Origin of the sequence: Anabaena sp. CCY 9910 (genome assembly GCF_963920875.1) — a bacterium.
In the GTDB taxonomy this organism is placed as follows: Bacteria; Cyanobacteriota; Cyanobacteriia; order Cyanobacteriales; family Nostocaceae; genus Trichormus; species Trichormus variabilis.
Window position 1 is genome coordinate 1 of the sequence record NZ_CAWUDJ010000004.1, and the last position, 115,343, is coordinate 115,343.

At 40.9% G+C, this 115,343-nt stretch carries 91 protein-coding genes, 1 tRNA gene and 1 pseudogene (1 of these 93 running past the window's edge); 38 read left to right on the forward strand and 55 right to left on the reverse strand.

Going from position 1 to position 115,343, the window contains the following annotated elements:
- Nucleotides 1-278 precede the first annotated feature (278 nt).
- Both ACM5QX_RS05030 and ACM5QX_RS05035 read left to right on the forward strand, forming a co-directional pair.
- Entirely contained in the window at nt 279-905 is a 627-nt protein-coding gene (locus ACM5QX_RS05030; RefSeq protein ID WP_011320090.1) for a Crp/Fnr family transcriptional regulator, read from the forward strand.
- Nucleotides 906-1,035: 130 nt separating this feature from the next.
- A complete protein-coding gene (locus ACM5QX_RS05035; RefSeq protein ID WP_414752648.1) occupies nt 1,036-2,655 on the forward strand; it encodes an iron uptake porin in 1,620 nt (539 codons plus the stop codon).
- A gap of 55 nt (nt 2,656-2,710) precedes the next feature.
- On the opposite strand, the gene ACM5QX_RS05040 is transcribed toward ACM5QX_RS05035, so the two are convergent.
- Nucleotides 2,711-2,971 carry a hypothetical protein gene (locus ACM5QX_RS05040; RefSeq protein ID WP_011320088.1) on the reverse strand — a complete coding sequence of 87 codons (261 nt, stop codon included), beginning with the start codon at nt 2,969-2,971 and terminating at the stop codon, nt 2,711-2,713.
- 239 nt (nt 2,972-3,210) lie between these two features.
- Here ACM5QX_RS05040 and ACM5QX_RS05045 point away from each other — a divergent pair, with 239 nt between their 5' ends.
- The 3 genes from ACM5QX_RS05045 (at nt 3,211) to pcrA (ending at nt 8,460) form a co-directional block, all read left to right on the forward strand.
- A complete protein-coding gene (locus tag ACM5QX_RS05045; protein ID WP_414752649.1) occupies nt 3,211-3,813 on the forward strand; it encodes a DUF3318 domain-containing protein in 603 nt (200 codons plus the stop codon).
- A 427-nt stretch (nt 3,814-4,240) separates the two neighbouring features.
- Complete coding sequence (locus ACM5QX_RS05050; RefSeq protein WP_414752650.1) at nt 4,241-5,968, forward strand: ATP-binding protein; 1,728 nt, start codon at nt 4,241-4,243, stop codon at nt 5,966-5,968.
- Nucleotides 5,969-6,138: 170 nt separating this feature from the next.
- The gene (gene pcrA, locus ACM5QX_RS05055; RefSeq protein ID WP_414752651.1) at nt 6,139-8,460 is read left to right on the forward strand and encodes a DNA helicase PcrA; all 2,322 of its coding nucleotides are present in this window, start codon (nt 6,139-6,141) and stop codon (nt 8,458-8,460) included.
- A 61-nt stretch (nt 8,461-8,521) separates the two neighbouring features.
- On the opposite strand, the gene ACM5QX_RS05060 is transcribed toward pcrA, so the two are convergent.
- From ACM5QX_RS05060 to ACM5QX_RS05115, 12 genes are all read right to left on the reverse strand, one after another.
- Complete coding sequence (locus ACM5QX_RS05060) at nt 8,522-9,589, reverse strand: glycosyltransferase family 4 protein (protein ID WP_414752652.1); 1,068 nt, start codon at nt 9,587-9,589, stop codon at nt 8,522-8,524.
- A 37-nt stretch (nt 9,590-9,626) separates the two neighbouring features.
- A complete protein-coding gene (locus ACM5QX_RS05065) occupies nt 9,627-10,514 on the reverse strand; it encodes a glycosyltransferase family 2 protein (RefSeq protein ID WP_414752653.1) in 888 nt (295 codons plus the stop codon).
- A 2-nt stretch (nt 10,515-10,516) separates the two neighbouring features.
- Nucleotides 10,517-11,545, reverse strand: coding sequence for a glycosyltransferase family 2 protein (locus ACM5QX_RS05070; RefSeq protein WP_414752654.1), 1,029 nt, complete (start codon nt 11,543-11,545; stop codon nt 10,517-10,519).
- A gap of 171 nt (nt 11,546-11,716) precedes the next feature.
- A complete protein-coding gene (locus ACM5QX_RS05075; protein WP_414752655.1) occupies nt 11,717-12,793 on the reverse strand; it encodes a glucose-1-phosphate thymidylyltransferase in 1,077 nt (358 codons plus the stop codon).
- Nucleotides 12,790-13,680, reverse strand: a complete 891-nt coding sequence (gene rfbD / locus ACM5QX_RS05080; protein WP_414752656.1) for a dTDP-4-dehydrorhamnose reductase — start codon at nt 13,678-13,680, stop codon at nt 12,790-12,792. Before rfbD ends, ACM5QX_RS05075 begins: the two co-directional genes overlap by 4 nt.
- The gene (gene rfbC / locus ACM5QX_RS05085) at nt 13,673-14,218 is read right to left on the reverse strand and encodes a dTDP-4-dehydrorhamnose 3,5-epimerase (protein ID WP_414752657.1); all 546 of its coding nucleotides are present in this window, start codon (nt 14,216-14,218) and stop codon (nt 13,673-13,675) included. Before rfbC ends, rfbD begins: the two co-directional genes overlap by 8 nt.
- Before the next feature lie 43 nt (nt 14,219-14,261).
- Nucleotides 14,262-16,403 (reverse strand): glycosyltransferase, encoded by a 2,142-nt coding sequence (locus ACM5QX_RS05090; protein ID WP_414752658.1) that lies wholly within the window; start codon nt 16,401-16,403, stop codon nt 14,262-14,264.
- Complete coding sequence (locus tag ACM5QX_RS05095) at nt 16,387-19,695, reverse strand: glycosyltransferase (RefSeq protein WP_414752659.1); 3,309 nt, start codon at nt 19,693-19,695, stop codon at nt 16,387-16,389. The genes ACM5QX_RS05090 and ACM5QX_RS05095 overlap by 17 nt, the downstream gene beginning before the upstream one ends.
- Nucleotides 19,696-19,869: 174 nt before the next feature.
- Nucleotides 19,870-20,610, reverse strand: coding sequence for an ABC transporter ATP-binding protein (locus ACM5QX_RS05100; protein WP_414752660.1), 741 nt, complete (start codon nt 20,608-20,610; stop codon nt 19,870-19,872).
- Complete coding sequence (locus ACM5QX_RS05105; RefSeq protein WP_414752661.1) at nt 20,611-21,417, reverse strand: ABC transporter permease; 807 nt, start codon at nt 21,415-21,417, stop codon at nt 20,611-20,613.
- A 482-nt stretch (nt 21,418-21,899) separates the two neighbouring features.
- Nucleotides 21,900-22,637 (reverse strand): Uma2 family endonuclease, encoded by a 738-nt coding sequence (locus tag ACM5QX_RS05110; RefSeq protein WP_414752662.1) that lies wholly within the window; start codon nt 22,635-22,637, stop codon nt 21,900-21,902.
- 23 nt (nt 22,638-22,660) lie between these two features.
- Complete coding sequence (locus tag ACM5QX_RS05115; RefSeq protein WP_414752663.1) at nt 22,661-23,410, reverse strand: Uma2 family endonuclease; 750 nt, start codon at nt 23,408-23,410, stop codon at nt 22,661-22,663.
- 178 nt (nt 23,411-23,588) lie between these two features.
- Here ACM5QX_RS05115 and ACM5QX_RS05120 point away from each other — a divergent pair, with 178 nt between their 5' ends.
- The 7 genes from ACM5QX_RS05120 to ACM5QX_RS05150 all read left to right on the forward strand — a co-directional run bounded on the left by ACM5QX_RS05120 (nt 23,589) and on the right by ACM5QX_RS05150 (nt 29,165).
- Complete coding sequence (locus ACM5QX_RS05120) at nt 23,589-23,783, forward strand: DUF2862 domain-containing protein (RefSeq protein WP_011320067.1); 195 nt, start codon at nt 23,589-23,591, stop codon at nt 23,781-23,783.
- Nucleotides 23,784-23,867: 84 nt separating this feature from the next.
- Nucleotides 23,868-24,968: an ArsA family ATPase gene (locus ACM5QX_RS05125; RefSeq protein ID WP_414752664.1), complete on the forward strand. Its 1,101-nt coding sequence runs from the start codon at nt 23,868-23,870 to the stop codon at nt 24,966-24,968.
- Between the two features lie 241 nt (nt 24,969-25,209).
- Nucleotides 25,210-26,223, forward strand: coding sequence for a chlorophyll synthase ChlG (gene chlG, locus ACM5QX_RS05130; protein WP_414752665.1), 1,014 nt, complete (start codon nt 25,210-25,212; stop codon nt 26,221-26,223).
- Nucleotides 26,224-26,393: 170 nt separating this feature from the next.
- Nucleotides 26,394-27,005: a Crp/Fnr family transcriptional regulator gene (locus ACM5QX_RS05135; protein ID WP_414752666.1), complete on the forward strand. Its 612-nt coding sequence runs from the start codon at nt 26,394-26,396 to the stop codon at nt 27,003-27,005.
- Nucleotides 27,006-27,124: 119 nt separating this feature from the next.
- A complete protein-coding gene (locus ACM5QX_RS05140) occupies nt 27,125-27,886 on the forward strand; it encodes an enoyl-CoA hydratase/isomerase family protein (protein WP_414752667.1) in 762 nt (253 codons plus the stop codon).
- A 73-nt stretch (nt 27,887-27,959) separates the two neighbouring features.
- Nucleotides 27,960-28,763 carry an SDR family oxidoreductase gene (locus ACM5QX_RS05145; RefSeq protein WP_414752668.1) on the forward strand — a complete coding sequence of 268 codons (804 nt, stop codon included), beginning with the start codon at nt 27,960-27,962 and terminating at the stop codon, nt 28,761-28,763.
- Nucleotides 28,764-28,877: 114 nt separating this feature from the next.
- Complete coding sequence (locus ACM5QX_RS05150) at nt 28,878-29,165, forward strand: hypothetical protein (RefSeq protein ID WP_011320061.1); 288 nt, start codon at nt 28,878-28,880, stop codon at nt 29,163-29,165.
- 18 nt (nt 29,166-29,183) lie between these two features.
- Here ACM5QX_RS05150 and ACM5QX_RS05155 read toward each other — a convergent pair whose 3' ends face one another.
- From ACM5QX_RS05155 to ACM5QX_RS05170, 4 genes are all read right to left on the reverse strand, one after another.
- Nucleotides 29,184-30,140, reverse strand: coding sequence for an MDR/zinc-dependent alcohol dehydrogenase-like family protein (locus ACM5QX_RS05155; protein ID WP_011320060.1), 957 nt, complete (start codon nt 30,138-30,140; stop codon nt 29,184-29,186).
- A gap of 2 nt (nt 30,141-30,142) precedes the next feature.
- Complete coding sequence (locus ACM5QX_RS05160) at nt 30,143-30,706, reverse strand: hypothetical protein (protein WP_011320059.1); 564 nt, start codon at nt 30,704-30,706, stop codon at nt 30,143-30,145.
- 341 nt (nt 30,707-31,047) lie between these two features.
- A complete protein-coding gene (locus ACM5QX_RS05165; protein WP_011320058.1) occupies nt 31,048-31,599 on the reverse strand; it encodes a hypothetical protein in 552 nt (183 codons plus the stop codon).
- Nucleotides 31,600-31,880: 281 nt separating this feature from the next.
- Nucleotides 31,881-32,687, reverse strand: coding sequence for an inositol monophosphatase family protein (locus ACM5QX_RS05170; RefSeq protein ID WP_414752669.1), 807 nt, complete (start codon nt 32,685-32,687; stop codon nt 31,881-31,883).
- A gap of 381 nt (nt 32,688-33,068) precedes the next feature.
- Between ACM5QX_RS05170 and ACM5QX_RS05175 the strand changes: the two genes are divergently transcribed.
- Entirely contained in the window at nt 33,069-35,186 is a 2,118-nt protein-coding gene (locus ACM5QX_RS05175) for a pentapeptide repeat-containing protein (RefSeq protein ID WP_414752670.1), read from the forward strand.
- 107 nt (nt 35,187-35,293) lie between these two features.
- Here ACM5QX_RS05175 and ACM5QX_RS05180 read toward each other — a convergent pair whose 3' ends face one another.
- Complete coding sequence (locus ACM5QX_RS05180) at nt 35,294-36,742, reverse strand: BCD family MFS transporter (protein WP_414752671.1); 1,449 nt, start codon at nt 36,740-36,742, stop codon at nt 35,294-35,296.
- Nucleotides 36,743-36,860: 118 nt separating this feature from the next.
- Entirely contained in the window at nt 36,861-38,099 is a 1,239-nt protein-coding gene (sbcD, locus tag ACM5QX_RS05185) for an exonuclease subunit SbcD (protein ID WP_414752672.1), read from the reverse strand.
- A 253-nt stretch (nt 38,100-38,352) separates the two neighbouring features.
- On the opposite strand from sbcD, the gene ACM5QX_RS05190 reads away from it, so the two are divergent.
- Genes ACM5QX_RS05190 through ACM5QX_RS05200 form a run of 3 tightly spaced genes read left to right on the forward strand, consistent with a single transcriptional unit; the run spans nt 38,353 to nt 45,386 of the window.
- Entirely contained in the window at nt 38,353-42,348 is a 3,996-nt protein-coding gene (locus tag ACM5QX_RS05190; protein ID WP_414752673.1) for an AAA domain-containing protein, read from the forward strand.
- Nucleotides 42,349-42,384: 36 nt separating this feature from the next.
- The gene (locus ACM5QX_RS05195) at nt 42,385-44,268 is read left to right on the forward strand and encodes a trypsin-like peptidase domain-containing protein (protein ID WP_414752674.1); all 1,884 of its coding nucleotides are present in this window, start codon (nt 42,385-42,387) and stop codon (nt 44,266-44,268) included.
- A 20-nt stretch (nt 44,269-44,288) separates the two neighbouring features.
- Complete coding sequence (locus ACM5QX_RS05200; protein WP_414752675.1) at nt 44,289-45,386, forward strand: hypothetical protein; 1,098 nt, start codon at nt 44,289-44,291, stop codon at nt 45,384-45,386.
- 131 nt (nt 45,387-45,517) lie between these two features.
- Here the strand turns inward: ACM5QX_RS05200 and cysH are convergent, their stop codons facing one another.
- Nucleotides 45,518-46,243 carry a phosphoadenosine phosphosulfate reductase gene (gene cysH, locus ACM5QX_RS05205; protein ID WP_011320054.1) on the reverse strand — a complete coding sequence of 242 codons (726 nt, stop codon included), beginning with the start codon at nt 46,241-46,243 and terminating at the stop codon, nt 45,518-45,520.
- A 613-nt stretch (nt 46,244-46,856) separates the two neighbouring features.
- Between cysH and ACM5QX_RS05210 the strand changes: the two genes are divergently transcribed.
- Nucleotides 46,857-47,801, forward strand: coding sequence for an ATP adenylyltransferase family protein (locus ACM5QX_RS05210; RefSeq protein WP_414752676.1), 945 nt, complete (start codon nt 46,857-46,859; stop codon nt 47,799-47,801).
- A 20-nt stretch (nt 47,802-47,821) separates the two neighbouring features.
- Here the strand turns inward: ACM5QX_RS05210 and ACM5QX_RS05215 are convergent, their stop codons facing one another.
- Nucleotides 47,822-48,745 carry a hypothetical protein gene (locus ACM5QX_RS05215; RefSeq protein WP_414752677.1) on the reverse strand — a complete coding sequence of 308 codons (924 nt, stop codon included), beginning with the start codon at nt 48,743-48,745 and terminating at the stop codon, nt 47,822-47,824.
- A 514-nt stretch (nt 48,746-49,259) separates the two neighbouring features.
- On the opposite strand from ACM5QX_RS05215, the gene ACM5QX_RS05220 reads away from it, so the two are divergent.
- Complete coding sequence (locus ACM5QX_RS05220) at nt 49,260-49,748, forward strand: N-acetyltransferase family protein (protein WP_414752678.1); 489 nt, start codon at nt 49,260-49,262, stop codon at nt 49,746-49,748.
- Between the two features lie 243 nt (nt 49,749-49,991).
- On the opposite strand, the gene ACM5QX_RS05225 is transcribed toward ACM5QX_RS05220, so the two are convergent.
- The 5 genes from ACM5QX_RS05225 to ACM5QX_RS05245 form a co-directional block, all read right to left on the reverse strand.
- A complete protein-coding gene (locus ACM5QX_RS05225) occupies nt 49,992-50,567 on the reverse strand; it encodes a Uma2 family endonuclease (RefSeq protein ID WP_414752679.1) in 576 nt (191 codons plus the stop codon).
- Nucleotides 50,542-50,817 carry a hypothetical protein gene (locus tag ACM5QX_RS05230; protein WP_414752680.1) on the reverse strand — a complete coding sequence of 92 codons (276 nt, stop codon included), beginning with the start codon at nt 50,815-50,817 and terminating at the stop codon, nt 50,542-50,544. Before ACM5QX_RS05230 ends, ACM5QX_RS05225 begins: the two co-directional genes overlap by 26 nt.
- Complete coding sequence (locus ACM5QX_RS05235; RefSeq protein WP_414752681.1) at nt 50,814-51,170, reverse strand: DUF5615 family PIN-like protein; 357 nt, start codon at nt 51,168-51,170, stop codon at nt 50,814-50,816. Before ACM5QX_RS05235 ends, ACM5QX_RS05230 begins: the two co-directional genes overlap by 4 nt.
- Nucleotides 51,167-51,412 carry a DUF433 domain-containing protein gene (locus ACM5QX_RS05240; RefSeq protein WP_414752682.1) on the reverse strand — a complete coding sequence of 82 codons (246 nt, stop codon included), beginning with the start codon at nt 51,410-51,412 and terminating at the stop codon, nt 51,167-51,169. Before ACM5QX_RS05240 ends, ACM5QX_RS05235 begins: the two co-directional genes overlap by 4 nt.
- 190 nt (nt 51,413-51,602) lie before the next feature.
- Nucleotides 51,603-51,761: a type II toxin-antitoxin system HicB family antitoxin gene (locus tag ACM5QX_RS05245; protein WP_414752788.1), complete on the reverse strand. Its 159-nt coding sequence runs from the start codon at nt 51,759-51,761 to the stop codon at nt 51,603-51,605.
- Between the two features lie 407 nt (nt 51,762-52,168).
- Between ACM5QX_RS05245 and ACM5QX_RS05250 the strand changes: the two genes are divergently transcribed.
- Nucleotides 52,169-52,996 (forward strand): HEPN domain-containing protein, encoded by an 828-nt coding sequence (locus ACM5QX_RS05250; protein ID WP_414752683.1) that lies wholly within the window; start codon nt 52,169-52,171, stop codon nt 52,994-52,996.
- A gap of 56 nt (nt 52,997-53,052) precedes the next feature.
- Here ACM5QX_RS05250 and ACM5QX_RS05255 read toward each other — a convergent pair whose 3' ends face one another.
- The 3 genes from ACM5QX_RS05255 to ACM5QX_RS05265 form a co-directional block, all read right to left on the reverse strand.
- Nucleotides 53,053-53,259 carry an element excision factor XisI family protein gene (locus tag ACM5QX_RS05255; protein ID WP_414752684.1) on the reverse strand — a complete coding sequence of 69 codons (207 nt, stop codon included), beginning with the start codon at nt 53,257-53,259 and terminating at the stop codon, nt 53,053-53,055.
- Between the two features lie 102 nt (nt 53,260-53,361).
- The gene (locus ACM5QX_RS05260; protein WP_414752685.1) at nt 53,362-53,955 is read right to left on the reverse strand and encodes a transposase; all 594 of its coding nucleotides are present in this window, start codon (nt 53,953-53,955) and stop codon (nt 53,362-53,364) included.
- Between the two features lie 181 nt (nt 53,956-54,136).
- On the reverse strand, nt 54,137-58,123 hold the full coding sequence (locus ACM5QX_RS05265) for a magnesium chelatase subunit H (RefSeq protein ID WP_414752686.1): 3,987 nt from the start codon (nt 58,121-58,123) through the stop codon (nt 54,137-54,139).
- A gap of 483 nt (nt 58,124-58,606) precedes the next feature.
- On the opposite strand from ACM5QX_RS05265, the gene ACM5QX_RS05270 reads away from it, so the two are divergent.
- Nucleotides 58,607-60,298 (forward strand): protein kinase domain-containing protein, encoded by a 1,692-nt coding sequence (locus ACM5QX_RS05270; protein WP_414752687.1) that lies wholly within the window; start codon nt 58,607-58,609, stop codon nt 60,296-60,298.
- A 142-nt stretch (nt 60,299-60,440) separates the two neighbouring features.
- Here ACM5QX_RS05270 and ACM5QX_RS05275 read toward each other — a convergent pair whose 3' ends face one another.
- Nucleotides 60,441-60,950 (reverse strand): DUF4097 domain-containing protein, encoded by a 510-nt coding sequence (locus tag ACM5QX_RS05275; protein WP_235622519.1) that lies wholly within the window; start codon nt 60,948-60,950, stop codon nt 60,441-60,443.
- A 529-nt stretch (nt 60,951-61,479) separates the two neighbouring features.
- Here ACM5QX_RS05275 and ACM5QX_RS05280 point away from each other — a divergent pair.
- Nucleotides 61,480-63,285 (forward strand): protein kinase domain-containing protein, encoded by a 1,806-nt coding sequence (locus ACM5QX_RS05280; RefSeq protein ID WP_414752688.1) that lies wholly within the window; start codon nt 61,480-61,482, stop codon nt 63,283-63,285.
- An 89-nt stretch (nt 63,286-63,374) separates the two neighbouring features.
- Here ACM5QX_RS05280 and ACM5QX_RS05285 read toward each other — a convergent pair whose 3' ends face one another.
- Complete coding sequence (locus ACM5QX_RS05285; RefSeq protein ID WP_414752689.1) at nt 63,375-63,659, reverse strand: DUF2470 domain-containing protein; 285 nt, start codon at nt 63,657-63,659, stop codon at nt 63,375-63,377.
- A 219-nt stretch (nt 63,660-63,878) separates the two neighbouring features.
- Between ACM5QX_RS05285 and ACM5QX_RS05290 the strand changes: the two genes are divergently transcribed.
- Nucleotides 63,879-64,634: a metallophosphoesterase family protein gene (locus tag ACM5QX_RS05290; protein WP_414752690.1), complete on the forward strand. Its 756-nt coding sequence runs from the start codon at nt 63,879-63,881 to the stop codon at nt 64,632-64,634.
- A gap of 111 nt (nt 64,635-64,745) precedes the next feature.
- Here ACM5QX_RS05290 and ACM5QX_RS05295 read toward each other — a convergent pair whose 3' ends face one another.
- Nucleotides 64,746-65,603: a M48 family metallopeptidase gene (locus ACM5QX_RS05295; RefSeq protein ID WP_414752691.1), complete on the reverse strand. Its 858-nt coding sequence runs from the start codon at nt 65,601-65,603 to the stop codon at nt 64,746-64,748.
- Between the two features lie 321 nt (nt 65,604-65,924).
- On the opposite strand from ACM5QX_RS05295, the gene ACM5QX_RS05300 reads away from it, so the two are divergent.
- Nucleotides 65,925-66,455, forward strand: a complete 531-nt coding sequence (locus ACM5QX_RS05300) for a DUF4330 domain-containing protein (protein ID WP_011320031.1) — start codon at nt 65,925-65,927, stop codon at nt 66,453-66,455.
- Nucleotides 66,456-66,581: 126 nt separating this feature from the next.
- On the opposite strand, the gene ACM5QX_RS05305 is transcribed toward ACM5QX_RS05300, so the two are convergent.
- The 6 genes from ACM5QX_RS05305 to prfC all read right to left on the reverse strand — a co-directional run bounded on the left by ACM5QX_RS05305 (nt 66,582) and on the right by prfC (nt 77,528).
- The gene (locus tag ACM5QX_RS05305; protein ID WP_414752692.1) at nt 66,582-68,321 is read right to left on the reverse strand and encodes an NFACT family protein; all 1,740 of its coding nucleotides are present in this window, start codon (nt 68,319-68,321) and stop codon (nt 66,582-66,584) included.
- 167 nt (nt 68,322-68,488) lie between these two features.
- The gene (locus tag ACM5QX_RS05310) at nt 68,489-69,280 is read right to left on the reverse strand and encodes a choice-of-anchor W domain-containing protein (RefSeq protein WP_414752693.1); all 792 of its coding nucleotides are present in this window, start codon (nt 69,278-69,280) and stop codon (nt 68,489-68,491) included.
- Nucleotides 69,281-69,534: 254 nt separating this feature from the next.
- A complete protein-coding gene (locus tag ACM5QX_RS05315) occupies nt 69,535-70,803 on the reverse strand; it encodes a glycosyltransferase family 4 protein (RefSeq protein WP_414752694.1) in 1,269 nt (422 codons plus the stop codon).
- Between the two features lie 1,516 nt (nt 70,804-72,319).
- Nucleotides 72,320-72,820: an RNA recognition motif domain-containing protein gene (locus ACM5QX_RS05320; protein WP_011320027.1), complete on the reverse strand. Its 501-nt coding sequence runs from the start codon at nt 72,818-72,820 to the stop codon at nt 72,320-72,322.
- Between the two features lie 652 nt (nt 72,821-73,472).
- On the reverse strand, nt 73,473-75,647 hold the full coding sequence (locus tag ACM5QX_RS05325) for a M48 family metalloprotease (protein ID WP_414752695.1): 2,175 nt from the start codon (nt 75,645-75,647) through the stop codon (nt 73,473-73,475).
- Nucleotides 75,648-75,905: 258 nt separating this feature from the next.
- Nucleotides 75,906-77,528, reverse strand: a complete 1,623-nt coding sequence (gene prfC, locus ACM5QX_RS05330; RefSeq protein ID WP_414752696.1) for a peptide chain release factor 3 — start codon at nt 77,526-77,528, stop codon at nt 75,906-75,908.
- A gap of 782 nt (nt 77,529-78,310) precedes the next feature.
- Here prfC and hemB point away from each other — a divergent pair.
- Nucleotides 78,311-79,288 (forward strand): porphobilinogen synthase, encoded by a 978-nt coding sequence (hemB, locus tag ACM5QX_RS05335; RefSeq protein WP_414752697.1) that lies wholly within the window; start codon nt 78,311-78,313, stop codon nt 79,286-79,288.
- Between the two features lie 87 nt (nt 79,289-79,375).
- On the opposite strand, the gene ACM5QX_RS05340 is transcribed toward hemB, so the two are convergent.
- Complete coding sequence (locus tag ACM5QX_RS05340; protein ID WP_011320023.1) at nt 79,376-79,936, reverse strand: phosphate-starvation-inducible PsiE family protein; 561 nt, start codon at nt 79,934-79,936, stop codon at nt 79,376-79,378.
- A 64-nt stretch (nt 79,937-80,000) separates the two neighbouring features.
- Nucleotides 80,001-80,936, reverse strand: a complete 936-nt coding sequence (locus ACM5QX_RS05345; protein WP_414752698.1) for a tetratricopeptide repeat protein — start codon at nt 80,934-80,936, stop codon at nt 80,001-80,003.
- Between the two features lie 266 nt (nt 80,937-81,202).
- Between ACM5QX_RS05345 and ACM5QX_RS05350 the strand changes: the two genes are divergently transcribed.
- The 3 genes from ACM5QX_RS05350 (at nt 81,203) to ACM5QX_RS05360 (ending at nt 84,659) form a co-directional block, all read left to right on the forward strand.
- Nucleotides 81,203-83,245: an elongation factor G gene (locus ACM5QX_RS05350; protein ID WP_414752699.1), complete on the forward strand. Its 2,043-nt coding sequence runs from the start codon at nt 81,203-81,205 to the stop codon at nt 83,243-83,245.
- A gap of 201 nt (nt 83,246-83,446) precedes the next feature.
- The gene (locus tag ACM5QX_RS05355; RefSeq protein ID WP_414752700.1) at nt 83,447-84,088 is read left to right on the forward strand and encodes a Uma2 family endonuclease; all 642 of its coding nucleotides are present in this window, start codon (nt 83,447-83,449) and stop codon (nt 84,086-84,088) included.
- A 187-nt stretch (nt 84,089-84,275) separates the two neighbouring features.
- A complete protein-coding gene (locus tag ACM5QX_RS05360; RefSeq protein ID WP_414752701.1) occupies nt 84,276-84,659 on the forward strand; it encodes a hypothetical protein in 384 nt (127 codons plus the stop codon).
- A 67-nt stretch (nt 84,660-84,726) separates the two neighbouring features.
- Here ACM5QX_RS05360 and ACM5QX_RS05365 read toward each other — a convergent pair whose 3' ends face one another.
- Nucleotides 84,727-86,205, reverse strand: a complete 1,479-nt coding sequence (locus ACM5QX_RS05365; protein ID WP_414752702.1) for a GTP-binding protein — start codon at nt 86,203-86,205, stop codon at nt 84,727-84,729.
- Between the two features lie 209 nt (nt 86,206-86,414).
- Between ACM5QX_RS05365 and tpiA the strand changes: the two genes are divergently transcribed.
- Together tpiA and folP are read left to right on the forward strand one after the other, a co-directional pair.
- On the forward strand, nt 86,415-87,140 hold the full coding sequence (gene tpiA, locus ACM5QX_RS05370) for a triose-phosphate isomerase (RefSeq protein ID WP_414752703.1): 726 nt from the start codon (nt 86,415-86,417) through the stop codon (nt 87,138-87,140).
- 90 nt (nt 87,141-87,230) lie between these two features.
- Nucleotides 87,231-88,094, forward strand: coding sequence for a dihydropteroate synthase (gene folP / locus ACM5QX_RS05375; RefSeq protein WP_414752705.1), 864 nt, complete (start codon nt 87,231-87,233; stop codon nt 88,092-88,094).
- 54 nt (nt 88,095-88,148) lie between these two features.
- On the opposite strand, the gene ACM5QX_RS05380 is transcribed toward folP, so the two are convergent.
- The 5 genes from ACM5QX_RS05380 to fabI form a co-directional block, all read right to left on the reverse strand.
- Nucleotides 88,149-88,985, reverse strand: a complete 837-nt coding sequence (locus ACM5QX_RS05380; RefSeq protein WP_010998524.1) for an SPFH domain-containing protein — start codon at nt 88,983-88,985, stop codon at nt 88,149-88,151.
- 388 nt (nt 88,986-89,373) lie between these two features.
- Entirely contained in the window at nt 89,374-90,852 is a 1,479-nt protein-coding gene (locus ACM5QX_RS05385) for an SLBB domain-containing protein (protein ID WP_414752706.1), read from the reverse strand.
- A gap of 450 nt (nt 90,853-91,302) precedes the next feature.
- Nucleotides 91,303-92,295, reverse strand: coding sequence for an ABC transporter ATP-binding protein (locus tag ACM5QX_RS05390; protein ID WP_414752707.1), 993 nt, complete (start codon nt 92,293-92,295; stop codon nt 91,303-91,305).
- Nucleotides 92,296-92,512: 217 nt separating this feature from the next.
- Entirely contained in the window at nt 92,513-93,142 is a 630-nt protein-coding gene (hisB, locus tag ACM5QX_RS05395) for an imidazoleglycerol-phosphate dehydratase HisB (RefSeq protein WP_414752708.1), read from the reverse strand.
- 142 nt (nt 93,143-93,284) lie between these two features.
- Nucleotides 93,285-94,061: an enoyl-ACP reductase FabI gene (fabI, locus tag ACM5QX_RS05400; protein WP_041456288.1), complete on the reverse strand. Its 777-nt coding sequence runs from the start codon at nt 94,059-94,061 to the stop codon at nt 93,285-93,287.
- 714 nt (nt 94,062-94,775) lie between these two features.
- Here fabI and ntcA point away from each other — a divergent pair.
- The 3 genes from ntcA to ACM5QX_RS05415 all read left to right on the forward strand — a co-directional run bounded on the left by ntcA (nt 94,776) and on the right by ACM5QX_RS05415 (nt 97,985).
- Complete coding sequence (gene ntcA / locus ACM5QX_RS05405; RefSeq protein ID WP_010998529.1) at nt 94,776-95,447, forward strand: global nitrogen regulator NtcA; 672 nt, start codon at nt 94,776-94,778, stop codon at nt 95,445-95,447.
- Between the two features lie 327 nt (nt 95,448-95,774).
- Nucleotides 95,775-97,265, forward strand: coding sequence for a DUF3084 domain-containing protein (locus ACM5QX_RS05410; RefSeq protein WP_414752709.1), 1,491 nt, complete (start codon nt 95,775-95,777; stop codon nt 97,263-97,265).
- 273 nt (nt 97,266-97,538) lie between these two features.
- Nucleotides 97,539-97,985: a pre-16S rRNA-processing nuclease YqgF gene (locus ACM5QX_RS05415; RefSeq protein WP_414752789.1), complete on the forward strand. Its 447-nt coding sequence runs from the start codon at nt 97,539-97,541 to the stop codon at nt 97,983-97,985.
- Between the two features lie 66 nt (nt 97,986-98,051).
- Here ACM5QX_RS05415 and ACM5QX_RS05420 read toward each other — a convergent pair whose 3' ends face one another.
- From ACM5QX_RS05420 to ACM5QX_RS05435, 4 genes are all read right to left on the reverse strand, one after another.
- The gene (locus ACM5QX_RS05420; RefSeq protein WP_010998532.1) at nt 98,052-98,315 is read right to left on the reverse strand and encodes a DUF3146 family protein; all 264 of its coding nucleotides are present in this window, start codon (nt 98,313-98,315) and stop codon (nt 98,052-98,054) included.
- A 300-nt stretch (nt 98,316-98,615) separates the two neighbouring features.
- Nucleotides 98,616-98,744: a hypothetical protein gene (locus ACM5QX_RS05425; RefSeq protein WP_414752710.1), complete on the reverse strand. Its 129-nt coding sequence runs from the start codon at nt 98,742-98,744 to the stop codon at nt 98,616-98,618.
- A 389-nt stretch (nt 98,745-99,133) separates the two neighbouring features.
- Entirely contained in the window at nt 99,134-101,290 is a 2,157-nt protein-coding gene (locus ACM5QX_RS05430) for a polyribonucleotide nucleotidyltransferase (protein WP_414752712.1), read from the reverse strand.
- Between the two features lie 225 nt (nt 101,291-101,515).
- A complete protein-coding gene (locus ACM5QX_RS05435; RefSeq protein WP_414752713.1) occupies nt 101,516-102,064 on the reverse strand; it encodes an N-acetyltransferase family protein in 549 nt (182 codons plus the stop codon).
- A 126-nt stretch (nt 102,065-102,190) separates the two neighbouring features.
- On the opposite strand from ACM5QX_RS05435, the gene ACM5QX_RS05440 reads away from it, so the two are divergent.
- Nucleotides 102,191-105,427, forward strand: a complete 3,237-nt coding sequence (locus tag ACM5QX_RS05440) for a DEAD/DEAH box helicase (RefSeq protein WP_414752714.1) — start codon at nt 102,191-102,193, stop codon at nt 105,425-105,427.
- A gap of 190 nt (nt 105,428-105,617) precedes the next feature.
- Here ACM5QX_RS05440 and ACM5QX_RS05445 read toward each other — a convergent pair whose 3' ends face one another.
- Both ACM5QX_RS05445 and ACM5QX_RS05450 read right to left on the reverse strand, forming a co-directional pair.
- Complete coding sequence (locus ACM5QX_RS05445; protein WP_414752715.1) at nt 105,618-105,809, reverse strand: hypothetical protein; 192 nt, start codon at nt 105,807-105,809, stop codon at nt 105,618-105,620.
- A 93-nt stretch (nt 105,810-105,902) separates the two neighbouring features.
- Nucleotides 105,903-105,973 (reverse strand) — tRNA-Gly (locus ACM5QX_RS05450).
- Between the two features lie 527 nt (nt 105,974-106,500).
- On the opposite strand from ACM5QX_RS05450, the gene ACM5QX_RS05455 reads away from it, so the two are divergent.
- The gene (locus ACM5QX_RS05455) at nt 106,501-107,427 is read left to right on the forward strand and encodes a GGDEF domain-containing protein (RefSeq protein WP_414752716.1); all 927 of its coding nucleotides are present in this window, start codon (nt 106,501-106,503) and stop codon (nt 107,425-107,427) included.
- Between the two features lie 567 nt (nt 107,428-107,994).
- Nucleotides 107,995-111,876 carry a DUF2157 domain-containing protein gene (locus tag ACM5QX_RS05460; protein ID WP_414752717.1) on the forward strand — a complete coding sequence of 1,294 codons (3,882 nt, stop codon included), beginning with the start codon at nt 107,995-107,997 and terminating at the stop codon, nt 111,874-111,876.
- A gap of 5 nt (nt 111,877-111,881) precedes the next feature.
- On the opposite strand, the gene ACM5QX_RS05465 is transcribed toward ACM5QX_RS05460, so the two are convergent.
- Both ACM5QX_RS05465 and ACM5QX_RS05470 read right to left on the reverse strand, forming a co-directional pair.
- Nucleotides 111,882-112,115 carry a hypothetical protein gene (locus ACM5QX_RS05465; protein WP_414752718.1) on the reverse strand — a complete coding sequence of 78 codons (234 nt, stop codon included), beginning with the start codon at nt 112,113-112,115 and terminating at the stop codon, nt 111,882-111,884.
- A gap of 270 nt (nt 112,116-112,385) precedes the next feature.
- Nucleotides 112,386-112,553: pseudogene (locus tag ACM5QX_RS05470) on the reverse strand (alkene reductase); the annotation flags it as partial.
- A gap of 257 nt (nt 112,554-112,810) precedes the next feature.
- Here ACM5QX_RS05470 and ACM5QX_RS05475 point away from each other — a divergent pair.
- The 3 genes from ACM5QX_RS05475 to ACM5QX_RS05485 all read left to right on the forward strand — a co-directional run bounded on the left by ACM5QX_RS05475 (nt 112,811) and on the right by ACM5QX_RS05485 (nt 114,832).
- The gene (locus ACM5QX_RS05475) at nt 112,811-113,791 is read left to right on the forward strand and encodes a decaprenyl-phosphate phosphoribosyltransferase (RefSeq protein ID WP_011319963.1); all 981 of its coding nucleotides are present in this window, start codon (nt 112,811-112,813) and stop codon (nt 113,789-113,791) included.
- Between the two features lie 43 nt (nt 113,792-113,834).
- Nucleotides 113,835-114,419: a YqeG family HAD IIIA-type phosphatase gene (locus ACM5QX_RS05480; RefSeq protein WP_011319962.1), complete on the forward strand. Its 585-nt coding sequence runs from the start codon at nt 113,835-113,837 to the stop codon at nt 114,417-114,419.
- Between the two features lie 74 nt (nt 114,420-114,493).
- The gene (locus ACM5QX_RS05485) at nt 114,494-114,832 is read left to right on the forward strand and encodes a DMT family transporter (protein WP_011319961.1); all 339 of its coding nucleotides are present in this window, start codon (nt 114,494-114,496) and stop codon (nt 114,830-114,832) included.
- A 29-nt stretch (nt 114,833-114,861) separates the two neighbouring features.
- On the opposite strand, the gene ACM5QX_RS05490 is transcribed toward ACM5QX_RS05485, so the two are convergent.
- On the reverse strand, nt 114,862-115,343 hold the 3' portion of the coding sequence (locus tag ACM5QX_RS05490) for an NAD-dependent epimerase/dehydratase family protein (RefSeq protein WP_414752720.1). It continues 469 nt past the right edge of the window; only the last 482 of its 951 coding nucleotides appear in the window; the start codon falls outside the window, past its right edge; its stop codon occupies nt 114,862-114,864.

A 115,343-nucleotide genomic window follows, 5' to 3' on the forward strand; every position in this document is an offset into this window, starting at 1 on the left:
AAGAATAATTTGAGTTAGAAATTATCTAGCTTCACTACATATTTACCACTACCGTTTATTTTTTAGGAAAAAAATACAAAATATACTCATATTTTATGATAGCCATCGCCAGATAATAAAAAATTTCAATCTTAACTTTAAAAATTTGCTTCTATATTTTAATAGACTAAACCTATTAAATTTTTATAAATCGCAACACTTATTAGATATCTATACAATTGCCAAGACCCCAAATTATTTGAAGATTCATTATTTCTCCTTTAGAAAATGCTCATATAATGTCTTCTACAATTTTTCCTCAAACTTCTGCTGTTATCTTGAATGACTCTACGATAAATGAGCATTTAACACAAAGACTATTTACGCGTAAAGAAGTCATCCCACCTGGTAAAGACATACTCTGGCGCATTGAGAGTGGGGCTGTTCGGACTCTCACCTGGAGTGAAGATGGCTCATTTATTACTTTGGGTTATTGGGGAGTAGGAGATGTGATTGGTTATCCTTTATCCAAGGTAAACCCATATCAAATTGAATGCTTGACAAGTGTAGAGGCTATTATTATACCCCAGCATCTTTGGCATCAATACACTAATAATCTGCTGACGCATATTCAACGGTCAGAGGAGCTTTTAAGCATCGTTCATCGCAAACCTCTTTCCCTACGTTTATGGCAATTTCTTATTTGGCTCAGTCAAAAGTTTGGGCGTAACTTAGAAAACGGCCAACTCATTGAGATATATATTACCCATCAGGAAATTGCCGAGGTCTTGAATACAACAAGAGTGACTGTAACAAGGTTACTACAGCAGTTTGAAAATGAAGGCGTGCTAGTACGTTATAAACGTCGCATTATTCTATGTTCACCAAATAAAACAATTATGAATATGAACTTAAAAAATAGGTAACTATCTTGTCTTTAGTACTGCTAAAGATGTATAGTCATTATATAAATCATGTGTATATACCCTTAAGTAAAAAAGGGTTAAATATATCACCGTGAGTATGAACTAATTGGTGTGAGTGAAGTTATAAACCATGACAAAACTGTTCTGGAACGCTTTAAAATTTAGTCCAGTTGTTTTTGCTGCGACATTTTTCGCTAGTAACAGCGCCTTAGCTGGTGAGCCAGTAACCAGTGTTTCCCAATTAACACAAGCTTCTAAGGCTCAAAATATTGGTCAGGTAACATCTGTATCACAATTCTCAGATGTGCAACCTACCGATTGGGCATTCCAAGCATTACAATCTCTGGTTGAGCGTTATGGTTGTATTGCAGGTTATCCCAACGGCACATACCGTGGTAATCGTGCTTTGACCCGTTATGAGTTTGCTGCTGGTTTGAATGCTTGTTTAGACAGAGTTAACGAACTGATTGCTACAGCAACAGCTGATTTAGTTAGCAAGCAAGATTTAGCTACTTTACAGCGTTTACAAGAGGAATTTTCTGCTGAATTAGCAACTTTACGCGGTCGTGTCGATGCTTTAGAAGCTCGTACTGCGGAGTTAGAAGCTAATCAATTCTCTACTACTACCAAGCTTTCTGGAGAAGCAATCTTCAGTGTGTCCCAAGCTTTTGGTGACACAAGAGCGCTACCTTCAGGTTCTCAAGCTGCTCGAAGCGATTTAGATTCTAACCTGGCTTTTGCTAACCGGGTACGTTTAACCTTAAACAGCAGTTTCACCGGCACAGACCAGTTGCAAACTCGGTTAAATGCTGGAAACATTATTGCTAATAATGCCAATAACATAGGTAATGCTTCCACCGGCACTAACATGACTCGCTTGGGTTATGACGGCGGTACTGATAACAGTGTTACCATCGATAAACTCAACTATGCGTTCAATCTGAGCGATTCTATCCGGGTCAAGATTGATGCAACTGGCGCTGAGTTGAACGAAAACGCCAATGTGTTTAATCCTGACTTTAGAAGCAGTGGTTCTGGCGCTCTCTCCCGCTACGGACGTTTTAGCCCTATTTATCGTCAAGCCAACGACGGTGCTGGTATCACAGTAAATGTTAATCCCAACGGGCCTTTAACTTTTACAGCAGCTTACGTGGCAACAGGCAGAAATAATGCTGCTAACCCTGCTGATGGAAATGGTTTATTTGATGGCAACAATGCCATTTTTGGTCAGGTTTCTTTCAAACCAAACCAAGCTCTTAACCTTGGTTTCGCCTACGCTCGTACTTATCAACAAACTCCAAACCTCTTCGGTAGCACAGGAAGTTCTTTTGCGAATAATCCCTTTGCTGGTGCTAGAACCGAAGCTAACCACTACGGTTTCCAAGCTACATTCCAACCCAGTTCTACTCTAACCGTTGGTGGTTGGGTGGGCTACACCACTGCTGAGGCTGTAACTGGTGCTAACAGAGATGCAGATGCGTTTTACTGGGCTGCTAGCCTTGGTATCAAAGACTTTGGTAGAGAAGGCAATACCTTGGGTTTGATATTTGGTCAGCCACCTAAAATTACTGGCGGTAACAATATTGCATCAGAAAGTGGTACTTCTTATCATTTAGAAGGTCTTTACAAGCTGAAACTAACTGACAATATTCTCGTGACCCCCGGTTTATTGGTGATTTTCAACCCAGAAAACAACAACAACAACGATACTATTTATGTAGGTACACTCCGTACTACATTCACTTTCTAAGTTAAGTATTTAACTACTTAATGTGAACCAAAGCCCTCTATCAAGAGGGCTTTTTTTATTGCAAATCAGAATCTTGTGGTTTAGACAAATTGGATGGAGGCCGATCGCTACTCCAAGCCCACCAAACACAACCACATTGACAATTGTAGAACTCCTGCCATTTACGTCGATGGTCTGTTGTCAGCACAGGCGATCGCCGATTAATCCAAACTTGTGAAGCTTCTAAACTACTGGCGCGGCAGGTTGGACAGCAAAACTCGTAAGCATGAACTGCCTTTTGTGTCCATTCGGGGGGGGTGGGAGCAAACGCATCCATGTGATAATTGGTAGTTCGTAATTCGTAATTTAGAACTTTTACGGTGTTTTTTCATACACTCTATTTCATCATAATAGAGTTAAGCTTTGTGTTGGCATTAGCAATAGATTTTTGCTTGGGGAAGTAAGCTATGGACTGATCTCCGTGGCTCTGTGGTGAACAAATAACTTTTGAAACAGCTACAGGGGTACAGAAAAGTTTGTATCTTAATTACAAATCATGGATTACGAATTATTTATATGGAGCCAAAAGTTGAAATACGTCGTTTATTTGAGGTAATGCCGGCTTCTGGTAGGATGACGATTAAAATTGTCAGCAAACCAGAACAAAATCAGGTAATTGACCCGATTTTTCCTTTGCCCTGGAATCAAGAGAGGCTAATATATATAAACTTTGGTTTATGGGAGCGCTTGACAAAACCACAACGAGATTTGCTCATATTACAAAAGGTCGCTTGGTTAACAGGGGTGAGGTGGTTTACACCAAATATTTATCAGGGTGTGGTGTTAGCAGGGCTTTTGGGTGGATTGGTGGAATCTGCACAATCTGATGTGGTGGGGGTGGCGATCGCTGGGGGATTGAGTGCGATCGCTTTGTTGCGGATCTGGCGTAGCAACAAATCTCAAGAGTCTGAGTTAAATGCTGACTCAGCAGCGATCAAAGTTGCTCAACGCCGTGGTTATTCCGAAGCCGAAGCAGCACAAAATTTACTATCAGCAATTGAGTCAGTAGCTAAGATAGAAGGGCGTTCTAGCTTAGATTTTATCGCTTTGATTCGTTGCCAAAATTTACGAGCGATCGCCGGTCTTTCACCAGTGGGTATACCAGAAAAATTTCTATAATTTACTACAAGATTTAGTTTCTTGTTGGTTATGAAGCTGGTTTGTCATCTAAAATAGAAACCGATTGCTAAAGATTATCTCTTCCAACATTCCCGATGAAAAAGGGATTATTAGGTTAGAAGCTATTAACTAGTGTTTTTATCCAGAACCGAAGAAGGAACCGGCTAGACTAACAAGATTCTGACAAATAATCAGGGAAACTACTAAAAAATCGACAAAATAACAAGTATTTTGTACTAACAAGTCACCATGTAAACATTCATATCAAAACTACTCAAACACCGTGAAGTCATGCGAATTATCTAAAAGGTGAATTACTTATATTTTTTATCAGCCAAGATAATACAGGTGGTTATCAACATTTGTAATAGTTATACAAATGAGGGTGGTTTAGTGGTTTTGGCGGGAGGGTAAGGAGATTTGAGGGATGCAAACTCAACAGCCGATCCCTGTTGACAGCAGTTCAGACAGCAAAGAAGTGTCATTAGAAGAGCCATCAACATCGACAGACGAACTCCCAACTATAGAATTTCCTTCACGAGGGAAACTCAAAGCAAGTTCCTGGCGTATCCATCAGAAAATTGGGTATGGATACTTTGTGGCAATTGGAATTGGCTTTTTCGGCTCACTCACTGGATTGGTAATTGCCAACTACTACCGAGGCAAAGAAATCAGGGAATTTAATCAAGCTCAAGAACAAAGACAATTATTAACCGATTATAAGAATGCTGTTATTGGAGCGCAACTACATAGCTCTAATATTGTGGCATTTTTGGAAGATCCCCAGCGCTTGCCCATGAAAAAAGCCGATTTCTTGAGGGATGTCAAAAAAGCCGAAGCTGGTGAACAAAAAATTGCCAAGTTTATAGAGGGTAGACCTAAAGACTTAGCTGCAACTAGTGTCAACTTAAAAGCTCTATTACAAGACTATGCGTTTTATTTAGATGCTTATGTGCAGCAAATAGATGCTGTCGTAGCAGAGATTCAGCAGCCTGTACCACCAAAACAGGCGGTTCAAGTCAGAGCGAAGTTATTGGAGATTATGCGTGGCGAAACAGCCATGCAGCTAGAGCAACTCTCACGGAAGTTATCCAATATCTTACAAACTGCTGAATCAAAAGAGCGTCAGAGACAAAGAGATGTCGAAGAAGCCAAAAGCGTTGAGAGATTAATTGTGATGGTGAGTATGCTGGTGTCAGTGGCGATCGCTGCCATCGTAGCATGGCGGACTAGTCGAGCGATCGCGGAACCAGTCATTACTGTTACCCAAGTAGCAGAACAAGTAGCCCGTAAACCGAATTTTGATTTACGCGCTCCTGTCACGACAGAAGATGAAATCGGCTTACTGGCTAAATCCCTCAATCGTCTAATTGAGCGTGTATCTGAGCGTACCAAAGAACTAGAACAGGCCAAAGAACTAGCTGAAGCAGCCAGCAAAGCAAAAAGTATATTTCTTGCCAATGTTAGTCATGAGTTGCGTACACCTTTAAACGCTGTAATTGGCTTAAGCCAACTCCTGAAAGACGATGCGGCTGACCTGAGTTTGTCGGGAGAATTCACCAGTGATCTAGAAACCATCAATTCTGCGGGTAGACATCTACTGGAACTAATTAACGATATTTTGGATTTGTCGAAAATTGAAGCGGGTAAAATGACCCTTTATCCAGAGATATTTGATGTTGTCACACTCATAAATAATGTTGTTTTAACCGTCAAACCGACTATAGAAAAAAATAACAACATTTTAGAAATATATTGTGATGAACACCTGGGTACAATGTATGCTGATCAAACCAGAATGCGGCAAGTATTATTAAATCTACTCAGTAATGCTGCTAAATTCACCACCAACGGCAGTATCAAACTTACAGTTAGGCGAGAAAAAGAAGATTTTTTAGCAGAAATGCCCTTTGGTGCGATATCCTTCACAGTGAGTGATACAGGTATTGGGATGTCCCCTAGTCAGCAGCTACAGTTATTTCAACCCTTTACTCAAGGTGACACCTCAACCACGAAAAAATATGGCGGTACTGGACTAGGTTTAGCAATTAGCCGCCACTTTTGCCAGATGATGGGAGGGGAAATTATCGTCAAAAGTCAACCAGGTCTGGGTTCGACTTTTACCGTCTACCTGCCACTCCAGGAGCAAAGTTGAAGGTAGAGTAATAGATGGGGAGGTCAGGAAACTGACTACTGATACCAATTCTCTATGAAGTTGCGCCAAATAAGTGATGTAGAAACGTTGCATGCAACGTCTCTACAGTACCGAATAAAGTGCATCTTCATCAATAAACGGTATGACTACTGACTACTGACTAATAACTAATGACTACCGACTTTCTCAGTCATCTCAATCCCAGCCAACGTCAAGCCGTGGAACACTATTGCGGCCCCTTGTTAGTTGTTGCTGGTGCTGGTTCCGGTAAAACACGAGCGCTAACTTATCGGATTGCTAATTTAATACTAAAGCACCGTGTTGCTCCCGAAAATATTTTGGCGGTGACTTTCACCAACAAAGCCGCCAGGGAGATGAAAGAACGGATTCAACGGCTGTTTGCAGAACAATTAGCCTTGACAGAACACGGAAAGCGTTTAGATTTATTACCAGAACACGAACAAACTAAATTGCGATCGCGCGTTTATAAAACTACTATTAAAGAACTGTGGTGTGGTACTTTCCACAGTTTATTTTCTCGTATTCTCCGCTTTGATATCGAAAAATATCAAGATGAAAAAGGGCGACAATGGAATCGTAATTTTTCCATTTTTGATGAATCTGATGTACAAGGTCTCATCAAAGAAATCGTCACTAAACAATTAAATCTAGATGATAAGAAGTTTGAGCCGCGTTCTGTTCGCTACGCCATTAGTAATGCAAAAAATCAAGGACTTTCACCACAAGAATTTGAAAAAGACCAGCCAAATTATCGTGGGAGAGTAATTGCTGATGTCTATAATCGTTATCAAGATAAACTAGCAGAAAATAATGCTCTTGATTTTGATGATTTAATCTTAATTCCCACGAGATTATTTCAACAAAATGAACAGGTGCTAGGTTACTGGCATCGCAAATTTTGCCACATTCTTGTAGACGAATATCAAGATACTAACCGTACACAATACGATTTAATTCGCCTGTTGACAACCAATGGCGAAGAGAAAAAAAGTTCATGGGAATGGCAAAATCGCTCGGTTTTTGTTGTTGGTGATGCAGACCAATCAATTTACAGCTTTAGAATGGCAGATTTCACCATTTTGCTGGAGTTTCAGAATCAGTTTGGTGATGGTTTGCCAGATGAAGATACCCGCACAATGGTGAAGTTAGAAGAAAACTATCGTTCTTGTGAAAACATTCTCCAAGTTGCTAACGAACTGATAGAAAATAATACTCAAAGAATCGATAAAGTCCTGAAGCCGACGCGGGGAGCAGGCGAGGAAATTTATTGTCACAAAGCAGATAATGAATTAGAAGAAGCTGATTTTGTAATTCGTCAAATCCGCACATTAGAGCATCAAAACCCAGAATTGAATTGGGGCAGTTTTGCCATTTTGTATCGGACAAACGCCCAATCTCGTCCCTTTGAAGAATTGTTAGTCAGGAATCAGATTCCTTACACAGTTGTGGGTGGAATGAAGTTCTATGACCGCAAAGAAATTAAAGATGTTATAGCTTATTTAAGAGCGATCGCTAACCCCTCAGATACAGTCAGTTTATTACGAGTGATTAACACCCCTCGGCGCGGTATCGGTAAGGCGACTATTGATAACTTAATCAATGCTTCCCAGCAATTAGGTACAACTCTCTGGGAAATCTTAAGTGATGAAACATCAGTCAATACGTTGGCTGGGCGATCGGCCAAAGGGGTAAATAACTTTGCCCAAATGATTAACCGTTGGCAAGAGCAAATAACCACAGCCCCAGTGACGGAAATAGTTATGGGGATTTTAGAAGATTCTGGTTACGTGCAAGATTTACAAAGCCAAGGAACAGACGAAGCTGAAGACCGCATCCAAAACGTACAGGAACTTTACAACGCCGTCTTACAATTCCAAGAAGAGAATGAAGATGTTTCTTTAACAGCTTTCCTGCAAAGTACAGCCCTTAGTTCCGATTTAGATAACCTCAAAGAAGGTCAAACAGCCGTTTCCCTGATGACTCTGCACGCTTCTAAAGGTTTAGAATTTCCTGTAGTCTTCTTGGTAGGTTTGGAACAGGGATTATTCCCCGGCTACCGTTCACTAAGTGACCCCGCAGCCTTAGAAGAAGAACGCCGCCTCTGTTATGTAGGGATTACTCGCGCCCAAGAACGATTGTATTTATCCTTCGCCCGTGAACGCCGCTTATATGGCTCACGGGAACCCGCCATGCGATCGCAATTTCTCGACGAACTACCAGCCGAATTAATCACCACCCAATACCAAGTCCGACAAACTTATACTAGACCCCCATCAACAACTACCAATGGTAAACAAACAGCTAATCAAGATTGGCAAGTAGGGGACAGAGTTTTACACAAAAGTTTTGGGATTGGGGAAATCACCCACGTTTTTGGTGCTGGTAGCAAGCTTTCTGTCGCAGTTAAATTTACAAGCTTGGGTCAGAAAATTATTGACCCCAGAGTCGCCCAATTACAAAAGGTGGATTAGTCATTAGTTAGTTGTCAGTTGTCAGTTGTGATTAGTTCTTCTCCCTGCTTCCTCTTCTAATTCAAAGATAACGAGATAAAACTTCACTCGTTGCTTTACCTGTTATTTCCCAACTAAATTGATCGGCTCTAGTGATTCCTTTGGTAGACAGATGGGATTGCAATTTAACATCATTAGCTATAGTCTGCATGGCATCTGTGATTTCTGCTGTGTTGTAGGGGTCGATGAGAATGGCTGCATCTCCAGCCACTTCCGGTAAGGAAGAGAGGTTAGAGGTAATGACAGGAGTACCGCAGGCCAAGGCTTCTAAGACTGGGAAACCAAAGCCTTCCCAAAGACTGGGGAAAACAAGTGCGATCGCTTGATTAATAATGATAGGTAATTCACCATAAGAAACATAATCAAGGAACTTCACACGATGAGTTATCCCTAGTTCCTCAACTTGTGCTTGCAACGTCGGGGTATAACGTGCATCATTTGGGCCTGCTAACCACAGTTCATAATCCTTGTTCGGTAACGCAGCAAAAGCGGCAATAATTCGATTTAAATTTTTATAAATATTATGTCGCCCATAATACAAGAAATAATTTTTTCTCGGCAAGTCCAAAAAACGAAAATTTTGCCGATCAATAGCTAAGGGAATTACAGTTACTTTCTTTTCTGAAACGCCTAGAAAATGCTGGATATCATGAGCCGTAATCAAGGAATTACAAATAATATGCTCTGACTGTTTAATCACCGCAGGTAGATAATTACGGCAATAAAAAAGTTGTGCCGCAGAAAATTCCTGGGGAAATCTTAAAGGGATTAAATCATGAATAGTAACAATACTGCGACAATTAGAAAATAAAGGAACTTCAGGGATAGGTGAAAATAATAATCGAGACTTTAATCGTTTGTAAAAACTAGGTAGTTGCAACTGCACCCACATCAACCGTTGAAAATGTCCTTTAATGCCACCCTCAGTTGTAATATTCGTGGGAGATGGATAAACTTTTATATTGTCAATTGCAATCGGACTGACAACATTAATACCTAAAGATTTAATATGAGGTAATAAATTGAGACTATAAGTTAACCATCCCGTTGGCTTTAAGGGGGCAAAAGATAAGTTTACCAATACAGTCATAACTAGCTGAATTAAGTATCAAAATAGCTTAGTATATTTAAGCTATTACGAATAACAATTTTATTATTTCTAAACTGTAAGGATTTCTTGTTGCCAAAAACTCAGGCAAGAATTTAGCCAATAGATATATTCTTAAAATAATTCTCTCCCATAAAGGACAATGTTTTTTATAGTAATAAATTTGGCTACGTCTATATTCCACCGCCGTAGCGTTGGCATTTTTTTTCATAGAGTAGCCTCTTATGTGTATTAAAGACACTTGAGGCGTATATAAAATTTTATATCCTTGATTTTGCACTCGTTTACATAAGTCTGCGTCTTCAAAATAGATAAAAAACTTTTCGTCAAAACCACCCAAACTATGAAATAAATCTGCACGAATAAATAAGGCTGCTCCGACAACAATATCCACCTCTTTAATCGTGTTAAATTCCTGCTCTAAACTATTTAACTTAGATTTATCCTCGGCGTATTTATGGAGTTTTCTAGATTTATATTCACCTTTAAGACTAATTGTGTATGCAAAAGAAACCTGAAATGTCTCATCTGGAAAAAGTAATTTAGTACCAATAATACCCACCTCTGGATTTTCTCTCATCAAATCAATCAGGTGTGGTAAAATATTGGTAGTTAGGATAGTATCAGTATTTAATAATAGTAAAAATTCACCTTCAGCGATTTTTGCACCAGCATTATTTCCTGCTCCAAAACCATAGTTTTTCGGCAATTTAACTATTTTGACATCAGGAAAATCTTTGGCAACCAACTCATAACTATTGTCTTGAGAAGCATTATCAACTAGAATAATCTCACAGTTATCTTTAGGAATAAATTTATCTAGGGAGTTCAAGCAATCTGGTAGAACATCAGCGCCATTATAGTTAACTAAAAGAATTGATACTAAAAGATTTGACGCTTCGGACATACTTATTGACTGTTTTTATAATAACTTCTAAAGGTTTTTAAACAATGATAAAGTATGATTCTATAACTTCTTTGGATATCGAAAATTAGTTTTAATATCCCAATTCTTAAGGCCGCACCTTCTGAATTATAGCCTACGAGCAAACTTTTATACAATAATTTAAGAATATTCCAACCAAAATCCAATTTTCTATCATCAAAAGGATTGGTGTAACCTATCTCATTAAGTTCCCGTTTAAATCGACGATAAAATGCTTTACTAAAGTCTCGGTGAACTAAATAACTATTGCCATTGATTTTAAATTTCTTGCGGCATAAAATCAAGAATTCACAATGTATTTTGCCTGAGTCTTTGAGAACACCGACATTATTAGCATTATGAATTCTATACCAAACTAAAGGTTGATGGATATGTACAATTTTGCCTCTATGTGATGCAACTAATGCTATCCACCAATCGTGATACCAGCTAATTTTATTTTGTGGTGGAAATGGCAGTACATCCGTGAGCAGAGAAGTACAAAATAATACAGAACATCCTGTCACCACGTTGCGAAGTAACAATAAATCGTGGGATAATTTGTGCGGCTTACGTCCTTCAAAATCCCAAGCGGATGGGTGAATAGTCTGGTCGTAACTATTAATTAACTCTAAATCAGAATGTATTAAGACTGCTTTTTGTGAACGTAGTTTTTTTAATAAAATTTTCAACTTGTCTTCATGCCAAATATCATCTTGATCAGCAAGAGATATAGCAGTAATAGATTTATCCTGGGCGCAATATTTTAGACCGCGTTCAAAGTTATAATAGTGGTTGAGATTATGACTGTGAAAATGGCAAATAAAACGTGGATCGTTATCAATAATCTTCTTGATACCCACCTGATATTCTGAGTGAGAACAGTCATCTACAATGTGACAAACCCAGTTTTGCCAACTTTGTTGCTTAATAGACTGTATTTGTTTCTCAAAATATTCTAGATTGGGATTATATGTGGCTAAAACAATACCGATTTTTTCTATAAACTGCATTATCTTAAGTAAGACAACCTAGATAATTGAGGGTTGGTATCATCTGCTACATCAACAAAATCGGGTTTACAGTCGCGTAGGAGAATATCGCAGGCTGAAACCTACTACAAGCCGATGTAAAAACCTTGTCTTGCTTAACATAGCTTTATCTTTGCCCTAAGTTTTTAGGGGTTATGTCAGTTCTATTTGACAATCATCACCAATCAAAAAGCGTAATGCTTTTGGGCGACGGGGAGCAATCGTTAGTTGCGCGCGTTGTCCAATTACACTATCAATGATTCGCTGATCGATTCCGGATATTTTAGCACCTTCTAAAATTACGCTGTGTTCTAAATCTGAGTCGATGAGTGTTGTATTGTTAGCGATGCTGCTATAAGGGCCAAGAAAGCAATTTTCTAAATAACAATTATCGCCAATAACCACGGGGCCACGGATTGTACAATTGATGATTTGGGAATTGACTCCAATTTGAACTCGTCCAATGATTTGACTTTTAGCATCCACTTCCCCTAAGTTAGACGTTGTTAAACAGGTATCTAGAATTAAGCGGTTAGCTTCTAATAAATCATCTTTTTTACCAGTGTCTAACCACCAACCATATAAATTACAAGCTAATACTTGTCTTTTATCATCTATTAAGCGTTGAATAGCATCAGTAATTTCCAGTTCTCCTCGGTTTGAAGGCTGGATACGAGCAATAGAATCATGAATAATCGGGGAAAAGAAATAAACCCCTACTAGAGCTAGATTGGATGGAGGAACTTTGGGTTTTTCGATTAATTGTAGTACTCGCCCGGTATCATCCACCTTAGCTACACCAAAGGCGCTAGGGTTGACAACCTCACGCAAGAGAATTAGAGCATCAGGCTGTTCTTGAATAAACTGTTGTAAAAAGTTGCTTAAGTCCCCTTGTTGAATTAGGTTATCCCCCAGATACATGACAAAAGGTGAATCTTTTAAGAAGGGACGAGCAACAGTAACGGCATGAGCTAGACCGGCTGGCTGTTCTTGTAAAATATAGGTGATGTTCGCCCCAAAAAGTTTTCCATCTCCAGTTTTACTTTGTACTTCTGCCCCTGTTTCTGGGCTGATAATTATACCAATATCAGTAATACCAGCCGCAACCATTTCTTCAATCCCATACCATAGAATAGGTTTGTTCGCAACTGGGACAAGTTGCTTTGCTCCAGTATAGGTGAGTGGACGTAGACGTGTACCTCTACCGCCAGAGAGAATTAGTGCTTTCATAATGAAGAATATTTGGAGAGCCAGTCTTGAAGCATCAACCGCAGTCTTTGTTGCCAATGGGGGGGAGCAGTTCCCAAAACTTGTGACATTTTCTCACAAGCTAGGACAGAATAGGCAGGGCGGGGGGCTAAAGTCGGATATTCGGCAGTGGTGATAGGAATAATTTGTTGGACTGTGAGCGGAAAGCCTAGTTTTTGGGATTCGGCAAAAATAGCCACGGCAAAGTCATACCAGCTAATTACACCAGTGTTTGTGTAGTGGTAAGTCCCAGAAATTTCCGGTATTTGGGGTATCACCTGGGCTATGGTGTCAGCGATATCTTGCGCCCAAGTAGGGGAGCCAATTTGATCTTTAACTACCCGAATTTCTTGGCGTTCTGCACCCAGTCGCAACATGGTTTTGACAAAGTTACTTTTACCAAAACTGCCATAAACCCAAGCTGTACGGAGAATGAGGTGCTGGGGGTGGGTTTGTTGAATGGCTATTTCTCCGGCTAGTTTGGTTTTACCGTAAACACTTAAGGGATTAGTGGGGTCTGTTTCTTGGTAAGGGTGACTTTGCTGTCCATCAAAAACGTAATCTGTGGAGATGTGAATTAAGAATGAGCCGAGTTTTTGGCTTTCTTCGGCGATAATTTGGGGTGCTGTAGCGTTGATAGCTGTGGCTATTTCGGGTTCAGTTTCGGCTTTGTCTACAGCAGTGTAAGCGGCAGCGTTAATGATTATCTGCGGTTGGACTTCTTTGATAATTTGACGCAGACTATCAGATTGAGTCAGGTCTATCCTGGGTCGTGCGGCTGAGATAACTTTGTATTTAGGTGCAAGGATTTGGTGGATTTCTTGACCTACTTGACCGTTACCACCCAATAGTAGGATTGATTCATTCATATACTTCCGCGCTTTTCAATGGCTGGCCCTGGCTATCTTTAGCTGATAAAATTGGTGGTTCTTTGAGAGGCCAATTTATCGCTAAATCAGGATCATTCCATAGAATAGTGCGATCGCCACCAGGTGCATAGTAATCTGTAGTTTTGTAAATAACTTCGGCAACTTCAGACAGTACGAGAAAGCCATGAGCGAAGCCTGGAGGTATCCACAATTGGCGTTTGTTCTCGGCGCTGAGTTCGTAACCTACCCATTGTCCGAAGGTGGGAGAGCTTTTTCTAATATCTACAGCAACATCAAAAATAGTCCCCACGACAGCGCGGACTAGTTTACCTTGGGGTTGAATAATTTGATAGTGCAGACCACGCAGGACGTTATGTTGAGAAAATGAGTGGTTATCTTGAACGAAGTTTACGGTAATTCCCAGTTTTTCTGTAAACTTCTGATGATTATAAGATTCAAAGAAAAAGCCGCGTGAGTCAGTGAAGACTTGCGGTTCGAGGAGAACAACATCAGGAATTTTTGTATGTATGAAGTCCATTATCTAGCTACAAGTGTTTTAATTACATTAATACAATGTCTTATTATTTAGTTAATACAAAATAGAATTCCATATCTTCTGTTGAATTAGATAACGTAGGTTGTGACCATACTGATGACCAAGGACAAATATTTTTACATACATAACTTATCAGTAAACTAAAACTTTCATAAGTAAATGTATGATAATGAATGTCAGCTTGTTCCTGAATACTTTTTTCTACTGTCGATGCAAGGTTTTCCTCAGGGACAGGAAATGCTAAAGTGAGGAACTCAACGTAATGTTCCCTGTCTCTTTCCTTGGAGGGGGATTGATAATCTAAAATTAAATGATCTAAGGTAGTTAAATTACGCTGCCTGTCGAAAGTTCTATTTTTATCCGGTATTACTAAAACAAGAAATCCTCCTATACGAAGTTTTTTGTATGCTGTCTTTAAAGCATTAATAGGATTTCTAGTATGTTCAATAACATGACAAGCAACTATAAAATCAAGACTATTGTCTTCAATCTCTTCTAACGTTTCCAAATCTCCTATCAAATCCGGTTGTACAGAATTAATAATTTCTTCACCGGGTCGTAGTTTTGTGTTGAGAGTATCCTTGGGTAAGATATCGACATACTTAACACGACAATCTAAAGGTATGGGAAAGGGAGACCAAGCAGCGCCAACTTCTATACCATTACCACTTAACCTAGATGCAGATATTTCTCTCATTTGAAGACTATTTTTTCTGGGTGGATTTACCCAATCTTCCAATGTCCATTTGTGCGGAGCAGGACGACCTGGCAGCAGACTAAGTAACACTTCATCACTAACAACTTGAACATCAGTTGGCCAAATGAATCCATGTTGGATTATCCAGTCTAAATCTGGCACGTAATGACGATACCCATTGTTTACAACAAAAACAGCAGAACCAAAAATATTTCCATTAGATTGCACTAAACAGTTACTGTATTTGATTGCATGATATTGAATAAAATCGTGGATTTTTTGAATCTCAACAGACCAGTCAGCATGGTTATCTTTAATACAATTAACTGCATTGTTTCTAATTACATCAAACTCATCATACTTATCAATAGCTTCTGATATTGTTTCAGCAATACAACTAGCACTAGGGTGAGATAGTAGACAATTTTCTCTGTCTTTCAATAACCATTGTGTACTTGAATTAATATTCGATACCACCAATACACCACAAGCCATCATTTCAAAAGGTAAATAAGATGGGTGTTTGGTCATCATCATTGAAAGTCCAACATGGCAAGAACGATATAGATTGCCTGTTTCTTCATAACTTAAGAGTCCCAGGTTTTCTATAACTCCTTCTAAACCATATTCTTTAGGCTTCCAATCAGCACCAGCAGATAAGATTTCTATCTGAGAACCATAACGGGTTTTCAGCTTACGCATTGCTTCAACTGCTAACTCAAATCCATTACGCGGATGTCCTGGTCTTCCATAAAAGAATACGCGCTTGGGGGTAAAATTTTTCTTAAGGCTACTGTCAGGATAAAAGACCTTTGTATCTACGCATGGTGTGAAATGAGTCGCTATGCCAGCATATTCAGTTTCATATATTTTCCTTAAACTGATAGTGTTAGCAATTCCATAGAACCCAAAACGGTAAGTTGCCTCAGCTTGAGCGTAAGTTGATCCAGCAGGATAAAATAGGGGTTCAAAGTCTTGTATAAAATAGAATTTTAAGCCAGTATTTTTTACTTTTAATAAGACATAAGCTGTTGTCCAAAGAGTAGCTATTGAGAAGTCTGAGGCTGGTATGTTCTGAATAGCTTCTATGGAGTTGAGAATGATTACTTCAGCACTATTCAAATTAGGAAAAGCGTTAGTAATCTTAGTAAGCATCACTTCAGCATTACTATCTCCACAAATCAGAAATCTTTGTTTGATTTTTCCATGCTGATGTAAATAGTCAGCAGTGCGGAGTATGGTCATAACACCACCATAAAAGGCATTTTCAAACGGTGGTACATACCAATTTATCGTTTGACTGCCTGATTGATTGACTCGCTCAGGATGCTGCTGAATTTCAGAAATATCTGCACAAGAGAAATCCATGATACCAGCAAGTGCGGTAGCATCTCTTATGTATCTATCTACGATAATGTTTTCCTTAATTATGTCTTTGAGAAATTTGGGTAATTTAATTTTTTTTACCATTTTTAACTCTTAATTTTAAAGGAACAACTGAACTAAAGGCAGGATGAAAATAAGGATCATTTCCTAGAGAATCGTCAAATTCCGGAATATCATTTTTTGGTAAATCCTGCAAAAATGCACGAGCATGAGGGTTAACTAAGCCTCGTTTATTATTTGCGCGAATAGCTTGACAAAGCTTAATCATGCCGTGTGATAAAGAAGGAGAGTGAGAAGGTAATCCTCCGACTTCTAAGTAATTTTTATAACTAAAAGCTATAGCCCAGGGAGAACTGGCACTACAATTTCTGTACCATAAAGCCCCTCCAAAAATATCCCAGGAATATAAGAAATTTCCTCGCATTAAGGGAGAGCAATTATCATATTTGTCAACAACTAATCCAGCTTCTACGACTAAATTGTTATCGGTTAAAATAAGTGAGGACACAAATCCAATATCTGGATGGTTAAGCACCCATCCACTTAGTTCTTGTATCCATCCTTCGGTAAACCTCTTAACAAGACCTGAGACAAACACAACTACATCAGTCTTATCTTGTTTTATATTGTTAGCTAAAGTAACTAATTTAGAATTTCCTTCTTTAATTGGTAGCCAATCAATAGGTAAACTGATTGCTTTTATCAGATTTTCTCTTTCAGTAGCTGTGGAAGTATATGTGTGTTCGGGTAAAGTAATTTTTGCTTTGTGTAATTTGGGGTCAGAAAATTGGGCAACAGCATTAATGCAAGCTAATAGAGAATCCCAAGGTACATCACCATCAATATAAATTGATACTGTTGCAGGCGAAGCTTGCCATTCTAAGCGAAAACCAGATTCAGGGTGTGGTGAAACTGTGGCGGGCAATTTTGTTCTAGTAAGATGATCTTGGATAGATCGCAGTTGTCCTTCAAGTGCATATGGCTTAGAATCTATTCCCAAGGAGGTTGAACCTTGTATAATCCGCCAATGGTAAAGCACAGAATTAATTCGAGCGATACGTGATGTATTTTCTGTGATACGTAAAAATAAATCCCAGTCTTGCGCGCCATCTGTTTCTGGACGAAAGCCACCAATCTTTTCCAAAAGTGTGCGACGAGCAATACACAAATGGGTTAAATAATTAGCAGAATATAGGATTTCTGGACTCCACTCTGGTTTGAGTAAGAGCCTTGACCTTACCATGCTGTTGGCACTAATACAGTCTTTATCAGAGTAAATAAAGTCTAAATCGGGTTGCTTGTTCAATTCACTGATGACTTCATAAAATGCAAAAGGTGCCAACAAGTCATCATGATCGAGCAAAGCTATAAATTCGCCCGAAGCCATATCTAGAGAAACATTAGAGTTACCAGAAATTCCCTTATTTTCCGCCATTACCTTAAGTTTTATGCGTTTTTCCTGTAAACTCAAGGTTTTTAAATAATCAATGGTTTGATAATTATCTATATCTGCAAAAGCAATACATAGCTCCCAATTGGAGTAAGTTTGTTGAATAACACTATTGATTGTCTCTTGTAAGACGGTTAGTGGTAGTTTATAAACGGGAAAAACTATACTTAATACAGGTTGATAATGGAATAATAAAGAATTCTTTTTTTGTTGCGTCAGTTCTTCATCTTTTGCTTCATAATCTTTAATCCATTGACTATATTCGGGAAAGCCAGAGAAATTTTGTAAAACTTTTGCTAATAGTGCATCAGCGAATTCATTTCTAGTACGAAAGTTCATGATCTGATGCTTGAGCCACTTACCTATACGTTTGATAAATATGGGATAGTTTTTTTTCTGAAAAACAGGCAACCTGTTAAAGGCAAGCTTAAGGATAGGTAAATTTATTATTCCTTTCTTTATACTCAAAGATAAGGCTCGTAACTTCCAAAACTTACTCCCTTCCATCCAAGAGACGAGGTTTTTCCAGTGTTCTAACTTTGTCTGAGTTTGATATAGCTGGGACTGAGACAAAGTCAACTCAGTCTGGGTTTGTTGCAATTGGGATTGCGATCGCTCCAATTCTGTCTGAGTTTGTTGCAATTGGGATTGCGATCGCTCCAGTTCTGTCTGGGTTTGTTGCAATTGAGATTGCAATCGCTCCAGTTCTGTCTGGGTTTGTTGTAGTTGGGACTGCGATCGCTCCAATTCTGTCTGAGTTTGTTGCAGTTGGGACTGCGATCGCTCCAATTCTGTCTGGGTTTGTTGCAGTTGTGACTGCGATCGCTCCAGTTCTGTCTGGGTTTGTTGCAATTGGGATTGCGATCGCTCCCGTTCAAGCTTTAAGAAACCATTTTCAGTAAATACACGTCGGTAAGCTTCTCCTACCTTTCCAATTACTTGCTCAGAATTAAAGTCAACGTAATCTTTATTAATGTTATTGATACAACTTAAAACATTCTCAACATTTCTTGTTAGTGAATAATTCTCCAAAGCGTAGTTTTTAAAAAAATGTATGTGTTGATTATTTGCAAAAAAACCATTAATTAAGTTTTCTACTATTTGTTCACCCGACATTTTTTGGCGACAGCATCTTCCTGAATAGTTAAACCACTCAGCAATTTTGAAGTTATCTGGAGTTAACCAACCAGGCCCGCCAAAATGATCGTAGCAGAACACGGGTTTTCCTAAAGCCATACAATGCTGGACAGTACGCCCAATAGTTATGATTGCATCGTATGAATTAAGAATATCAATATTTACTAGTTGAGGGCTTTCTAATATCCCTATTAAATCAACCTCTATATTTTTAGATTTTAATATATCTATAGCAGTTAAAACTTCTGTTGGTGGATGGTTAGAAATCACTCCTACTTTTCTTAACTCTGTCTCCTTGATATCTACTGGTAGATTAAACCAATTTGCAGGAACAGAATTATTAAATACGAACAATTTATTCTTATCAATTTCTTGTAAATGATTCTGTTCTATGATTTTTTTCTTAGTCTCTTCTGAATTACACAGTATTACATCAGACTTAGAATAGAAAAAAGGAATTGCTTCCAAAGGTTCATACGGAGATAAACTACTTAAAACTAAATATTTTGTTTTAACAGAGTCTTCTATTAAGCATTTAATTAAAACGGGGAAATGATGACCCCATACTAAATCAAATTCATTTTCTGTCAAAGGTTGCTCTAAAACATTAACTACATCTATCCCCCGTTCATGAAAATGCCTTGCTAGATCACCACCAAACAAGAAAGTTGCAACAGTTACTGACCAGCCTTTTTGTTGAAATTCAGTTGCTAAATCGAGAGTAACAAGTTCTGAACCTGCGTAGCTTTTTAGGTGATGATTTGTTAATAGAACTTTAGATATACCCATGAATTCATTAAATTAATTAAAATTCTTAACTATTTAAAAAATCACAATACAGGTTGTTCAGCAATCCCTCCTAAATTAAATAATTATAATTATTGTTTATAATTATTAGTCTGGACATATTCATTGTTCAATTACATTGAATAAAAGGAAACTTACTATTCCTAATATTTATATTTATGTGGATGTCAATGTACTTAAATAATGTTGAATTGCCTCTGCTGCATCGCCTATAAACTCTATCTTTCCATGAGATAACCAAACTAACTGATTACAATATTGTTTAACAAACTGTAAATCATGGGAAACCACTAAAACTGTTGCATCCCCATTCCAAAAGTTATCAATTCTTTGTTTGCATTTATTTTTAAAATTTTCATCTCCTACCGATAACACCTCATCTAAAATTAATATATTTGGTTGTACATCTGTGGCAATGGAAAACCCTAAACGAGCAACCATACCAGAAGAAAGACCTTTTACAGGAACTAAAGCATAGTCCTGTAATTCTGCAAACTCCAATATTGAGTTCGCCCTTTCTTTCATTTCAGCCCTCGAAAATCCCAGTAATACACCATAGAGCAGAATATTATCCATTACAGATATTTCTGCATCAAAACCAGCACCCAGTTCAATCAAAGGTGCAACTTGCCCTCGGACTCTCACTGTGCCAGTCGTTGGTTGAAGTATACCAGAAATGATCTTCAATAAAGTTGATTTACCAGATCCATTTGCGCCAATAATACCAATTTTGTCGCCTTTTTCAACAACTAAATCAATGTTGTCTAAAACCAATTTTTTCGCTGGCTTGCGATATTTACCTTCTATCAAAGATAGGAGAGTTTTCTTGAGGTCATAAGAAAACTCTTCTTGGGTTCGTCGCCATAGCGACACTTTATCCAGACGAATTACTTCCATCTACAGCAGATCCATAAATTGATGTCGCCACAATTGAAAACAAACCCATCCCAGTGACAGCATAATTATGCCACCAAGTAAACCACCCCAGATTAGACTTAAATCTGGGAAATTTCCTGATAGTGTAATTTGGCGCAAACTTTCAATAATGGGTGTTAGTGGATTTAGTACTAAAAATGGTTTTACCTGGGGTGGTACAATAGCGGCCGGGTAAAAGACTGGGCTACTAATCCAGAGTACAAAGACAACTAACTCGTAAAAGTAAGGTAAATCTCTAAAGAAGACATACAAGGCGCTGACTAAAAATCCCACCCCGGTAGAAACTAAAGCTAAAGCCAGACAGGGAAAGAATAGTGCTAGAACGTTTATTACACTTTTAGAATTAATGAATGTAATTATTGCCAGTAAAGGGAAGGCTCCGACTGTGAACTGAAATATATTTGCCGCAACCATTGATACAGGAAACACACTAACAGGCAAGCGGATTTTATTCAACAATGCTCCGTTGCCTACCACACTGGACAAGGCTTGGGATGTGGAGGAAGAGAAAAAATTTATGACCACCAGCCCAGTAAATGCTGCCAATATATAGTTCAGGATGGAATTGCCATAATAAGAAGCGAATGTTGTCCCAAAAATGGCGCTGTAAAGTCCCGTCATAATCAACGGGTTTAATAATGACCAATATACACCTAGTAAAGAACCTCGGTAGCGTACTTTGAGATTTCTCATCACTAAAACACGCAGCAGTTCCCAGTAGCGCTGCACTTGCAGCCAGTTTGAATTATTTTTAATTACAAGAGCCATCTTCAAACACCACCACAGACCACAAGCGAGTTATTCGCGCATTTTATACTATCAGAGTGCATTTTTCTGCATGGGGTGAGTATTGAGATTTTATATTGTTCATTATTTGTTGAACATCCGTAAAATTTATAAGCTTGCGTACAGCCTAAGCAATCAACACATATTGCATCCTGACGACTAGTTTATTTGTCAGTTAGTTCCTAAAGTTTTCTGTCATACCGTTTCTTTGTAAAGCTACGCCAAAATTTAGCTTTTTGAACGCAGAGTGACGCTGTAGACGCTTCGGCTACTCTACGAGTTCTCCGCAGGAGTACCCGCAGGGTGGTTAGCGCAGCGAAAAGTTATGGAGGATGGTTAGCCCGACCTAGTAACGCCACCTTGCACAACGGTGGGAACCCCCGCAAGTAAGTGGCTCAACTTTTCAAGACAGAGGTACGTAGGAATTTTCTCATGATAATTCACTGGTTCTAATATAATTAATTTTATATAGGTAAGTTGTCTGGATTTATTCCTTGCGATCGCAGATACTCTGCCAGTCTATCAGCCCTTTGACGCTCCTGTTCAGCTTGTTCTTTGAGTGTTGGCAGCCAACCTGCTGCATTGTACCAGCGCAACCATAATCCAGTGGTCTGCTGATAAGTACCCTGCCAAAGACCCAAACCCAATTCTAATTCTTCTAGCCAAAATCGCTTTTCTGGTAAAGGAATTGCCTGATAACGAGCGCCATTCAGTCGAAAAGCCCGTAAGTTATTCTCGTAGCGGTCATAGACGACGTAGTAAGGAACGCGCAAAATCTGTTCATACACTTCCCATTTTGTTGGGGGTTTGTTCACTTCTCGTAGAGTTTGCCCTAAATCTTCTGGTTCTGTCCCTGGTGAAAGTAGTTCAACTACTAAAAAAGGAGCAACTCCCTCTTGCCAAATAACGTAACTTAAACGCAAGTCTTGCTGTTGAGTAGCACCAGTTACCCCCAAAACCATGTACCAATCTGGGCGCTTGTACCATAGAGTATGGCGGGGGTCATAGTAAAGGTTTAAGTCGCTGGCCAGCAAAATTTCCTCCGGTGGATAATTGGGAAGCTGACAAGTTTCACTGAGTAAATCTGCCTGGATGCAATGAAATTCGTCTGGCAAGCCTGATTCCCCTACTAATTCACTCGGTAAATCATACATTGTCGGCATCGTTTCTTGTGGTGAGCGGGGTGGATCAGTTTGATACATGACTTTTACCTCAACGAACTTGCTTAACTCAAACTATCTGGGTCAACGCCTAGAGAACGTAAATATTCTGCCAACATTTGCGATCGCTCCTGTTCTTGTTGCAATCTTAATTCAGCCTCAGATAACTGTTGCTGTGACTCAGATAATTGTTGCTGGGCTGATATGGCCTCCTGTTGTATCGCCATAGCAGCTTCTTCTGGTGTTGGGACTAAGTTACCCTCAGCACTAAAGTAGCGAAGTTTGCCGTTTTCTACACCCAAATACAAACCCAATACCTCACTCCAACGCCAGCCACGGTTATCAGGTAGGATTTCTTGATACCTATTACCTATCAATTCAAAACCAGCAAATTCTAAAGTTTCTGGGGAAAACCAAAAATACTCAGGTGTATGAAATCGATTCTCATACAAGCTTTTCTTTAAATTTCGGTCAACATCAGCCGTACTGTCAGAAAGTAACTCAATAATCAAATCTGGATAACGACCGTCTTCTTCCCAAACTACCCAAGAATTGCGGGGGCGCTTTTCAGTATCTTTCACCAGAAAAAAGTCCGGGCCGCGGAAATCTCGATTTCGCAACTGCTGACGGCTAAAGTATATTGTCAGATTAGCACCAATAAAATAGTCATTTTTATCCCGCCACAGCCATTCTAGGCAAGTTACTAGCAGTAATAGCTGCATATAATGCAACGAAGTTTCCATTTCCGGCTCATCACTTAACAACCGAGTTGCATCGGGCATTTGTTGTTCTAGCTGTTGCGCTGTGACAAACATGGTTTTATACCTGATTGCGGATTATTTTAATTTTAAGCTTTTGGTCAATAGTCATTGGTCAATAGTCAATAGTCAATAGTCAATAGTCCTCTCCCTGGTTTCTTCTTCCCAAATCGGATCACAGATGAGTACCGGATTCAGCTAAACTGAAACTTGGTTTATTGCGTTTTATGTAGGCATGGAAATCGGACAAAAGGTTAAGGTGTTTCGTTTGCGCGATCGCGTTTCTGCCCCAATCGCCAAAAAGCTCGGAGAAGTCGGTATCATCGAGGGTTACAAGGTTACCGATGGTCGTGGTATCGGTGTAGTGGTGAAGTTTAACGACAATACTTCCACTTGGTTTTTTGAGGACGAAATCAAGCCAGTGTCATAGAAGAAACTCTAGGTAGAAGCTAAGAGTATTTGCCTAGTGTTAAGTTGGAATTGAACAGACCTGCGGTAATTGGAAATCAAGATAATGGCCCTGATATTGACATTTTTGGGCAAAAGTGGCGTAGCGCGAACAAAAATAGCGATCGCCGCAGCCAAGTCATTGGCAAGTCAAGGCAAGCGGGTACTTCTAGCAGGACTGGCAGAACCAGTATTGCCCCTCCTGTTAGAGCAAACCCTCACCCCTGACCCCCAGCAAATTGCCCCCAATCTAGAAGTTGTACAGTTTCAATCTTCTGTGTTGCTGGAACGCAATTGGGAAGAAGTGAAAAAACTTGAGGCGCAATATCTCCGCACGCCCATTATCAAAGAGGTGTACGGTCAAGAACTGGTAGTATTACCAGGGATGGACAGCGCCTTAGCCTTAAATGCGATTCGTGAATATGATGCCAGTGGTAAATATGATGCGATCGTCTACGATGGCACAGGTGACGCTTTCACTTTGCGGATGTTGGGGTTACCGGAATCTCTAAGCTGGTATGTGCGGCGCTTTCGGCAATTGTTTGTCAACTCCGATTTAGGTAAAACGATCGCCGAATCACCCTTGATTCAACCGTTAATCAGCAGCTTTTTCAACTTCAATTGGACAGCAGATAACTTTGCTCAACCCACCAATCAAGTCAATAATTTCCTAGATAAGGGAAAAGAGGCACTGGCTGACCCCAAGCGAGTTGCGGCTTTTTTGGTCACTACAGCAGATCCTCTAGAAGTTGTCAGTGTACGTTATTTATGGGGTAGCGCTCAACAAATCGGGTTAACGATTGGTGGTGTGATCCAGTTATCCTCACAAACAGAGGGCGACCTATCAGCAGAATTTACACCCTTACCTGTGACTGTTGTTCCTGACGTTGCCAAAGATGACTGGCAACCTTTGATAGATGCCCTCCCCAATTTTGTTGAGCAAGCAGTAAAAGCTCCCCATCCTATTACTATCGACACCCATAATCGTCAGGTACGCCTCTTCTTACCGGGATTTGATAAAAAACAAGTCAAACTCACCCAGTACGGGCCGGAAGTAACAGTAGAAGCTGGTGACCAACGAAGGAATATTTTCTTACCTCCCGCACTCAGTGGTAAACCTATCACTGGGGCAAAGTTCCAAAATAATTATTTGATCATTTCTTTTTAGGTAATGGGTAATGGGTAACGGGTCATAGGTAATGGGTACAGTAACGATTACCAATTACCAACAGGACTTATGCACAGACTGGGTGTAAGGGTGTAAGGGTGTAGGGGTGTAAGGGTGTAAATGTTTGTTTGCAACCCCTAAACCCCTAAACCCTTCTCCAAACCTTTGATATTTCGTTTTCATGCGTAAGTCCCAACCAATTATCAATTACCAATTACCGATACCTAATTAAATAAATATTATGTCTGAATCATCTCCTATTACCCCCGATCCTAATCAGTCTGAAGCAGTAGCGAATCCTGCTGACCGCACTGCCAAAACCCGGCAGTTGTTAGGTATGAAAGGTGCAGCGCCAGGGGAAACTTCCATTTGGAAAATTCGCCTGCAATTAATGAAGCCGATTACTTGGATTCCTCTGATTTGGGGTGTGGTTTGTGGTGCGGCTTCCTCTGGTAACTATACTTGGTCATTGGAAAATGTTTTGAAGGCGGCAACTTGTATGTTGTTGTCCGGGCCACTTTTGACGGGTTACACTCAAACCCTGAACGATTTTTACGATCGCGAAATTGATGCCATCAATGAACCTTATCGTCCCATCCCTTCCGGTGCAATTTCTGTACCCCAGGTTGTGACCCAAATTGTGGCGTTATTTCTCGCGGGGATTGCCGTTGCCTTTACCCTGGATTTATGGGCGGGTCATGAGTTCCCCAATGTCACAGTATTGGCCTTGTTTGGTTCCTTCATCGCTTTTATTTACTCTGCGCCTCCCTTAAAGTTAAAGCAGAACGGCTGGTTAGGTAACTACGCCTTGGGTGCCAGTTACATCGCCTTACCTTGGTGGGCTGGTCATGCTTTATTTGGCGAACTCAACTGGAAAATTGCCGTTCTCACCTTGATTTATAGTTTGGCAGGATTGGGAATTGCCATTGTCAACGACTTTAAGAGTGTAGAAGGCGATCGCCAATTGGGATTACAATCGCTACCTGTAATGTTTGGTATCAACACGGCTGCATGGATTTGTGTTGTCATGATTGACGTGTTCCAAGGATTAATTGCGGCTTATCTTGTGACCATTCATGAGAATTTGTACGCCGCCATCTTGGTACTATTAATCATTCCGCAAATCACCTTCCAAGATATGTATTTCTTGCGTGACCCCTTAAAAAACGATGTGAAATACCAAGCCAGCGCCCAACCATTCCTGGTATTAGGGATGCTTGTAGCTGGTTTAGCATTGGGTCATGCAGGAATTTAAACCAATTCGCAATAGCCTACGGCTAGGCTATTGCCAACGCAATGACGCTCTCTACGAGACGCTGCGCAAACGCAGACTCGCTACTGCTACGCTTCTTTTCTTCATTTTGAATTTTGAATTTTGAATTTTGAATTTTGAATTCAAAAAAAGTCAAGTACATGATCAATTTTTTGAACATTGACCAGCTGCCAGAAAATATCAAAATGGCGATGGCAATCACCTATGAGAGTTTAGCGGTTGGACAGCCCCTTTTCCATCAAGGTGATTTAACCAGAGCCATCTTTGTAGTCATATCTGGACAGATCAGACTCATGCACTATACGGACGCTGGTCAATCTATCAAGCACTATGAGGTCAAAGCTGGAGAGAGTTTTGCGGAAGCTGCATTGTTCAATGAATTCTATGATTGTACAGCGATCGCTGATATTCCTTCCCGTGTCGCTACTTTTCCTAAACAGCCGTTTCTGGCAACTTTACGCCAGCATCCAGATTTATCAGAAGCACTCATAGTACAACTGGCGCGAAGATTTCATCAAGTAAAAATTTTACTAGAACTGAGGAGTATCCGTTCTGCCCGCGATCGCGTGCTGCGTTATTTGGAAATTGCCGCCCATCCACATGGAAATATCGTCAATCTGGATAAACCTCTGAAGGAAATAGCCGAAGATATGGGGTTGAGTCAGGAAGCATTGTCTCGCGTTTTGAGTCAACTGCAAAAAGACGGGACAATTACCCGCAAAAAACGACAAATTATATTAGTTCAAGAAGCATATCGCACTTAATCGCAAAATTACAGAATATTAAAAATAGTCTCAAACTTGATTTCAATCAAAGAAGTCTCTGTGCCGAAAGCATAGATTTAGCTACGGAAATCTGAAGCTATGCCAACACAGAACAAATCATGACTTTGAATCAACCCGAATATTTCACTAAATACGAGAACCTGCATTTTCATCGAGATGAAAATGGCATTCTAGAAGTGAGAATGCACACAAACAATGGTTCACTCGTTTTCACCGGTAAAACTCATCGAGAGTTTCCCGACGCATTTTACGATATTAGCCGAGACAGAGATAACCGTGTTGTCATCCTCACAGGTACTGGTGATGCTTGGATGGCTGAAATCGATTTTGCTAGTTTAGGAGATGTCACCAATCCTCGTGAGTGGGATAAAACTTATTGGGAAGGTAAAAAGGTGCTGCAAAACCTCTTGGATATTGAAGTACCAGTCATCTCTGCTGTCAATGGTGCAGCATTACTTCATAGTGAATACATTCTGACGACCGACATTATTCTTGCATCTGAAAACGCCGTATTTCAAGATATGCCTCATTTAAATGCAGGTATCGTACCTGGTGACGGAGTGCATATACTATGGCCATTAGCACTTGGTCTTTATCGCGGGCGCTACTTCTTGCTTACTCAAGAAAAGCTGACGGCTCAACAAGCTTATGAATTGAATGTTGTCCATGAAGTATTACCGCAAAGCCAACTCATGGAACGGGCTTGGGAAATTGCCAGGACACTGGCCAAACAGCCCACATTAAACTTGCGATACACCCGTGTGGCCTTGACCCAAAGGCTGAAGCGGTTGGTTAATGAAGGAATTGGCTATGGTCTGGCATTAGAAGGTATTACCGCCACCGATCTCCGCAATACTTGACATTTTTGATACTTAACAGGTGAATTTAAAGGTAATAATTCACCTGTCTAAAAACATCCAGAGGTATATGACGATGGAAGATTTTGTTACCCCTCCAGCTTTTGGGGAAAAAGTCCGGGAACGCTGGACATTAGCCGGAAGAAAAGCTTTGATTACCGGAGCTACCAAAGGAATTGGTTTAGCGATCGCCCAAGAGTTTTTGGCTTTAGGTGCAGAAGTCGTCATTGTTGCTCGCAATGCTGAAGCGATTGAGCAACAGATGAAAGCTTGGCGTTCTGCGGGGAAAGTTCACGGAGTTGCCGCCGACGTTTCCACTTCTGAAGGTCGTCAGATAATACATGAGTACGTTAGCAAGACCTTGGGAAGACTTGACATTTTGGTGAATAACGTTGGCACAAATATTCGCAAGAAAGCGACTGATTACACAGAAGAAGAATTTGCTGGGATATTTCAAATTAATCTAACTTCTATATTTGAGCTTTCCCGACTGTTTTATCCCTTACTAAAAACAAGTAAAAACGGCAGTATCGTTAACATCGGTTCTGTTGCTGGGTTAATTTCCGTTCGGACTGGCGCACCTTATGGGATGACCAAAGCCGCACTCGTGCAGTTAACGCGATCGCTGGCGGTAGAATGGGCCGATGATGGTATTCGCGTTAATGCGATCGCACCCTGGTTTATCCAAACTCCTCTGACCGAGCCTCTACTCAACAATCCTGAAACTTTAAGCGCAGTTGTTTCACGTACACCAATGAAACGCGTGGGTCAACCCGAAGAAGTAGCGAGTCTTACAGCTTTTCTCTGTATGCCTACCGCATCATATATTACAGGACAATGTATTGCTGTTGATGGAGGATTTCTGGCATTTGGTTTTTAAAATGAGCTAGCTGCCAGAACTTAAAATAGATTGAATAATACTTAGGACTCAGAACTCTACACTCCGTATTGCGATAACATAACTTCTAACTCGTCACTTTTATCAGGACTGGCCGTGTTGGAAGCAATTATATTGATCATTCTGGGGATTCAAAAGTTTTTAGTACCAATTTGTTTTGTCGGTGCATGGGGTTTGATGATTCTCATCGCTTGGAGTCTTTGGTCAGCAACCAGAGATAGTATCCACGCAGCCAAACAAATGCACCAAATACCCTGTTCTGGCTGCCAATTTTTTACAGATGACTACCGTCTGAAATGCACTGTACACCCATCCCGTGCTAACACAGAAGAAGCCATCAACTGTATGGATTATCAAGCAAAGACTAATCCTTATTTATACTAGTGTAGGCAGGGGAAACAACTAATTACCAATCTCTAACAATACCTTTAACACGCCTCGGCGTTGGGCTTCCTCAAAAGCCAAAAGCCCTTGGCTGAGTGGATAGTGAGCATGAATCAGAGGTTCTACGTCAACTTTTCCTGTAGCTAATAGTTCCAGTGCAGGGGGAAAAGAGCCACAACGAGAACCGATGAGAGTAATTTCGTCTACAACTAAAGAAGAAGCATCAAGGCTGAGATTACCAGCATAGGTACTTTTCAGAACTAGAGTACCACGGGGACGCAAAGCCCGACGAGCGATCGCAAATCCTTCTGGATTACCAGTACACTCAACTACAATGTCAAAAGCTCTATCTTGGACAGCATCAACTAAACCCGTTTGAATACCCCTTACCTTTAAATTAGCGAGTTTTTCTTGGTGACGACCAACAACCAATAATTCACAACCAGTTAAAGCTAGTGTTTGGGCTACTAATTGTCCCAACTTGCCATCTCCGACTACTAGCACACGGTCATCTTTACTCAATATTACCTGTTGTTGAATTTCTAGCGCTGCTGCCAAGGGTTCGGTAAAAGTTGCCACCTCTGTTGCTACGTTTTCGGGTACAGGATGGAGATTTTTGACTGGTAAGCAGAGGTACTCAGCAAAAGCCCCATGACGATTTACAATACCCAAAACAGTCCGATTTTCACAGTGAGTTGGTTGTCCTCGCCGACAAAAACGACAATAGCCGCAGACAGCATTAATTTCCCCCACTACTCTTTGATTAAGTAGGTTTTCTGGCCCTTGTTCTACCACTCCTACAAACTCATGTCCTAGAATCCCTGTGTAGGGATAATAGCCTCTCAACAATTCTAAGTCAGTGTTACAAATTCCTGCACGTAAAACACGAACTAGCGCTTCTTCTGGCGCTGGTTCTGGAATGGGAATATCTGTAAGCAGTTGTAACTGGTTATTTTCTAGCCAGAGTCCTTTCATCTTTATATCTCAGTAGTACTGGGAAACTTCTGCTCAATTTTGCTTAACCAAATGACTAAGTCATCAGAGTGAACAGCAATCTCACTTCCTAAAGTTTTGATATATAGCAGTCCGTCACTGATAGTTAAATCCCTAACAGGATACCAAGAATTGCGGGTACGAATCAGCAAATCTAAGGGAATTCCTAATTGCATTGTATTTTTGCGATATTTCCACCAAGAACGCCACAAATGAACTGATTTCATACAGTGCATCTGGTATCCTTTGGGGATTTGGCAATATTGATATCTATAACAATTACGACTATCTATTTCTCCTGTAAGAATGTAGTTATGTTCAGCCAATACCTCGTTTATCAATTCCCAATACGATGAAGTTGCTTTAACCGAGAATTCTAGGGGTGTATGAGTGAGTGGGGCGGTAGCAATCACCCCCTCGGTTTTAGCTATAATTTGGTTGATTTTATAAGCCGTTTGAGCTTGTAAAGTGCTGTTAGCTAACAAAATTTCTTGTTTTTGAACAGATTGAGCAACAAACTGCTGTAATAGCTCTAAATTAGATAACATTGCTTATTTATATTGAATGCACCATGTTTTATGTAAGATGTAACCTAATTGTAAGTGAGCAATTATCAAAAAACCATGAGTTATTACAAAATTGGTAAAACTTTCACGATACTCCAATCACTTCTTAAACTATATTCATAGACTGCTGTACATATATTCGCGCAACGCTTTAATCTAAGCTATGAATCTATTTAAAATCCCAAACGAAGATACGCTGAATGATTTTAGAACTAGCGAATTCTTATGAGAAAATCTCTGCGTACCTCCGCGCTAACCACCCGGACAAAAGCCGAAGCGTCTACAGTGTTACTCTGCATCAAAAAAGCTAAAAATATATTGATTTAAGCTTGAGATTCTAGCTCATTTTTACTCAACCAAATTACTAGGTCATTAGAATGAACTGTCATTTCACTGACTAAGGTTTTAATATAAATCAAACCATCACTAATAAATAAATCTTTGATGCCGTACCAGGAATCTCTTGTCCGAATTAAAATATCTAAAGGGATTCCTGAAGTGAAGGCTGTTTTCCGATACTTCCACCAATTTTGCCACAAATTAACAGATGTTGTGCATCGCAGTTGGTAGCCTTGGGGTACAGAACATTGTTGATATTTATAAAAGCCTAGTTTATCAACTTCCCCTGTATATATATAGCTGTAATCAGCTAATGTCTCGTTCATAATATCCCAATAAGATGAAGGCGAGGCTATGAGAAAATCAGATGGGTTACTGTTCAGTTGTGTGGTGGCAATTATGCCTTCTTTCTTCGCAATTAATTGGTTACTTTTGTAAACCATTTGTGCCTGCAAAGCAGAATTAGCTAATAGAACTTCTTTCTTGGCGATGGATTGGGTAATAAATTCGCGGATTAAAGCTAAGTTAGATAACATAACTCTTCATTAAAATATTTAGAAAAAACTTGTATCAAGGACTTTAACAATGACCACTGTCGATGATTGATATTTCTTTGACTGTGCCTAATTTGTTTAAAGTTTAAGTATCTGCATCGTGTATTAACATCATGATTGAGTTGTGATACTAGTCAAATACAATCACCTTGATAAATACATATACGTTGAAAAAATCTCATATCCAGAAAAATTACCCAGGTCGCCTGTAAAATTTTTTGTGATTACAGGCAACCTGGGTTGATAAAAAAGTATGTAGTGAGTTAAATTTTTACATCTTTAATTAGAGGTGTAAAAAATGTAACTAAGTCTGAACGACTAACAACGAGAGTAGGGAAAGAGCGATCGCTATAATCTTCCCCATTTGATAAGGGAAATGGTTCTGATTCGAGGGAAACCCAGCTACCACCAGCAGCTTGAACAATTACCCAAGCGCCTGCTATGTCCCAAACTTTTGGTGTTGCTTCTATTCCTCCTAATGTTGCACCAGCCGCAACCGTAAGGAAATTGTAACTAGCTACACCCAGCATCCGAATTTTGCAGGGAAATCCGTTCTGAACAACAGCTAAACTGCGGGAACAAAGGTTAAAAAAGTGATTGCTGCTGGGAGAGTCACTACTGGTATGAATTGGGTGATGATTGAGAAATGCTCCAGAGGGTGTGCTTAAACCAGATGTACCAGGCCAGAAACCATGAAAAGCTTGATTGAGGGGTGGCGCATAAACATAACCAAAAATTGGTGTACCTCGGTAAAGCAAAGCCAGAGAAATCGACCAGATGGGAATACCCCGTGTAAAGTTCGTTGTTCCATCTAAAGGATCGATGACCCAGCACCACTCTGTCCCAGGAAATGTGCGATCGCTTTCTTCAGTTAAAATTCCATAACCGGAAAAAGTAGAGGCGATCGCATCCCGAATTTCTTGATCTGCCCATTTATCAGCTTGGGTTACCAAGCTACCGTCAGCTTTTTGTAAAGCCTGCACTTGCCCAAAATCCTGCATTAACCGCGCGCCCACTCTGGTGGTGATAGTTTCGGCAAAATCGAGAATTGTCGTCCAAAAATCATTCATTGATCAATTTTCACGCAAAGGCACTCTAATCTAACGTGAGTTCGACGACATTAAAAGACCCCTCTCCTGCAAAGAGAAAAGTCAGCACAAACCTGGGTTGATGTCAGCAAACTCAACAGCAATATTTATGTTGCGTGATTTTGCCATGTTAACGCGATGTGCAACTTATTTTTGAAACCCCTCTCCAAACCTCTCCCCGAAGCGGAGAGAGGCTTTGAATCTTGCTCCCCTTCCCTGCGAGGGAAGGGGTTGGGGGTTAGGTTTGAGAGAAAGTTGCACACGGCGTATGTTACATCCAAAATATTCCTACTTTGACAAAATCAGGAGAATTGTACAGTAAACTTGTGTAAAATCTCCGTAATAACCCTTAGTGACGCAATTATGCCGCCAGACTATTCCGGTGAAAATTTGCGAGGTCGTTCATTTAAAGGTCAAGACTTGACTGGGGCTAATTTTAGTAAAGCAGATATTCGAGGGGCTAATTTTAGCAAGGCTATTCTAAAAGGAGCTAATTTCACAGGTGCGAAAGCTGGACTACAAAAACGTTGGACTGTTGGTTTGCTTATAGCTTCATGGCTGCTGTCAGCAGTTTCAGGGTTTTTCTCAATCTTTCTCGGTCTATTGGTAGCACTCATATTTAGACCTACAAGTTTTGAAGATTTGAGTCATGATCAACAGATCATTTTTGGGATAGTCCTCCTAATTGTGCTACTGGTTTTTTGTATTATTACTCTTCGTAAGGGTTTAACAGCAGGTTTAGGAGCCGTAGCCTTCGCCGTAGCCGTAGCCTTCGCCGTAGCCGGAGCCTTCGCCGTAGCCGGAGCCGCAGCCGGCGGAGCCTTCACCGGAGCCGGAGCCTCAGCCTTAGCCTTAGCCTTCGCCGTAGCCGGAGCCGCAGCCTTAGCCGCAGCCGTAGCTTTAGCCGCAGCTGTAGCCGGAGCCGCAGCCTTAGCCGTAACCTTAGCCGTAGCCTTAGCCTTAGCCTTAGCCGCAGCCGCAGCCTTAGCCGCAGCCGGAGCCTTAGCCGCAACCGGAGCCTTAGCCGCAGCCTTAGCCTTAGCCTTAGCCTTGACATTATTTAGTGCTTATATAGGCTGGCGTAGTTTAGCTGGAAATGAAAAAGATGCTTGGGTTCGCTCATTTGCCATTACTTTTGCAGCAACAGGCGGTACAAGTTTCTTTGGTGCTAATTTAACTGATGCTGACTTTACTGGTGCAACTCTCAAAAACACAAATTTCAGAACAGCAAATCTCACCCGCACTCGTTTTTATGAAGCGAAAAAACTTGACCTTGCCAGAGTAGGCGATTCAATATTAGCTAAACGAGATATTCTCAATTTGCTAGTTACTTTAAATGGTAGAAATAAATCATATATTGGCGCGAATCTCAAAGGTGCAAACCTCATAAGCGCAGATTTAAAAGAAGCTAATCTTAAAGACACTGACATTACTGAAGCCACCTTTGCAGGTGCTTGTTTAGAGTGGGCAAATCTAACTCTAGCTCAAGCTGTGGGTACTGATTTTACTCGCGCTCAAATGACTGGTGCTTGTCTAGAAGCTTGGAATATTGAAAGCACAACTAAATTAAATGATGTTGATTGTCGCTTTATCTATCTGCTAGAAAATCCCCATTCTGGAACTGATGATAGAGAACGCCGTCCCAGTAGTGGTGACTTTCAACCAGGAGAATTTACCAAACTATTTGAAGAAGTATTAAACACTGTCGATTTAATTTTCCGCAACGGCATCGACTGGAAAGCTTTTGTTACTTCCTTCAAAAAAGTGCAAGCAGATAATGAAGACACAGATTTATCTATTCAGAGTATTGCTAACAAAGGTGATGGCGTAGTTGTCGTTAAAGTTAACGTGCCTGATGGAACTGATAAAGAGAAAATTCATAGTGATTTTATGCAAAATTATCAGTTAGCATTGCAAGCTGTGGAGGAAAAATATAAAGCACAACTGCAAGCTAAAGATAATGAAATAGTCATCTATCGCCAACAAAGTGCAGATATGAAAGAGATTATTGGCTTATTAGCTAATAAGCCAATTAATGTTCAAGTTGATAATAAAGTAGAAGCTAAAAGCATGACTAACAGTAATGATTACAGCCGTAAATTGGAAATTAGCGGTACTTTAAATAACAGTGGTCAAATTAATTTAGGTGAAATTAGCGGTACGGTGACAAATACTATTAATGAGTTACCATCTGCCGCTGAAACTGAACAGCCAGGAATTAAGGAATTATTGACGCAATTAAAAGCGGCGATTGAAGCGGAAAAAGATTTATCTGAAGATGATAAGGCAGAAGCATTAGAACAAGTGCAAGCCTTAGCGGAAGCGGGTAAAAATCCCCAATCTGAACCGCAGCAGAAGGGGGCAAAAACTGCGATGAAGATTTTGAAAGGGACAATTACTGGTTTACCTGCGACGGCTACATTAGTTGAGGCTGTTAGTAAATTGTTGCCGTTGATTTCTAAGTTTTTGGGCTTGGGTTGAGTGTAACTAAATAGATAATCTGGTGATTTTACATGAATTAGAAAAACCTAACCCCCAACCCCTTCCCTATAAGGGAAGGGGAGGCAAACTAAACTTTCAAAGGCACTCTAATCTAAATCACTTTCTAAAACAGAAGCGATCGCTTGCTTGGTAGTAGTTTGAAATTCTGTCACATTCACACGATTGAGGAACCAAATCGACAGCACCATCCCCACCGCTTCCAAAACAAATACTGATGCGTAGGCTAGTTCTAAAGTCGGTAACAGTCTTTTACTCACATCTAAGACTGCACCGCCGATGACTATGGCTAATCCCCTAGCTAAGGATTGCGCCAACCCCCAAGCCCCAATGAATGTGCCGGCGGTTTCTGCAACTGTTAAATCCAGCATCAAGCTAATTGCAGCTGTAGTTAAGAAACCAGTGGCTAAACCAAAAATGACCAAACCAAACTTCAAAAAGGCGGGGTTAGCTGAGAATCCTGATGCGCCCAACATTAAGGCGGCGAATGCGACCAGAACGCAACCCAAACGGGCAGTTCGCCGCTTACCTAAACGGGGTACAACAAAAAAGCCGGTTACACCGTAGGCGATTAAAATACCTATGCCATAAAATACATTCAGTCTGGTACTTTCTGCCAAAGGCATCTTAAACACTTGACCCGCATAAGGTTCGACAACTGGGTCTTGCATAAATAAACTGATGCTCATCACCACCAAAAAAGTGAAGAACAAAGCAGTTTGGGGACTAGCTGTCAAAATTTTCCAAGCTGCACCCAGAGTAATACTATCTTCTCGATTTACCAATGTAGAACGGCTTTTATAGAGAGAATACTTTTTCTCTACACCCACTGTTGCTACAATCGACAACCCAAACACAATTGCAGGGACTATCATAAATAGCCTGTTGACTGCGGCTTGCAAAGTTACTGCATTTGCTTCTGGGGTTAATTGTTTGAGCAAACTAGAACTGATAATTGCCCCAACAATAATTCCCACCATCAACATTGACCAGACAATACCCACCACTTGAGAACGGTTATCTTCTTCTGAGATATCCACCAACAAAGCAGCAAAAGACGTACCACTAGCACAAATCGCTAGACCATATATGGCAAAAACTAAAGCCAGAAGTGATGTCCAGCCGATAGTTTCAGTAGTCCACACCCAACCACTAGAGCTATTGGCGACACTATTTAACTGCCAAATTACTTGTACAGCGAAAAAAGAGGCGATCGCAAATATTGCCGCCCCCACCCAAACATAAGCCGTGCGATGATAACCCCACAAAGGTTTGGCATCGGAAATCTGACCAAACCAAATGCGAGAAGGAGAGACAAAGGCCGGTAACGCTAAAACCAACGCCACCAACGTCGCCGGAATGGCGATTTCTTGAATCATGACTCTGTTCAGTACACCCAGAGTCAAAATTGACATCATACTCAGACCCATTTGAAAGAGTCCGAGTCGAAACACAGTCACCAAGTTAACTCTCTGAACTGACTCAGGCTTAATTGATTGACCTGATTCGGGATCGGGTAGAAAATTGCTAGTCGCCATTATGACTTGAATGAGAAAAAATACAGGATTTAGCCTTTCTTTAAATAAAGATAAACCTGCTCATCCCCAGTCTGCTATTTTTCAACCCCTTTAATACAAAAAGAGAACTTTTGAGCAATTACCAATTACCCATTACCAAATCATCAGTTAGTAGCTTTTCAGCTGCTTCTAACATGGATGCTGATATGTCCTTGAGGTCTTCACGATTCTGCAAGTAAGTTTTTAATGCTTCCATTGGGTCGATGCTGCTACTCGCACTCAATTCAGGGATGCGGGGTCGAGCCAACTGGCTTAATAATTCTGCTTGAATGGTGTAAGTGTGAGCAGAACTCAAGGCGTTATGTAAGGAGGCGCTATCAATTACATCCATTTGTTCGGAACGGAGTTTGTAGATTAGCCGCACGACAGCATCTTGAATATCATGTTTAGCGATCGCCTTCACAATAGCAGCTTGTGGATCATCTGCTTTTGATACATCCACTTCGATGGTGCGAAAAGTCCGGACGGGTAAGGGACAAAACTCCCAATTGACATTCCCCCGTTCCAGTTCAATCATTACATAACCCTTATCCTCTTTCTCCTCGCTAAAATCTACCCGTTCAATACTCCCCGGATAAATCACTGGCGGGTTATTAGATTTATTCAAATTTTGATGACGGTGGACGTGTCCCAATGCCACATAATCAAAACAGGGACGAGTCAGCAAAGATAAAGGTAGAGTAAAACCTTTACCCACAGCCAAATAGCGTTCAGCCCCCAACGTCGCATTATCAGCCATCAAATGAGCTAAAAGCACAGTTGGTACATCAGGGTCAAGACGGCGAATTTCCCCTTCCATCACCACTTGCAGACGTTCTGTTAATAGTTGATTGACTTCAGCCAACCCCAAACCTTCTGTTTCTTGACGCGTCATCAGTGTCGAACGAGTTAGCCAAGGTAAAGTAATCACCTGCACTTTGCCGTTACGAGTTTGGATATGATGAGTCGTCAACCTATCACCAACCACAAACCCCGGCACTCCCAAAGTGCGGTAAATATTTAAACTAGCGCCTCCTTGTCCTTGGGAATGTTGGTCATGGTTCCCCACCAACAACACTGTCGGAATTTCAGCATCCACAAGACGACGAAATTGACTAGCAAAAGCTTCTTGCACATAGGGCGGCGGCGTAGCATCAGGAAACGCATCACCACCAAATATGACCAAATCTACAGCATCTCCCAACGCCCGATCAATGCACACAGATAAAGTATTGACAAAATCCTCCAAACGTGTATTTAATCCCGTAACGCTATTAATGCGTCCGTGAGAAAAACCGCTTCCCATGTGGATGTCGGAGAGATGGAGGATTTTAATCATACATTTATCTTAAGCTTACTTGACTATCTGATGTTTAATTGTCACGCCAATCATAATATCGCTTACAACAGTTTACGTTTTGAGAATATGTAACCTCGTTAGATTGAGATTGATACAGATTTAGTTAAAACGAATGACAACTCTTATATCAGCAAAGTTTAACAAATAATTATATTCATTATCAGAAATATTACTTACAATAAAAGTATTAAAACAAAGGCTATTTTTTGTAAAATACTGTAATCTCAAGCGAATGAGTAACCAGGAAACTCAGAAAATCGAAGACAAAACCAATTATTGGAAGAAAAAACTGATTGGCGAATCCAACAAAAATCCGTTAGTTGATTTACGCCAAAATCAAAAAAGATTAGTTCCTCTTTTAAGAGACTCTTCATTTTTATATAGTCATTTTACAGGAGATGAGCCTGAATCATTACCAATTAGTGAACTGGAACCTAAGCAGACTGATGAAGACCCGTTAAAGCTTCTAGATGAACTTCGTAAAGAGGCTAAATCAACCATTGAAGAGAAGGGTTTTAATAGTCTTTTTTTAGTCATTAATGCCTTAACATGGTTTAATCCCGAAAATACTCATGAAAAATATGTTTCTCCTATTCTGCTTGTTCCAGTGAGATTAGAAAAAATAGGTAGAAAGTCATTAGAATTTACTCTTCACCCTATAGATGATGATATTGCTGTTAACTTTACTTTAGTCAACAGGTTACAGGATTATGGTATAACGCTGCCTGACAGTGATAGGGTTAAAGAATTGAGCTATGAAGATTTTTTCAGTGAAGTTCGTAGTGTGATCTCTAAACAACCTAACTGGGAAGTACAAGACACAGCAAACATTAGTTTGTTTCCAGATGCAAAAGCAGCGATGATTCAAGACCTGGAACAAAATCAGGAAAAGATAGCTAATCATCCCATACTGCAAGAGCTAGCTTTAGGCAGAACATCTGGGAATGTCAACAATACCTCTATTCCTCAAGAAAAAGAGCTTGATCAAATAGACCCTTCATTAATTTATCAGATACGTGATGCGGACTCCAGCCAGCAAGTAGTTATTGAAGCTGTCAAGGCAGGCTCTAATTGTGTTGTACAGGGGCCTCCAGGCACAGGAAAAAGCCAAACTATTGTTAACATCATTACTGAGTTAATCGGTCAAGATAAAAAAATCCTTGTAGTTGCAGAAAAGCAAACTGCTTTAGAAGTTGTTTTTAAAAGACTAAAAGAAAGTAAATTAGAAAATCTCTGTCTAAATTTACATCATGAAGTTACAAAAAAAGCCAAAGATTTCTTCAATCAGCTAGCACAAACTTATGAGGATGTTTCAGGAAGTAACGAAGCACAACAGGAAGATTCGGAAACCTTATTTAAACCTTTACGCGACTATCGAAAAGTTCTCAACGATCATGTAAAAGATTTACATGACAAGAAAGATCCACTCAAGAAGTCGGCTTTTAACTTGTATGGCGAAATTCGTAGGTTGGAAAAAGAAGACATTCCTCGACTAGAGTTTAATATTTCTAATTTGCAAGATTGGTCAGAAACTAGATTGTTCGATGCGAAAAAATTATTAGAAGAACTTGGTCAATTTGAGGCTATATTCCGGGGTAGACAAAAAACTCTATGGTCAAGTAGTCCCGTAAACTATCCTTGGTCGTCTGCTATAGATCAAGCTTTGCGTGTAAATCTTGACAATCTTAGCTCCGGCATAAAACTGGCTCAGAATACTATATCTTCATTGATACAACTACTAAATATCAACGAAACAATTGAAAATTTGTATGATTTAGAAGAGTTACAACCAGCAGTTAATCATATCCTTAATGCTCCATCAAACATTGAAACTTGGTCATTTTCAACAGATTTGGATGATTTGGCACAGTTGTATTTAAACTTAGAAAAAGATATTAGGGATTATCAATCAATTAATTCCGATCTCAATTCTAAGTATGTGCGAGATTTTTTCACTTTCGATTTATTAAAAATCAGGGAAATTTTTGCGAAAAGATTTACTGGTATTTTTTGCTTTATTAAACCAGCTTATTGGAAATGGCTCTATGATAAGAGACGCGAACGTCAACGTCTAATTGCTCTTCGACAAGACCGCAAGCGCATTTCTGAGCAAGAGTTAATGAAAGATATTGAAAATGCGATTGAGCGCCAAAATATTTTAATTAAATTACAAGACCGCAACTACCAAGCACGTGAAGCTTTTGGTTCTTCCTTCGAGAAAGAAATGACAAATTTACAAAGTATTAAGCAAGGTCTTGAATGGTTGGAAAACCTCAATAAAAATCTTCCATTAGATAAAGAAAAAGTAGCCACAGTGCTTACTTCAAGAGAAAATCATGAACAATTATCAGAATTATTCAAGTCTTTGGAAGTATCTTTAAACCAAATTCAAGAAGGCTGCAAATTCTTAAACAAACACTTCCCCAAAGAAAGACTAACAGCACTAGATGTATTGAAGAGAAAACCTCTAAATGAGATTAAAGATTTCCGAAGACAAGCCTATGATGAGCTTGATTTATTCCAACAGTGGTTGGACTGTCAAGAAATTGTACATAAATTAGAAGCGATTGGCACAGAGGAATTTCTAGCTAAACTACGAGACACCGACATTTCACCAGATAAGTGGTATTCGGTTTTACGGAAAGGCTTTTATGTAAATTGGCGGCGACACATACATTCTGATAAATCCGAGTTGCGAAATTTTAGCCAGAATTTGCACGAACAGAGAATAAATGAATTTTCAAAAGAAGATAAACAACAGTATGATGTTGCAATAAAACGTTTGAGACAACTCCATGTACAACGTTGCCAAGATTGGTTAAAGCAGCCAGAAGCACAGGAACAAGTAAGCAATCTAAAACGGGAAATTACAAAGAAAAGTAGACAACAAAAAATTCGTCAATTTATCAAGAAGAATGCTCAAATTGTTACTACTCTTAAACCATGTTGGCTGATGAGTCCTTTAGGCGTTTGTCAATATGTAGATGCAGACGCAGTGGAGTTTGATGTTGTTATCTTTGACGAAGCTTCTCAAGTGCGTACTGAAAATGCAGTATCGTCTATTATGCGAGCAAAACAGCTAATTGTTGTAGGTGATAACAAGCAGTTACCACCAACTTCTTACTTTGAAAGTGCAGCAGATGATGATAGCGACGATGAAGAAGAAGAAATTTATGAAAATTTGCTAGATGAGTGTTCTAAATTATTAATTATGCTCACTCGTACTTTAAGTTGGCATTATCGCAGCCAAGATGAAAGTCTCATTGCCTTTTCAAATCAAGAATTTTACAACTCAAAACTTATTTCTTTCCCTAACCCTGCAAAAGATGCTAGCAGAGGGGTACATTTCCATTTTGTTGAAGGGGGAATATATGCTAATGGAGAAAATATCCGTGAAGCAGAGGAAGTTGCAAAGCTAACAGTGCAGCATTATCAGCAAAACTCCCAACAATCTTTGGGTATTATTACCTCAAGTAAACAACAAGCAAAAGCCATCAAGGAACAACTCAAACAAATCAGTATTAAACATCCTGAGATAGAAGAATTTTTTCAAGAGAACTCAGAGAAGTTCTTTGTTAAATCAATTGATGATGTTCAAGGTGATGAGAGAGATGTGATTTTCCTAAGCTTTGGCTTTGGTTTTGATAACAAAAATTCTGGTCAGTTAAAGCACAACTTTGGTTACTTCAGTAGAAAAGAACAAGATTTAGGTAAACGAAGATTAAATGTTGCAATAACTCGTGCTAGATGCAAGTTCGTATTAATCGCTTCGATTCATCGTGATGATATTATCGCCGAAAAAGGTGAACAAGCTGCATTACTTAAGGATTATTTTGCATACGTTGACAGTGGCGGTCAAAAACTAGCTAAAAAAGGTGATGACCTTTCGGACTTAGACTTACCTTTTGAAGAATATATATATCAAGTTTTAACATATAGGGGATATCAAGTTAAGAAACGGGTTGGTCGTTCAGCTTATCCAATCGACTTAGTGGTGATGGATAATTCCAAACCAGAAAAGGAAGAGTCTCTTCTGGGGATTGTGTGTGATGGCGAAACCTATAGTAAATATCCTACAGCACGCGATCGCGATCGCCTCCGCCAAGAAATCCTAGAAAAATTAGGCTGGCGCATTTACAGAATTTGGTCTCGTGAGTGGGATCGCAACAGGGAAGAACAAATTAATCGCCTCATAGCGCATATAGAAAATCTCCGCAACCAGAAATAAACATAATTAGTAATTTGAAGAAGGCTTGGATTGCCTATGATAATAGCCAAAATAGAAGAACTTTTAACTAAAATTCAACAGTTGCAATCAATTATGATTGCGGTATCAACTGATTCATATCGTAATCCCATTAGAGAGAAAGAAAAACCATACACAAAACTCTACAAAGATATTACAGACATATTGGAGTTTCTTGCAGAAGAAGGGGTATTAATCGAAAATCATAATCCTTGTAAGTCTCTTTTAGATTGGCGCGATCGCTGGTCAACTTTAGAAAGGGGACTTGCCTCAAAAGGAGCATATATTCACGACCTATATAATACTACTTTCCAGCAAATTGATAATATTTTGTTTCAGTACAATATTATCGGTAAATCTCAAAAACAGTTAGTTGATGAGTGGCAAATCTCACAATTTAAACACCTGATAGTAAAGATTAAGAAGTTGAAGGGAATTATGATTTCGGTTGCTATTCAGGGACGCACTGATGATTTAATTAAGGCTGAGGATGAGGATTATCGCCAACTCTACCGAGAGTTGACATTACAAATAAGTATCCTTCAGAAAATAGGTATACCTGTTACACATCCCAATAAATTTAGGTCACTTTGGCAATGGTATAATCACTGGTCATTCAATTTAGATAAATCATATGATGTAAGAGAAAGATATATTGATGACCTCTATGAAAAAATTATCAAACCAATTGAGAGAGCCTTAAATAAATATCAAGACAACTCAATTTCTACTGAAGAGTTTATTCAAGATTTACAGCGTCGTTTTCATCAACAGATATCTGTTAAACCTAGCAATCCCGCTATACCTAGTACAAAAGTTAATAGTACATTACAAGAACCTGAGTCTAAGTTAGAAGGCTACTATCAACCAAAGGCATTAGAGCAGATATCTAATTCTTTATCTATTGAATCAAATCAAACTGTTAACAATTCTTTTTATCACAATCTAAATTTGAAATGGACACATGATAACACCATGAATCCAGAAATATTCTTAGAGCAAGAAAACATTGTATATTTAGTAGAAAGTTTAGAAAAATTATTTGCTATAAAATTTGATAATAGTACCAACAGAAGAAGTCTTTTGAGTATATCTGGGATTGAAGATTCATTCACTAGAAATATTAGTTTTAATGGTAATCCTGTAGAATTTACTCATATATTAGTAGATAAATTTAAACATTATAAAATTTCCAATCATAGATTAAATTCTCACCCGATGACAAGTTTGTTAGAATATCTAATTAACCGTAAAGATAGTTGTGAGTTAGAAGATCAAGATGTAGAATTATTCACTCAATTAATTGAAAGAGGTAGGGAAAATTTAAAAGCTATAAAAACACGTAGTAGTGTTTGCAGAATTGAATCACCAAAAGGGATGGGTATCGGTACAGGAGTAATGATAGCTAAGAATTTAATCTTGACCTGTAATCATATTTTCAGTAAAACTCAAGTTAGACAAGCTTGGGTACGTTTTAACTATAATGCTGATAGTCGTCAGTTAGATAAAGATTTATATGAATTAGACATGAATTTTGTTAGCTTTAGTAGTCGCCATGACTATGCTTTAATCAAATTAAAAGAAAATCCTCAACAACAAATAGCTGTTAATAGTGAGCAAATATTAGATAGTGGTCAAGGAATCCGCATTATTCATCATCCACAGGGAAATCCTTTAATAATCTCTGACATAGGTGAGATTGTGCAGGTAGGAGAAGATTATATTGACCATAATCTAAAAACTGATAATGGTTCCTCTGGCGCACCTATTTTTAATCGCCAGTGGGAACTGATAGCAATTCATCAAGGAAATGTAGGTATTGGCCGTAATTTTGAACCAGGGTCAACAGGTGGTATTCCTATCCGTGCTATCTGGAATCAAATCTCATCATATTTAAATTGATTTAATAGAGTCATATTTTCATGAATATTTTCCAGAATTTATCTGAATCTTTTAGCCGCGAGGCTAAAAAATATACAACTCTTTTCCTACCACAACATCGAGTTGATCAAGACTACGATGATACACCTATTCGTGCAGGTGAAGCTTATTGTCGCATCTGGCTAGAGGATATGAATTTAGCTAAAGATGTAGACTGGTTCAAACAGCGTTATCCAGTTGTTCATGCTGCTATCCGTTTCCATTACGACTCTAAGCCAGTAACAATTCCTTATTTAGCTGCGCCTGGTCAACTAAAAGATTTGGGAAGCAACAATTTAGATAAAGTGATTCAAGACAGATATCCTCTTACTCCTCTGTTCCCATTTAATCAAGGTTTAGTAGAGTTTCAAGCTGGTCTGTTCAGCATTGCTTCTAGTGATTCTATCGGCAAATTTATCGAGACGATGGGAAGATTTGCCAAATTGCTCCCTGTACCAGAACTCTCAAGTGTTTTGAATTTAGCAGAACCTGTATATCGCGGAATTGAAGATTTACTGGACATTGGAGAACGTCGATTAGAGTTAGGCTATCAACAAACTTTTTCTGATGCTGACGGTGGTAGTAGTAATTTTCTCAGGGAGGGGTATTTTGCCGTAATTTTAGCGGAGGAACGAGAGATTAACATAGAAAATCTCTGCGTTGTTAATGATAATCTCCGGCTTGGCTCTCCTGGAACTACTAAAATATTTATCCGTGACAGTAAACCTTTTAAGGGTTTCAGCTATATGTTATTTCGCATAGAAAAGCGCAAACAGCAAGATTGGGAGTCATTAACAACCATAAAAGAGCTAGTTGCTAAAGCCCAAGATGCTGTCTTATTAGGGGAATATGAGAAGGTGAAACAATTTCACTTACCCGCTATTGAAATAGCTATTATCCAAAGCCCTGATGTAACTAGGTCTGACCGAAGGAATATGAGATTAAAGATTGGGGAGGAATTGAAGGAACTTGGTTTGCAATCTACAAAAGTACAAAAGCGATCGCTGTATTCAATTATGCAGCGACCCATGCCAGAGATTGACGCAGAAACAGAAGCAGAATTAGCTGCTTTAGAATTACTTTTTAAGCCCATTAGTTAATAAACTAACTTTTCTCTTTCCTGTGTGTGAGTGTTGATATAACCGCTTCAATCGCATAGTTAGAATATAACGAAAGTGAGTGGGAAATAGCATTATTTCCCACTCACTAAATTCTTGCTTTCTACTTCCTGTTAAATGTGAATCCCACATTCAGTTTTATTGCTTCCTCTCCAGCGTCCGGCGCGTTCATCTTCGCCTTCGCCTACTTTGGTGGTGATGGGTTCATCGCCAATACTGGGATAACCTTGGTCGTGGAGTGGGTTGTAAATCACACCATGTTCGGCTACGTAAGCCCAACTATCTTGACGTGTCCAAGTAGCTAGGGGATTTACTTTCAAACGACCTTTGCCATCTAATTCAAATACAGGCATATTAGCGCGGGTAACTGCTTGATCACGGCGACGGCCAGTAATCCACGCAACTGTGTTGAGTTCATCTAAACCCCGTTGTAGAGGTTCAATTTTGGTAACTTGGTGAAATTGTGTAATATCTTTATCCCAAAGCGCCTCACCATATTTAGCAGTAAAAGCTTCGCGGGTGTCTACATCTGGAGTTTTGTAGGTTTGTAAATCTAGATTATATATTTCTTTCGCTTTCGCAACGAGTTCTAAAGTTTGTTGAAAGTGGAACAGAGTATCGAGAAAGATTACAGGTACTGGTTGCTTGAGTTCACTATAAAGGATATGGGTAATTACTAAGTCATCCACATTAAAGGCGCTAGTTTGTACCAACCCTGTGGGGATATGCTCTATAGACCATGCCAGAATTTCTTTAGGAGTGGCAGTTTCAAACTGTTGATTTAATTCATCTAAATTAAATTCGTTTGTTTGGGTTTTAAATGCCGTAGAAGCTGTCATGAGAGTTTCCGTTAAATGTTGTTACCTTGATTAAACTTAATTTTAGACCAAAAAGGCACACAACTCGCTCGGATATGAGGGAATATAAGTAATTATATTGTACGGAAATTACTACCTTAAAGGTATATGTTCGCAGAACAGTGTACTGCTGCACTTTTATATACTCAAACTTTATTAATAAAAAATTAATAATATTATTTACTAATCATTTAGCTTCTCTAACTAAAATTATTGCATGATGAACTGTTAAGTAATTACTCTCACATTTACTAAGAAGGGTTACGCTATTTTAAGTTTTGACTTGCCTTTATAGATATTTATACGGAAACTGATATCTTTAAGTACAACAGCTATATTAAGGGATTCTACAAAAATGAAGAATACCAAATTACCAACTCCATTACGTGAGTATGTAATGATGGGTGGTTTAATCGCTCTCACCAGCGCTAGTATCATCACAATCATGAGCGTGTTTTGAAGGTTTTCAGATTAAAACATTAACAATTTAGGCAAATAAAATTTACAAAACTCCGCTCAGTTTATGAGGGGAGTTTTTAAGTTTTGTGTTTAATTCCTCGGTGAAAGCAATAAATTGAATGCGGAGTAAAGCAACGTGACTAGGACTGAAGGAAAAATCTTATTAAAACCAGACACATTGTGGGAACAGGTAAAAAAACAAACGGAATATGCTTTAAATTGTGGCGCGTTGCTATCGATACCTACAGAATTTGAATTTTTTGAGCAGGATGGGGTTGATTTTTTAGTACGAATTTTATCTAACCTTAACCGTAAAAATGCAGACAAGAAAAAACGAGAGAAGAAATCTGCTGGTAAAGAGTTTAACCCCTTTCTTCCTTACGAACAGGATTTATTTGTAGCGGATATTTCCGACACTCATGTATGTATATTTAATAAATTTAATGTTGTTGACTATCACTTATTGATTATCACCCGTGATTTTGAAGAGCAGGAAAAGTTGCTAACCTTCGCGGATTTTACTGCAATGTGGGCGTGTTTAGCGGGAATTGATGGTTTAGCATTCTACAACGGAGGGAAACTTGCAGGTGCTAGCCAGCGACATAAACACTTGCAACTAGTACCGTTACCATTTACAGCATCAGCACCGCAGATACCCATTGCGCCACTATTAGCATCGGCAAAATTTGAGGAATCGATTGCAACTATACCAGGGCTACCGTTCGTCCATGCTTTCGCTAGTTTACAGCCTGCTTGGGTAGATTCTCCGTTGATGGGGGCGGAAGTAACTTTAGAAATCTACCATAAATTACTGCGTGCTGTGGGTTTAGGGGCGGTTGATGATGATAGACAATCGGGTGCTTATAATTTACTAGCAACTAGAGAATGGATGTTAATCGTACCGCGATCGCAAGAACATTTCCAATCCATTTCTGTAAATTCCTTAGGGTTCGCCGGTGCTTTGCTAGTGAAAAACGAGTCGGAAATGCAAATCCTCAAGCAACATGGCCCAATGACTATCCTCAAGGAAGTAGCGATCGCCTACGGAGGGACACAGCCCATCGCCGTCAATAGTTATTAGTTAATTTGCTCCAAGTGTTCCTAATTTCCATTACTTCCCTCCAGCAGTTTAATTCTGTCTCCACTTGAGCCATATAATTCCACAAATCTCTTAAACAGCAGCATATTTGCTTGTTTAGAAAATCTGCTTAATTTAAATAAACGTTCTATATTGACTTCAGCCAAATTACGCAGATAAGGTAAGTCTTCAAAGAGAGTTAAACAAGACGCGAAATGTAATAATATTTGTAACAACGGTTTTGGCCAATCTAGGTCACTATAGATTTCTATGAATAACTGGTGTTCTCGCTCAGTCAGAGGGAAAGCATAAAATATCACCGTTATTCTTTTGCCATCGTAAACTGGAATACTCAGTTCAATTGTATAAGGAGTATGTAAAATTAAATCTACTTCTACTATCGGTTGTCTCCAAATTCTCAAAGCATTGATAGGCGAATCTAAGAGTGTATTGAATTTGATGATTCCTCCAAAATTTGTTTGTTGAAAGTCGCTAACACTCAATATTCTTAAATTATTTAAACTGAATTTGTGAATAGTCTCTAAATGTTTAAGATTTAATAAATGATAAATTTGGCAAAGATAAGGAAAGGGGAGAATATACTCCTGGCTAATCATGTGTCGTTTTTTCAATGCAAATCGACTTGCTGGATTTTGACATAATAAGCTCACCTCTTCATCGGAACCATTTTCTGGCCTTAAATACAACCAACTTATGAAGAAAAATGAAGTTGTCAAAAGCTGAAAAACTTCTCTTGTGGAAATATAGCCATCGGCAAAGGCAGACATACTTCTATCTGTTAGTCCAAATAGCCAAGATGGAATCCCTAGTAGCCAAACTCCTGTTTTCAGTTTATTTATAAATTGATAAAGTTCTAATTCAATAGAATTACTAGTCTCTTGTTTATCTTCTATATGATGGGTTTCTTTAGATAAATTATCAACCATACTGATTAAAATTAAACATTAGCTACTATCTTCATGTTAATGAGACTTAATAAAGTGGAACTCTATCTCTAGCCGGAATATAGATGTCTCAATACTCTGATTTTTAGACAAAATAGTCTTAATAGAATAGAACTAGAGAGAGAGGAGCTATTAAAGATAATTTTTCAGATAGTTGCAAGAAGATTAACCAAGTTCATGAGGTCGTTTTACAATCAACAGTTGAAAGCATTGGCTCTCAAAAAATATCATCCCTGATTTCTAAGAGTTAAATAGAAATGAATATATTGTAAGCAATCTCTGACAATTGCTGAGAAATCTTTACGGAAATCCGATTTGATTATTGACAAAATCTCAGCATCAGTAAGCTAGAAATCGCTTACAGGATGATTATTTTTGTAGACAATACCCGACCTACTGACGTTATAAAAATAAAGTAATAATCCCATAGAATTATTACTATTAAAGATGTATTATTTGTAAGTATTTTCTAAAAATTATCTTCCATTTGGTAGTGATGACCATCCGTCATGCGACTACAACTGATTTGCCTACAATTATAGGCATTTATAATGCTGCTGTTCCTAGCCGCATGGCAACTGCTGATTTAGAACCAGTTTCAGTAGAAAGTCGTCTTGCTTGGTTCCAAGGGCGATCGCCTAACTTTCGTCCTCTATGGGTAATCGAACAAGAGGGAGTAATTGCTGGGTGGCTGAGTTTCCAATCATTTTACGGACGGCCAGCCTACGCTGCAACAGCTGAACTTAGTATTTATATCGCCCCAGCTTTTCATCGGTGCGGTTTAGGTAAGCAATTGTTAGCCAAAGCAATTGCGGAAAGTCCCAATTTAGGTTTAAAAACCCTATTAGGGTTTATTTTCGCTCACAATCAACCAAGTTTACACCTGTTTCAAACCTTCGGCTTTCAAAAATGGGGATATTTACCACAAGTTGCAGACTTGGATGGTGTGGAATGCGATTTAGTAATTATGGGGTTGCGAATTTAGAATTTTTTAACTTCTTATACCAATCTTATATGAGGTTGCACATAATATAAAATCCATTGATTTATCCGCGTACCCTGTGGGAAGACTTCTCTACGAGACGCTAGCGCGAACGTCAATATCTGCGTGCATCTGCGTTCAACTATTCTATGCAGCTTTATATAGTAAGCTGCGCTAACGCTCCTCTCATGATTGCACGGCAGGCGATACCTTTGGTAAAACTGCACTAACACCTGACCAAATAAATTACCAAATCCTTTCTAATTCCAATACAAAACCCTTTAAAATATCTTCGCCTGATACAGTCGCAGGAGATTCCAAAGCCTCAACCTCTTTTCCTTGTCGATAAATTTCAACTTGACGATATTTACGATTAATTAACAAACCTAAACTTACACCATTATCTAAATATTCCCTCATCTTTTCTTGTACAGTCTTCAAACTATCACTGGGTGAAAGTAACTCAATGACAAAATCAGGACAAATAGGAGGGAACTTTTCCTTTTGTTCGTCTGTTAAAGTATTCCATCTTTCTGACTTTATCCAAGCAGCATCAGGAGAACGGTCTGCACCATTAGGCAACTTAAAGCAAGTTGAAGAATCAAAAGCGATGCCAGTACCATCAGCATCAGTCCAATTCATTAATTGTTGAGTAATTCTTGCATTTTTATTCCCTGTTTCTCCCCCCGTAGGTGGCATAATAATTAATTCTCCAGTTGCGCTGCGTTCAAATTTCAAGTCCCTATTTGCTTGACATAGATTAAAAAATTGCTCATCTGTGAGTTCCAATACTGGTTTAAGATTGACTGTGAAAGCATTCATAGTGATATTCCAGATTGAATATTAAAGCAGCAACTTTAACTACCTTACATACTATTTTATATTCCTTTAGCTCCTGGGTAATGAGCGATCGCCGACGGCGGGGCATAGTCCACGCACCTCCCCACATTCCCAAACTGCGATACCTTCGGTAAGCTTCTCTACGAGACGCTGCGCGTAGCTTGCTTCCCCGTAGGGGTAGGCTAAAGCTTGTTTTAAAAACAGAAAAATATACTTTATTTTCAGTATTCAATTATCAAGTTTGCGAATACGAATTGTTGTTGGTGTAATAACAGTGAAAGCACCCATTAACTCAGAATTATGTTGATTAATTGTATTGCCAACAATCTCTGCTTTCCGGGTTGTCAATAAACCTGCTAATCGCAATAATATAACACCTGAAGCAATACGTTGTAGGCGAAACACTAACTCACCAAAATCTTTGTCAGATGTTAATAATATTGCTTCTTCTTGGTTAGCTAAATCTAGCACTACGTCATCTGAAATTCCTCGCTCCATTTCAGCAACGTACCACACTAAATGGTTATCTTGGCGCAAACGCTCAACAATCTGCCAATCTAAATTTTCGTCTGCTAGAAATTTCAAGAAGCGTTCTCAACAATGGGATAAATAACATCATATCGTAAAGCCTCAGCCGCAAATGCCAAAGCTGCTTGAATTGCTTCGCGTGTGAGTCGCGGGTGTGATTCTAAAATTTGTTCTGGGGTTTCACCAGCAGCTAATTTTTCTAAAATTAACTCAACGGTGATGCGTGTACCTGCAATTACAGGTTTTCCCATCATCACTTTTGGATCGGATACAACTATTTGTTTAAGCTGGTTTTGCATTGTCTTGGCTCATTGCTTACTTCCTATATCATGCCATTAGCATCGAGCGATCGCACCTGTCTATAGTCCCAAACGCGATCGCCTGTTTTTCAAGATGAGCGATACCTACGGTAAGCTGCGCTAACGCACTCAACCTTCCTAAATGTGATCGCCTGTATAAAAACTATGATGGCAGTTTATTTTTCATTAATTAAGCAGACATCAAACGCTGTATTGGTTCAGAAATTGAACGACATAATTCTTGAGCAGTTTCAATCCATTCCTGCATAATAACTTCTACATTTTGTAGTGATTCTTGACAAGTTTCACCATCAGATCCACATCCAGGTAATTCTGGTACTTCAGCTATAAATGCTTAATCTTCTTCACTCCAGTAGATATTAATTTCAGGCTCTCCCAGACTTGGGTTGATAAATTAACACTAAAAAATGGCTCAAACGATTGATACAACAAGGTTTGTCTACAACAAAATTAAAAATTTAATAAAAATTAACTTTATTATTCTTGAATTCTAGACTATGTAAGGATTTAACCTCATATCAAGTATTAATTTGTTATAGCTAGTTTAGAGAGCCTAATTTCATAGCGAAGTATAATTTGTGATATTTTTTATAATTTTTCGGGAACGATATACTAATGCACACTTAGATTATATTGGACTTTACAGTGATAGCATTCAGGAACTTGCACTCAAATATCTTTTGGAATGAAACTGATGAAAGACAATCACAGAAGCTATACGTAGCATTGTGCCTTTTGATTTCAGCAGCATCAGATTTTGCAGTAGGGATTGATTTAAAAAATAGTGGGAAATTAAACTGGTCTACTACAGCTAGTTATTACTCAATATTTCACAGTGCTAGATTAATTATATTTCTGGCTCTAGGTAATTACCCACAAGATCATAATATTAGCCAATTGTTTGCACGAAATTCTGCCAATACAAGAGATCCATTGAAATTGAATGCTCTGAAATTTAATAGTCATCAAGTTGCATTAACAACAACAATTTCTGATTACTATAAAGATTTATTAAACTTACCCAATTCAGAATTTTTATTTAACTCCATGAATGAAATTTTATCAAATGCAAAAAAATTGAGAAATAATAGTAACTATGATGCTTTATTAATGGCTCATGAATGGCATCATATTAATGTAACCAATGATTTTGTTAAGTTATCCGATTCAATGTCAAATGGAGCTAAACTATGTTTGAAAATAGCTAGTAATTGCTTTGAAAATTATATTATATATGATGCAGAAATTCGGCAGAACCGAGAAAAAATTAAGTATTTAGTAAAAAATTATATTGTTCGACGACTTTATCCATCAATTTCTGAAAGAATTCAAGATAAAAATGTACTAAATACAGTTATATTATGTACACAAAGGCTCGAAAATATATCAAATGAATTTGAAATTAATACAGATATAGAAAACCAACTAAATGAATTTGAAAAGTCATTTTTGATATCTAATTTTAGTCAAAAGAAAAATTTAATGGATAATTTTAACACTGATGTTCAGACATTAGCAGTTAAAGTTAAATTGGCATTGGCTGATTTAGAAAAATATATATAGTATACAATCTTTAGAGAAGCACAAGAATCGGTTTATTTCTAGGTATTGAATAATAGCTAAATTTTTCCACCTTTAATGTCAATGTGGATGATACAACTATTTACCCAATTTTGACATTCCCAGCCTACATTAACTATTTGATAATGGTCGCGTTCTTTATCGAAGATTGTCTCAACTTCTATACTTCCGTGATATGGTTTTTGCTCACTATAATGATTTAATATATTTTGTACAAGCTGCCGATAATGAGTTAATTTATCCATTGGAAAATCATCTCTTGCTCCACATCAAAATCTGGAGAGACTTTGTATGCAACGTCTTTACATAAATTATCTACATTAAACACCTGCCTACACAATCTGTTATCACATCCATAACCCTGCTGAATTGTTCTGGTCATACTCCCATTTTCGAGGGTTACTAATAATATATTCTCTAATTTTATCCAAAGAGCCATCAGCGCGAATGATATGGTCAAAAAATCGCTGTTGCCAAGCAAAATTAGGATAACCATTCATATTACACCAACGGGTAACAGCAGATTTATATGACCTGATAACTGCACTCAATGAACCTGCTTTTGGGGAAATTTTCGACAAATTTCTATAAACATCTGTGTCATCAAAATCATCACCCGATGTAGAGACGTTGCATGCAAAGTCTCTACGTACAACGTCTCTGCATTCAGGGTTATCAATTACAATAATTCCGTGTACATGATTGGGCATAATCACATACGCATCTATATATGTATTCTGAGAATGTTGAGGAATTTCATCCCAAAATTTGGCTGCTATTTTCCCAATCTCGGATAAATTAACCTGACTATTTACTACATCGCCAAATAACCATTGACGTTCATAAGTGCATATTGTTACGAAATACCAACCGTTCTGTGAATAGTCATGATTAGGTAATCTGGTTGATTCAACCCTATATTTATTTTTAAATAAGGTCATTATTCTATTTATATATTTAAAAAAATTGCCATTAATCACAACGTGGATGATGTGATATCTAACAAATGACCCAAAAATGTAGAGACGTTGCATGCAACGTCTCTACATTAAATATTATACAAAGCTGTATTGTTTATGTAGAGATATTCTATAGAACGTCTCTACATTTATTTAGAGAGGATTACTCAATCCCTTCGATTCGGTCTTCAACTTCTTGGTACAACTCGCGGAGGCGGTCTAAATTCTCCTCGCTGGTTTCCCAATAACCGCGACCATTCACTTCCAGCAAAGTTGAGACAATCTTGCGGAAGGAATGGGGGTTGAGGTTCATCAACCGTTTCTGCATTTCTTCATCTTTAATGAAGGTTTCGTTGGTGTCCTCGTAAATCCAGTTGTCCACTGCACCGGCTGTTGCACTCCAACCTGTGGTATTCACCAACCGCTTGGAAAGTTCCCGTACACCTTCGTAACCGTGAGATAGCATACCTTCGTACCACTTGGGATTTAACAATTTGGTACGGGCATCTAGGCGGACGGTTTCGGATAATGTGCGGACTTGGGCGTTAGCTGTGGTGGTGTCTGCAATGTAGGATGACGGTTTTTTACCATCACCACGCAGACTTGCTACCAACTTGGTGGGGTCTGAGTCGAAGTAGTGGGAAACGTCGGTCAAGCTAATCTCGGAGGAATCCAGGTTTTGGAAAGTTGCATCAGCAGTTTTTAAGGTGCTTTCAAAAAGCTGCCGGGATTCGTCCATCATTCCGGGGTTATCGGAATTGAAGGAGAAGGATTTGCGCTTGAGGTACATTTCCTGTAATTCGGCTTCGCTGTCCCATGTGCTGTTTTCTACTGCCAAGTTGATGTTTGAGGAGTAGGAACCGGAAGCATTGGAGAACACGCGGGTGGCTGCTTGTCTGAGGTTAATACCCATTTCCTCGGCTTGTTGCAGTGCGTGTTTGCGGACGAAGTTCATTTCTAATGGTTCATCTGCTTCCGCCGCCATCTTCACCCCTTGGTCTAACAGGTTCATCTGGTTAATGAACAAGTCGCGGAATACACCAGAACAGTTGATGACTACGTCGATTCTGGGTCGTCCCAACTCTTCTAAGGGTATTAACTCCAACTTGTTCACCCGTCCCAAAGCATCGGGAACCGGACGTACACCAACCATCCACATAATTTGGGCTAGGGATTCGCCGTAGGTTTTGATGTTATCGGTTCCCCAGAGGACGCAGGCGATGGTTTCTGGCCAATTACCATTGTTGTCAGCTTTGTTCCGTGCCAATAGCCTATCTACAACGATTTTGGCTGATTGGACGGCGGCGGCTGTGGGGATTGATTGGGGGTCTAGGGCGTGGATATTTTTACCTGTGGGTAATACATCGGGGTTGCGGATGGGGTCGCCACCGGGGCCGGGTAAGATGTATTCGCCTTCTAAGCCTTTGAGTAATGCGCCGAGTTCGTTGTCTGCACAAACTTGTTGTAAGCAGAATTCTAAATACTCGAACAGGGGTTTTAAGGCTGAGGTGTCAACTTTGGGATAACCTGATTGATGTAGGGATTCTACCCAAGGTTCTTTTTTACCCATGTTGAAGAAATTCAACTTGGAAACGAGGGAAACCCTTCCTTCGGCGTTGGTTTGTTCTTCTACTAAGGCGCGGACGGCGGCGCGGGTGGCTAGGGTGATGTCTTGTAGGAGTTGGACATCTTCTAGGATACCTCGATCGCTATTTTGGTAAATTTCGTCAATGTTGCGCCCAATGCTGTTAGCGATGATGCGGGGTAAGCTGAGAACTTCTTCTTCTTGACGGTCTAAGCTGGCGATATTTACGAGGGTGGCGATCGCCTCTTCAGCCGTTGGGGGTTTACCAATGACGTGCAAACCACAAGGTAACAACCGGGATTCGATTTCCATCAGCTTGCGGTAAACGCTACCAACTATATTATCCCGTTCTTCCGGGGTCATATCTTTGGCATCGGTTTCGGGCAAGTCAATATCTTTATCTAGGTTGACGATGCGGCATTTATCCATGATCGTGTTGACGATGGGGATACCGCGACCGCTATCTTTTAAGGTTTGGTAAGAAGCAATTAACTCACTGAGTTCTTTCAAACCTTTGTACAAACCAGCGTTTTCCGCAGGTGGTGTCAGGTAAGAAATTGTTTCGGCATAACTGCGGCGTTTCGCAATTGTCGCTTCGCTGGGGTTGTTAGCTGCGTAATAGTACAGGTTGGGTATTGTGCCAATTAAGTTATCTGGGTAACATTCACCAGACATCCCCATTTGCTTACCTGGCATGAATTCCAAGGAACCGTGTGTACCGAAGTGTAGTACAGCATCAGCACCCCAAATTCTTTCTAGGTAAGTGTAGTAAGCAGCAAAGCCGTGGTGAGGACTAGCAGAACGGGAGAACAACAACCGCATCGGGTCGCCTTCATAACCAAAGGTGGGCTGTACACCAATGAAGACGTTACCGAATTGCTTACCGTAAATCAACAGGTTTTGTCCGTCGCTGTTGAGGTTTCCTGGTGGTGGCCCCCAGTTTTCTTCTAGGCGTTGGGAATAAGGTGTTAGTTCCTCATATTCTGGGACTGACATCTTATAAGCAATGTTGAGTTCTGGGCTGGCGTACTGTGCTTGTGCGTCGTGGATGACTTGTTCCATCAACTCTTTGGCGTTTTCTGGCAAGTCTTGCACGTCGTAGCCGTTGTTTCTCAACGCCTGCATTACTTCGTAGATGGAACCAAATACATCCAAGTAAGCAGCAGTCCCCACGTTCCCTTTATCCGGTGGGAAACTGAAAACGGTGATAGCGACTTTTTTGTTGAGTTTGGGTTTGCGGCGCAGGTTAGCCCATTTTAAAGCGCGTTGGGCAACTGCGGCGATACGGTCTTGGAGGGCGATCGCTTTTCCTGTTGCCCCATCTCTACCCGATAATATAATCGGTTCAATTGCCCCATCTAATTCGGGAATGGCAATCTGCAACGCCACCTGAATCGGATGTAACCCTAAATCGCTATCTAACCACTCTTCAGTCGTTTGGAAGACTAAAGGCAACGCCACCATGTAAGGACGATTCAGGCGTTTAAGTGCGTCAATTGCCTTGGGATGGTCTTGTCTGGCCGGGCCACCCACCAACGCAAAACCTGTCAGAGAGATCACTGCATCTACTAACGGGGTTTTAGTCGTTGGTTCGTAGAAGTAAGCATCCACAGGCTTGGAGAAATCCAGACCCCCTGCAAATACTGGCAATACCTTTGCCCCTAAAGCTTCCAACTCCTGCACCATTGCCACATAATGGGCATCATCACCGGTAACTAGGTGAGTGCGTTGTAATACCAAACCTACACAGGGTGCTAGGGGGTCTTTTAAATCGCTGGATATATCCTTACGGGCTGTGTACCAGTTGAGGTATTCTCTCACATCCTCAAACATACTCGGCGCTAAAGGATGCCAAATCCCCAAATCAGGATAGACAACTGGCGCTTCATATTCTACGGTTGCAGAATTCTGTTTTTCTACTGCTTTTAATACGTATTTATCAGTTAGCATCAGCAAGAAGTTTTCCAGATTTTCTGGGGAACCTCCTAGCCAATATTGAAAGCTCAACATAAAATTGCGAGCATCCTGTGCTTTTTCTACTGGTAAATACTTCAGTACTTGCGGCAAGGTTCGCAATAACTTCAGCATCCCATCTTGGAATCCCGCACCGGATTTTTCCTTGCGTTTCCGCATAAATTGGGCGATCGCACTTTTCGACTGTCCCAACTGTGCCAGAGAAAAGCTGCCCATTTTGTTCAGGCGCATAACTTCTGGCATCGAGGGAAAGACAACGGCAACGTCTAAGCGATCGCGGTGTGGTTCTACTGCTGCAACTACTTTCTGTGCTAAGTCTTCGATGAAAATCAATGAAGCGATGAAAATATTGGCACCCTCGATCTCCCGCTTGAACTCTTCGTAGTTCTCTGGATCTCTCAGTTCCTCAATCAAATACCCACTGATTTCAATCGCCAGGTTGGGATTATTCGCGTTAATCGTGCGAACCGCTTGCGACAGTGCGCTCTGGTACTGGGACTCAAGCACGACATAGACCACCTTAATTAAATTACGTCCGCGCAGGTTATCAGGCGCAATGTGTCTAATGGTGGACTTGACGTGGGTGAACATGCTTCCTCGGCTCCTTTGATGCGTGTTCTCTACTAAATTTTCTTGGGGACTCATGCCGCCCAAGAGAGATTTTTTTGTTCGGCAATATCAGTTTTTTATCAGAAAAAGCTTGCCCAATGGGCATTTTGTCGTTCATCTGACACAAATCGATATAAAAATCGCAAACTTTATCAACAAACATTAATAAATAATAAGAGTAAACACTCAGTATTTGTAAAGAAAAATTAATATTTTGGTAACAGTATGGGTAAAAAATGGAAAAAATAACAGACTCATACCCTTGTGGGTTAAGTTTTTGTCAGTGGTCAGTAGTCAGTAGTCAGTGGTCAGATCCAAAACAAATGACAAATGTAGAGACGCGATTAATCGCTTATATAAAAATTGTACAGACGCGATGAATCGCGTCTCTAAAAAATTACACCCGCAACAAAATAAAAATGTAAATTATATAACAATTATCACCGTAATATTAGGTATTAACTTATGGAACAGCTGCTTGACAATCGTTATCGGGTGATTAAAACCTTAGGTAGTGGTGGCTTTGGGGAAACATTCTTAGCCGAAGATAGCCAAATGCCCTCCAATCGCCGTTGTGTAGTAAAACAGCTTAGACCAATTCACAATAATCCCCAGATTTATCAACTAGTACAAGAACGGTTTCAACGAGAAGCAGCGATTTTAGAAGATTTGGGCAGCTACTCAGGACAAATACCCACCTTGTATGCTTATTTCCAGTCAAATACCCAATTTTACGTAGTTCAAGAATGGGTAGAAGGGGATACTCTCACAGCCAAACTTCAACAGCAAGGCGTATTGAGTGAAAGTGCTGTTCGAGATATTTTAATCAACTTATTACCCGTTCTGGAGTATGTCCACTCTAAGCGCATCATTCACCGGGACATCAAACCAGACAACATAATTTTGCGCCATCGTGACGGTAAACCCGTATTGATTGATTTTGGTGCAGTGCGAGAATCAATGGGAACAGTCGTCAATTCCCAAGGTAATCCTACCAGTTCCATTGTCATTGGTACACCCGGATATATGCCCAGCGAGCAAGCAGCCGGAAGACCAGTTTATTCCAGTGATTTATATAGTTTAGGACTGACAGCAATTTATTTGCTCACCGGCAAACAGCCACAGGAGTTGGATACAGACCCCCACAGTGGGGAAATTATTTGGCATAGATACGCCTTGAATATAAGTCCTACATTAGCAGCTGTGATTGATCGAGCGATCGCCTACCATCCACGAGAACGTTTCATCACCGCTAGAGAAATGCTCGACGCTTTGCAATTAGGTGTAGTTTCCCCAGCAACAGTTCCCTATCAACAACCACAATCATCACCCACCGTCCCTTATCAGCAACCACCAGTAGCAACTACACCACCTTTTGCAACTCAAACCAACACCGTCGCCGTGAGTCCAGGTACTGCAACCACACCACAACCGATAAATCACAACAACAGTAATAAAGGTATCCTCATGGGTAGTTTAATTGCTGGCGGTTTGATTGGTGCTTCCGTAGTCATTGGTTTTGCCCTCACTAGACCAAATCAACCAGTAACACAAACAACATCTTTACCAAGTGAAAATACTATCAGCAACAATGCCACCCCAACTGTGGAACCATCACCTACAGCCACCCCAGAAACCTCTATAAATCAGAATGTCACTCAAAATCCCACACCACAGGCATCTGTCCGATTTCCCACAAACGCAAGACCGTTTACCACACCTATAGATTCCCAACCCAGCAATAATATAGAACCAACTACATCAGTTCCACAACCAACCACACCACCAGAACCCCAAATTACAACCCCACCAGAACAAACAGATAGACCTTCACCAGAAGAGGCTGTACAAAATTACTATGAAACCATCAATGAGGGTGAATATAGTACCGCTTGGAATCTGCTAGCTCCCAGCTTCCAAAATAATAGACGATTGCACCCCAGAGGTTATGATTCCTATCTTGATTGGTGGGGTGGACAAGTGGAAAGTGTAGATGTGGAACAAGTAAATTTGCTAGAAGCGAATGCAGACACAGCCACAGTTAATGCTCAATTGCGATATTTTATGAAAAGTGGCAAGCAATCATCCAGTTCTGTACGCTTCTCTTTAGTGTGGGATGGGGACAATAATAGATGGGTTGTCAGTGGTGCTAGATAGGCTAATTGTTTCCTTAGATATATTTGACCAAGAAAGGGAACGGATACGTGGTATGGAGTATTACATACAAATCTATTCCCTTTTTTGAATGAGAGTAGAGTGGAGCAAAGTTTGCTAATCAGGAATTACAGTAACTAACTTCTTATAATCTTGCACACTGATCTTCTTTACTACCTTGGACAATATTGTCACCACCAATCGGCTGAGGAGTATTTTCTTTACACTGCAAATTGCCGTTAATGCGATTTCGCTGAATCATTACCCCTCCAGTATTTTGAAAGACTTGTAAATTGCCGCCAATTTGGTTTTGATTAGCAACTATTTGTCTTGAGTTCGACTCTAACTGCACATCTCCATTGATGCGTGTACTCACCACACGAGCCGCACGACCCTGCTTCACTTGGATGCTTCCACCAACAGTGGTATTAGAATTGACATCGACTAGACTTGCACCCTCTGCCTGAATACTACCATTGACTTTCGCACCTATGGCCTTGAGAGTTGCGCTGCCTTCGACTACGATATTTCCTTTGACAGTAGTTCCAGTGAGAGTGCAGGTTTTACCTTGAGGTACTTTCACATTATCAACGGTGATTGCACCTAAACTTCTTTGGCAGGAAATCTCTTCAGCAACTGCAATGTGAGGGAACATTAGACTAGTGCTGAATCCGATCAATGTCATTGCCACACTAGAAATTGATTTAAGCATAACTGGTTAAGGTTGCGGTAAAAGTTGATAGTTATTAATGTCATACAGAAGCATGAAAAATATTTAAATAATTGATGAGAAAAAACTCATGAATCAGCTAAGCTGTTACGCAGCTAAATCGTATATTTCGCACTCAGGTTGTCAAAAGTCCACAGTCCAAGCTAACCTCTAAATCTGGACTCTTGACTATGGACAGCCCTGACGCAAGAATATTTGATCTAGGTGCGTATCACCTTATTTGAATTCTCAAAGTAATACCAATCTGAAAAAAGAATGCGACAAATAAACCATCTGTAGATACGCGATTAATCGCGTCTTCATTTCACCCGATGATGTGTTGCAATCATTAATTGAATTGGTATAGCTACAACAAAATTGCCATAGCAATGGGATATCCTGCATATTTGCGGGAACACAACTCATCTCCACATCGTGATGTACATTGAGAAAGGGCGGACACTTTGAACTTTCCATGACATCTATTCTGCTGAACAATCGCTATCAAGTAATTCAAGTACTCGGTGCTGGGGGGTTTGGAGAAACCCTGTTGGCGGAAGATACTCATATGCCTTCTCGCCGTCGCTGCGTGATTAAGCAACTCAAACCAGTAAGCAACGACCCACAAGCCTACCAATCTATTCAACAACGGTTTGAGCGGGAAGCAGCAACTCTAGAGTTTTTGGGTGAACACAACAACCAAATTCCCAGACTTTATGCCTATTTTTCTGAAAATGGGCAGTTTTACCTTGTGCAAGAGTGGATTCATGGTCAGACCCTCAGACAGCTTTTGGTATCCCAAGGCGTTCAAAGCGAAGGTATTGTTAAAACAATTCTGCTGAGTCTGCTATCAGTTTTAGATTACGTCCACAGTAAAGGGATTATTCACCGGGATATTAAACCTGATAACATTATTCTCCGTGACGTTGATCAAAAACCAGTTTTAATTGATTTTGGTGCAGTTAAAGAAACCATTCGTTCAGTCGTTAGTTCCCCTGGATATGCTACCCGATCGCTCGTCATTGGTACACCCGGATATATGCCTAGTGAACAAGCCGTAGGTAGACCAGTTTACGCCACTGATATCTATAGCTTAGGTTTGACGGCGATTTATTTGTTAACTGGTAAAAGTCCTGAAGAATTACCGACTCATCCCCAAACCGGGGAGGTTCTTTGGCAAAACTTTGCGCCTCATGTCTCACAACAACTGGTATCTGTACTGAATCAAGCCATTAAACCCCACGCAGGCGATCGCTACAGTACTGCCAGTAAAATGTTATATGCCTTATCATCCGGTTGGACGGCTCAACCTAGCATCCCTCCCAGCACTACACCAACCCAACAAACCCAAGCTTTATCTATTCCAGCGATTAAACCTCAAGGTGAACCTATACGGTGGACTGAACCCAATCGCCAAAAGTCTCTTTTCATCTTCGGTGGTCTCATAGTCGGTGGTTTAATGGCAGGGGTAGCCATGTCTACTCTGACGCGTCAGCCACAACCGCAAACACCCGTTGTCAGTAATCCTATCCCCTCACCAGTCTCTGAAATTCCCACCACTGCACCCAATACTCAGCCTGTTTCGCCAGATTCTTCTCCATCTTCTATCCTCCCTGATTCCACAGAACAGCCAGTAAATATTGACACACCGCCACAAACTGAAACCCGCCAAGAAAACCCTAATCCGCCAGCAATATTCACACCTGCACCAGACAACACACCTATCACAGCCGATACTCCAGCACCACAACCTACATCCATAGCAGAACCACAAAATCAACCTGTTTCCGCACCCCCAACCCCCGCAGATTCATTACCTCAAAGAAAAGCAAATACAACCAGACCAAGTGTTCCCGCGTTTCCCACAGGTACAGCCAGAAGCTCAGTAGAAGCCAAACTCGGTAAGCCGAATAGAGACTTAAGAGGCGTATGGGGTAATACTCGTGCAGTAGTATATCGGTTAGTTCCCAATCAAGTTGACTTAGGCTACTTATTTGATCGTAACTCTGGTGTATTGCGCCAAACTGAAGTCTCTTTTGCTCAGTCGGTAGACCCAGAGGTCATGCAAGCCACTTTAAATGGGATGTTGGGTGGTCAATCTACAGCCAAAATTCAGCAAGGCTTACAAAAAATCCAACAACGTCAGTCTGACAATTTTAGCTTTACCGCAGGTGGAGTTAAGGGTCAAATTGTCCGTCAGAACTGCGATTTAATTTACATTAGTGTTTGGGAATCAGATTTACACGATTTTGTCAACCCAGCCTCAGCGAAAGGGTGTTGAAGCTGGGCGGGGGGCAGAGGAAGCAGAGGAAGCAGAGGAAGCAGAGGGAGCAGAGGGGGAGGAGAAAACTGTTGACTAATGACTAATGACTATTGACTATTGACTCTAGCTTGTTTAACCATTGCAATCAAGGTGTGATGAGCATCTTCTGCATCGGCTAAAACATGATCGAAGTGGATACGCACGGGGACGGATTCGCCATTTACTTGTGCGGTTAAATCCATACCTTGAGCGTCAATTGCCAGCATTTGGGCGGATGTAGCCTGGGAAACTCCGCCAAAAACCTGAGCATATAGCACTACCGCATTTGCATGGTCTTCATTCATGTGATTGCAGATGCGTGAGCTAATTTCCGCCGAAAACTGTTCAGACATTGTTAAGATGGGGAATCAGTAAAATGACTTTATAAATTTTAGGCTAACCTAGCGCAGATTTGCAGCAGTGAGGTTTGACCTTTATAGCAAGGGCGTATTTTGCCAGAAACATCTACAATAACTTTAAATTCTTCAAGTAGTTTTTACCTATTGTTGCGGAATCCTAACCGCTTAAACTGTAGCAAGATTATTCAGCTGAGTTATTCCAGTTAAGAACCGATGAGCCAAACTAGTCAACGTAGAATAGTTATTGGGGATGTACATGGACACTACGAGGGATTGATCACTTTGTTAGAAGCGATCGCTCCAGGTGGTGATGATCAAGTTTATTTTTTGGGAGACTTAATTGATCGTGGCCCCCACAGCTCATATGTAATAGATTTAGTCAGAGACAATAATTATCTGTGTCTGTTGGGAAACCATGAGCAGATGTTATTAAACATCCTTAGTGGTGATATTTCTGTCGCCACAACGCAAGCATGGCTACATAGTGGAGGTCATGCAACGATCGCCAGTTATCCAGATCAAAGCATTCCTAAAGAACATTTAGAATGGCTCAGGAGTTTACCCACATATATTGACTTGGGTGACGTTTGGTTAACTCATGCTGGTCTTGACCCTAACCTACCATTGTCAGAACAAACCGCAGAACAGTTTTGCTGGATTAGGGAAGATTTTCATAGTATTCCCCAACCATACTTTCCAGATAAACTAGTAATTATAGGTCACACTATTACATTTACTTTCCCTGGTGTAAATCCTGGTGAATTGGCTCAAGGACAGGGTTGGCTTGATATAGATACTGGTGCATACCATCCCCGTAGTGGTTGGTTAACAGGATTAGACATCACCAATAATGTAATTTACCAAATTAATATTTTTACTAACTGCTTACGCACCTTACCCTTAGAGGAAGGAGTAATTACTGTTGATCATAAGAAAATAGCAGTTCGCAGCAGCAAACAGCGCGCCTAAAAAATTCAAAGTATAAACAAGACGCAATCAATCATGTGTTTTGTTAGAGACGCGATTAATCGCGTCTGTAAAGTACAGTTGTTAGCGATTAATCGCGTCTGTTGTCTGTTTTTAAAGGATTGACCGGATTCTAGCGCGATAGGCAGCATTATCTAAGCCATCACGCCCACTGCCACCTTGAGAATTAATAGCACGTCTGAGAGAAGTGATACGATCGCCTGTGGCTGGGTGAGTACTCAAAAATGCCGGCACAGAACCACCGCCTTTCGTGAGTTTCTGCATAAAGGAAACCATCGCCGATGGTGCATAACCCGCTCTTGTTAAAGTTCTTAACCCTCTGGTGTCAGCATCAAACTCATCTTGACGACTGCGGGGACGGTTTAGTGCTAGTTCCACACCCAGTCCTACAGCTGTATTGCGGTCTAAACCTGTAGCAGAAGCTAAACCACTAGCCAGCGCTCGTTGTCGCATTTGTTTTACTAGATGTCTACCGCCAATGTGACCAATTTCATGAGCCATAACACTGGCTAATTCCGCTTCATTGTCTGCGGTTTTCAGTAAACCCGTGTGGATATAAACAAAGCCCCCTAAAGTGGCAAAGGCGTTAACAGCATCATTTTCCACCACTTGGAAGGTAAAAGGAAGATTGGGGCGATCGCTAGTTGCAACCAAGCGCTGTCCAATTTGGTCTACGTAGCGAGTAATTTCCGCATTCCGAGAAATGCTCACTTCACCACTACGTAATTGCTGATTCATCTGGTTACCCAGATCAACTTCCTGGCGATCGGATATATTAGACAGCTGAAGTACTTGCACACCTTGTAATAAAAGGGGTCGTAAGTCTATAGCCCTTCCAACCAAAGGTGTACCCAAACATAGACTCACAGCGACTACCACCGAAATTAATGGATAAAACCAGCGCCGCCGCCACACACGGTAATTTGCCATTAAGCCTTTCCTGTTTATCATAAATTTGGCTAGAAGATAATTTTGGAACCACACTAAATAAGAGGACGTATCTATCCTTTTCTAAGTTGCATTTTTAACTTGGTCAGTTGTCAGTTGTCGTTAGTCAATAGTCCACAGTTCTTTTCTTTCCCGAAGTTCGCCCGGAGGGAAACCCTCCTTACGACTTCTCTTCCTGCTTTCCCTGCCTTTTGCCAATCCCCATTTCTCAACTCATGATAGACTGTCGCGTAAATGCAACTGCCAGCAATGGAAAAGTTGCGGTGTAAATGATAAAACTTGTTGTTAAAATCAATTACCTCACATTGATTTGGAAAAATTTTTATGGCTATTTTAGATTCCAAAGGTCGCTTGTTTGGCAAAGTCAACATTCTTGATTTAGGCGCTTTGCTCGTTATTGTGATGGTTATATTTGGTATCTTTGTATTTCCAGGCACTTCTGGTAGTGTTGCCCAAGTTGGTGCAAAAACAGTACCCATAGAAGTAGATTTGGTTGTTCGCGGTTTAAATGTGCGCGATCCACAACAGTTAGCTGGCAATGGGTTGAAAAAAGGCGGTAAAACTAAAGTTATTATTCGCAATCAGCCTTATGGTGAGATTGAAATTAAGTCTGTGGAACAGTTACCAAGAACCGTAGTCGCTACTCAACCAGATGGTTCTGTGAAAGAATTACCAGACCCCAAGGCTAATAATTTTAGTACAGATATGCTGTTAACCTTAAACGGTAAAGCACAAGTTACTAAGGACGGCCCTGTTTTAGGTAACAGTAAGGTAAAAATTGGTATGCCCTTCGAGTTGGAAGGCTTCAACTACAATTTTAATGCAACTGTCATCGATGTCAGATTACAAAGTTAGGGCTTGGGGATTGGGGACTGGGGATTGGGGACTGAGCGAACATCTTGGAATAAGTTCTCCCTCTACCTCCCCTGCCCCCTCTGCCTCCCCTGCCCCCTCTGCCTCCCCTGCTTCTCCCCCTATTCCTCAGCTTCCTACCTTCTCTATATCTACTAATTGCGGTTTTCCCCAAAGGATGCGTTCCTGTTTGTAAATAGCAATTCCTGGTTTAGCGCCTTTGGGTTTATAAACGTGTTTGGGTTGGGTGTAAACGACTGGTACTTGGTCACTCTGACGACCGCGACTGTAGTAAGCTGTTAAATCGGCTACATATTGTAAGTCTGATACTTCTGGTACTGCACCCGGTTCTAAACGCAATAATACATGGCTGCCAGGGATTTCTTGGGCATGGAACCACAGGTCATAATCTCCGGCTACTCGAAATGTTAATTGGTCATTTTGGCGATTGTTGCGACCAATTAGGACTGTGAAGCCGTTAGGGGTACGATAGTTGTGAAAGTTAGTGCTAGCAGTTTCGTTGTTATTGCGGCTGCGATACTCTAACTCTTCTAAATATTTCTGTCCAATTAACTCATCGCGGATTTCTTCTAAAGCTTGCAAATCTTCTGCTGTTTGGTAGTTATCTATTTGGGAAATTGCGGCTTCTACTTGCTCTAAATAATCGATTTCTGCTTGTACTTCTTGCAGTAGCGGTTCGACAGCTATGCGGGCGCGTTTGAGTTTTTGGTGTTGTTTGTAGAGATTTTGGGCATTCTGTACAGCATTTTTATCGGGCAAAAGAGCGATCGCCACAGGCTCACCTGTCTCAAAATCAGGTATGCTAATTTCTTTCATCCCCGGTTCCCAATTTTGCAGGTGCGCCATCAATAAATCAGCTTTTTGGCGATATTCATCAGCACGATCTGATTGCTGTAGGCGATCGCTAAAGGTTTGGGCTTTATTACGTAATTTGCCTAAAATATTACTTAATTTCTGATTCAGTTGATGGCGTAATTGAGCAAATAATTGTTGATTTAGCTGCTTGGTATAGTATTGGTTGATTAATGTTTGGATATCTTTGACTGGTGCAACAGCACCCCAACCCATAACTGTATATCCATCTGCCATCCAAGCTGGTTGAAATTTACCACTATCTAAGGTGTGTAACCATTCTTGCCAGCGTGCAAATAATCGTTGCCAGTCTTCAGGAGTTAGGGAATCAGTAGAAGTTTCTGGTGCAATGTTGGCTACCAATAACATGGATTCTACCAACACAGCACTCAAGCCACTATAACTTTTAAGCAACTGACGTTTAATTGCTCCTGGCACTAAACTGACTCTTTCTTGCCAGCGCGCTTGAGTTTCCTGCAAACTGGGGATAGTCCCGGTGAGTTTGGGCGGTGTCTCGTAAGGTTGTCCGGTGAGGATGGGACGCACACTTGATTGTTGCTGACTCACTTGATGGGCAGCAGTAATAATTAGATTGTTGGCATCGGTGAGAATCACATTACTGTATTTACCCATGATTTCCCCGTAGATGTGATACAGTGCAGCATCTCCAGGGCGACGGGCAAATTGTAAATCAATTACACGCTCCCAAGGGGCGATCGCTTCAATTGCAACTAAGGCTAATCCCCCCAACTGGTGGACTAATTGTTGGCTGAAGGTAAAAGTATCTGGTGTACGTGGAGGTGGATCACCAATACAAATATGAGTTGCTTGAGGATGCCAAGAAATTTGTAACCAACCTCTTTTATCGAGGGTACGTAACGCTATAGCAATAGTGTAGCGATCGCGCTGATAAACTTGCTCTAGGCGGGATGGTAGCCAGTGAGCGCGGAGTTCGCTACAAGTAGCTGTGAGGGTTGTAAAGTCTACTGGCTGCATAACAAATTAGTCACTGGCACTTACAGGACAATGGTTTAGTATACTTCTCTCTTCCCTAATTCTCATTTATATAAATTAAAAAAGCCGTTAGCTATTCTGAACTTTGGTAAGTTCAGGCTGTCGGCTGGAGAATATTCTTGAGTTTTAATTAAAGTTGGCTATTCGTCTTAAGCTTGCTGACTAGCTACTTTCTTTTTGTAACCGAGAAATGATCCAGCGATCGTTGTTGTCAAGATAGCTCCCAAAATACTTGGTTCTGGTACTCTTCTGCGACTACCCACTTTAATTTGAAAAGCGAGGTTAGAATTGTTTGGCCGTGTACCACCCCAATCAAATCTTGTTTTCCCGGTGAGCGTGAATGGTGCATTGATGTCCCCAACAGCTAAATAGTCCACATCTCTATTACCTGGCGTGCCAAGAGAAGATATGTCGGGTATGGAATTTCCGTTGAGAGACAAGTTAAATAGTCCTACAAAATTGTTATTACCACCTTGGGCAGCAGTACGGAAATATATTTGATTGACAGGCTTATTGAACTCAGTGGACGAGAGTAGAACTGATGGACCACCCGCACGGCTAACGGAAAAGTCTACCTTAGAGCCTGTATAAGCTAAGGTAAAGTCCCATAATGTATCTTTTCCCCAACTTAGTTGGCCTTGAGCAACTGGTTGTCCACCGACTATAGGCGTTCTCACATCTCTGTTAATACTTAATTCCTGAGTGCCGTTGGTCGCATTATTGCCAATTCGTCCCTCCGCCACAAACAGTTCTTTAAAGTCCCCCTTATCCAACAACAAATTAAAATCTATATCATCAAAACCAGGGGTAGCATCTTGAGAAGTTAAAGGAATGAGTGATACAGCTTGTGCTGATTGAGGCGCTAGAGATAGTCCCAAAGTTATTAATCCTAAAGATGCTAGAGTTTTACTCTTGCTCAGAAAATTGTCAGGTGGTATCATTTTGTTCCCTTGACTACAAAATATAATGTTGCTTTGCTACTGATACGGTATCTACGTAAGTAAACCCTTGTAAGAAAATACCATTATCGTTATGGCTCAACAATAATTTTTTGATGTAGGGATATTTTAATTATGATGAATAAAGACAAAAAATTTAGGGAAGAGGTATAATTTTGAATCCTATCCCTAATTTATCAGTATTTGATTATTACTAATTACCTATTAATTCAGTGAAATAACAGGCTAAAAAGCTTCTACTTAGTTACCAATGCTGGTTCTTTAACCTGTTGTGTCAATAATTGAGTGTATATTCCATCCAGTTGGGTGGCTACTCCGTCCCATCCAAATTTGTGGGTAACGTGTCTTCTTGCAGCAACGCCTAACTCATCCCGCCATTGTGGATTCATCAAAATTCTATCGATTGCAATGTTGAAGGCAGCAATATCTTTTGGTGGTACCAATAAACCGGTTTTCTCGGAAACTACGGTGAATTGAAGTCCACCAACATCACTGGCTACTACAGGCGTACCACTTGCCATTGCTTCAATTGCCACCAATCCAAAAGGTTCATAGTGGCTGGGAACAACGCAAACATCAGATGCAGCATAGTAAGCAGGGAGAACATCTTGGCTGAGGCGGCCTGGGAAACTAGTCATTTCCGTCATGCCCAATTCTCGCACAATGCCTTCAATGCGATCGCGCTCTCTACCATCGCTATTACCTGGAGTACTACCACCACCGATAATTAGTTTGAGTTTATTCGAGTCACGCAACTGAGATTCATTCACAGCACGTACTAAGGTTTCTATGCCTTTACGTTGATCAAAACGTCCTACGTACAAGACCACCTTTGCCTGTTGATCAATTCCTAATTCAGCTCTTGCGGCTTGTCTAGCAATTGATCCAAAGCGGTGAATATCTGTACCACAAGGAACGATATCAATATAACCTTTAGTAGAAACTAGCGATCGCATATGTTGTTGTTCTTGAGGACTGGTAGCAACGATTCTTTCTGCTGTTTCTAATACTTGTTTTTCTACTGATAAACGTTTGGTCGCAACCAAAGGAATTGTATCTATAGATTTGTACTTGACTGCTCCTAAAGAGTGATAAGTATGAACTTGTTTGCTTCCTTGAATTGCTTTTAACTGCATTCCCACCCAACTAGAAAGCCAGTAGTTTGTATGCACTAATGGATAATTGACGTTATTTTCTTTTTGGAATCGAAGCAGTTGTTGTACAAATTCTGGTAAATATTTGAAGCCATTATCTCTTGGTACAAATTCTTCTGGCCCTGCTGTTAAACGAATTGTCCGACAAAGTGGGCTGTGGTGAACAATTAACTCTTGTTCACGACTCACTCTGCGGCTAAACATATCCACTTGCCATCCCAATTCGGCTAGTGCTTTACCCACTTCGCGCACGTAAACATTTTGCCCTCCAGCTTCTTCTTTGCCAATTTCGATTGCTGGGTCTCCGTGAACTGAAATTAAAGCTATGCGTTTTTCAGTGTTAGAGTTCATAGTTTGTGTGTGTTGCTGATTTTAAGTAAAGTCGCGGTCAGTTGTTGGTGTACTGACACCACTATATGCGTGAATTATGTAGGAACATTGAGTAATCTTTATTTTAATTTAATATGTCAAATATTGTTATAGATATACTACGAGAATTATTCTTTTTTGGTCAGTATCTACATTTAATATCCTTATATACAGGTGCTTATACGTATATCTAATGCCTGTGATAGATGAACTTCTATTTAGATATTGATGAATGTGCAGATATGTTTTTTTTGGCGCTACAAATTCATAGGTTTATTTCACCAATATGTGATCATATTGGTTCAGCAAATATACGCGAATTTCCAATTAGTTAATTTTAAATTAACCGTATTTTTACTGAAAAGTTTCCCTTCGTTTCCGTAAATTTACGTGTTAACTTTGCTTGTATTCTTAAATATTCCTAGTAATTACTTAATTTTACCCATTAAATAAAATGACTATCGTCATTAAGAGTTGAGTCACCAATGTTACTAATAAGTAAATAAGAATTTTGTAATTTTCAATACAGTTTTGATAGAAAAACTCTGAGCAAGTTTAAGTTGTCATCGGAGAATTTAAAAAATATCGAATATGAAAAAAATTGCTTCTCTCTCTGCTTTTGCGAATAATTTAAATTCTTTCTAGGAAAAAATTACGGCTCTCAAAAAGCACAAGGAATAACCAAGAGGAAAGCAGGGGGTTTCTGCTATGTTCTGCTAATGTGGAGCATCTCATACCAATTCAAAATTAGTCTTGAAAAGTTGAGCCACTGCGCCCTTATGGGTCAATACGGTTCAGTTAAGAGAATAGTAGGTTGGGTGTAGCGATAGGTTCTGTTCCTCCACCCAATGATGTGTTGCAATCATTAATTGAATTGGTATAAGTTGTTAGTCTTAACTGAACCGTATTGAAATATAAAGACCTCTTAGGGACTTCCAGATAAAAACCCCTTGAGTCTAGTCTGATGTTCATTGAGACTCAAGGGGTATAAATTTTATTCAATTTTTACTGTAATCTATGTTAGATATACGTAAGACATCAAAACTATAGCAGTTGCCAGATAGATTAGGAAATAGAGTCATTCTAAAACCCCGGTAACAGGTGGCTTTTAAGCCTTTTTCCGTGTGACTGAAGCTCAGTTAATTTGGCGGAAACCTGCCTCTTTCCCCTGCCATAATTCCAGTGGAAGAATCGTACCTTGCCCTCACCTTGGCACTTCTGACTCTGGAAGATAGAAGAAGATTTAGTTATTTTCGACAAGTGCAGTGAGCTAAACTGTTGTTTAGGCGATCGCTACCTCTATCAGTATTTACTGGTCAAAAGTAGCAATCACCTGCGGCGGGCGGAACCCTAACACCTAACTTGGAGCATAGCCCAATGCACTTACAAAAATAGTGACACTTAACCATTGAGATAGTTAATTGTTATCTACTAACGATTAAAAATTAAAAATCAAAAAAATTCTGACTTTTAATTTTTAATTTCTCAGTATGCTCACTTAATTTGTGGCTTGAGCTGCTAGTATCTGCTTCAGCTTTTCTAATTCAGAAGCCCAACGGGGATCTGGACGAATAGCATCGGAATCAGTGGTGGTTGTGGTGGTATTTTCCCGATTACCGCCGCCACGTCGAGACTTCTTAGCGCCTTTGTCACGACGGCTACCTTCTTTGTTTGTGTTAGGAGCCGCATGACCACCAGAGGTAGTTGCTGGTTTAGGAGTTGCTTGCTCCTCACCTTCATCACCTTTGGTTCGTGGTAAAGCTTTTTCTAACTTGATAGGCGTTTCTTTGAACATCTGACCATTATACTTTTCGATAATTTGGTCAGCTTGTTCATCGTTGTTTACTGTCAAAAACCCAAAACCACGGCATTTGCCTGTTTTGCGGTCTTTGATGAGTTTAGTCGTCACAGCATCGCCTTCTGCGGCAAAAACCGCTTGCAATTCTTGACGGTCTATTTCTTCTTTTGGCAAATTGCCTATGTATAGGCGCACGGACATGAACTATACCTCCAGAGTTAAATGAACATGGTGAACATGGCAAGGCAACAAATCAATTGCTTGGCTTTGACTTTTATGGGTTATTGACCAAGACTGCCGTAAACCAATTTTTTACTCCAAACTGTCAACTTATACAATACAGTTTTTTGTTGGGATCAAGCTTGTTTAATCATAGAGCGTACCAACGCTCAACTACTACCACCTTAATTCTAAAAGTTTTAAATTTGTTATTTTACTGCCTACTACAGTAATAATTTTTTGTCTGCCCTGGCTCGCAGAGTTAAATACCACTCTTTACATTACCACGGTATTTTCTACGTAGCTAGTTCATCATACACTTTTCTAGCATTTGTATTGAGGCATCCTAGCATAAAGTACTTTTTTTTCTCAAGCATAAATAAAAGAAACAAAAACCAGCCTGTGGCTGGTCGATTTGCTGCTGTGTTGGGAGGATAAAACAGATAGATTGGCGCAAGGAGCCTAATAGATACAACCAAGCTCGCTAGTTGTTTAATTTGGGCTGCTTATTTTCTTAAGAAAATGTAACATTTTTTAAAATAAATAGCAATATTTATTTACATTTTCATTTTCCATTGGCTAATAGAGACGCGGTTAATCGCGTCTGTACAGGTTACTATCTAATCCCCCTTGGCTAACCTACAAGAAAAATATAGGCTCCCCAAGCTTGGGCTGCGACTGCCAAGATAATCGACCAGATAGGGTGGGGACTATTAATAGTTTTGCCACTTTGGGTTTGGATGGATTGGATGTCTATCCAGGGTGTAGCACCTCGACGAAACCAACCTGTAACAATAATTTGCCGACCAACTAAATCCTGGGGATTAATTGGTTGTCCTAGCCAAGAAACATGATGTAATTTCACTAAGCCTGTGCTGGATTGAAGAATTAAGTCTTGGGATAGAAAGTTACTCATGCCTTGGCGACCTAATAACTTGCCGACAAACTGCACGGGAACGCTATCTATGGGTAGGCTGGAGGGGTTTGCTAACAGGTGGGGTAGTTGTTGATCTGTGTGGATGTTGCTTTGCTTAATGTTGGGAAAAAAGGAGTTCATCCTGATGACCGTACCAATGCTGAAGCCGATAAGTAGGCAACCTGTCACGAAAGATAAATCTTCATAAATCCACTTTAAATTTAAAAACTTGAGTGCAAAGGCAGTTTGCCAAACTAGCCAAATCAATCCGGCAAAGACTAAACCTAGAGGAACTCCTAAAAAAGGAGCAGTTTGCCGTAAGAATGATTGATGGGTGACTTGTAATGTCTGTTCACTGAGTGATTGTTGGCTAGTTATATGAACTTCTGGATCTATATGCCAATGCTGGGCTATTTGACAGAGGTTACGGATGCGATCGCCTATTAAAGGATGGGTATTATTAACTGTTAACCAACGACGATAGGGGTTGATACTATCCCACATCAACAAAGATTCAAAGTTCAAATGACCAGCAATACTTCCTAAAGAAATACTTTGTTGATAGCTGACTGGTAGCAGGAGGTTTAAGCTTTCTAATAAACCACTGGTTTGTTCTTCCCTTTTCACATCATTGGCAATGCCAATGCTAATTTTCAGCAAGGCGCGAGTCAAGCCATTGGGATTACCTGTAACTTCTGCCGCTAGGCGATCGCTATGGTAAGGTCTAAGTCGTGAGTAAAGCAACCCCGTACCAGTCAACACACACCACAACCCATAAAGCAAACTTGAAGTAATGGTCAACGGCCAATGAAATGCGCCTTTGGATAATTTGTCTGCCCATACAGCAACTTGCTGATACAATTGATAAATTGGTAGGGTGATCAGCAGTAGCAATGACATAAGGACAAAATCTTGGTGAGTGATCTGTCCTAGTTGTGAGGCATAAATAGCAGCAATTTCATCATCTGCCAGTTGTTCTAGTAACCCCTGACTGACCACGATTCTGGCGTTTCGGGGTAGGTTCCCATAAGTTAATGCTATGGGTGCAGCTATGGGTAAAATTCGTAGTTGGGGTGACGGCCAATGTCGCTGTTGGCAGTAGCGATGTAGAACACGGGAGGTTTCCCGACTGTAATTAGGCAATAGGTCTTTAGATAACTCTTTTTGTCCATAGAAATAAGCGAGTAGCCAATCTAGCAACCAAGGGGATGCAGCGATCGCTATGAACAAAATAGCTAATATCAATCTGCTAGGATCTCGATATAACAGCTGTAATGGTTCTAAGTAAGGCAGTTTCACCAAGGTGATGTTAATGGCTGCCATAACGGACTTGAGGATTTCTTTCAGCACCCAAAACAGGGCGATGAATGTTCCTACTGACAGCAGCCGCAAAGGTATTAAACTGGGCTTTTTTAAAGGTTGCCAGACTTTGGCGCGTTTTGCTTGTCGCCAATAAATCCCAAATTCTTTGGGTTGGGTATAACCTGGAGAGTTTAATAAGCCGTTGTTACCTACATATCTATTTTGCAAGCCTACAGATGGCACAGATGATGAGTAGCGAGGCTTGGTAGTAGCTGCTGGAGATGTATCTGCGGCTGGATGATGAGAATTTTGCGGCTTTTTACGTTTTTTTGTGAGGTGTGTCAGGGCAACATTAGCCCATTCTTTCACCTGAGTGTTTTGGCTTTCGGTCAGGGTTTGACACAGGGCGATCGCTTTCTTGAGTTCGCCACTGCGTGCATAGGCCATGACTAAACCCACTCTAGCTTGTAGGCTAGCCGTTCCATTCCCCTGGGTGGCGATGGGTTCTAGTTGAGCGATCGCTGTTTGATAATTTCCCTGCTTGAGGGCCGCTAAACCAGCCTCCAAAGCCGATTCAGTATGTGAAGGCATAGAAATTCTGGCACTCCCATCTCTGCTAATTGATCTACGGTGATGCAACAGCGCGGTATCAATTCAAAATTCAAAATTCAAAATAAAAAAACCTAAACCTGACAGGGTTTTCTGAGTTTATCTTTGAATAATAAATTTGGTTGAACTGATTTTAAATGCCAGTAATTTCCAGCCTAGCAATTTCTAATTCTTGATTCGCAATTCGTAATTAATACGTCTAGTATTATTAATTTTGAATTTTGAATTTTGAATTTTGAATTATTCTAATGTTTGGCTAGAAAAAACTGGAGCGATCGCGCTGAGTTTTAACTCTGGATGATCTCCCTGTAACTGTTGACAGTTCCACTCGTTGCGGAACAGTAAAACTGGGCGGTTCATACTGTCTTTGACTGTGGTGGTGTTGAAAATACGTCCCACCTTGTTCAAAGCTTCCCAACCGCCTTCGACCCAACGGGCGACGCTGTAGGGTAGTAGTTCCAGAATGGTTTCTACACCATACTCGTTTTGTAAGCGAAACTGCACCACCTCGAATTGCAACTGACCCACAGCTGCCATAATTGGGTCGCGCTTGGCTTCATCAACTGAGTACATAATTTGCACTGCGCCCTCTTCGCGCAATTCGGAGATGCCTTTCTGAAATTGCTTAAATTTCGAGGGGTTTGGGTTGCGAAGAGTCGCAAATAGTTCTGGCGAAAAATACGGAATCCCTTCATATTCCAGCTTTTGCCCCGTGTAAATTGTATCGCCGATCGCAAAAACACCTGGATTATTCAAACCGATCACATCACCTGGATAAGCTACATCAATCGATTCCCGTTCTTGGGCAAAGAGTTTTTGTGGACGCGATAGGCGCACAATTTTGCCAGTCCGGGCATGATTAACTGTCATATCTTTTTCAAACTTACCAGTGCAGACCCGGATAAAAGCAACCCGATCTCGGTGCTTGGGGTCCATATTGGCTTGTAATTTAAAGACAAAACCCGAAAACTCTGGGTATGTGGGAGGTACTTCACCAACGCTGCTGATGTGGACACCTGGTTTTAGGGCATAGTCTAGGAAGTACTTGAGGAATAACTCTACCCCAAAGTTTGTCATGGCACTACCAAAGAAAACTGGTGTCATCTTGCCTTGATGCACCAAATCTAAATCTAATTCCGGGCCGACACCTTCTAAAAGTTCTAGATCGTTTTTCAGTTGGTAGTACAAATCTTGTTCGAGCAGTTCTTCAATTCTGGGGTCGCCTAGCTCTACAGTTGTATCACGGGCTTCCTTACTACCGTGAGCGCTGCGTTCAAACAGGTGGATTTGTTGTTTGTTTCTATCAAAAACACCCTTGAAGCGATCGCCCATACCAATCGGCCAGTTAACAGCGTAGGTTTGTAATCCCAATTCTTGCTCAATCTCGTCTAATAGTTCCAGTGGTTCCCTACCTGGGCGGTCAAGTTTGTTAATAAATGTGAAAATTGGTAAGCCCCGTAATTTACACACTTCAAATAACTTGCGCGTTTGGGGTTCCAAACCTTTAGCCACGTCAATTAACATCACCGCATTATCAGCCGCCGCCAAGGTGCGATAAGTGTCTTCACTAAAATCTTGGTGTCCGGGCGTGTCGAGCAAATTAATCTGGCAATTTTGGTACTCAAACTGTAATACTGTAGATGTAATAGAAATACCCCGTTGTTGTTCCATTGCCATCCAGTCTGAAGTCGCCTTACGTTGGGCGCGGCGGGCTTTGACTGCGCCAGCTTCGTGAATTGCACCCCCGTACAGGAGTAGTTTTTCAGTCAGCGTAGTTTTACCAGCGTCAGGGTGAGAGATAATAGCAAAATTGCGGCGAAGCTCAACAGCTTGGTGGAGTTCCGTCTGTATTTCAGTAGACATAAAATGTATTAACTTCCTCGTTACGTAACTTAACTTAATTTTTTTCTACTTTAGCGAGTCTTTTCATCTTAAAACAACGATGCTCGTCACGTCGCTTTGCTCGGAATTTAAAATTTAAAATTAAAAGCAGAATAGCTGATGGGGCTTACCCCAGCAGATTGTGTTTTGAGACTGGGCGTAGGGGTGTAAGGGTGTAGGGATTTTAAATATTTATTTAGTGCTTCCTAGAGAATTGGTATAAGTCCTCAGAGAACTCAAAAAGCTTTAATGGTGTTTAAAAAAAAGCTAAATCAGCAAATCAGTTGCTCATTAATCCGTAGTTTTATGGAATGATAATTACAGTTTAGCTGTGCTGGATTTTTAGGTGATGTTTGCCCTCAAAGGTAGCTGTCTGCTTCCTTGGTTTCGAGTTGGCATACAATTTTTTTAATAAAAATTATCATAAATGTATCCTAAAAATTGAGAATTTAAAAATAGGCGATCGCCTATTTCATCAAATCTCAATTGTCTGATTATTAACAAATAAAATTTTCAAACTTCTCGATTTTCGAGATGTAATACAGATGCCTACCAAATGGAAAATTTCCCATCCACAACACTGACAACTGACAACTAACACGCAACAGCAAGGTAAAATACAAAATTGCCCCACAACTTGAAGCAGAGTAGGGCAAAGGACAGTTAAGCACTTTTTGTAGTCTGTCCGACAACAACGGAGTTTCGTCAGACTTTTGTGACGCTTTGTTTTGTGTCCATACCATTGTTATTCTTTACAAAAGTTTATGTTTCCAACACATCGCCCTCGTCGTTTACGTACCCATCCCCAATTACGCCGCATGGTACGTGAGACTGTATTGACTACCAATGATTTGATTTACCCGTTGTTTGCTGTCCCAGGTGAAGGAATTGCCAAGGAAGTAAAATCTATGCCTGGTGTCTACCAACTATCGGTAGATAAAATTGTAGAAGAGGCTAAAGAAGTTTACGATTTAGGCATTCCGGCAATTATTTTGTTTGGTATTCCCGCAGATAAAGATACAGATGCAACAGGTGCTTGGCATGATTGCGGTATTGTTCAGAAGGCGGCGACTGCGGTAAAATCCGCCGTACCTGATTTAATTGTGATTGCGGATACTTGTTTATGTGAGTATACCAGTCACGGTCATTGCGGTTATTTGCAAGTGGGTGATTTGACAGGAAGAGTATTGAACGACCCCACTTTAGAACTATTGAAGAAAACCGCAGTTTCCCAAGCCAAAGCTGGTGCGGATATTATCGCGCCTTCCGGAATGATGGATGGCTTTGTGCAGGCAATTCGCGCTGGTTTAGATGAGGCTGGATTTCAAGACACGCCAATTTTGTCCTATGCTGCTAAGTATGCTTCGGCTTATTATGGCCCATTTAGGGATGCAGCAGATTCTACACCCCAATTTGGCGATCGCAGAACCTACCAAATGGACCCCGGTAACTCCCGCGAAGCCATCAAAGAAATTGAACTAGATATTGCAGAAGGCGCTGATATGTTGATGGTGAAGCCGGCTTTGGCTTACATGGACATTATCTGGCGGGTGAAGGAAGCCAGTAATTTACCTGTGGCTGCTTACAATGTGTCTGGTGAGTATTCGATGGTGAAAGCTGCGGCGCTGAATGGTTGGATTGATGAACAGCGTGTGGTGATGGAAACTCTCACTGGGTTTAAGCGTGCTGGTGCTGACTTGATTTTAACCTATCACGCTAAAGATGCGGCGCGTTGGTTGTAGTAGGGTAGGCTGTCTCACGCAGAGGCGCGGAGGCGCAGAGTTTTTATTCGGGTTTTTGTGTCTATGCGTGAGATTTTTGATTTCCAATTACCCCAAAGGTTGATTTTTGTCACAACGGCGCGAATATTGAAATTCAAAATCTGTTTCTTTTTCTTTACGCCCTTGATAAAAAATCGGACACATTTTTGTATTTGCACTAATGCAATCCATGTGTGGTGTTTTGGCACAAACTATCAGTAATGCACCCAGGATAAATAATAAACCACAAATTGCACCTGTCTGAATTGCAGAAATTTCTAGTGCGCCGTGAACAACTACTTCTCGTAGTACTGATACAATTGCCACTTCTACAGCTACACCTACAGCAATGCTATGCTCTTGCAAGTAGACCATTAATAGTCTAAATAATTCGACCAAAATCAAGATAAATAGCATTTTTGCCGTTATGTGTTTATAGTCTAGTGACTGTGTGATGGCAACAAATATGCCCCACAACTGGATTAACATCACGGCAAATAAAGCTAAACACAAGATTATGACTAATAAATCTTGAAAAGCTTCCATATTACGAACAATAGCATGGCGATCTAACCAGCGATCGCAAAATAGAAATCTACTCTTGGTACGCTTTTGTATTTTATTGTTCATGTCAAGAGGGGTTAATTTGCGACGACATTAGTTATTTCACCCCATATTTTATTTTTAGCGTAGGTTAATTATTATTACCTCCGCGTGGTAAGGAATTTAAATTTTGTACTTGTTGTAACAATTGTTCAGAATTTTTTGCCCATTGAGGATTACCTTGGGTATTATATAAATTTCTGGCGTGATTAAATACTTTCGCCGCTTCACTATATTGATTTAATTGGGTGAAAACTAATCCTGCACCGTAATAAGCATTGGGATAATTAGGATTAGCTTCGGCGGAATTTCTAAAGGCTATTAATGCTTCTTGGGAGTTGCCTTGATTGAATAAGATAACGCCCAAATTATAATAAGCTTCAGAATATCGCGGGTTGATTTTTATAGCTTGATTAAAAGCATTCTTAGCCTCATTCAATTTACCTATTTGTAAATAACAAAGCCCTAGATAATAATGAGGCTCAGGTGCATTTTTACTCAATTCTACTGCCTTTTGAAATGAGGCGATCGCTCCTTCCCAATTTTGTTGCTGCTGCCTCACTAACCCCAAGTTGTAATGTGCAAAACCCAGCCTGGGTTCTAATTCCAACGCACGTTGCAAATAGTCGTTTGCTTGTTGTAAATTATTACCTTCTAATAATGAGCCGCCTAAATTAGCGAAGGCTAAAGCAAAATTGGGGTCACTTTGGGTAGCGCGATAAAATGCGTCGGCGGCTGGTTGTAATTGTCCGGTTTGTCGCAGGGCTAAACCCAGATTGTAGTGGGCTGCGGCTAGGTTAGGATCTAACTGAATGGCTGACTGGAAAGCAGCGATCGCATCTTGGATTCTCCCAGCTTGGATTGCCTGTAATCCCTGATTTAATAAGGTTGGGGCTGTAGGAAGACTATATTGTGCTAATAGTTTGGGGATGGCGGGGATAGTTGCGTTGGCTGGTGTCAAGCATTCACCTAGTAATATCAAACTCAGCAACGCTACTATGCGATATTTATAGAATGGTAATCTCATTGATGGGTTAACTCACAACAATTTCCGTTATCTTTACTTCAAATAAACTGACATTCAAAATTACGTTTTAACAAAAATTTTAGATTCTGCATTAAAGTTTGTATCGCTTAACGTTTCTTAAGGTAAATCTTACGACAGGCTACAATTTTTTTCATCATTGATTAAAGGAAGGATAATAACAAATTAAAGAGAGGGTAATTCTCGGATTATTCATCTTTGAAAAAACAGGGCAATGCGGTATTGAGACTTACCGCAAGGGAGGTTTTATGAGCGAAAAAGTCAGATTAGGTTCGCGGAATGTTGCCATTGTCGGCCCTTATTTAAGTGGAAAAACAACTTTACTAGAAAGCTTATTATTTGTCACAGGAGCGATTTCTCGCAAAGGCAGCGTTAAGGATAGTAACACAGTTGGGGATAGTGCGAATGAATCACGCGATCGCCACATGAGCGTAGAAATCAGCACCGCCTGCGCTGAGTATAACGACATTCGTTTTACCTTTATAGACTGTCCGGGTAGCGTTGAATTTACCCAAGAAACATATAACGCTTTAATGGGCGTTGATGCAGCAATTGTTGTCTGCGAACCAATACGTGAAAGAGTCCTCACCCTTGCTCCTCTATTTAAATTCCTAGACGATTGGGAAATTCCCCATCTTGTCTTTGTGAATAAAATGGATCGAGCAAACATTCATGTCCTCGAAACATTACACGCCCTCAAAGCAGTTTCCAGTCGTCCATTAGTAGCGCACCAATACCCCATCATGGCAGGGGAACAACTCACCGGCTTTATCGACATGGTGAGTGAACAAGCCTATCAATACCATCCCGGCGCACCAGCTGACCCCATTCCCTTCCCTGAACATCTCAAACAAGAAGAACATACTGCACGGGCAGAAATGCTCGAAGCCCTAGCAAATTTTGATGACCATTTATTGGAAGAACTTTTAGAAGATATTGAACCGCCCCAAGAAGAAATTCTCAAAGATTTAAAAATGGAATTAGGGGCAGATTTAGTAGTCCCCGTCTTCTTTGGTGTCGCTGAACAAGATTATGGTGTCAGACCTTTATTAGAAGCTTTACTCAGGGAAGCCCCCGAACCAGAAACCACCGCCGCCCATCGCCTCAAAGGAAAAGCTAGTAATACACCCATAGCCCAAGTCTTAAAAACCTATTACACTCCCCAAGGTGGCAAACTCTCCCTCGTGCGGGTATGGCAAGGCAAACTCACCGATGGTATCGTCCTCAACGGCGTGCGCGCTGGCGGAATTTATCGCCTCATGGGACAACAACAGCAGTCGGTGAACGAAGTCGGCGCAGGTGAAATTGTCGCCCTCAGTCGTTTAGAAGGAATTAAAACCGGGGATACCATCTCCACAGAACAGCCGACGCAATTACCCAAAGCCCAACAATTAGAGCCAGTTTACGCCCTCGCCATCACCCCAGAAAAGCGCAACGATGAAGTAAAACTCAGCAGTGCTATCACCAAACTATTAGAAGAAGACCCCTCTTTAGCTTGGGAACAACACGGCGACACCCACGAAGTGATTTTGTGGGGACAAGGCGAGATTCATTTGCAAGTCGCCCTGGATAGACTACGCCGCAAATATAACTTGCCCATGTCTACCCACCTGCCACAAGTACCTTATAAAGAAACCATCCGTAAACCAGTCACCTCAGTACATGGACGCTACAAACATCAAAGCGGTGGTCATGGACAGTTCGGTGATGTGTTCTTGGATATCAAACCCCTACCACGGGGTGAAGGCTTCAACTTCAGGGAAAGCATTGTTGGCGGTGTAGTGCCTAGACAGTATATTCCTGGGGTAGAAATGGGTGTGCGGGAATTCCTGGTACATGGGCCTTTAGGCTTCCCTGTGGTGGATGTAGCAGTGACATTAACCAATGGTTCCTATCACACCGTCGATAGTTCCGAACAAGCCTTCAAGCAAGCTGCCCGTTTAGCTATGCAAACAGGCATACCCCAAGCCCAACCCACCTTATTAGAGCCGATTCTGCGGGTAGAAGTGACCACACCCAGCGAGTTTACCTCTAAGGTGCTGCAATTGTTGAGTGGTAGACGGGGGCAGATTTTAGGCTACGAAGGCAGACAAGATTGGCAAGGTTGGGATAATATTTCTGCTTACCTACCACAAGCCGAGATGCAGAACTTTATTGTAGAGCTGCGATCGCTCACCCTCGGCGTTGGTTATTTCCATTGGGCTTATGACCACCTACAAGAAGTCCCAGAAAAGCTTGCTGAACGCGTACTTGCTAGTAATGGTAATGGCAGTAACGGCAATGGCAAGTAGTATCAGTTAACAAATGTCTCCTCTATTCAGAATCTTGGAGTGGTAATATTTATCACTCCAATTTTTTCACAACTCACCCTTAACAATTCAACATAGCCTACGGCAAGGCTGCGCTAACAAAATTTGCTTATTTTGAATTGATTTATACTTGTTGTTACAAGCTCAAACTCATAACTCACCATTAAATTTAATTAATTAGTAATGGTAACACTTCAATTCAGACAATTAAGTGTGCCACCGGGTCATAGAGTCAGAGTCCACAATGTTAGCTGGCAAGAATTTGAAGCAATTCTTGCGGAACTAGGCGACCATCGGGCAACTCGGTTGGCTTACAGTCAGGAAACTTTGGAGATAAGAATGCCATTACCTAAGCATGAGGTAGCCAAAGTCATCATTGGGGATTTGGTAAAAATTATCTTGGAAGAGTTAGAAATTGATTGTGAATCCTTTGGCTCAACTACCTTTAAACGTGAAGATATGCGTTTTGGTATAGAGCCAGATGATTCCTTTTATATTCAAAATCAAGCTCAGATGATAGGTAAAGAGCGAATCGATTTAACGGTTGATCCTCCACCTGATTTAGTTATCGAAGTTGATGTTACTTCTAAAACCCAACTTGATGCCTATGAAGCATTAAAGGTTCCTGAATTGTGGAGATATGAGACAGGAAAGCTACAAATTAATGTTTTTCAGGATGGTAAATATATCGAGTCTGAAATTAGTCCCAATTTTCCTAACTTGCCAATTTTAGAAGCAATTCCCAAGTTTGTTGAACAAAGTCGCACTTTAGGCAGAAGCCCAGCGCTGAGGGCATTTAGAAAGTGGGTAAGGGAGAATATTTAAATTTATCAGTAGTTAAATTCTTATAGTAAAAAACGACTCAGTGTATTAATTGGATCTGTCATGATGTTTTAGCTAAAAGCGTCATAGTTTTTATCCAAAAGACTGCATAAAAATTTTTCATCAAACCTAAGAGTCATTGGAAGAGCAATTTGGTCTTACTCTCCCATCAATTTCTAGGAGTCGAAAGATGAAAGTATTTTCTAATTTACTTAAAATTACTGCTGTAGTTACTATTTTAACCCCGACTCTACCGATAAATACTGCCTCCGCTCAACAAAGCTACCCATTAACCTGTCGTGGTGGTGGTACATTATCTATACGCAATAATGGCAGCAACGGTGTGCGAATTGGTTTCCAAGCCGGGCCAGGCGCAGCACCCCAAGGCATATCTCCCGGCCAGTGTACTTGGTCAGATCGTGCATTCCGCTCTGGTGAGCCAACAACTATTTGTGATAGTGCTATTAGTGCATCTCAGTATGTCGGTTTGTTAGTCCGCTCAGATCAGTATCCCATTTTCCAAGTTTATAACGATGGTCGCGGCTGTATGCGAGTAACAAGGGTGGGGCCTTGAGTCGATGTCATAATTCAAGTTTGTAGTAAGGACTTTAGTCCTAAAGAAAAGGCTAAAGCCTTACAACTTATTCTCTACGGAGTTTTACCTGCAATTCATCCTTGATGCGATTGAGAATGGAATTTTCATCCAGGGTAGACAAAATCCTGTTAATTACTGCTTTCGGCCCATCCGGCCCCCATGTCGCCCCATTAGCTAAATAGACTTTGGTAACTTGCCCAATACCGTAAGAAGACACACCAGCCACCCCAGCTTGGGTAAGGGCAATAGAGATATAAGGCCCCAAGGCAACACCGGCTGTAGCAGTTGCAGAGATACCAAGTAAAGTTTTTAACCCACTTAAACCCAAGTTTGCCAGTAACTCACTAACACCTATACCCCCCATACTCAAGGCGATTTTTTGCAGCAATTGAACAGCACCCGCTTCCGTCATGGGAATGCCGTAGAGTTTAGATAAGCCTAAAATCAGAGAAACATCAATTACGATACTACTCAGTATATCTACCACAGTCACAGGATTAAGAGCGATCGCCACCGCTTTAGTCATGACGGCTTTCCAAATCAACTGATTAGCGTTCTGCTCCCGAATTATCAATTTACGCTGTACCAATTGCTCATTTACATTATCGGCAAACAGCATCGTATTTAATGCAACTAAAGCCTTACCCTCCCGTTGCAAAATCTCCAAAATCTTCACCTGGAGTTCTGTCACTTGAGCATTACCAGCACGCACCTGCACCCCCCTACTACCATCAGGACGACGCACAGCAGTTTTTACCAGTGGTGATGCAGCCGCCATGACAATTTCTAAGGGTGTCAATAATTCCCGCACCCGTTCATCCCGAATCTTCTGGTAAATTGCCGTCCTATCGGCTTCAGGATACTGGTCTACCTTGTTGAAAACCAAAATTATGGGTTTACCTGCTTCTCGCAATTGAGAAAGGGCTTCATGCTCAATTTTGGTCATGTCGCCAGAAATCACAAATAAAATTAAATCTGCTTGCTTGGCTATTTGTTCCGCCAAAGCAGTGCGGGTTTCTCCATCAATTTCATCTAACCCAGGGGTATCGATTAATTCTACCTGCGATCGCCCAACCGATGGTAAAGTGACACGCAAAGCCCGTTCTGTTTCCCCAATCGCCTCTTCACTAATCCGCCAATTGACCCGTTGAGCCGCACGGGTAACACCATGCAAAGGCCCCGTTTCAAATACAGATTCCCCCACCAAAGCATTTAGCAAGGAAGACTTACCTCGTCCCACCATGCCAAAAGCAGCGATTTGTACCACCATGCTGTCTAACTTCCCCAGCATGGTTTCTAAATCAGCTATTTCTGACTCCAAGCCAGCCTTTTCCTGAGAACTGAGGTCGATATTGTCTACTAAGTTCCGCAGCGCCGATTGTGCTTGTTTATAGTTGAGTTCTGCTTGAATATCTTCAAAGCTAAAAATGGCACTATCAAGTTCTTCCTCCCAGTTGAGAGAACTTGTATCTGTATTGGTTGCGTCGCTTGGTTGAGGATCAGGCAAGGGTAATATCGAGGTCATGTTAGTTCTATATTTTAAATTTTAATTTTTAAACTAGCTTTATTTTCCATCCTAGTAATTTTTCGCAGGATATTCGGCAAATAAGCAAGCTGGAGAACACATGGGAGTACCAACTGACAAATGACTCATGACTAATGACTAAATGACTAACAAAAAGTCATAAACTGAAAAGTGCATCTAGTAGCGTTAGGAACTTGACTAAATCACCTGTGCGGAAAATAGTTATTGCCGGTAACTGGAAAATGTTCAAAACCCAGGCAGAGTCTCAAGAGTTCTTAAAAGAATTTCTGCCTGCATTAGAGGAAACACCTCAAGAACGGGAAGTGCTGCTTTGCGTTCCTTTCACTGATCTGGGCATTTTGTCTCAGAGTCTACATGGTAGCCTTGTACAACTCGGAGCGCAAAACGTCCACTGGGCAGAAAATGGAGCCTACACTGGTGAAATCTCTGGCCCAATGTTGACAGAAATTGGTGTCCGTTACGTCATTGTCGGTCATAGCGAACGACGACAATTTTTTGGGGAAACAGACGAGACAGTTAATTTACGTCTCCAAGCTGCCCAAAAGTATGGGTTAACGCCGATTCTTTGTGTAGGCGAAACCAAACAACAGCGAGATTCTGGAGAAACTGAATCACTAATTGTCAGCCAACTAGACAAAGACCTCATAAATGTCGATCAGACGAATTTGGTGATTGCTTATGAACCAATTTGGGCAATTGGTACTGGTGACACTTGTGAAACAACAGAGGCTAATCGAGTTATTGGCTTAATTCGTAGCCAATTGAAGAATCCTGATGTGCCAATTCAATATGGTGGCTCAGTCAAACCAAATAATATTGACGAGATTATGGCTCAACCAGAAATTGATGGCGTTCTCGTGGGCGGAGCAAGTCTAGAAGCTGCAAGTTTCGCCCGAATTGTGAACTATCAGTAAATAGTCTACAGTCAATAGTCCATAGTCCATAGTCCAAAACTTTTGACTAATGACTATTGACTAATGATTAATGACCAATGACTAATCACTATGTACAGTAAATTGATCATAGGCGATCGCTGTTTCCACTGGGGACAGCGTACTTATTTAATGGGCGTTTTAAATGTAACGCCAGATAGTTTTAGTGATGGTGGTAAATTTAATACTACATCTGCCGCTTTAGCCCAGGCAAAAGCTCTGGTGGCTGCTGGTGCTGATATTATCGATGTCGGCGGTCAATCTACTAGACCAGGAGCAGAGCAAATCACCCTGACAGAAGAACTGGAGCGTGTATTGCCAATAGTCCAGATATTGCGATCGCAAATTTCTGTACCCATATCAGTAGATACAACTAGAGCAGAAATAGCTAAAGCATCTATAGAAGCTGGAGCAAATATTATTAATGATATCTCTGGTGGCACATTTGACCCCCAAATGCTGCCCACAGTGGCAACTTTTGGCGTACCAATTATATTGATGCACCTCCGTGGTACACCACAGACTATGCAGCAATTTACCGAATATCAAGATTTAATGGGAGAAATTTCTAGTTTTTTAGCTAACCAAATTACCACAGCCACAACCTTGGGTATTCAACCCGAAAAAATTATCATTGATCCTGGTATTGGCTTTGCTAAAAACTACGAACAAAATTTAGAAATACTACGCCGCTTAGGTTCATTACGGGCGCTAAATTGTCCTATTTTAGTAGGCGCATCCCGTAAAAGTTTTATCGGTCGAATTTTAAATCAACCAGATCCCGAAGCACGAGTTTGGGGAACAGCTGCGGCTTGTTGCGCTGCAATTTTCAATGGGGCTGATATCCTGCGAGTACATGATGTGCAAGAGATGCGTGATGTATCTCTAGTTGCTGATGTACTCTTTCGGGGTGAGTTATTGAGTGCTGAGGATTGAGTTATTTCCCCCCTGCTCCTCTGCCCCTCTGCTCTTCTCTCTGCCCCCTGCCTCCTACCCATGCTCCCCACTCTTCCCATTACCATCAGTATTTACAGTCTCAGCCATGACTTCTTTCATCAATTCACCGGATTTGCCTGGGTCTACAAACACAACCTTGGCATTGGTACTTTCTCCTAGTTTGTAACTAGCGTTAATATAATCTTGAGCGACCAAATAACGGAGAATTTCTTTACTTTCGGGATTACTACGCAAGGCTTCGGCAATTATCTGCATAGACGTCATTGTTCCTTCTGCCTTCTTGATAGCAGCTTGACGTTCTCCTTCAGCTTCGGAAATTAGCGCCCGTTTTTTGAATTCAGCCGCCCGTTCCTCTTCCATAGTTTTCCGCACACTTTCCGGTGGTGTAATTCTTTGAATATCTAACCGGATAATTTCAACGCCCCAATCTGCTGTTGTGCTGTTCAACTCACTTAAGATGGTTCGGTTCATTTCATCTCTGGTGACATTGGTATCTTCTACCGTATTTTGAGCAATCACTTCCCGGAGTGTGGTTGTCGCCAGTTGTGTCAACGCTCCCTGCAAGTCTTCAATTGCATAGAAGCTTTTCTCCATATCCCGGATACGCCAGAAAAGAATAGCATCAACTTCTAGGTAAATATTATCCCTAGTGATCACATTTTGGGGTTTGATATCGATGAACTGCTCCCTCGTGGTATCTTCCATCACAACCTGATCAACCAAAGGCACAATGAAGTTTAAGCCTGGATTCAGTGTGCGATGTCTCCGTCCTAAGCGTTCCACAAGGGCTGCATTCCCTTCATTAATAATTTTTGCCGATCCTAAGGCATAACCGATAAGCGCTAAGACTATAGCAATAATTGGCTCCATATATGCTCCTATTACCTTTTAGGGCAATTTTAGTTTAAAGGACATGGTACTACCATGCCCTACATTTAAGTCTATTATCATGTCTATTTGAATACTTGTAATATCTGCGGGGTTGGTAATGGGTCATGGGCTTCACCGTGAGCGTCAGCCGAACGGTAATTGGTAATGGTAAAACACAATTACTTTTTTGCTGACGCTAGCGGCAGAAGGCTATTAGCTATGACTCGTTACCAACCAAAGCAACCGTATAGTTGGTGATGAGACGAAGGTAAATAATTAATATTTATTTAATGTTAAAAAATAAATGGCGATCGCATCGCCTAATTGCTCTGGTAAATTCAAAGGAAATCAGGGGACGAAACTAATTACTTACGTCCCCAGAGAAAGATTAAAGTCCGAAAAATCTTAAGAAGTTAAAGATTATACCAAGAGGGCCGGCTACTATATTCAGCGTATCACCTGTTCTAGCTATATTAGACCGACCAACTACCACAACATCATTATTCCGGAGTATGGGATTAGTCTCTTCGTTAATTCCTTGGTTGAAGTCAACTTTTACTTCACGCTTTGTCACTGAACCATTGGGGTTAAGACGAATCAACTCCACACTGGCGCTACGCGCTCTAGCGTCATTAAATCCACCCGCCGCGAGTAGTGCTTGGTTTAAGGAGCTATTTGGTCTAATGTCTACGGCTCCTGGGCGTTTAACTTCACCTACCACACCCACCTGAATTGTATTAGGGGACAAGGTAGTAGTTGCTAATTCCGTGGCTAGTGCAGGGTTAACCTCAGTAGCAGTAGGAATGACAATTGTGTCTCCATCTTGGACAATTACGTCTTGATTAACATCACCACTACGTAATAATTCCAAAAGATTGAGGTCTATACTTTGCTCGCCATTAGTCCTTGTGGGTCGGCGTAACTTGATATTGGTAATATCTGCTTGGGAGGTAATACCGCCAGCTAATTGAATTGCTCGTGTCACCGTGGGTAAACCACTGCCACTAGCCCCAGTCCCACCAGCCTGAGCTTCTGTCGCCCCCGCACTCACAAGATATGAGCCAGGACGATTGACTTGACCAATAATGGCTACTGTACGCGGTGCTGTTTGGCTAGCAGCAAAGTTAGCAGCAAATAAATTACGTGCTTCTGCTACGTTGAAGCTAGTAGCAGTTGGCACAACTATAACATCTCCATCTCTTAAAGTAATATCTTGTGAAGAGCTACCAGTTTGGATGAGTTCCTTCAAATTTAGACTCACGATTTGCTCAGTAGAACTACTGGTTTTACGTCTCAGCTTCACTTGAGTGACATCTGCTGCCAAGGTAACACCCTGGGCTGTTGTGAGTGCAGCCAATACAGTGGGATATTGTACCCCTGGATTATTACCTGCACCGCCTTGCAAGCTCAAAGTGTAAGAGCCTGGGCGTGTGACTTCTCCAGCAACTAAGATATTGATGGGGCGAGGGGATAAAAGATTGACAGAAATCTGGGGACGTTTGAGATACCTGCGATATCTGTCAGTGATCACATCGGCTGCTTGTTCTGTCGTGAACCCTTGAACTGAAACACTGCCGATTAAAGGTAGGTTGATAGCTCCACCTGGAGGAATTTGGTATTCACCACCATATTCGGGAACTTCAAATACATTTACACGAATTAGATCGCCGCCTCCCAACAAGTATTTTGTATCTACTTGTACTGGTGGTGATACTCGTTGGTTATTAGGAGGTACTGTTTGCGAATTAGGAAATACTTGTTGTCCCTGAGCTACGCTGGCAAACGGCACAATGAGATGAGCAGCAGTTAGCAAAGCTGCACCCACAGCTGGCTGTGATAGAAATTTCAGCGAACCTGTGTTAAGCATATTTTTTAAACTCTGAGACTACCATCGGTAAAGTATTGTCTAAACATTTTAATCTTGACTATACTTAAGTATTGAAGTTTCCCGACAATTCTCATTTTCCTAGAAAAACTATCGTAATCCGGTCAAATATTTTTTCCAAAGTTTGAATTTTTAGTGAAGTTACAGTAAAGGTTGACCGATTTTACTAAACAACATCTGTGCAATATAGTTTCCAGATTAGTATTTTTGCTGAGTTATAGCTGTTGACTGTTGACAGACTTTAAAGCATTGTGTTGTCATAATCTATTTGGCTACGGCTATACTTCTGATTGATCAATTGAGTAGAACAGGGTAAATAATTAAATGTTTGTAGTGAGAACTAAAGTTCTCAAAAAAGGACTAAAGTCCTTATACAAACTGAATCCTAGTATTTTTACATGACTTAACATAGGTTGGTTTTTTCAAGTCGTTCTACTTATCGTCATGCAAAGATGTATCTTGTTTTTGAATTTGTTTGATAAAAAACTCTTCTAACGATTGACGAGATAAATTCATAGAAATAATTCGTCCACCCATCAAACGCACACTAGCGAGAAAATCATAATAATCTTCTTGCAGTGTACCTTGCCAATAACCATCAGGTTCGTATACTAAATTTGCCAACCATTTTTTGAGAATTTCCCAATCACCATTTTGACCTTTAACATGGTATGTGTTTTGACTACCCAGTAGTTCATCCAGAGAACCAGAGCAAATTAATTCACCTTGTGAAAGAATGGCGATGCGATCGCATATTTGCTCCACTTCACTGAGAATATGGCTATTGAAGAAAATCGTCTTACCTGCGGCTTTCAGCGACAAAATAATTTCCCGCATCCGGTAGCGTCCCAGAGGATCTAAACCAGACATCGGTTCGTCCAAAAATATCAACTCTGGGTCGTTAATTAGTGCCTGAGCCATGCCAACACGTTGTAGCATCCCTTTAGAATAGCGGCGCATCTGTTTTTTTTGGGCATCAGCTACAGATAAACCCACCAAATCCAATAATTCAGGAATGCGTTGACGTTGCACACTGGTAGGAATTGCAAATAAACCAGCTGCTAACTCTAAAAACTCCCAACCAGTAAGATACTCATACAAATAGGGATTTTCACTCAAATAACCAACACGTTGCTTGATATGGCGATCGCCTAATGGCTGACCCAACAATAACCCTTGTCCACCGCTTGGGCGGATAATTCCCAACAACAGCTTTAACAGAGTAGTTTTACCCGCACCATTCGGCCCTAGTAAACCAAAAGTTTCCCCCTGGTAAACCGTCAAAGAACAGCCCTTGAGGGAAACAACTTTTTGATTCATCCAAAAGCCAGTACGATAAACTTTTCGTAAATCAGAAGTCATCACTACCGGTGGGGTATTTTTGGTAGTTAATTGAGAATCCGGGGTGTCTGTAAAAGACTGCATTGGCTGTTAATTAACAAATACTAGTGATTACGCAGCATTGGTTATAAAGTACCCAGGAAGATAGGCGCGATCGCTATAGGTTTGTTAATTGTTGCAAAATTTGGGGATTGGGGATTGGGGACTGGGGATTGGTGACTGGGCGAACATCTTGGAGTAATTTCTCCCTCTGCCCCCTCTGCTTCCCCTGCTCCCTTGCCCCCTCTGCCTCCCCTGCTGCTTACAAAACCCCCTTAGAACTAGGAATCGTCCCAGCGCGGCGAGGATCGACTTCTATAGCCATTCTGGCTGCTCTAGCAAAGGCTTTGAATGTCGCCTCAATAATGTGATGGGAATTAATGCCATCTAATTGGCGAATGTGCAGAGTCATTTGGCTATGGTTGACTAATGCCACAAAAAATTCTCTAACTAATTGGGTGTCATAAGTTCCCACACGTTCGGTAGGAATTTGTAAGCCGTAGCTGAGGTGAGGACGACCAGAAAAATCCAGTGCTACCTGCACTAAAGCTTCGTCTAAAGGTGCGAGGAAATTACCAAAGCGGACTATACCTTTTCTATCGCCTAATGCCTTAGCCAAAGCTTGACCTAAAGTAATACCCACATCTTCATTTGTGTGGTGGTCATCAATTTCCCAGTCTCCTTGGGCTTGGACATCCAAATCAATCAAGCCGTGGGAGGAAATCTGATGCAACATATGATCTAAAAAGGGAATGCCAGTAGCTGCTGTACAAATTCCCGTACCATCCAAATTGACAGTAACCTGCACATTAGTTTCCCCAGTTGTGCGATGCACTGAAGCAATCCGAGGGACTGAGGATAAGTTAAGTTGGGGATAATCGCTGATTTGCATAGGGGCTAGGTATTAGGGATCGGGGATCGGGGATTGGGGACTGGGTGTATAAGGAAAAAGTGGTGAAAAAATATATCTTTTTCCATCTTGTTTGTTCCTCATACCTAATCCCCAATCCCTAATACCCAGTACCCAGATTTTATTACATCCCCATGATTTCGTATCCTGCATCTACGTACAGGACTTGACCAGTAATACCACTAGCTAAATCACTAGCCAAGAAAGCGGCTGTATTACCCACTTCTAGCTGAGTCACAGTCCGACGTAATGGCGCTACTTGTTCCACATGATGAATCATATCTAAAATGCCACCAACGGCACTAGAAGCCAAGGTGCGGATAGGGCCAGCAGAGATGGCGTTAACGCGAATATTTTGAGAGCCGAGTTCAGATGCTAGATAACGTACACTAGCTTCCAATCCCGCTTTAGCAACTCCCATAACGTTGTAGTTAGGAACAGCTCTGACACCACCCAAATATGACAAAGTAATAATGCTACCGCCTTCGGTCATCAGAGGTTTAGCCGCACCACTTAACTGCACCAGTGAAAAAGTGCTGATATCTAAAGCCGTGGCAAAACCAGCACGGGATGTTTGGCTAAAATCTCCAGTCAAATCATCTCTGTTAGCAAAGGCTAGACAATGAATCAGAATATCTAACCTGCCCCATTTATCGCGGATGGTATCAAAAGTAGACTGAATTTGTTCATCATTTTGAACATTACAAGGCAAGAATAAGCTGGGGTTGAGGGGTTCTACGAGTTCTGAAACTTTCTTCTCAAATTTGCCACGTTCATCTGGTAGATAAGTAATACCAAGGTTGGCTCCAGCTGCGTGCAGTTGTTGGGCAATCCCCCAGGCAATGGAACGATTATTGGCGATACCTGTAACCAAGGCATTTTTTCCAGTCAGATTCAGCATAGAGATTTCTGTTGTCATTAATGTGATCGATTCATTTGTACAGCTTGACAGAAATCACTACCCAGTAGAAGAGGTAATCAAGTTATGTTGGGAATTTTCTTGCTGTTTGATCGAAGAGGCGGAGGGGCAGGGAGCAGGGAGCAGGGGGAAAATAGCGATGTCTTCTCTCGGAAATTGGATAATTTATTTCTTGGAAGTCCCCAGGAGAAGAGGTAGGGGAGGAAAGAGGGTCAGAATTTTTCTTTTCCCCCCTTACTCAAGAACAGCCTGCCTGAACCAAGATAGGACTTACGCAACCAGGTTATCTGTTGAGACTGGGTGTAAGGGTTTTAAAAATTTGCACCCCTACACCCCCATACCCCTACACCCTTATCCAAACCCTTTATCTTTGTTTTATACATAGTTAGCAAAAATGATGATTATTAAGGGCGTTTTTTAGAATAAAATGTTTGTTATTTCTTAAGATATTTTCAAGATTACTTAATTTTTTCTGCAAAAAACCTGATGGTTAGAGAAAGTAGAAGTATCTATCAAGAACTGCTAGCTAAAAATAGTAAAATTTGGGTATCATTATGAACAAATAACCATAAAGTTGTACGTTTGAGTATAGGAAAGTACAGAAAGGTTAACGGTGCTTTATTGATTTTTCAGGTGTATTCTTAGGTAATTAGTTTTTAGTTTTTTGTTATTCCGGCATTGGGTAGGGGAAGGGAGATGATCGTGACACAAGATAAGGCCCTAGCAAATGTTTTTCGTCAGATGGCAACCGGAGCTTTTCCGCCTGTTGTCGAAACGTTTGAACGCAATAAAACGATCTTTTTTCCTGGCGATCCTGCCGAACGAGTCTACTTTCTTTTGAAAGGGGCTGTGAAACTTTCCAGGGTGTACGAGGCAGGAGAAGAGATTACAGTAGCACTACTACGGGAAAATAGCGTTTTTGGTGTCCTGTCTTTGTTGACAGGAAACAAGTCGGATAGGTTTTACCATGCGGTGGCATTTACTCCAGTAGAATTGCTTTCTGCACCAATTGAACAAGTTGAGCAAGCACTTAAGGAAAATCCCGAGTTATCGATGTTGATGCTGCGGGGTCTGTCTTCGCGAATTCTGCAAACAGAGATGATGATTGAGACCTTAGCGCACCGGGATATGGGTTCGAGATTGGTGAGTTTTCTGTTAATTCTCTGTCGTGATTTTGGTGTTCCTTGTGCAGATGGAATCACTATTGATTTAAAGTTATCTCATCAGGCGATCGCCGAAGCAATTGGCTCTACTCGCGTTACTGTTACTAGGCTACTAGGGGATCTGCGGGAGAAAAAGATGATTTCCATCCACAAAAAGAAGATTACTGTGCATAAACCTGTGACTCTCAGCAGACAGTTCACTTAAAGAAGAATACAGGAGTCAGAATTCAGAATGTGGCTAATTATTACCATAGGCTAAATCCTGCTCATTATAGATTTAGTTGGTTTCTTCAATCCGTTTATTTAACTCAAAGTGACGGTGAACCCATACTGAATTTTGGCTCTTGCCTTCTGAACTCTTTAAACAATTGGAATAATGAGAGGTGGTACGTGTTATATTTTTTTCAATGACACCCATAGTTAGAAGTAAATCGAAAATCTTGAGTAACTTCAGCTATTGCCACCCTCCCATTCTCCACAAATAATGATTGAAAGTAGTAGGCTGTATCTGGACTCAATTGGGTAGCTGAAGATGACCACTGGGTACATCCTCATAGCAGCAATTTTAATTTTGGGAGGTGTAATTGCCACTGTTGGCGATCGCATCGGCACAAGAGTTGGCAAAGCACGCCTCTCTCTGTTTAATCTACGCCCCAAAAATACGGCTGTACTGGTGACAATTTTGACGGGAGGACTGATTTCAGCAACTACCCTGGCAATTTTATTTATTGCTGATGAAGGACTGCGGAAAGGGGTTTTTGAGTTAGAAGATATTCAAAAAGACCTCAGACAAAAACGAGAACAGCTAAAAGTCGCAGAAGAGCAAAAAACTCAGGTAGAAATTGAGCGCAATAAAGTTAATCAAGAGCTAGAAACCACCAGAACCGACAAAAGACAAGTAGAAACTCAGCGCGATCAAGCCAAAAAAGAAAAATTAAAAGCACAGCAAGATTTAGCGCAAACCCAAGCACAATACCAGCGCACCCAAAGCCGACTGGGACAAGTAGTTACACAATATCAAAAAGCGATCGCTGAACTACAAAGCGTTTACAATCAAAGACAAGCCTTACAAGGGGCAGTAGAACAACTCAAGACGGAGCGTCGCAGGCTATATGCTGAAGCAAAAAAAGCCATAGAACAACGCGATAGAGAACTAGCTAACCGTCAACAAGCTATAGAACAACGGGACAGAGAACTAGCTAACCGTCAACAAGCACTACAACAGCGCGACCTGAAAATTTCCCAACTGGATAAACTAATTCAAAACCGTAACTTGGAAATTACACAGCGAGAAGAGGTAATTGCCAAGCGAGAATCAAGGCTCAAAGAATTAGAAACACAACAGGACTATTTAGAGCAGGAAGTGGCGCGACTGGAAAAATATTATCAGTCATACCGCGACTTACGTTTAGGCAAACTAGCATTAGTTCGCGGTCAAGTTTTGGCCTCTGCTGTTGTTCGGACTAATCAGGTAGCGGCTACACGTCAGATAATCCTCCAACTACTGCAAGAAGCTAACCGCAACGCCAGTTTAGAATTAAGCGAACCTGGGTCAAACTCGGCAAATATAGAACTACTACGTATCACCCCAGATAGAATTGAGCAGCTGATTCAGCAAATTAATGATGGTCGAGAATACGTAGTCAGAATATTCTCAGCTGGTAATTACGTCAGAGGAGAAAACCAGATAGAATTTTTTGCTGATACAGCCAGAAATGTGCTGGTATTTTCTGGAAGTGAAGTTTTGGCTACAACTACAGCCGATCCTCGCAGTATGACCTCTTATCAGTTACGACAACGATTAGATTTATTAATTTCTGCTTCTCAATTTCGTGCTAGAAATGCGGGAATTGTTGAGGGTGTCCAAATAGATGGTACTTTTCTGCGCTTCGTTTCCTTGTTGCGTCAGTTAGATCAACCAGTAGAAATTAAAGCGATCGCTGCTGAAGATACTTATACAGCAGGGCCATTGAGAGTGCGACTAGTGGCAATCCAAAATGGCAAAGTTATTTTGAGTACTTAAATGAAAAAAATGGGGAGTGAGCACTTCAAAATATTAAATAACTCCCAGGGATTGAGGGTAATGAGGGAGTGTTGTAATTAAAATACTAGAAATATATAGCTGGGGACTGGGGACTGGGGATTGGGTGAAAAGTCCTGTTGTGTCTAGGTTGTATAGTCTATCGATGTCCTAACACTACTGACAACAGCTATATTAAAAACATTTAGTTAATCAATAAATATATATATTGCTCGAAATCTATTTGTATTCTGAATAATTATTTTTGTATTTATGATGAATTTAACTGATTTTTCCCCTACACAACCAGTTATTTTAGGTTTTGACCCAGGTAAAGATAAATGTGGTTTAGCGGTGATGGGATTAGATCGGCAACTATATTATCATCAAGTAGTTGCTGCCGCAGATGCGATCGCTATCATTAATACTCTAAGACAACAGTTTCCCATTTCTATGCTAGTTATGGGCAACCAAACCACAGCCAAACGCTGGAAACAGCAACTACAGCAAGAATTAGCTGAGGCATTAAATATTGTCTTAGTAGACGAGCGTTATAGCACCTTAGAGGCACGCGATCGTTATTGGCAGATGTATCCACCCCAAGGACTAATCAAGTTATTACCCCACGGAATGCGTCAGCCTCCCCGCCCTATAGATGATATTGTTGCCATCCTCTTAATCGAAAGATATCTCAGTCGCCTCACAGAATCGGTTAATGGTTAATAGTCAATAGTCAATAGTCAATAGTCAATAGTTATTCTCCCCTGTCCCCAGCCTCCTGCCCACGTTTCACAATTGTGCGCGAATCTTAAAAGCATAGTCCCCTCCTGGCTCTAGTTGGTAATCTTGCTGTTCCAAGAAGCGGCCGAGGGGTTCTTTGATTAAAGCGCGTCCTTGGGAAGGCTTTACCAAAAGTTCTCCCCGACGAAAATGCCACTGGAAATGCCACTCAAAATCACCAGCACTCACTTCACCTTCTAGGAAGCCGTGTTGCCAGGATTGGCGAATGATTTTGACATGGGCGGTAGTTTCTGGCAAAGGTTTAGCACTCACAATGCTTGGTGTTAAGTATGGAACAAAAGCACAAGCTTAACTAGTAAGCTATTTCTTTTATTTACCAAACTTCGCTCAAATCGACAAACTGACAAAGTGATTACTTATGGTTGAAATAGGTTTACGTATATCGAACTTATGGTAATTGGTAATTGGTCATGGTAGAAGACAATTGACCGGAAGAGGCAGGGGGGAAGGGAGCAGGGAGCAGGGGGAGCAAACCCTTCCCCTCTGCGTGGAGCCTAAGGTGTACACACAAGTCTGAAAATTCCCTTTAGTACTTGGTTTCGTCATCTAGCTTTAGGTTGTGCGATCGCTATGAAAACCTGTCATTGCGTTCGCGTTAGCGTCTCGTAGAGAGGAGGAACGACGACGCAATCGCAAAAACCACGGGATTATGTGATTACTTCGCTGCGCTCGTAATGACATTTTAAGGGGCTATAACGCCTGAAACCCTTGCAGATAGTACTTGTGTGTACACCGTAGCTGCGTGGAGCGGAGCGGAACATGAAGAGAAGTCTGAGCGCCGGCTTCCGGCGATGCCTACGGCAACGTCTCCGACGAACAGAACTTCGGGGTACAAGCCCTGCCCTTCTAGGGCGCTTGACCGGGGCGGAGTACAAGCTCCGTCTCAGTTTTCCCCCTTGCTCCCTGCCCCCTGCCCCTTTTCCTCTTGTTGACCTATTACCAACCAAAGTAACCATATCGTCACGAATTGGCCGAACTTGGGATTATTCACAATAATGAAAAACTTTACGGCGATGCCTACGTAAAGAGGCATCGCGGATTTTAGATAATATCTAAAATCCCCAATCGATTTAACGATTCACCGCCGCAGCTTCCCGCGCCGCAGCTGCTTGATCTGGGTGTATACCCAAGCGTGTGAGATTAATCCGTCCCTTATTGTCAATTTCGCGCACTTTGACAATTACTTCATCGCCAACCGCCACTTCATCTTCAACTTTGCCGACACGGTAATCAGCTAATTGGGAAATGTGAATCATCCCTTCTTTTCCGGGGAGGAATTCCACAAAAGCGCCAATGGGAATAATCCGAGTCACACGTCCAGCATAGACATCGCCTTCGTTGAGTTTGCGAGTCATGCCTTGGACAATATTACGCGCTCTTTTCGCCTTGTTTTCATCAACCGCAGAAATTGTTACTGTGCCATCGTCTTCAATGTCGATTTTTGCACCAGTTTCTTCGGTGATGCCCTTAATTGTCTTACCACCAGGGCCAATGACCAGACCAATCATGTCTGGATCAATCTTGATAGTCAACAGGCGAGGAGCGTAAGGTGAGGTTTCAGTGCGTGGGGTATCGATAGTTTGGAGCATTTTGTCCAAGATATGCAGCCTAGCATCTTTTGCTTGGTGAATGGCTTGGGCAATAACTTCCAAAGACAAACCAGATATTTTCATATCCATTTGCAAGGCGGTAATCCCTGCATCTGTACCGGCGACTTTAAAGTCCATGTCACCTAAGAAGTCTTCGATACCCTGAATATCTGTCAGGACTCTGACTTCATCACCTTCTTTAATCAAACCCATTGCTGCACCACTCACGGGTTTGAGGATGGGGACACCAGCATCCATTAATGCCAAGGTGGAACCACAAACTGAACCCATTGAGGTGGAACCGTTGGAGGAAAGCACTTCCGAGACGACGCGAATCACGTAAGGGAATTGCTCTTTGGGTGGCAGTACAGGTAAGATGGCTCTCTCTGCTAATGCACCGTGACCAATTTCCCGTCTACCAGGGGCGCGTAAGGGCTTGGTTTCTCCAACGGAGAAAGGCGGGAAGTTGTAATGATGGAGATAACGTTTTGATTGGTCTGTTTGCAGATCATCATTGAGGTTTTGGGCATCACCAGGAGTACCTAAAGTACAAGCTGATAATACCTGAGTCAGTCCTCGGTTAAATAATCCGCTACCGTGGACACGTTTTGGTAAGACACCTACTTGAGAAGAAACCGGACGCACTTGATCGAGTTTCCGACCATCAACACGCACGTTATCTTCGACGATTTGACGGCGCATGAAATATTTAGTGATGTCTTTAAAAGTGTTGCCCAGGGCTTTGCTGTTGGCAGTTGCAGCTACCCGAATTGGGTCTTCTTCTGGGAGTTCGGCGATCGCTGTGGCAATATTATCTTTAACAACATCCAACGCGGCATCGCGTTCGGGTTTGGTTAGTTCAAATTGAGCCAGAATTTTCTTAATTTCGTCGCTAGCGCGATCGCGGATATAATTTTCCAGAGTTTGGTCTACCTCTGGCGGTGCTTCTTGGACAATTTCCAGACCGAGTTCGGCTACTAGGTCTAGCTGCGCTTTGATTAAGTCGCGCACTGCCTCATAACCAAAATCAATCGCCTCGATAATATCTCGCTCTGGTAATTGATTAGCCCCTGCTTCCACCATAATCACGCCGTGAGGTGAACCTGCGACTACCAGATCCAAGTCTCCCGCCTCGATTTCTGCATAGGTGGGGTTAATAATGAAATCATCGCCCACTAAGCCTACCCGCACTGCTGCCATCGGCCCGTTAAAGGGGATTTTGGCAATGAGAGTAGCAATGGAAGCACCTGTTACCGCTAGCACGTCGGGCGGTACTTGCTCATCCATCGACATTGTTAAGGCGACAATTTGCAAGTCATCCCGCAACCATGAAGGGAACAAAGGACGCAGGGGACGGTCTATGAGACGGCTGGTGAGAATTGTTTTTTCTGGGGGACGGCCTTCTCGGCGCATAATCCCACCGGGGATTCTACCAGCCGCATATAGTCTTTCTTCATAATCTACTGTCAGGGGAAGGAAATCAATGCCCTCTCTACCTGCCGATCGCGTAGCTGTGACTAAAACAGCTGTATCCCCTGATTCTATCAAAACCGACCCACCAGCTTGGGGCGCTAGTAGGCCTACTTTCAGTCGAATATCCCTTCCATCGAAGGATATTGACTTCTCAAATTCTGCCATTCAGCTTTTTTTCCTTCTATGCACGCTATTCTCTCTCTGTGGCAATCCTAACATTTATGCCCTGTAGCTGGCTTCTGTTACATACAAAGAGCAACATCGGGATTGTGTGAGGGTATAAGGGTGTAAGTGTGTGAGGGTGTAGGGGTGTAAGGGTGTAAGGGAAGAATTTGGTTTTACTCTTTCCCCTATACCCCTATACCCCTATACCCCCAAACCCCTATACCCCTATACTCCTACACCCCTATACATCATCAGCGCCTTTACTACCTTTCCATCAGCTAGCTTTGCCGCATCAGGAATGCTTCCAATGATATCAAAACCTAAGGATTGCCATAGGGTGATTGAAGGTATATTAGTTTCAAAGACCAAATTGAACATCACTGCTTCGTAACCCAATTGGGATGCTAGGGAGAGCATGGATTCTCCCATGAATCTACCTATGCCCTGACCCCGCAATCCTGGTTGTACAATAAAACCAGCGTTGCAGATATGACTGCACCATCCCGGAAAGTTTGGCTTGATATAAAATGAACCTAATATTTTTTGCGGTTTTTGTGTACCATCATCACCAGATAACCTAACAACAAAGGCATCTTGACTTAACCAGTAAGCTGCAAATTCTGGTTGTGATAATGGTTGTTTTTGTGGATAAGTTTTACCTTCATTAATGACAAAATTGAGTAACGTTCTTACATCTTCATATTCTTGAGGTTTTATATAATCTAATTCTACAGTTGAACCATTTTTTAGTACTTTATATAGAGGTAGATTCATTATTTATGTTTTTGATATATCAATAATTACGTACATTTATTTTAGATGATATTTATTTAACTAAATATAGTTAATAGACCAATAATAAACATTTATTACTTTAAGTAAAGTCTGAGTAGTTATCACATGGCAATTTTACACGGTAGTTGGATATTAAGTGAGCAGGATAGTTATTTATTTATTTGGGGGGAAACTTGGCGATCGCCACAAGTAAATTTTAGTTTTGAGGAAATAGCCCTCAATCCCTTGGCTCTGTCTGCATCTGAATTAAGCGAGTGGTTGCAGTCTCAACATCAGGCGATCGCTCAGATTTTACCACAACAGTTGGCAAAGAAAACCTCCAAAGCAGCAAGTTCCCCAACAACAAATTTACCAATTCACTCGCAAATAATTGTCCTGCCAACGGAAATTTCCCAACCTCGTAAGAAAGAAACAATTTTAATTTCTCCTGTGCATTCTGCCGCTTTAGAATCTGATGCAGACTCTGAAGTTTATTTACAACCTTGGCGTATAGAAGGTTTTTGTCTTCCTCCTAGTGCAGCAGTTAAATTGCTCACTTCTTTACCTTTAAATATCACTAGTACAGAGAATGCTTTTTTAGGTGGAGATTTACGTTTTTGGTCACAAATTGCCCGTTGGAGTTTAGATTTAATTTCTAGGTCTAAGTTTCTCCCTATTATCCAACGACAACCTAATAATTCTGTAAGTGCCAAATGGCAAGTACTGTTAGATAGTGCTGTAGATGGAACTCGTTTAGAAAAGTTTGCCGCGAAGATGCCTTTGGTTTGTCGGACTTATCAGAGATTAGGGAACGAGGAATTATCTCCATCTCCTATATATATAGATTTTCCTAGTCAGCCGCAGGAATTAATATTGGGTTTTCTCAATAGTGCGATAGATACGCAATTGCGGGAAATGGTGGGGAATCAGCCTGTGGTGGAAACTCGCTTGATGGCATCTTTACCGTCGGCTGTACGACAGTGGCTGCAAGCGCTAAGTAGTGCATCTAATTCAGTTGATGCAGATGCAGTTGGTTTGGAAAGACTGGAAGCGGCGCTCAAGGCTTGGACGATGCCGCTACAATATCAACTAGCTAGTAAAAATCAATTTCGTACTTGTTTTGAACTACGTTCTCCAGAACCGGGGGAAACTGAATGGACACTAGCCTATTTCCTGCAAGCAGCCGATAATCCAGAATTTTTAGTAGATGCGGCGACTATTTGGCAAAATCCTGTTGAACAGCTAATTTATCAACAGCGATCGATTGAAGAACCCCAGGAAACATTTTTACGAGGTTTGGGGTTAGCTTCTCGATTGTATCCTGTCATTGCCCCTACTTTAGATACAGAATCACCCCAATTTTGTCATCTCAACCCCATGCAGGCTTATGAGTTTATCAAGGCTGTGGCTTGGCGATTTGAAGATAGCGGTTTAGGAGTGATTTTACCTCCTAGTTTGGCGAACCGTGAAGGCTGGGCAAACCGCTTGGGTTTGAAAATCTCCGCCGAAACGCCGAAGAAAAAACCAGGACGCTTGGGATTGCAGAGTTTGCTTAATTTCCAATGGCACTTAGCAATTGGTGGGCAAACTATTTCTAAAGGGGAATTTGACAGACTAGTAGCTTTAAAAAGCCCATTGGTAGAAATAAATGGCGAATGGGTGGAGTTACGTCCCCAAGATATCAAGACAGCCGAAGCCTTTTTCGCTGCGCGTAAAGACCAGATGGCCTTATCTTTAGAAGATGCTTTACGTCTTAGTAGTGGCGATACTCAAGTCATTGAGAAATTACCAGTAGTCAGCTTTGAAGCCTCTGGCGCATTACAAGAATTGATTGGGGCGCTGACAAATAATCAAGCAGTTGCACCATTACCTACGCCAAAGAACTTCCAAGGAAAGTTGCGTCCCTATCAAGAAAGGGGTGCGGCTTGGTTGGCATTCCTCGAACGCTGGGGTTTAGGTGCTTGTCTCGCCGACGACATGGGACTGGGAAAAACGATACAGTTCATTGCTTTCCTTCTCCATCTTAAAGAACAGGATGTATTAGAAAAACCAACTTTACTAGTGTGTCCTACTTCTGTTTTAGGTAACTGGGAACGAGAAGTGAAAAAATTTGCACCTACACTTAAAGTCCTCCAATATCATGGTGATAAACGTCCTAAAGGTAAAGCTTTTCAAGAAGCAGTAAAAAATCATGATTTAGTTATCACTAGTTACTCACTAATTCATAGAGATATCAAATCATTACAGGGTCTTTCTTGGCAGATAATTGTTTTAGATGAAGCCCAAAATGTGAAGAATGCGGAAGCCAAACAATCACAAGCAGTCAGACAATTAGACACAACCTTTCGCATTGCTTTAACGGGGACACCAGTAGAAAACAGATTGCAGGAACTTTGGTCAATTTTAGATTTCCTCAACCCTGGTTATTTAGGTAATAAGCAATTCTTTCAAAGACGCTTTGCCATGCCAATTGAAAAGTATGGTGATGCAGCATCTTTAAATCAACTGCGTGCTTTAGTGCAACCATTTATTCTGCGTCGTCTGAAAACAGACCGTGATATTATTCAAGACTTGCCAGATAAGCAAGAAATGACAGTATTTTGCGGTTTGACTGGAGAACAAGCTGCACTTTATCAAAAAGTGGTAGAAACATCTTTAGCAGAAATTGAATCGGCCGAAGGATTGCAACGCCGAGGGATGATTTTAGCTTTATTAATTAAACTCAAACAAATCTGCAATCATCCAGCCCAATATCTGAAAACAAATACCTTAGAACAATACAGTTCAGGAAAACTGCAACGATTAGAAGAAATGTTAGAAGAGGTGTTAGCGGAGAGTAATACTTATGGTGTTGCTGGTGCGGGACGTGCTTTAATTTTCACCCAATTTGCAGAATGGGGTAAGTTACTCAAACCACATTTAGAAAAACAACTAGGGCGGGAAATATTTTTCTTATATGGTAGTACTAGTAAAAAGCAACGTGAAGAAATGATTGACCGTTTTCAACACGACCCCCAGGGGCCGCCAATTATGATTCTCTCCCTCAAAGCAGGTGGTGTAGGGTTGAACTTAACCAGGGCAAATCATGTATTTCACTTTGATAGATGGTGGAATCCAGCCGTAGAGAACCAGGCCACAGACCGCGTATTTCGTATTGGTCAAACGAGGAATGTACAGGTGCATAAATTTGTTTGCAATGGTACCTTAGAAGAAAAAATCCATGACATGATTGAAAGTAAAAAACAACTAGCGGAACAGGTTGTTGGTGCAGGCGAAGACTGGCTAACTGAATTAGATACAGATCAACTCCGCAACTTACTGATACTTGATCGTAGTGCAGTAATTGATGAAGAAGCAGAGTAATTAGACGTAGGTTGGATGGAGCGCAGCGCAACTCAACAGATATAAGGGTGTTGGGTTACGCAAATCCTTCACCTAACCTAAAATTGTTTGCTGTTCAAATAAATGATTGAGTAATGAGCTTTTGGCTACATCATCTAAACTGGGCGGGAATTAACTTTTCTAAGCGTACAATTACTACCCAGTTATCCAATCAATATGGCGGCCATAACTGCCTTGGTTGCGATATTGCTAGTTTCTGTGCGATCGCCGGATGCGCTTGGCTGATGGGGACTGGGCCTAGCAATCTGCCTGTTTGAGCTTCAGTTCCTTGAGAAAATTCTTTGTCACAATCGGTGAAACTTGGTTCTTCGGCTTTAATGCGGAAGTAAAGTTCTCGTCCCACTTCTGCATCGGATATACAAATTAATGAATAAGTTACTTTGTCTAACTACGAAAAACCCTTGTAAGTGTTAACTCACAAGGGTTTTAAGATGAAAGCGGGCGGCGGGAATCGAACCCGCATTAATAGCTTGGAAGGCTATAGTTTTACCACTAAACTACGCCCGCAGTGATAAGACTCCATTTCTTGAAGCCGTAACCTAATACATAAGCCACGATTCAAGCAATAGAAATGTTTTTTATTGCTTTGTGGACTTTATGTATGAACTTGAATAAGTATAGCAGAAAATCTACTAAGAGTGCAAACCACAATAATGAATACAGAGTTGCGCTGAAGTTCATACTAAAAACATATCTTTAATCACGGTGTTACATAAATGTGGGATTATTTATGTAACGCCGTGAGCATAAGGAGTTTGAGGTTTCAATACCTCCTATTTCATCCCATGATTTAGCAATATCCTTTTAACGGATATATCATTTAGCATTCTGGATTAAATTTCGACCTCTAGGGCTAAAGGCTAAAGCTCGTGAAAGGGAAACAAGTTCTGAAGTAAGACTCAAGTCTCTATGGTTTCAGTGCCAATGTACCCAGCTTGAAAATATCAATGTCTGTCAAGAGTAATATTTCGGTACTTTTGTGTTAAAATTTTACAAATTATGGACGGTGTGTCGATAACAACAGCCGTGGTGTTGTGTCAAAAATAACTAAAAAGGCTGTTAAAAGAGGGAATATGCGTTTAATTGAAATATTAGAGGCTAAACCTAAATCATTTTCAACTTTATTAAGTATATTTACGGTTAGTCTCATAGGGTTAATTGACTACTGTATTTCTCCTGAAATTTCTGTATCAATCTTATATTTACTTCCCATTGGCATTGCTGCATGGTTTGTCAACAAACATACAGGATTTTTCGTAGCAGTAAGCAGTGATATTACTAACCTTGTTGTTAATCAAATTCAAGATCAATATCATTTGCATCCTTTAATTCATTTTTGGAATGCACTGGTAATTTTAAGTTTTTTTCTGTTTGTTAGTCATCTGCTTTCACAACTAAAAACTACATTAATCAACTTAGAGAAATTAGCACGTACAGATAATCTCACTGGGTTGACCAATAGAGGATTTTTTTTAGATATAGTCAATAGCGAGATTGAAAAATCTTTGAGGCACCGCGAACCTCTCACACTAGCTTATGTTGATGTTGATAATTTTAAACAAATTAACGATCAGTTTGGTCATGGTTTTGGCGATCGCCTGCTGCAAATAATAGCAAAAAGCACTACTAACACTCTACGCAAAATAGATGTAATTGCTAGACTTGGTGGTGATGAATTTGCTATTTTATTACCGCGTACAAGTTATGAATCAGCAGAAGTAGTACTTCACCGATTGCATACAGTTCTTCTAGCTTCAATGAAGAAGGAAAATTTATCGGTAACTTTTAGTATTGGTGCTATTACTTTTAATAATCCGCCAAAATCAGTAGCGGAAATTATCGAAGTTGCTGATAATTTAATGTATTTGGCTAAAAAGAAAGGTAAAAATTTATTGCAGCATGAATTATGTGATTGGAAAGTAGAGAGTGAAGATTGGAAAGTGGTGAATAGTAAGTTTTGAATTACTATAAATGACGAAAAAACCCCGGCTACGTAACCGAGGTGATTAGGAGAAGTCCAAATGTCAATTAAATGTATGAATATTGAGTTTTAATTTCGTTAACTTGAATATAAAAAAATATTCTGTTGCCTCATATAAATTATTGTAACGGATTTGTTACGAATTGGTCAACAACAATTGACATGAAAATTTTTATAAAATTCATAAGTTATTATTATGTTTTAGATGACCAAGCAGAAAATCTCATTAATGGTAGTGAGTTAACTTCAGCAATAAGCTATTAAGCGTGGAAATTACATAGTCACTGGTAGGTTGGTTAACTGTCAACAGCTAACACTAAAAAATTTGCAAGTTAAAAGTAAGAACAGCTTACTCGACGTTTAAAAAAGTCATGAATTTATAGCAGGGGACACAAAAAACTAGAAGAGATTGATCAGTGCGCCATGCCTCAGGATCATTCCCATTTGTAAAAAATTAATTAGTCAGCCAGACAAGTGGCACAGCGATCGCATAAATATAGACTAAGCCAATGATGATGTTACGTATATACTGATACGTCTGCGATTTATGTCATCGCCCTCTGATCACCCATTGAGAATTGAACTTAGGCTCCCGTCTTCCCACCCTGAACTACTGGAAGGGTTGGATATATGGTTGCGTTTGGGTCTAATATCAGACACTCAAGTTAAGCAAATATGTCGAGATTACCTTGTTTGTCGGATAGAGTTACAATCCCAGACTGTCCGGGAACCAGAAAGGGTAGTTGCAACTATTAGAACACCAGAAAAGCCTTTAGTTGCTCAGTTACCAGAAAAACCCAGAAAACAACCAAAAGAAGCGACACAACCCAACATCGCTACCAGAATGTTGCAGTCGCTAGGAGAGGAACTAAGTGTTCGTTGGTTATTATTTCTAGGTGTATTCTTAGTTGTAATTTCATCAGGTGTACTAGCGGCTAGTCAATGGGAGAGATTCCCAGCTTCTGGACAGTATGGGGTTTTATTGGCTTATACTTTGAGTTTTTGGGGCTTTAGCTTCTGGGCTGGTAGACAAAATAACTTGAGATTAACAGCGCAGACATTATTGATTGTCACATTGTTATTAGTACCAGTTAACTTTTGGGCAATGGACAGTTTTAGGTTGTGGCGTAATCCTTTAGATTGGTTAACAGTAGCGATCGCCGCCCCGATATTAACGGTAGTAACAGTATTGCTATGGAGAAATCGCACAGTTATCACCAATTTCCCCAGAGGAAAATTACCGCTAGTAAATGTTCTAGGGTTGAGTTATTTGCATTGGGGGTGGAAGTTACCAGGATTTCCCTTAATTGCAGTTTATGTGGCGATGATCACTACAACCATCATCACAATTTATCACAGTCGTCGCCAACCTATACCTTTAGCAGATGAAGGTGAAGCATCCCATAAACCAATTATCAATATATATGCTGCCTTCATTGTTTATGCCTTATTACTTCTGCTATCACGGGCGATTTTCGTTGCTGGGGTGGAGATTACCCAATTAGGTTTAGCCATTGGTATTTGTGGTTGGTTAACAACTTGGCTAGCACAGCAAGAAAGACAAAAACAAACATCCCCCATATCCCCATTTCCTTGGGAAAAACTCGGCGGTATTCTCCTCTTGATTGGTTGGCTAGTAGCAGTCATAGAACAGCCAGCCCAAGCGATCGCCGTCAGTGGCTTGATTTTATGGGTGGGAGGAGTGCGCCTATATAGATACAGCTGGCGAGGTGACTTAGCCTTGATATTTGTCGTCGGTTTACAGGCGATTTGGCTAGGTTGGCGATTAGTTCCCTCTGGATTCAAGCAATTAGCGATCGCCGTTGGCACCCAACTTACCCAAGCGCAAAATGAACCTTGGGCGTTAATCAGTATTGCTTTATTTCCTTATATAGTTTTCATGGTGGTGCTGACAGAAACCCTGCATCATTACCGCAAGCGTGAGGTTGCACAGTTTGGCGAATTTTTAACACTGCTACTGGGTACTTGTCTAACAACGATCGCCACAGTTAATCCTACCTTGCGATCGCTCAATTTGTTGTTATCCACCACCACCTTAGCAGTCATCAGCAAACGTCGTTCTCCTGTACCTGTTCCTTTGGTATACCTGACTCACGTTGGTGGATTGTTAACACTTTGTTCAATTATCGATAAACTCTTACCCAACCTAGATTTACATATTTGGGCCAGCATTTTCCTCCTGTTGATGTTGGCAGAGTGGGTGTATAGTTTGGGTACGGGATTATGGCAACGTAGTGGCTGGTATATCGGTTTAGGGCTAGCTGTTGTTAGTTTTTGGTTATTGTGGAATAATGCACAGCCTATCTGGACGGGTGGCGTTGACAGCCAAGCCCATTGGAATGTGATTTGGTTAGTTACACCCATAGCCCTGACAGCTTTAGCCAGTCGCACAACAGACCATCATCGTACCACCAATAGTCTTTTAAGCATCCTCACGGTAGGGATGGCACAGTTATTAACCTTACCCTTACCTGGAACCAGATTGATTAGTTTGGCGGTGAGTACAGGTGTGATGTATGCCAATAGCCGCTACCTACCCAGTCCGCAAGTTGCAGGAGTTACCATTGGTTTTGGTTTAACCTTCATTGGGGCATTGCTATGGGAAGTTTTACCGCGTTTTACATTTGCAGGATGGTGTGTTGCAGGTGCGATCGCTACCTTAAGTTTATGGTTAGGACGCACAGTATTACTACGCCGTAACCAAGAATTAGCCAGTATCTATGCAGATGCAGCAGATAAATGGGCGATCGCCTTATGTGGCTTAGAACTATTAAATCTCACCCGTCATTCCCTAGTTGTTTATCAAGGATTTGAAGCTCCTGGGATTTTATACTTAATTGCTACAGCCATCACCTTAGGGGCAATTACTTATCGTTATTGGCGACAACCCACAGACTGGGCATTTTATGGGATTGGTTGGTGTGTAGAGTTATTGATTGCTGAGGTTTTGGGATTTGGAGAACGTTCAATTATTCGCGTAGCCATTGCCAATATCGCCTTGGGTTTATTCACCCAATTGTTAGGCGAGTGGTGGCGACGACGTTACCAATTAACCAAACTACCCAGTAGTTTCCACATCTTGCCTATATTTTATGGTTTATTTAGTGTACTGCTGCGGTTTAACACCTTTACCGATTGGTCTGGGTTGTGTTCCTTGGGTGTAGCCTTAATTTTCATTGGTGTAGGGCGACGTAGCCAAAACTTGAAACCTCTACTTTACTTAGGGATTATTGGTGTATCGGTCTCAGCTTATGAGATGTTGTTCTATCAAATGTCACAAGCCTCCGGTGGTGGTTTAGGTGACGGTTTAATTGCGATGGCTGCTTTGGGTACAACTATTATGTCTGCCTACCGCATCCTCACCCCTTGGCTGATAAATTACCTACTTCTCAGCACCCAAGAACTGAAACTCATCGCGCATCTACACTGGGCTTGGAGTAGTGCTTTACTAATGACAGCAATTACTCTACCCATCCAAGTTAATCGCCTTGTGGGGCTGGGAACGGGAGTATTTTTAATTACCTATGCCATCCTACAAGGTAGAACCAAACCAGATGAACCAGTTTCCCGTGTTTTCGATCGCATCACCACCGCAGACTTATGGGTTTACCTCGGCTTTGTATTAATAGCTGGGATGAGAGTGTATTGGCGGGAAACTGCCGTGGGGCAAATAATCACAGGGGTTTTAGTGCCTTGGAATGGTGCGATCGCCTGCGTATTTGCTTATTTCTTATATATCTTACCGTGGCAAAGTTGGGGATGGTCACAAAAACCTTGGCGACAAGCCGCCTATATTGTGCCACTGGTAATTTTAGGAGAAACCAGACTCTACGTTCACCCACTCACTCTACTCATAGCCGCCGGCTTTTACGTCTTTTTAGCCAAAGTAGCCGAGAACATCCGTTTTACTTATATAAGTGTGGCGTTGATAGATTGGGCGCTATTTTCCTGGTTGCATCAGTTACGCCTCACCGATAACTTATGGTACGTCACAGTTATTGGTTTATCACTGCTGTATATTGCCCAAGTCGATCCAGAACTGATCCAGCCAGAATCTAAACTCACTCGTCACAGCCTCCGAATATTAGGTAGTGGCGTAATATGTGGATGGGCAATCCTATTTCACCAAAATGCACCCCTTATACCTGGAAGTTTCGCCTTAATTGCCATTTTTACTGGATTAGCTTTAAGAATCAGAGCCTTTCTCTATGTTGGTACAGCCACGTTTTTCATCACCAGTATTTACCAGTTAGTAATTTTTAGCTTACGTTACCCCTTCTTAAAATGGGTTGTCGGCTTACTTGTTGGTATTGCCCTAATTTCCATCGCCGCCAACTTTGAAACCCGCCGCGCTCAACTAAATTCCATACTTCGCAACACCACCAATCAATTTGACGAATGGGAGTGATCAATTCACAATTCACAACTTGCCAGCCAAAGATTAATTTTTCTACAGACGCGATTAATCGCGTATATTCTCACACTACTTACCATGATTAGTTCTTGGAGATGAGAGCGATCGCTCTCATCTCCTTTTTCTCTGCCGTATCCACCTTTAGCAATCAGGGTTCCTGAATAAAAAGGACGAAAATCAGCAACGGGAATCGCTTTCCCACCATGTCGGATATCTGCGTCTGATGCTTCCATCAAGTGAAGATATCCCAAACCAAAAAAGTTAAGGGACTTCCAACTAAAAAAATATACAATCACTGTGGTAAGCAGGGGAGGCAGGGGAGGAAGAATACAATGATCATATTTGCTCTGACCCGTTGAATAATTTATTTTCTAAGTAAGTCGATGCAATAAAACCAAACTATGTAAATAAAAGTAAATAAGGCTCAAACTCTTTCTCCCCCTGCTCCCTGCCCCCTGCCCCCTGCCTTATCCCAACAATATTTATTTACGCCGACCTACTTAGAAGTCCCTAAGTGCAGCGATCGCATAGCTAAATAGGGCTTTGGGATCAGTATTATGGATATCGTTAAAGGTGTTGCTTGGTGAAAGCTTAATACCTACCCGATCTGCCCCCCAAACACTAGATACAGCCTCCGTCACTTCCAAGAGAAACCGCACCCGATTTTCTATATGTCAATTCCAGGGGCAAGTATCTACTGAGTGATACGATGCAAACTTCAACATGAACCCAAAAATAAGTATATTGTTATACGTATTTACTTAGTTGGATATATTGCTTTTATTTAATCTTCAGTAGAAACTATTAAAGATTGAGTAAATTAAATGATTTTTTAAGTAAAAATTGTTCAAAAATAGTACTATTCGGGTGGTAAAAAAACTTACGTACTTAATTCAGCCAAATATTTTTAGTAAAAAATCATAAACTTATGGACACCGGACGCAATTCTTTGCCCGCAGGCTCCTTATGGATGAGTATTTTTCACAATCTGGCATCTCATTTAGCAGCTATGCGTCCCAAACAATGGACAAAAAATCTCGTGGTATTTGCTGCGCCGTTGTTTGCCTTCAGTATCAATCTACAGTCCTTGCTAGGCGGATTGTTTGCATTTATACTATTTTGTTCTGCGTCCAGTGGTTTTTATCTCATTAACGATATTGCCGATGTCGCCTCAGATCGTCAACATCCTGTCAAGTGTAAGCGGCCAATTGCGGCTGGGTTGGTGAGTATTCCAGTAGCAGTCGGGATGGCATTGTTGTTGCTGGGTGGAGCTTTGAGTATCAGCTGGTGGCGATCGCCACAGTTAGGTGCAGCAATTACAGGGTATGCAGTTTTACAAGTTGCTTATAACCTAAAACTCAAACGCCTAGTGATTTTAGATGTAATTGCGATCGCCACCGGATTTGTCTTACGTGCTTTTGGTGGTGCGGCGGCAACAGACATTGTTTTATCAGCTTGGTTTTTACTTTGTACAGCAATGCTGGCGTTATTTTTGGGCATTGAAAAACGTAAAGCCGAATTGCGTTTGGCAGAAATTCAAGGTACAAAACTCCGTGCTGTACTCAAACGCTACTCCTTACCCCTTTTAGGACGGATGGAAAGCGTAGTAACTACAGGTACAGTCCTCGCTTATGCTCTTTGGAGTTCAGGGCCAGCTTTACGTGGCGCATCAACTCCTTGGATGCTAATAACCTTACCATTCGTACTGTATGGTATTTTCCGCTATCAACTTCTCAGCGACCCCCAAGAAATTGCCCATGAAGGCGAAGATCATCTAGAAAAAGGTGGACGCAGTGAAAGACCGGAAGAAGTCTTGTTAAAAGACAAAGGAATTCTTTTCACGGTAATTGGTTGGATCTGCACTTGTTTTGTAATTCTATGGTTAAAAAATCAGGGAATTATTCAATAATTGACCATGAGATGGGTGTTATTTGAATTCGGAGCAAAGCGACGTGACGCATATCAAAACTTGGTTGAGTAAACTGCATTACTCAACCTCCATAGAACAGCCTGATAAATTACCAAAACAAATCCTGACTTTAGCTGAAATTAAAATTGACTGGCTCAAAAATGTGGGAATTCGAGGTGTTATTCTTGACCTAGACAACACCATCATTTCAGAAGACGATCGCTACCTTTCTCCTTGGGCAGAAGATTGGATAGCCGAAGCCAAGTTAGCAGGCTTAAAGCTTTTTATCCTCTCAAATGGGAAACGTCGCTACCGCGTTAAATATTGGTCACATCGCCTTGATATTAACGCCATCAGTCCAGCCAATAAACCTTTTCCCTCAGCATTTCGCAAGGCCATAACTCAGATGCGCTTGCCATCAAAAAATGTCCTAGTAATTGGGGATAGTTTACATACAGATATTATGGGGGCAAAGCTTTCTGGATGCCCTTGTATTCAAGTTGCTAGTTTACCCCATCCACCGCGCTGGTGGGAAAAATTAGCAGGTAAATGGGTACAAATACCTTATCCAAAGGGTAAAGAATTATGGGAATTTGAAGGAGCGTTTGGGTATAAAATCTTTTTGTAAATAGCTGAGTAGAAATGAAAGTAATTTACTCTATTTAAATCAAACTATATAATAAATTTCCTAAATTAGTATTTATGAATAATCCAATTATCTTCGCTTTATTAATTCTCACTACAGTAGGTTTAAATACACTAGCACAAACCCTATTGAAACTAGGCGCAGGACAGAACCCGTTAAATTTATATTTAATAGGTGGGATTTGTTGCTACGGCTTAAGCACAATTTTTTATGTATTGGTTTTAGGGAAACTAAACTTATCCATAGCCTACCCATTAGTCATCGGATTAACTATTGTTCTAACCACAATAGCCGGGGCTGTAGTTTTGCGAGAAAAAGTTTTAGTTTCCCAATGGATAGGCATAGGTTTGTTGTTGAGTGGAATTAGTGCGATCGCTTTAGCTAAACCCTCTTAGTTTAATCCAAGCGATCGCTTTCACTGGCTCTAGGCGTACAAAGCCTTCACCCACTGCCATTCTAGGCTCAAACCCTCCCGCAAAGAAACCTTTGGTTCATATCCTAAAATTTTCCGTGCCTTAGATACATCAGCAGCCGTGTGACGTGCATCACCCATTGCCTTTTCTATGTGATTTCTCTTAATTGGCTGACCAACAATTTGTTCCATTGTGTCTAAGACCTCAGCCAAAACCACCCTACTACCACCACCAATATTAAAAATTTCTCCTACAGCAGTTGGTACACTAGCAGCCGCTAAATTGGCCGCTACAGCATCGCTCACAAATGTAAAGTCACGAGTTTGCTGTCCATCTCCGTAAACAGGAATCGCCTCATCCTGTAAAACCGATTTAAAAAACTTATGGAAAGCCATATCAGGGCGCTGTCTAGGGCCATATACAGTGAAATAACGTAGAGCCACAAACGGCACACCGAAATTTTTGTGATACAGTCCACACAAACGCTCTGCGG

What these genes read in the sequence shown, in the direction of transcription:
- prfC (WP_414752696.1), bottom strand. Translation starts at nt 77,528, where the DNA reads ATGTCTACTGAAATACAGACGGAACTCCACCAAGCTGTTGAGCTTCGC.
- sbcD (WP_414752672.1), bottom strand. Translation starts at nt 38,099, where the DNA reads ATGATTAAAATCCTCCATCTCTCCGACATCCACATGGGAAGCGGTTTT.
- ACM5QX_RS05095 (WP_414752659.1), bottom strand. Translation starts at nt 19,695, where the DNA reads ATGGGTATATCTAAAGTTCTATTAACAAATCATCACCTAAAAAGCTAC.
- ACM5QX_RS05105 (WP_414752661.1), bottom strand. Translation starts at nt 21,417, where the DNA reads ATGGCTCTTGTAATTAAAAATAATTCAAACTGGCTGCAAGTGCAGCGC.
- ACM5QX_RS05040 (WP_011320088.1), bottom strand. Translation starts at nt 2,971, where the DNA reads ATGGATGCGTTTGCTCCCACCCCCCCCGAATGGACACAAAAGGCAGTT.
- ACM5QX_RS05195 (WP_414752674.1), top strand. Translation starts at nt 42,385, where the DNA reads ATGATAATAGCCAAAATAGAAGAACTTTTAACTAAAATTCAACAGTTG.
- ACM5QX_RS05050 (WP_414752650.1), top strand. Translation starts at nt 4,241, where the DNA reads ATGCAAACTCAACAGCCGATCCCTGTTGACAGCAGTTCAGACAGCAAA.
- ACM5QX_RS05485 (WP_011319961.1), top strand. Translation starts at nt 114,494, where the DNA reads ATGAATAATCCAATTATCTTCGCTTTATTAATTCTCACTACAGTAGGT.
- ACM5QX_RS05465 (WP_414752718.1), bottom strand. Translation starts at nt 112,115, where the DNA reads ATGGAAGCATCAGACGCAGATATCCGACATGGTGGGAAAGCGATTCCC.
- ACM5QX_RS05120 (WP_011320067.1), top strand. Translation starts at nt 23,589, where the DNA reads ATGGAAATCGGACAAAAGGTTAAGGTGTTTCGTTTGCGCGATCGCGTT.
- ACM5QX_RS05125 (WP_414752664.1), top strand. Translation starts at nt 23,868, where the DNA reads ATGGCCCTGATATTGACATTTTTGGGCAAAAGTGGCGTAGCGCGAACA.
- ACM5QX_RS05145 (WP_414752668.1), top strand. Translation starts at nt 27,960, where the DNA reads ATGGAAGATTTTGTTACCCCTCCAGCTTTTGGGGAAAAAGTCCGGGAA.
- ACM5QX_RS05225 (WP_414752679.1), bottom strand. Translation starts at nt 50,567, where the DNA reads ATGAATGCTTTCACAGTCAATCTTAAACCAGTATTGGAACTCACAGAT.
- ACM5QX_RS05270 (WP_414752687.1), top strand. Translation starts at nt 58,607, where the DNA reads ATGGAACAGCTGCTTGACAATCGTTATCGGGTGATTAAAACCTTAGGT.
- ACM5QX_RS05115 (WP_414752663.1), bottom strand. Translation starts at nt 23,410, where the DNA reads ATGTTTGTCACAGCGCAACAGCTAGAACAACAAATGCCCGATGCAACT.
- ACM5QX_RS05240 (WP_414752682.1), bottom strand. Translation starts at nt 51,412, where the DNA reads ATGCAAAACCAGCTTAAACAAATAGTTGTATCCGATCCAAAAGTGATG.
- ACM5QX_RS05300 (WP_011320031.1), top strand. Translation starts at nt 65,925, where the DNA reads ATGGCTATTTTAGATTCCAAAGGTCGCTTGTTTGGCAAAGTCAACATT.
- ACM5QX_RS05100 (WP_414752660.1), bottom strand. Translation starts at nt 20,610, where the DNA reads ATGGAAGTAATTCGTCTGGATAAAGTGTCGCTATGGCGACGAACCCAA.
- ACM5QX_RS05255 (WP_414752684.1), bottom strand. Translation starts at nt 53,259, where the DNA reads ATGGATAAATTAACTCATTATCGGCAGCTTGTACAAAATATATTAAAT.
- ACM5QX_RS05180 (WP_414752671.1), bottom strand. Translation starts at nt 36,742, where the DNA reads ATGGCGACTAGCAATTTTCTACCCGATCCCGAATCAGGTCAATCAATT.
- ACM5QX_RS05200 (WP_414752675.1), top strand. Translation starts at nt 44,289, where the DNA reads ATGAATATTTTCCAGAATTTATCTGAATCTTTTAGCCGCGAGGCTAAA.
- ACM5QX_RS05390 (WP_414752707.1), bottom strand. Translation starts at nt 92,295, where the DNA reads ATGCAGTCTTTTACAGACACCCCGGATTCTCAATTAACTACCAAAAAT.
- ACM5QX_RS05430 (WP_414752712.1), bottom strand. Translation starts at nt 101,290, where the DNA reads ATGGCAGAATTTGAGAAGTCAATATCCTTCGATGGAAGGGATATTCGA.
- ACM5QX_RS05360 (WP_414752701.1), top strand. Translation starts at nt 84,276, where the DNA reads ATGAAAGTATTTTCTAATTTACTTAAAATTACTGCTGTAGTTACTATT.
- ACM5QX_RS05220 (WP_414752678.1), top strand. Translation starts at nt 49,260, where the DNA reads ATGACCATCCGTCATGCGACTACAACTGATTTGCCTACAATTATAGGC.
- ACM5QX_RS05030 (WP_011320090.1), top strand. Translation starts at nt 279, where the DNA reads ATGTCTTCTACAATTTTTCCTCAAACTTCTGCTGTTATCTTGAATGAC.
- ACM5QX_RS05090 (WP_414752658.1), bottom strand. Translation starts at nt 16,403, where the DNA reads ATGGTAAAAAAAATTAAATTACCCAAATTTCTCAAAGACATAATTAAG.
- hemB (WP_414752697.1), top strand. Translation starts at nt 78,311, where the DNA reads ATGTTTCCAACACATCGCCCTCGTCGTTTACGTACCCATCCCCAATTA.
- ACM5QX_RS05175 (WP_414752670.1), top strand. Translation starts at nt 33,069, where the DNA reads ATGCCGCCAGACTATTCCGGTGAAAATTTGCGAGGTCGTTCATTTAAA.
- hisB (WP_414752708.1), bottom strand. Translation starts at nt 93,142, where the DNA reads ATGCAAATCAGCGATTATCCCCAACTTAACTTATCCTCAGTCCCTCGG.
- ACM5QX_RS05310 (WP_414752693.1), bottom strand. Translation starts at nt 69,280, where the DNA reads ATGATACCACCTGACAATTTTCTGAGCAAGAGTAAAACTCTAGCATCT.
- ACM5QX_RS05355 (WP_414752700.1), top strand. Translation starts at nt 83,447, where the DNA reads ATGGTAACACTTCAATTCAGACAATTAAGTGTGCCACCGGGTCATAGA.
- ACM5QX_RS05385 (WP_414752706.1), bottom strand. Translation starts at nt 90,852, where the DNA reads ATGCTTAACACAGGTTCGCTGAAATTTCTATCACAGCCAGCTGTGGGT.
- ACM5QX_RS05075 (WP_414752655.1), bottom strand. Translation starts at nt 12,793, where the DNA reads ATGAAAGCACTAATTCTCTCTGGCGGTAGAGGTACACGTCTACGTCCA.
- ACM5QX_RS05290 (WP_414752690.1), top strand. Translation starts at nt 63,879, where the DNA reads ATGAGCCAAACTAGTCAACGTAGAATAGTTATTGGGGATGTACATGGA.
- ACM5QX_RS05435 (WP_414752713.1), bottom strand. Translation starts at nt 102,064, where the DNA reads ATGAATCTACCTCTATATAAAGTACTAAAAAATGGTTCAACTGTAGAA.
- fabI (WP_041456288.1), bottom strand. Translation starts at nt 94,061, where the DNA reads ATGCTGAATCTGACTGGAAAAAATGCCTTGGTTACAGGTATCGCCAAT.
- chlG (WP_414752665.1), top strand. Translation starts at nt 25,210, where the DNA reads ATGTCTGAATCATCTCCTATTACCCCCGATCCTAATCAGTCTGAAGCA.
- ACM5QX_RS05110 (WP_414752662.1), bottom strand. Translation starts at nt 22,637, where the DNA reads ATGTATCAAACTGATCCACCCCGCTCACCACAAGAAACGATGCCGACA.
- ACM5QX_RS05295 (WP_414752691.1), bottom strand. Translation starts at nt 65,603, where the DNA reads ATGATAAACAGGAAAGGCTTAATGGCAAATTACCGTGTGTGGCGGCGG.
- ACM5QX_RS05475 (WP_011319963.1), top strand. Translation starts at nt 112,811, where the DNA reads ATGGACACCGGACGCAATTCTTTGCCCGCAGGCTCCTTATGGATGAGT.
- ACM5QX_RS05280 (WP_414752688.1), top strand. Translation starts at nt 61,480, where the DNA reads ATGACATCTATTCTGCTGAACAATCGCTATCAAGTAATTCAAGTACTC.
- ACM5QX_RS05285 (WP_414752689.1), bottom strand. Translation starts at nt 63,659, where the DNA reads ATGTCTGAACAGTTTTCGGCGGAAATTAGCTCACGCATCTGCAATCAC.
- folP (WP_414752705.1), top strand. Translation starts at nt 87,231, where the DNA reads ATGTACAGTAAATTGATCATAGGCGATCGCTGTTTCCACTGGGGACAG.
- ACM5QX_RS05365 (WP_414752702.1), bottom strand. Translation starts at nt 86,205, where the DNA reads ATGACCTCGATATTACCCTTGCCTGATCCTCAACCAAGCGACGCAACC.
- ACM5QX_RS05215 (WP_414752677.1), bottom strand. Translation starts at nt 48,745, where the DNA reads ATGGTTGATAATTTATCTAAAGAAACCCATCATATAGAAGATAAACAA.
- ACM5QX_RS05190 (WP_414752673.1), top strand. Translation starts at nt 38,353, where the DNA reads ATGAGTAACCAGGAAACTCAGAAAATCGAAGACAAAACCAATTATTGG.
- ACM5QX_RS05425 (WP_414752710.1), bottom strand. Translation starts at nt 98,744, where the DNA reads ATGTCATTACGAGCGCAGCGAAGTAATCACATAATCCCGTGGTTTTTG.
- ACM5QX_RS05155 (WP_011320060.1), bottom strand. Translation starts at nt 30,140, where the DNA reads ATGAAAGGACTCTGGCTAGAAAATAACCAGTTACAACTGCTTACAGAT.
- ACM5QX_RS05460 (WP_414752717.1), top strand. Translation starts at nt 107,995, where the DNA reads ATGTCATCGCCCTCTGATCACCCATTGAGAATTGAACTTAGGCTCCCG.
- ACM5QX_RS05035 (WP_414752648.1), top strand. Translation starts at nt 1,036, where the DNA reads ATGACAAAACTGTTCTGGAACGCTTTAAAATTTAGTCCAGTTGTTTTT.
- ACM5QX_RS05165 (WP_011320058.1), bottom strand. Translation starts at nt 31,599, where the DNA reads ATGTTATCTAACTTAGCTTTAATCCGCGAATTTATTACCCAATCCATC.
- ACM5QX_RS05340 (WP_011320023.1), bottom strand. Translation starts at nt 79,936, where the DNA reads ATGAACAATAAAATACAAAAGCGTACCAAGAGTAGATTTCTATTTTGC.
- ACM5QX_RS05350 (WP_414752699.1), top strand. Translation starts at nt 81,203, where the DNA reads ATGAGCGAAAAAGTCAGATTAGGTTCGCGGAATGTTGCCATTGTCGGC.
- ACM5QX_RS05440 (WP_414752714.1), top strand. Translation starts at nt 102,191, where the DNA reads ATGGCAATTTTACACGGTAGTTGGATATTAAGTGAGCAGGATAGTTAT.
- ACM5QX_RS05415 (WP_414752789.1), top strand. Translation starts at nt 97,539, where the DNA reads ATGAATTTAACTGATTTTTCCCCTACACAACCAGTTATTTTAGGTTTT.
- pcrA (WP_414752651.1), top strand. Translation starts at nt 6,139, where the DNA reads ATGACTACCGACTTTCTCAGTCATCTCAATCCCAGCCAACGTCAAGCC.
- ACM5QX_RS05070 (WP_414752654.1), bottom strand. Translation starts at nt 11,545, where the DNA reads ATGCAGTTTATAGAAAAAATCGGTATTGTTTTAGCCACATATAATCCC.
- ACM5QX_RS05170 (WP_414752669.1), bottom strand. Translation starts at nt 32,687, where the DNA reads ATGAATGATTTTTGGACGACAATTCTCGATTTTGCCGAAACTATCACC.
- ACM5QX_RS05315 (WP_414752694.1), bottom strand. Translation starts at nt 70,803, where the DNA reads ATGAACTCTAACACTGAAAAACGCATAGCTTTAATTTCAGTTCACGGA.
- ACM5QX_RS05325 (WP_414752695.1), bottom strand. Translation starts at nt 75,647, where the DNA reads ATGCCTTCACATACTGAATCGGCTTTGGAGGCTGGTTTAGCGGCCCTC.
- ACM5QX_RS05060 (WP_414752652.1), bottom strand. Translation starts at nt 9,589, where the DNA reads ATGACTGTATTGGTAAACTTATCTTTTGCCCCCTTAAAGCCAACGGGA.
- ACM5QX_RS05160 (WP_011320059.1), bottom strand. Translation starts at nt 30,706, where the DNA reads ATGTTATCTAATTTAGAGCTATTACAGCAGTTTGTTGCTCAATCTGTT.
- ACM5QX_RS05260 (WP_414752685.1), bottom strand. Translation starts at nt 53,955, where the DNA reads ATGACCTTATTTAAAAATAAATATAGGGTTGAATCAACCAGATTACCT.
- ACM5QX_RS05140 (WP_414752667.1), top strand. Translation starts at nt 27,125, where the DNA reads ATGACTTTGAATCAACCCGAATATTTCACTAAATACGAGAACCTGCAT.
- ACM5QX_RS05265 (WP_414752686.1), bottom strand. Translation starts at nt 58,123, where the DNA reads ATGTTCACCCACGTCAAGTCCACCATTAGACACATTGCGCCTGATAAC.
- ACM5QX_RS05045 (WP_414752649.1), top strand. Translation starts at nt 3,211, where the DNA reads ATGGAGCCAAAAGTTGAAATACGTCGTTTATTTGAGGTAATGCCGGCT.
- ACM5QX_RS05305 (WP_414752692.1), bottom strand. Translation starts at nt 68,321, where the DNA reads ATGCAGCCAGTAGACTTTACAACCCTCACAGCTACTTGTAGCGAACTC.
- ACM5QX_RS05345 (WP_414752698.1), bottom strand. Translation starts at nt 80,936, where the DNA reads ATGAGATTACCATTCTATAAATATCGCATAGTAGCGTTGCTGAGTTTG.
- ACM5QX_RS05065 (WP_414752653.1), bottom strand. Translation starts at nt 10,514, where the DNA reads ATGTCCGAAGCGTCAAATCTTTTAGTATCAATTCTTTTAGTTAACTAT.
- ACM5QX_RS05320 (WP_011320027.1), bottom strand. Translation starts at nt 72,820, where the DNA reads ATGTCCGTGCGCCTATACATAGGCAATTTGCCAAAAGAAGAAATAGAC.
- ACM5QX_RS05275 (WP_235622519.1), bottom strand. Translation starts at nt 60,950, where the DNA reads ATGTTCCCTCACATTGCAGTTGCTGAAGAGATTTCCTGCCAAAGAAGT.
- rfbC (WP_414752657.1), bottom strand. Translation starts at nt 14,218, where the DNA reads ATGGACTTCATACATACAAAAATTCCTGATGTTGTTCTCCTCGAACCG.
- ACM5QX_RS05380 (WP_010998524.1), bottom strand. Translation starts at nt 88,985, where the DNA reads ATGGAGCCAATTATTGCTATAGTCTTAGCGCTTATCGGTTATGCCTTA.
- rfbD (WP_414752656.1), bottom strand. Translation starts at nt 13,680, where the DNA reads ATGAATGAATCAATCCTACTATTGGGTGGTAACGGTCAAGTAGGTCAA.
- ACM5QX_RS05410 (WP_414752709.1), top strand. Translation starts at nt 95,775, where the DNA reads ATGACCACTGGGTACATCCTCATAGCAGCAATTTTAATTTTGGGAGGT.
- ntcA (WP_010998529.1), top strand. Translation starts at nt 94,776, where the DNA reads ATGATCGTGACACAAGATAAGGCCCTAGCAAATGTTTTTCGTCAGATG.
- cysH (WP_011320054.1), bottom strand. Translation starts at nt 46,243, where the DNA reads ATGACAGCTTCTACGGCATTTAAAACCCAAACAAACGAATTTAATTTA.